Annotated in this window: 98 protein-coding genes, 5 pseudogenes and 1 riboswitch (1 of these 104 only partly in view); of the genes and pseudogenes, 46 read left to right on the top strand and 57 right to left on the bottom strand. The window is 73.3% G+C overall.

Annotated elements, in window-relative coordinates:
• The 3 genes and pseudogenes from ACQP0T_RS13725 to ACQP0T_RS13715 form a co-directional block, all read right to left on the bottom strand.
• Nucleotides 1–84, bottom strand: partial view of a nitrilase-related carbon-nitrogen hydrolase gene (locus ACQP0T_RS13725; protein WP_433873481.1) — the beginning only. 759 nt of this gene lie to the left of the window's left edge; the window shows 84 of its 843 coding nt (coding positions 1–84); the start codon lies at nt 82–84; its stop codon lies off the left edge, out of view.
• A gap of 154 nt (nt 85–238) precedes the next feature.
• Nucleotides 239–1,638, bottom strand: a pseudogene (locus ACQP0T_RS13720) (NAD(P)/FAD-dependent oxidoreductase).
• Nucleotides 1,635–2,018, bottom strand: coding sequence for a DUF5313 family protein (locus tag ACQP0T_RS13715; RefSeq protein ID WP_433873479.1), 384 nt, complete (start codon nt 2,016–2,018; stop codon nt 1,635–1,637). Before ACQP0T_RS13715 ends, ACQP0T_RS13720 begins: the two are co-directional and overlap by 4 nt.
• Nucleotides 2,019–2,169: 151 nt before the next feature.
• On the opposite strand from ACQP0T_RS13715, the gene ACQP0T_RS13710 reads away from it, so the two are divergent.
• Nucleotides 2,170–2,310 (top strand): hypothetical protein, encoded by a 141-nt coding sequence (locus ACQP0T_RS13710; RefSeq protein ID WP_433873478.1) that lies wholly within the window; start codon nt 2,170–2,172, stop codon nt 2,308–2,310.
• 101 nt (nt 2,311–2,411) lie between these two features.
• On the opposite strand, the gene ACQP0T_RS13705 is transcribed toward ACQP0T_RS13710, so the two are convergent.
• Nucleotides 2,412–3,584 (bottom strand): fumarylacetoacetate hydrolase family protein, encoded by a 1,173-nt coding sequence (locus tag ACQP0T_RS13705; protein ID WP_433873477.1) that lies wholly within the window; start codon nt 3,582–3,584, stop codon nt 2,412–2,414.
• Between the two features lie 109 nt (nt 3,585–3,693).
• Here ACQP0T_RS13705 and ACQP0T_RS13700 point away from each other — a divergent pair, with 109 nt between their 5' ends.
• Nucleotides 3,694–4,608 (top strand): formylglycine-generating enzyme family protein, encoded by a 915-nt coding sequence (locus ACQP0T_RS13700; protein ID WP_433873475.1) that lies wholly within the window; start codon nt 3,694–3,696, stop codon nt 4,606–4,608.
• Here the strand turns inward: ACQP0T_RS13700 and ACQP0T_RS13695 are convergent, their stop codons facing one another.
• On the bottom strand, nt 4,609–6,288 hold the full coding sequence (locus ACQP0T_RS13695) for a class I adenylate-forming enzyme family protein (protein WP_433873474.1): 1,680 nt from the start codon (nt 6,286–6,288) through the stop codon (nt 4,609–4,611).
• Between the two features lie 241 nt (nt 6,289–6,529).
• On the opposite strand from ACQP0T_RS13695, the gene ACQP0T_RS13690 reads away from it, so the two are divergent.
• From ACQP0T_RS13690 to ACQP0T_RS13680, 3 genes are all read left to right on the top strand, one after another.
• Nucleotides 6,530–7,060 carry a hypothetical protein gene (locus ACQP0T_RS13690; RefSeq protein WP_433873473.1) on the top strand — a complete coding sequence of 177 codons (531 nt, stop codon included), beginning with the start codon at nt 6,530–6,532 and terminating at the stop codon, nt 7,058–7,060.
• 67 nt (nt 7,061–7,127) lie between these two features.
• Nucleotides 7,128–7,922 (top strand): SDR family oxidoreductase, encoded by a 795-nt coding sequence (locus ACQP0T_RS13685; protein WP_433873472.1) that lies wholly within the window; start codon nt 7,128–7,130, stop codon nt 7,920–7,922.
• A gap of 70 nt (nt 7,923–7,992) precedes the next feature.
• Nucleotides 7,993–8,757 (top strand): TetR/AcrR family transcriptional regulator, encoded by a 765-nt coding sequence (locus ACQP0T_RS13680; RefSeq protein WP_433873708.1) that lies wholly within the window; start codon nt 7,993–7,995, stop codon nt 8,755–8,757.
• Here the strand turns inward: ACQP0T_RS13680 and ACQP0T_RS13675 are convergent.
• Nucleotides 8,735–9,745: an NADP-dependent oxidoreductase gene (locus tag ACQP0T_RS13675; RefSeq protein WP_433873471.1), complete on the bottom strand. Its 1,011-nt coding sequence runs from the start codon at nt 9,743–9,745 to the stop codon at nt 8,735–8,737. The two genes, ACQP0T_RS13680 and ACQP0T_RS13675, sit on opposite strands and share 23 nt — an antisense overlap.
• A gap of 119 nt (nt 9,746–9,864) precedes the next feature.
• On the opposite strand from ACQP0T_RS13675, the gene ACQP0T_RS13670 reads away from it, so the two are divergent.
• Both ACQP0T_RS13670 and ACQP0T_RS13665 read left to right on the top strand, forming a co-directional pair.
• Entirely contained in the window at nt 9,865–10,509 is a 645-nt protein-coding gene (locus ACQP0T_RS13670) for a TetR family transcriptional regulator (RefSeq protein ID WP_433873470.1), read from the top strand.
• Between the two features lie 74 nt (nt 10,510–10,583).
• On the top strand, nt 10,584–11,543 hold the full coding sequence (locus tag ACQP0T_RS13665; protein WP_433873469.1) for a threo-3-hydroxy-L-aspartate ammonia-lyase: 960 nt from the start codon (nt 10,584–10,586) through the stop codon (nt 11,541–11,543).
• Nucleotides 11,544–11,549: 6 nt separating this feature from the next.
• Here ACQP0T_RS13665 and ACQP0T_RS13660 read toward each other — a convergent pair whose 3' ends face one another.
• A complete protein-coding gene (locus ACQP0T_RS13660; RefSeq protein ID WP_433873467.1) occupies nt 11,550–12,938 on the bottom strand; it encodes an amidase in 1,389 nt (462 codons plus the stop codon).
• 172 nt (nt 12,939–13,110) lie between these two features.
• Here ACQP0T_RS13660 and ACQP0T_RS13655 point away from each other — a divergent pair, with 172 nt between their 5' ends.
• The 3 genes from ACQP0T_RS13655 (at nt 13,111) to ACQP0T_RS13645 (ending at nt 14,984) form a co-directional block, all read left to right on the top strand.
• Nucleotides 13,111–13,554, top strand: a complete 444-nt coding sequence (locus tag ACQP0T_RS13655; RefSeq protein ID WP_433873466.1) for a universal stress protein — start codon at nt 13,111–13,113, stop codon at nt 13,552–13,554.
• A 49-nt stretch (nt 13,555–13,603) separates the two neighbouring features.
• Nucleotides 13,604–13,915 carry a GNAT family N-acetyltransferase gene (locus ACQP0T_RS13650; RefSeq protein WP_433873465.1) on the top strand — a complete coding sequence of 104 codons (312 nt, stop codon included), beginning with the start codon at nt 13,604–13,606 and terminating at the stop codon, nt 13,913–13,915.
• An 88-nt stretch (nt 13,916–14,003) separates the two neighbouring features.
• Complete coding sequence (locus ACQP0T_RS13645) at nt 14,004–14,984, top strand: aldo/keto reductase (RefSeq protein ID WP_433873464.1); 981 nt, start codon at nt 14,004–14,006, stop codon at nt 14,982–14,984.
• A 5-nt stretch (nt 14,985–14,989) separates the two neighbouring features.
• On the opposite strand, the gene ACQP0T_RS13640 is transcribed toward ACQP0T_RS13645, so the two are convergent.
• Nucleotides 14,990–16,045: a VIT1/CCC1 transporter family protein gene (locus tag ACQP0T_RS13640; protein ID WP_433873462.1), complete on the bottom strand. Its 1,056-nt coding sequence runs from the start codon at nt 16,043–16,045 to the stop codon at nt 14,990–14,992.
• Between the two features lie 99 nt (nt 16,046–16,144).
• A complete protein-coding gene (locus ACQP0T_RS13635) occupies nt 16,145–16,717 on the bottom strand; it encodes a type 1 glutamine amidotransferase domain-containing protein (RefSeq protein WP_433873461.1) in 573 nt (190 codons plus the stop codon).
• A gap of 125 nt (nt 16,718–16,842) precedes the next feature.
• On the opposite strand from ACQP0T_RS13635, the gene ACQP0T_RS13630 reads away from it, so the two are divergent.
• Nucleotides 16,843–17,397: a YceI family protein gene (locus tag ACQP0T_RS13630; RefSeq protein WP_433873459.1), complete on the top strand. Its 555-nt coding sequence runs from the start codon at nt 16,843–16,845 to the stop codon at nt 17,395–17,397.
• On the opposite strand, the gene ACQP0T_RS13625 is transcribed toward ACQP0T_RS13630, so the two are convergent.
• The 3 genes from ACQP0T_RS13625 to ACQP0T_RS13615 form a co-directional block, all read right to left on the bottom strand.
• A complete protein-coding gene (locus ACQP0T_RS13625; protein WP_433873458.1) occupies nt 17,387–17,800 on the bottom strand; it encodes a YciI family protein in 414 nt (137 codons plus the stop codon). The genes ACQP0T_RS13630 and ACQP0T_RS13625 overlap by 11 nt on opposite strands.
• Nucleotides 17,801–17,911: 111 nt before the next feature.
• Nucleotides 17,912–18,289 carry a VOC family protein gene (locus ACQP0T_RS13620; RefSeq protein ID WP_433873456.1) on the bottom strand — a complete coding sequence of 126 codons (378 nt, stop codon included), beginning with the start codon at nt 18,287–18,289 and terminating at the stop codon, nt 17,912–17,914.
• A gap of 114 nt (nt 18,290–18,403) precedes the next feature.
• Nucleotides 18,404–19,654 carry an RNA polymerase sigma factor gene (locus ACQP0T_RS13615; RefSeq protein ID WP_433873454.1) on the bottom strand — a complete coding sequence of 417 codons (1,251 nt, stop codon included), beginning with the start codon at nt 19,652–19,654 and terminating at the stop codon, nt 18,404–18,406.
• 161 nt (nt 19,655–19,815) lie between these two features.
• Between ACQP0T_RS13615 and ACQP0T_RS13610 the strand changes: the two genes are divergently transcribed.
• Nucleotides 19,816–20,007 (top strand): hypothetical protein, encoded by a 192-nt coding sequence (locus ACQP0T_RS13610; protein ID WP_433873453.1) that lies wholly within the window; start codon nt 19,816–19,818, stop codon nt 20,005–20,007.
• A gap of 38 nt (nt 20,008–20,045) precedes the next feature.
• Here ACQP0T_RS13610 and ACQP0T_RS13605 read toward each other — a convergent pair whose 3' ends face one another.
• Nucleotides 20,046–21,374, bottom strand: coding sequence for a carboxypeptidase regulatory-like domain-containing protein (locus tag ACQP0T_RS13605; RefSeq protein WP_433873452.1), 1,329 nt, complete (start codon nt 21,372–21,374; stop codon nt 20,046–20,048).
• A 150-nt stretch (nt 21,375–21,524) separates the two neighbouring features.
• Between ACQP0T_RS13605 and ACQP0T_RS13600 the strand changes: the two genes are divergently transcribed.
• The 5 genes from ACQP0T_RS13600 (at nt 21,525) to ACQP0T_RS13580 (ending at nt 26,985) form a co-directional block, all read left to right on the top strand.
• A complete protein-coding gene (locus tag ACQP0T_RS13600; RefSeq protein WP_433873451.1) occupies nt 21,525–22,154 on the top strand; it encodes an NUDIX hydrolase in 630 nt (209 codons plus the stop codon).
• A 93-nt stretch (nt 22,155–22,247) separates the two neighbouring features.
• Nucleotides 22,248–22,721: a hypothetical protein gene (locus ACQP0T_RS13595; RefSeq protein WP_345366473.1), complete on the top strand. Its 474-nt coding sequence runs from the start codon at nt 22,248–22,250 to the stop codon at nt 22,719–22,721.
• A 27-nt stretch (nt 22,722–22,748) separates the two neighbouring features.
• Complete coding sequence (locus ACQP0T_RS13590) at nt 22,749–23,675, top strand: RluA family pseudouridine synthase (protein ID WP_433873449.1); 927 nt, start codon at nt 22,749–22,751, stop codon at nt 23,673–23,675.
• A gap of 44 nt (nt 23,676–23,719) precedes the next feature.
• Nucleotides 23,720–26,005: an ATP-binding cassette domain-containing protein gene (locus tag ACQP0T_RS13585; protein ID WP_433873448.1), complete on the top strand. Its 2,286-nt coding sequence runs from the start codon at nt 23,720–23,722 to the stop codon at nt 26,003–26,005.
• Between the two features lie 44 nt (nt 26,006–26,049).
• Nucleotides 26,050–26,985 carry a threonine/serine dehydratase gene (locus tag ACQP0T_RS13580; protein ID WP_433873447.1) on the top strand — a complete coding sequence of 312 codons (936 nt, stop codon included), beginning with the start codon at nt 26,050–26,052 and terminating at the stop codon, nt 26,983–26,985.
• A gap of 24 nt (nt 26,986–27,009) precedes the next feature.
• Here ACQP0T_RS13580 and ACQP0T_RS13575 read toward each other — a convergent pair whose 3' ends face one another.
• Entirely contained in the window at nt 27,010–28,257 is a 1,248-nt protein-coding gene (locus tag ACQP0T_RS13575) for an SLC13 family permease (RefSeq protein ID WP_433873445.1), read from the bottom strand.
• 41 nt (nt 28,258–28,298) lie between these two features.
• A complete protein-coding gene (locus ACQP0T_RS13570; protein WP_433873443.1) occupies nt 28,299–29,402 on the bottom strand; it encodes a PrpF domain-containing protein in 1,104 nt (367 codons plus the stop codon).
• Nucleotides 29,403–29,527: 125 nt separating this feature from the next.
• On the opposite strand from ACQP0T_RS13570, the gene ACQP0T_RS13565 reads away from it, so the two are divergent.
• On the top strand, nt 29,528–30,475 hold the full coding sequence (locus ACQP0T_RS13565) for a LysR family transcriptional regulator (RefSeq protein WP_433873441.1): 948 nt from the start codon (nt 29,528–29,530) through the stop codon (nt 30,473–30,475).
• A 20-nt stretch (nt 30,476–30,495) separates the two neighbouring features.
• Entirely contained in the window at nt 30,496–30,987 is a 492-nt protein-coding gene (locus ACQP0T_RS13560) for a metallophosphoesterase family protein (protein WP_433873706.1), read from the top strand.
• Between the two features lie 9 nt (nt 30,988–30,996).
• Here ACQP0T_RS13560 and ACQP0T_RS13555 read toward each other — a convergent pair whose 3' ends face one another.
• The 4 genes from ACQP0T_RS13555 to ACQP0T_RS13540 form a co-directional block, all read right to left on the bottom strand.
• Nucleotides 30,997–31,743 (bottom strand): GntR family transcriptional regulator, encoded by a 747-nt coding sequence (locus tag ACQP0T_RS13555; RefSeq protein ID WP_433873440.1) that lies wholly within the window; start codon nt 31,741–31,743, stop codon nt 30,997–30,999.
• Nucleotides 31,744–31,820: 77 nt separating this feature from the next.
• Complete coding sequence (locus ACQP0T_RS13550; RefSeq protein WP_433873438.1) at nt 31,821–32,987, bottom strand: acyl-CoA dehydrogenase family protein; 1,167 nt, start codon at nt 32,985–32,987, stop codon at nt 31,821–31,823.
• A gap of 16 nt (nt 32,988–33,003) precedes the next feature.
• Nucleotides 33,004–34,185: a CaiB/BaiF CoA transferase family protein gene (locus ACQP0T_RS13545; RefSeq protein WP_433873437.1), complete on the bottom strand. Its 1,182-nt coding sequence runs from the start codon at nt 34,183–34,185 to the stop codon at nt 33,004–33,006.
• Nucleotides 34,182–35,399: an MmgE/PrpD family protein gene (locus ACQP0T_RS13540; RefSeq protein WP_433873436.1), complete on the bottom strand. Its 1,218-nt coding sequence runs from the start codon at nt 35,397–35,399 to the stop codon at nt 34,182–34,184. The genes ACQP0T_RS13545 and ACQP0T_RS13540 overlap by 4 nt, the downstream gene beginning before the upstream one ends.
• Before the next feature lie 209 nt (nt 35,400–35,608).
• Here ACQP0T_RS13540 and ACQP0T_RS13535 point away from each other — a divergent pair, with 209 nt between their 5' ends.
• The 3 genes from ACQP0T_RS13535 (at nt 35,609) to ACQP0T_RS13525 (ending at nt 38,062) form a co-directional block, all read left to right on the top strand.
• Nucleotides 35,609–36,460: an FAS1-like dehydratase domain-containing protein gene (locus ACQP0T_RS13535; RefSeq protein ID WP_433873435.1), complete on the top strand. Its 852-nt coding sequence runs from the start codon at nt 35,609–35,611 to the stop codon at nt 36,458–36,460.
• Nucleotides 36,457–37,263: an HpcH/HpaI aldolase/citrate lyase family protein gene (locus ACQP0T_RS13530; protein ID WP_433873433.1), complete on the top strand. Its 807-nt coding sequence runs from the start codon at nt 36,457–36,459 to the stop codon at nt 37,261–37,263. The genes ACQP0T_RS13535 and ACQP0T_RS13530 overlap by 4 nt, the downstream gene beginning before the upstream one ends.
• 73 nt (nt 37,264–37,336) lie before the next feature.
• Nucleotides 37,337–38,062, top strand: a complete 726-nt coding sequence (locus ACQP0T_RS13525; protein WP_433873431.1) for a sulfite exporter TauE/SafE family protein — start codon at nt 37,337–37,339, stop codon at nt 38,060–38,062.
• A 1-nt stretch (nt 38,063) separates the two neighbouring features.
• Here ACQP0T_RS13525 and ACQP0T_RS13520 read toward each other — a convergent pair whose 3' ends face one another.
• The 5 genes and pseudogenes from ACQP0T_RS13520 to egtA all read right to left on the bottom strand — a co-directional run bounded on the left by ACQP0T_RS13520 (nt 38,064) and on the right by egtA (nt 42,839).
• On the bottom strand, nt 38,064–38,543 hold the full coding sequence (locus ACQP0T_RS13520) for a nitroreductase family deazaflavin-dependent oxidoreductase (RefSeq protein ID WP_433873704.1): 480 nt from the start codon (nt 38,541–38,543) through the stop codon (nt 38,064–38,066).
• Nucleotides 38,543–39,510, bottom strand: a pseudogene (egtD, locus tag ACQP0T_RS13515) (L-histidine N(alpha)-methyltransferase). Before egtD ends, ACQP0T_RS13520 begins: the two are co-directional and overlap by 1 nt.
• A gap of 73 nt (nt 39,511–39,583) precedes the next feature.
• Nucleotides 39,584–40,222, bottom strand: a pseudogene (gene egtC / locus ACQP0T_RS13510) (ergothioneine biosynthesis protein EgtC); the annotation flags it as partial.
• Between the two features lie 37 nt (nt 40,223–40,259).
• Nucleotides 40,260–41,588: an ergothioneine biosynthesis protein EgtB gene (gene egtB, locus ACQP0T_RS13505; protein WP_433873430.1), complete on the bottom strand. Its 1,329-nt coding sequence runs from the start codon at nt 41,586–41,588 to the stop codon at nt 40,260–40,262.
• Nucleotides 41,589–41,591: 3 nt separating this feature from the next.
• Entirely contained in the window at nt 41,592–42,839 is a 1,248-nt protein-coding gene (gene egtA / locus ACQP0T_RS13500; protein ID WP_433873428.1) for an ergothioneine biosynthesis glutamate--cysteine ligase EgtA, read from the bottom strand.
• A 225-nt stretch (nt 42,840–43,064) separates the two neighbouring features.
• Between egtA and ACQP0T_RS13495 the strand changes: the two genes are divergently transcribed.
• The 3 genes from ACQP0T_RS13495 to ACQP0T_RS13485 all read left to right on the top strand — a co-directional run bounded on the left by ACQP0T_RS13495 (nt 43,065) and on the right by ACQP0T_RS13485 (nt 47,396).
• Nucleotides 43,065–43,658 carry a TetR/AcrR family transcriptional regulator gene (locus ACQP0T_RS13495; RefSeq protein ID WP_433873426.1) on the top strand — a complete coding sequence of 198 codons (594 nt, stop codon included), beginning with the start codon at nt 43,065–43,067 and terminating at the stop codon, nt 43,656–43,658.
• A 66-nt stretch (nt 43,659–43,724) separates the two neighbouring features.
• Nucleotides 43,725–45,791: an FUSC family protein gene (locus ACQP0T_RS13490; RefSeq protein WP_433873424.1), complete on the top strand. Its 2,067-nt coding sequence runs from the start codon at nt 43,725–43,727 to the stop codon at nt 45,789–45,791.
• A 105-nt stretch (nt 45,792–45,896) separates the two neighbouring features.
• Entirely contained in the window at nt 45,897–47,396 is a 1,500-nt protein-coding gene (locus tag ACQP0T_RS13485) for an alpha/beta hydrolase (RefSeq protein WP_433873422.1), read from the top strand.
• A 48-nt stretch (nt 47,397–47,444) separates the two neighbouring features.
• On the opposite strand, the gene ACQP0T_RS13480 is transcribed toward ACQP0T_RS13485, so the two are convergent.
• Nucleotides 47,445–48,917, bottom strand: a complete 1,473-nt coding sequence (locus ACQP0T_RS13480; protein WP_433873420.1) for a peptide MFS transporter — start codon at nt 48,915–48,917, stop codon at nt 47,445–47,447.
• 372 nt (nt 48,918–49,289) lie between these two features.
• Between ACQP0T_RS13480 and ACQP0T_RS13475 the strand changes: the two genes are divergently transcribed.
• The 3 genes from ACQP0T_RS13475 (at nt 49,290) to ACQP0T_RS13465 (ending at nt 52,670) form a co-directional block, all read left to right on the top strand.
• Nucleotides 49,290–50,618, top strand: coding sequence for a hemolysin family protein (locus tag ACQP0T_RS13475; RefSeq protein ID WP_433873419.1), 1,329 nt, complete (start codon nt 49,290–49,292; stop codon nt 50,616–50,618).
• On the top strand, nt 50,615–51,655 hold the full coding sequence (locus ACQP0T_RS13470; RefSeq protein WP_345366518.1) for a hemolysin family protein: 1,041 nt from the start codon (nt 50,615–50,617) through the stop codon (nt 51,653–51,655). Before ACQP0T_RS13475 ends, ACQP0T_RS13470 begins: the two co-directional genes overlap by 4 nt.
• A gap of 100 nt (nt 51,656–51,755) precedes the next feature.
• On the top strand, nt 51,756–52,670 hold the full coding sequence (locus tag ACQP0T_RS13465; protein ID WP_433873417.1) for a 3-methyladenine DNA glycosylase: 915 nt from the start codon (nt 51,756–51,758) through the stop codon (nt 52,668–52,670).
• 84 nt (nt 52,671–52,754) lie between these two features.
• Here the strand turns inward: ACQP0T_RS13465 and ACQP0T_RS13460 are convergent, their stop codons facing one another.
• The 8 genes from ACQP0T_RS13460 to ACQP0T_RS13425 form a co-directional block, all read right to left on the bottom strand.
• Nucleotides 52,755–53,036, bottom strand: coding sequence for a HesB/YadR/YfhF-family protein (locus tag ACQP0T_RS13460; RefSeq protein WP_433873415.1), 282 nt, complete (start codon nt 53,034–53,036; stop codon nt 52,755–52,757).
• A 145-nt stretch (nt 53,037–53,181) separates the two neighbouring features.
• Nucleotides 53,182–56,085: an aminomethyl-transferring glycine dehydrogenase gene (gene gcvP / locus ACQP0T_RS13455; protein WP_433873414.1), complete on the bottom strand. Its 2,904-nt coding sequence runs from the start codon at nt 56,083–56,085 to the stop codon at nt 53,182–53,184.
• A 173-nt stretch (nt 56,086–56,258) separates the two neighbouring features.
• A riboswitch (glycine riboswitch) is annotated at nt 56,259–56,359 on the bottom strand.
• Between the two features lie 23 nt (nt 56,360–56,382).
• The gene (locus ACQP0T_RS13450; RefSeq protein ID WP_345366527.1) at nt 56,383–56,949 is read right to left on the bottom strand and encodes a MerR family transcriptional regulator; all 567 of its coding nucleotides are present in this window, start codon (nt 56,947–56,949) and stop codon (nt 56,383–56,385) included.
• 221 nt (nt 56,950–57,170) lie between these two features.
• The gene (locus tag ACQP0T_RS13445; RefSeq protein WP_345366529.1) at nt 57,171–57,647 is read right to left on the bottom strand and encodes a bifunctional nuclease family protein; all 477 of its coding nucleotides are present in this window, start codon (nt 57,645–57,647) and stop codon (nt 57,171–57,173) included.
• 381 nt (nt 57,648–58,028) lie between these two features.
• Nucleotides 58,029–58,496 (bottom strand): glycogen accumulation regulator GarA, encoded by a 468-nt coding sequence (gene garA, locus ACQP0T_RS13440; RefSeq protein WP_345366531.1) that lies wholly within the window; start codon nt 58,494–58,496, stop codon nt 58,029–58,031.
• A gap of 116 nt (nt 58,497–58,612) precedes the next feature.
• Nucleotides 58,613–58,999 (bottom strand): glycine cleavage system protein GcvH, encoded by a 387-nt coding sequence (gcvH, locus tag ACQP0T_RS13435; RefSeq protein ID WP_433873411.1) that lies wholly within the window; start codon nt 58,997–58,999, stop codon nt 58,613–58,615.
• Between the two features lie 124 nt (nt 59,000–59,123).
• Complete coding sequence (locus ACQP0T_RS13430; RefSeq protein ID WP_433873409.1) at nt 59,124–59,825, bottom strand: CDP-alcohol phosphatidyltransferase family protein; 702 nt, start codon at nt 59,823–59,825, stop codon at nt 59,124–59,126.
• Between the two features lie 182 nt (nt 59,826–60,007).
• Complete coding sequence (locus ACQP0T_RS13425; RefSeq protein WP_433873407.1) at nt 60,008–60,223, bottom strand: hypothetical protein; 216 nt, start codon at nt 60,221–60,223, stop codon at nt 60,008–60,010.
• A 280-nt stretch (nt 60,224–60,503) separates the two neighbouring features.
• Here ACQP0T_RS13425 and ACQP0T_RS13420 point away from each other — a divergent pair, with 280 nt between their 5' ends.
• A complete protein-coding gene (locus ACQP0T_RS13420) occupies nt 60,504–62,381 on the top strand; it encodes a propionyl-CoA synthetase (protein ID WP_433873406.1) in 1,878 nt (625 codons plus the stop codon).
• A 107-nt stretch (nt 62,382–62,488) separates the two neighbouring features.
• The gene (locus ACQP0T_RS13415; RefSeq protein WP_433873404.1) at nt 62,489–64,072 is read left to right on the top strand and encodes a beta-N-acetylhexosaminidase; all 1,584 of its coding nucleotides are present in this window, start codon (nt 62,489–62,491) and stop codon (nt 64,070–64,072) included.
• Between the two features lie 70 nt (nt 64,073–64,142).
• Here the strand turns inward: ACQP0T_RS13415 and ACQP0T_RS13410 are convergent, their stop codons facing one another.
• The 7 genes and pseudogenes from ACQP0T_RS13410 to ACQP0T_RS13380 all read right to left on the bottom strand — a co-directional run bounded on the left by ACQP0T_RS13410 (nt 64,143) and on the right by ACQP0T_RS13380 (nt 71,902).
• On the bottom strand, nt 64,143–64,388 hold the full coding sequence (locus ACQP0T_RS13410) for a phosphopantetheine-binding protein (protein WP_433873402.1): 246 nt from the start codon (nt 64,386–64,388) through the stop codon (nt 64,143–64,145).
• Between the two features lie 53 nt (nt 64,389–64,441).
• On the bottom strand, nt 64,442–65,095 hold the full coding sequence (locus tag ACQP0T_RS13405; protein WP_345366545.1) for an isochorismatase family protein: 654 nt from the start codon (nt 65,093–65,095) through the stop codon (nt 64,442–64,444).
• 37 nt (nt 65,096–65,132) lie between these two features.
• Nucleotides 65,133–66,779 carry a (2,3-dihydroxybenzoyl)adenylate synthase gene (locus ACQP0T_RS13400; protein ID WP_433873400.1) on the bottom strand — a complete coding sequence of 549 codons (1,647 nt, stop codon included), beginning with the start codon at nt 66,777–66,779 and terminating at the stop codon, nt 65,133–65,135.
• 15 nt (nt 66,780–66,794) lie between these two features.
• Entirely contained in the window at nt 66,795–68,039 is a 1,245-nt protein-coding gene (dhbC, locus tag ACQP0T_RS13395; protein ID WP_345366548.1) for an isochorismate synthase DhbC, read from the bottom strand.
• 33 nt (nt 68,040–68,072) lie between these two features.
• Nucleotides 68,073–68,851 (bottom strand): annotated as a pseudogene (locus ACQP0T_RS13390) (2,3-dihydro-2,3-dihydroxybenzoate dehydrogenase).
• 259 nt (nt 68,852–69,110) lie between these two features.
• Nucleotides 69,111–70,446 (bottom strand): annotated as a pseudogene (locus ACQP0T_RS13385) (carboxyl transferase domain-containing protein).
• The gene (locus ACQP0T_RS13380; RefSeq protein WP_433873399.1) at nt 70,439–71,902 is read right to left on the bottom strand and encodes an acyl-CoA synthetase; all 1,464 of its coding nucleotides are present in this window, start codon (nt 71,900–71,902) and stop codon (nt 70,439–70,441) included. The pseudogene ACQP0T_RS13385 and the gene ACQP0T_RS13380 overlap by 8 nt, the downstream one beginning before the upstream one ends.
• A 171-nt stretch (nt 71,903–72,073) precedes the next feature.
• Here ACQP0T_RS13380 and ACQP0T_RS13375 point away from each other — a divergent pair, with 171 nt between their 5' ends.
• The 4 genes from ACQP0T_RS13375 (at nt 72,074) to ACQP0T_RS13360 (ending at nt 77,113) form a co-directional block, all read left to right on the top strand.
• Nucleotides 72,074–72,784, top strand: coding sequence for a FadR/GntR family transcriptional regulator (locus tag ACQP0T_RS13375; RefSeq protein ID WP_345366556.1), 711 nt, complete (start codon nt 72,074–72,076; stop codon nt 72,782–72,784).
• Between the two features lie 90 nt (nt 72,785–72,874).
• The gene (locus ACQP0T_RS13370; RefSeq protein WP_345366558.1) at nt 72,875–73,363 is read left to right on the top strand and encodes a VTT domain-containing protein; all 489 of its coding nucleotides are present in this window, start codon (nt 72,875–72,877) and stop codon (nt 73,361–73,363) included.
• 131 nt (nt 73,364–73,494) lie between these two features.
• A complete protein-coding gene (locus tag ACQP0T_RS13365) occupies nt 73,495–75,594 on the top strand; it encodes a catalase (protein WP_433873397.1) in 2,100 nt (699 codons plus the stop codon).
• 73 nt (nt 75,595–75,667) lie between these two features.
• Nucleotides 75,668–77,113, top strand: a complete 1,446-nt coding sequence (locus ACQP0T_RS13360; protein ID WP_433873395.1) for an amino acid permease — start codon at nt 75,668–75,670, stop codon at nt 77,111–77,113.
• Nucleotide 77,114: 1 nt separating this feature from the next.
• On the opposite strand, the gene ACQP0T_RS13355 is transcribed toward ACQP0T_RS13360, so the two are convergent.
• Nucleotides 77,115–78,527, bottom strand: a complete 1,413-nt coding sequence (locus tag ACQP0T_RS13355) for an MFS transporter (RefSeq protein WP_345366564.1) — start codon at nt 78,525–78,527, stop codon at nt 77,115–77,117.
• Between the two features lie 287 nt (nt 78,528–78,814).
• On the opposite strand from ACQP0T_RS13355, the gene ACQP0T_RS13350 reads away from it, so the two are divergent.
• From ACQP0T_RS13350 to ACQP0T_RS13330, 5 genes are all read left to right on the top strand, one after another.
• Nucleotides 78,815–79,603, top strand: coding sequence for a TetR/AcrR family transcriptional regulator (locus ACQP0T_RS13350; RefSeq protein ID WP_369774621.1), 789 nt, complete (start codon nt 78,815–78,817; stop codon nt 79,601–79,603).
• Nucleotides 79,588–80,472 carry a 3-keto-5-aminohexanoate cleavage protein gene (locus ACQP0T_RS13345; protein ID WP_433873393.1) on the top strand — a complete coding sequence of 295 codons (885 nt, stop codon included), beginning with the start codon at nt 79,588–79,590 and terminating at the stop codon, nt 80,470–80,472. Before ACQP0T_RS13350 ends, ACQP0T_RS13345 begins: the two co-directional genes overlap by 16 nt.
• Before the next feature lie 14 nt (nt 80,473–80,486).
• Complete coding sequence (locus ACQP0T_RS13340) at nt 80,487–81,443, top strand: 3-hydroxyacyl-CoA dehydrogenase NAD-binding domain-containing protein (protein ID WP_433873391.1); 957 nt, start codon at nt 80,487–80,489, stop codon at nt 81,441–81,443.
• Entirely contained in the window at nt 81,440–81,880 is a 441-nt protein-coding gene (locus tag ACQP0T_RS13335) for a thioesterase family protein (protein WP_345366572.1), read from the top strand. Before ACQP0T_RS13340 ends, ACQP0T_RS13335 begins: the two co-directional genes overlap by 4 nt.
• A gap of 185 nt (nt 81,881–82,065) precedes the next feature.
• Nucleotides 82,066–82,233, top strand: coding sequence for a hypothetical protein (locus tag ACQP0T_RS13330; protein WP_433873389.1), 168 nt, complete (start codon nt 82,066–82,068; stop codon nt 82,231–82,233).
• Between the two features lie 50 nt (nt 82,234–82,283).
• Here the strand turns inward: ACQP0T_RS13330 and ACQP0T_RS13325 are convergent, their stop codons facing one another.
• From ACQP0T_RS13325 to ACQP0T_RS13315, 3 genes are all read right to left on the bottom strand, one after another.
• Complete coding sequence (locus ACQP0T_RS13325) at nt 82,284–83,666, bottom strand: FAD-binding oxidoreductase (protein WP_433873388.1); 1,383 nt, start codon at nt 83,664–83,666, stop codon at nt 82,284–82,286.
• Nucleotides 83,667–83,785: 119 nt separating this feature from the next.
• Nucleotides 83,786–85,048, bottom strand: a complete 1,263-nt coding sequence (locus ACQP0T_RS13320) for an SLC13 family permease (protein WP_433873386.1) — start codon at nt 85,046–85,048, stop codon at nt 83,786–83,788.
• Nucleotides 85,038–85,985 (bottom strand): pyridoxal-phosphate-dependent aminotransferase family protein, encoded by a 948-nt coding sequence (locus tag ACQP0T_RS13315; RefSeq protein WP_433873384.1) that lies wholly within the window; start codon nt 85,983–85,985, stop codon nt 85,038–85,040. The genes ACQP0T_RS13320 and ACQP0T_RS13315 overlap by 11 nt, the downstream gene beginning before the upstream one ends.
• 397 nt (nt 85,986–86,382) lie before the next feature.
• Here ACQP0T_RS13315 and ACQP0T_RS13310 point away from each other — a divergent pair, with 397 nt between their 5' ends.
• On the top strand, nt 86,383–89,295 hold the full coding sequence (locus ACQP0T_RS13310; protein ID WP_433873382.1) for an FAD-binding and (Fe-S)-binding domain-containing protein: 2,913 nt from the start codon (nt 86,383–86,385) through the stop codon (nt 89,293–89,295).
• 49 nt (nt 89,296–89,344) lie between these two features.
• Here the strand turns inward: ACQP0T_RS13310 and ACQP0T_RS13305 are convergent, their stop codons facing one another.
• The 3 genes from ACQP0T_RS13305 to ACQP0T_RS13295 form a co-directional block, all read right to left on the bottom strand.
• Nucleotides 89,345–90,292 carry an NAD-dependent epimerase/dehydratase family protein gene (locus ACQP0T_RS13305; RefSeq protein ID WP_433873381.1) on the bottom strand — a complete coding sequence of 316 codons (948 nt, stop codon included), beginning with the start codon at nt 90,290–90,292 and terminating at the stop codon, nt 89,345–89,347.
• 191 nt (nt 90,293–90,483) lie between these two features.
• The gene (locus ACQP0T_RS13300; protein WP_345366586.1) at nt 90,484–90,687 is read right to left on the bottom strand and encodes a cold-shock protein; all 204 of its coding nucleotides are present in this window, start codon (nt 90,685–90,687) and stop codon (nt 90,484–90,486) included.
• Nucleotides 90,688–90,932: 245 nt separating this feature from the next.
• Nucleotides 90,933–92,126, bottom strand: a complete 1,194-nt coding sequence (locus ACQP0T_RS13295; protein WP_433873379.1) for a Glu/Leu/Phe/Val dehydrogenase dimerization domain-containing protein — start codon at nt 92,124–92,126, stop codon at nt 90,933–90,935.
• Nucleotides 92,127–92,562: 436 nt separating this feature from the next.
• Between ACQP0T_RS13295 and ACQP0T_RS13290 the strand changes: the two genes are divergently transcribed.
• A complete protein-coding gene (locus ACQP0T_RS13290; protein WP_433873378.1) occupies nt 92,563–93,393 on the top strand; it encodes a hypothetical protein in 831 nt (276 codons plus the stop codon).
• Between the two features lie 7 nt (nt 93,394–93,400).
• Complete coding sequence (locus ACQP0T_RS13285; protein WP_433873376.1) at nt 93,401–95,014, top strand: amidohydrolase; 1,614 nt, start codon at nt 93,401–93,403, stop codon at nt 95,012–95,014.
• A gap of 41 nt (nt 95,015–95,055) precedes the next feature.
• On the opposite strand, the gene ACQP0T_RS13280 is transcribed toward ACQP0T_RS13285, so the two are convergent.
• Entirely contained in the window at nt 95,056–95,679 is a 624-nt protein-coding gene (locus ACQP0T_RS13280) for a hypothetical protein (RefSeq protein ID WP_433873374.1), read from the bottom strand.
• A 182-nt stretch (nt 95,680–95,861) separates the two neighbouring features.
• Nucleotides 95,862–96,668 (bottom strand): serine hydrolase, encoded by an 807-nt coding sequence (locus ACQP0T_RS13275; RefSeq protein ID WP_433873373.1) that lies wholly within the window; start codon nt 96,666–96,668, stop codon nt 95,862–95,864.
• Between the two features lie 271 nt (nt 96,669–96,939).
• Between ACQP0T_RS13275 and ACQP0T_RS13270 the strand changes: the two genes are divergently transcribed.
• From ACQP0T_RS13270 to ACQP0T_RS13255, 4 genes are all read left to right on the top strand, one after another.
• Nucleotides 96,940–98,526: an aldehyde dehydrogenase family protein gene (locus ACQP0T_RS13270; protein ID WP_433873371.1), complete on the top strand. Its 1,587-nt coding sequence runs from the start codon at nt 96,940–96,942 to the stop codon at nt 98,524–98,526.
• A 218-nt stretch (nt 98,527–98,744) separates the two neighbouring features.
• Entirely contained in the window at nt 98,745–99,893 is a 1,149-nt protein-coding gene (locus ACQP0T_RS13265; RefSeq protein ID WP_433873369.1) for a Glu/Leu/Phe/Val family dehydrogenase, read from the top strand.
• 71 nt (nt 99,894–99,964) lie between these two features.
• On the top strand, nt 99,965–100,882 hold the full coding sequence (locus tag ACQP0T_RS13260) for a LysR substrate-binding domain-containing protein (RefSeq protein WP_433873368.1): 918 nt from the start codon (nt 99,965–99,967) through the stop codon (nt 100,880–100,882).
• A 40-nt stretch (nt 100,883–100,922) separates the two neighbouring features.
• A complete protein-coding gene (locus ACQP0T_RS13255) occupies nt 100,923–103,082 on the top strand; it encodes a thiamine pyrophosphate-dependent enzyme (protein WP_433873366.1) in 2,160 nt (719 codons plus the stop codon).
• Between the two features lie 27 nt (nt 103,083–103,109).
• On the opposite strand, the gene ACQP0T_RS13250 is transcribed toward ACQP0T_RS13255, so the two are convergent.
• From ACQP0T_RS13250 to ACQP0T_RS13215, 8 genes are all read right to left on the bottom strand, one after another.
• Nucleotides 103,110–104,510: an FAD-binding oxidoreductase gene (locus tag ACQP0T_RS13250; protein ID WP_433873365.1), complete on the bottom strand. Its 1,401-nt coding sequence runs from the start codon at nt 104,508–104,510 to the stop codon at nt 103,110–103,112.
• 32 nt (nt 104,511–104,542) lie between these two features.
• Nucleotides 104,543–104,740 (bottom strand): carboxylesterase family protein, encoded by a 198-nt coding sequence (locus ACQP0T_RS13245; RefSeq protein ID WP_433873364.1) that lies wholly within the window; start codon nt 104,738–104,740, stop codon nt 104,543–104,545.
• Nucleotides 104,741–104,858: 118 nt separating this feature from the next.
• Entirely contained in the window at nt 104,859–105,740 is an 882-nt protein-coding gene (locus ACQP0T_RS13240) for a mycobacterial-type methylenetetrahydrofolate reductase (RefSeq protein ID WP_433873363.1), read from the bottom strand.
• A gap of 295 nt (nt 105,741–106,035) precedes the next feature.
• Nucleotides 106,036–107,493, bottom strand: coding sequence for an adenosylhomocysteinase (ahcY, locus tag ACQP0T_RS13235; protein WP_345366613.1), 1,458 nt, complete (start codon nt 107,491–107,493; stop codon nt 106,036–106,038).
• 85 nt (nt 107,494–107,578) lie between these two features.
• Nucleotides 107,579–111,145: a methionine synthase gene (gene metH, locus ACQP0T_RS13230; protein WP_433873361.1), complete on the bottom strand. Its 3,567-nt coding sequence runs from the start codon at nt 111,143–111,145 to the stop codon at nt 107,579–107,581.
• Between the two features lie 24 nt (nt 111,146–111,169).
• A complete protein-coding gene (locus tag ACQP0T_RS13225; RefSeq protein ID WP_345366617.1) occupies nt 111,170–112,144 on the bottom strand; it encodes a carbohydrate kinase family protein in 975 nt (324 codons plus the stop codon).
• Nucleotides 112,145–112,279: 135 nt separating this feature from the next.
• Nucleotides 112,280–113,482 (bottom strand): methionine adenosyltransferase, encoded by a 1,203-nt coding sequence (gene metK, locus ACQP0T_RS13220; RefSeq protein WP_433873359.1) that lies wholly within the window; start codon nt 113,480–113,482, stop codon nt 112,280–112,282.
• Between the two features lie 56 nt (nt 113,483–113,538).
• Complete coding sequence (locus ACQP0T_RS13215) at nt 113,539–115,242, bottom strand: methyltransferase domain-containing protein (protein WP_433873358.1); 1,704 nt, start codon at nt 115,240–115,242, stop codon at nt 113,539–113,541.
• Nucleotides 115,243–115,343: the final 101 nt, after the last annotated feature.

Raw genomic sequence — 115,343 nt, 5'->3', positions numbered from 1 at the left:
GTGCGCTTCGTGCTGGTCGACCATGGAACCGGGATCACCGGTCCACTTCGCCTGGACCAGCGCGGCTCGGACGAGGTCGGGCATGGATTCCACCTCCGGTCGGCGCCTGCCGCGACCGGGACGGCCGCGGGCGGTGGGGCCGGTGATCAGCTCCCGGCCAACCGAACATAGGACGCCGCCCGGACACGCGCAATGATCACCCGGTCACGGACCGTTTCGGAGCAGCCGAGCGGTCGGGCTAGGAACCGAGGGTGATCCCGTGCCGGTCGAGCAGCCGCAGCCACCGGCCGCGCCGCCCGCCCGACGCGTCGGCGGTGGCCAGCGCCCGCAGCGTGGCGCGGACCAGGGGCCAGCGCAGCGGCTCCGGCGGGAAGGGGCGGGGCCGGTCGGCGACCATGCGCAGCGCGGTCCGCTCGGTCGGCACGTCCCACAGCAGGTCGAGCGCGACGAGGGCGCCGAACCGGGACGCGGCCACCCCGAGCCCGGTGTAGCCCAGGGCGTAGGCGACCCGGCCGCCCAGCGCGGTGCCGAACACCGGGGTCATCCGGGAGGTCGAGTCGATCGCCCCGCCCCAGCGGTGGCTGAACCGCAGCCCTTCGAGCTGCGGGAAGGTGGTGAAGAAGTTGCGGGCCAGCGCGCGGTGCGGCTCGATCCGGGCGGACAGCGCGGGATCGGTGCGCCCGCCGAAGTAGTACGCGGCGTCGTAGCCGCCCCACAGGATCCGCCCGTCGTCGGTCGGCCGGTAGTAGTGGAAGCGGTGGGCGCTGTCGGTCACGCCCTGCCGCTCGCGCCAGCCCAGCGACTCCCACTGCCGCGCCGACAGCGGCTCGGTGACCAGCACGTAGTCCCACAGCGGCAGCACCCGCCGGCGCAGCGCCCGCAGCGGCGCGGGGAAGGCGTTGGTGCCCAGCACCGCGCTGCCCGCCCGGACCGGGCCCCGCGCGGTGCGCACCACGAGTCCCGCGCCTTCCGGCCGCAGCGACCGCACCGGGCTGCGCTCCCGCAGCCGCACGCCGAACCGGTCGGCCACCGCGGCCAAGCCCCGGCTCAGCCGGGCCGGGTCGACCAGACCACCGGAGTCGGGCAGCCGGACCCCGGCGCGGTAGGTCGGCGAATCGAGGTCGGCGCGCACCCCGCCCGCGCCGAGGAACCGCGCGGTCATCCCGTGCGCGGCGTGCAAGTCGGCCTCGTCGCGGACCCATCCGACCTGGTGCGGTTCCGTGGCCACGCTGGTCTTGCCGCACATCCGCAGGTCGGCGTCGATGCCGTGCTCGGCGGCGAACGCCTCGATGGCCACCAGGTTCTCCCGGCCGAGCCGGACCAGCCGCCGGTTCTGGTCCGGCCACAGCGCCGCGCCGTGCGCCAGCCCGTGCGTCAGCGACTCGGACAGGAAGCCGCCGCTGCGCCCGCTGCCGCCCCGGCGATGCGGGCGGCTTCCAGCAGCAGCACGTCGAGTTCGGGGCGCCGCTGCTTGGCCAGCACGGCGGTCCACAGGCCGGTGAGCCCGCCGCCGACGACCACCAGGTCGGCGGATTCCCCGGGGCGCACCGGTTCGCGCTCGGGCGCGGCCCCGGCGCGGTCGGTCCAGAACACCGCGGGCTCGGCCTCGCGCAACGCGCGCTCGGCGGCGGTGGTCATCGCCACCACGGGCGGTGGTCTACGCCGTACTTGCCCGCCAGGCGGACGTCGCGGGCGATCTCCCTGGTCTCGCGCGCGGTCCCGGGCGGGTGGCCGTGCTTGATGGCGCGGTGCTCAGCGGTCTCGCCGATGTAGCAGCCGGAGTAGAACAGGCCGACCAGCAGACCGAGCGCGATGGCGCTGATCCGGATGGACAGCGGGCCGGGCAGCAGGACGAGCAGGCAGAACGGCGCCAACTGCACCAGGGAGCGCGCGAAGTGGCGCAGCGCCCACGTCCGGCAGGTCACGTCGTGCAGCACCCAATCCGCGCAGCGGTCCGGCAGCTTGCCGCCGTAGGCGTACCAGATCCACTGCAGGGGCCCGGGTCGGTTGGTGGCCACGCCTCCAGGCTAGAGCGCCGGACCGCGGCGGATTCCGGCGGCGGCCCCTCGGGGTGACGCAGCGCTCAGCCCCTCGTCCGGGGGACATCGTCGCAGCTACGTAACGCTCTTGCGGGTTCGGACGATCTCTCCGGTAGAAGGGGTGAGAGACGTGTTCGTCATCGTTGTGGCGTTGCTGATGGTTCTGATCGTGGGTGCCGTGATGTTCACCGACGTGGTCGACGGCGGGGGCCGGAGCCTCAAGTCGGCCGTGGCCCAGTTGGTGATCGGCCTCCGGCCGAGCGGCCGGTAACGCCGCCGCGGTCCGCCGGCCCCCTCCGGCGGGGAGACCGGCGGACCGCCGGGCGGCGCCCGGATTCCCGCCACCCGCGCGCGAGTGCCGCGAGCAGGTCCTCAGCGCAGCAGGCCCCGGTTCAGCAGGTTGGTCATCAGGTCCCGGATGCCGAAGGTCCACTCAGGACAGCTCTCGGCGTGCGCGACCCGGTTGACCAGGGTGCCGAGCTGGGGCGTGGAGATCCGCACCACGTCGCCGAGGTGGTGGGTGAAACCCGCACCCGGGGCGTCGCGGTCCTCGGTCGGCGCGAACAGCGTCCCGGTGTAGAGGAACAGGCCGTCCGGGTACTGGTGGTGGCGCCCGATGGCGGCCCGGGCCAGGTCCACCGGGTCGCGGCTGATCTCGCGCATCGTGCTGTGCCCGTCGAGGACGAAGCCGTCGGTGCCCACGACGTGCAGCCGCACGTCCATCGCGCGCACGTCGTCGAGCCCGAAACCGCCGTCGAACAGCCGCAGGAACGGCCCCAGTGCGGCGGAGGCGTTGTTGTCCTTGGCCTTCGGCAGCAGCAGCGCGCTGCGGCCCTCGACGTCGCGGAGGTTGACGTCGTTGCCCAGGGTGGCTCCGACGATCCGGCCGTCACCGCGGATCGCCAGGACGACCTCGGGTTCCGGGTTGTTCCAGGTCGACATCTCGGCGACGCCCACCTCGGCGCCGGTACCGACCGCCGCGAGCACCGGCGCCTTGGTGAAGATCTCCGGGTCGGGCCCCAGCCCCACCTCCAGGTACTGCGACCACAGGCCGTCGCGCAGCAGCACCTGCTTGACCTTCTCCGCCTCGGCCGAGCCGGGCACCACGCTGGCCAGCGCACCGCCGATGGCCTGTTCCACCACCGCGCGGACGGTCTCCGCCCGCGCCGCGTCGCCACCGGCGCGCTCCTCGATGACCCGCTCCACCATGCTCGTCACGAAGGTGACGCCCGCCGCCTTGAGCACCTGCAGGTCGGCGGGTGCCAGCAGGTGCGGCCCCGGCCCGCTGCCCAGGCTCGCCGCGAGCACGTCGGCCAGCGGCCAGCGCGCCCGACCCGGTGCGCTGCGGGCCGCCTCGGCCGGGTCGTCGTGGGCCAGCAGGTCGGTCAGCGTCGGCGCGGAATCGGTGATGTCGACCACCTCGCCGTCGCGGACCACCACGGTGCTGGGCCCGCCCTCGTCGGGGCGGTGCACCCGGCCCACCAGCGTGGCGGCGGACCAGTCGGCGGGCAGGACGGCGGAAGGATCGTCGAGCAGCGTCGTCACCAGGCACCTCGCGAGTTCTCGGTCCGGGACAACGTACCCGCCACCGGGGACGCCGCGGTTCGGCCGAGCGGCCGAATCCGCGTTGCGCCGCGCGGTTTACCGTGGCGGGGTGAGCGAACAGCAGGAAACGGGGTGCTGCGGCGCGGCGCGGGACTCGCTGGGTCCGCAGGCTCCCCCGGCGGCACCCGCGTCGACCCCGGTCCGCGGCGGGCGGACCGGCACCGCACCGCGGCTGGTGGACCTGCCCGGCGGCACCTTCGAGATGGGGTCCGAGGACGCCGACGCGGTGCCCGAGGACGGGGAGGGACCGGTCCGACCGGTGGTGGTCGCGGCGCTGCGGATGGCGCCGCACGCGGTCACCAACGCGGAGTTCGCGGCCTTCGTCGCCGACACCGGCCACACCACCGAAGCCGAGCGGTTCGGCTGGTCCTACGTGTTCGCCGGTTTCCTGCCCGGCCGGTTGCGAGCGATCTCGCCCCGGCCCGAGCAGACGCCGTGGTGGTGCGGGGTGGAGGGCGCCAGCTGGCACGCCCCGGAAGGACCGGGCTCGGACCTCGCGCAGCGCGCCGACCACCCCGTCGTGCACGTGTCGTGGAACGACGCGGTCGCGTTCTGCCGGTGGTCGGGCACCCGGCTGCCCGCCGAGGCCGAGTGGGAGTACGCCGCGCGCGGCGGGCTCGCCCGGGCCCGCTTCCCGTGGGGGGACGAGCTCACCCCCGGCGGGGAGCACCGCTGCAACATCTGGCAGGGCCGGTTCCCGGTGAAGAACACCGCCGAGGACGGGTTCCGCGGCACCGCGCCGGTCGACGCCTTCCCGCCCAACGGATTCGGGCTGCACAACGTCGCGGGCAACGTGTGGGAGTGGTGCGCCGACGACCGGCAGGCCGGGGTCAAGGTGATGCGCGGCGGCTCCTACCTGTGCCACGACTCCTACTGCAACCGGTACCGGGTCAGCGCCCGCACCGGCAACACGCCGGACAGCTCCAGCGGCAACATCGGGTTCCGGGTCGCCGCCGACGGCTGATCAGGCGCCGGGGCGCTCCCGCAGCGCCCGGCGCAGCAGCTTGCCGGTCGTGGTCTTCGGCAGCTCGTCGAGCACCTCCACCTGGCGCGGGTACTTGTAGGCGGCCATCCGCGCGCGGCAGAACGCGATGAGCTCCTCGGGATCGGCGTGGTGGTCGGGGCGCAGGCTGACGAATGCCTTCACCGTCTCGCCCCGGTAGCCGTCGGCCACCCCGACGACCGCGGCTTCGCGCACCGCGTCGTGCTCGTAGAGCACGTCCTCGACCTCGCGCGGCCACACCTTGAACCCGCCCGCGTTGATCTGGTCCTTCTTGCGGTCGACCAGGTAGAACCAGCCGTCGGCATCCCGCCGCGCGACGTCGCCGGTGCGCAGCGCGCCACCGGGCAGCGCGTGCTCGGTCTCCGCCGGCTTGCCCCAGTAGCCGGGCACCACCTGCGGTCCCGAGACGACCAGCTCCCCGACCTCGCCGGGCGGTGCTTCGGCGCCGTCGTCGTCGACGATGCGGGCGAGCGTGCCGTGGACGGGCACGCCGACCGCCAGCGCCCCGGAACCGGGGTCGACCGGTGCCCGGGCGCGCAGCGGCACGCCGAGCGCGGGCGAGGTGGTCTCGGTGAGCCCGTAGACGTTGTGGACGTAGTGCCCGAACCGCTCCTCGAAGGCCCGCGTGGTGCTCGGCGGGATCGGCGCGCCGCCCGAGTAGACCTTGGTCAGCGTGGCCAGGTCCGCCGGGTCCACGCCCGGTGCGTTGAGCAGTGCGATGAACGCCGTGATGGCGCCGACGGTGAAGGTCGCGCCGGAATCCCGGACGGCGTCGGCGACGACCTCGGGGTGGAACCGGTGGACCAGCACCAGCGGCGCGGGCAGCAGCATCGCCAGCGCGACGTGCCCGATCAGGCCGGTGATGTGGAACAGCGGGGCCACGCCGAGGACCACGTCGTCGGGCCCGAGCTCGATCCAGTCCCGGTAGGTGCGGGCGTTGAACACGATGTTGCGGTGGGTGTTCATGGCGCCCTTGGGCGGACCGGTGGTGCCGGAGGTGTAGGTCAGCACGGCCACGTCGTCGGGCCCGAGCCGGGCGCGGGGCGGGGCGCTGCCCCGGTACCGGGCCACCAGCTCCGCCATGTCCGGCACCCCGCCCCCAGAGCCGCCGGGACCGCCGCGCCGGCGGCGGGGCTCGGGGAACGCCCGCGGATCGTCCCAGGTCTGGTGCTCCCGCTCGGAGGTCGTGATGGTCAGCACCACGTCGGTGTCCGGCACGACCTCGGCCGCCACCGACTCGTGCAGCCCCTCCAGGCACAGCAGCGCGCGTGCCCCGGAATCGCGCAGCACCAGGTCGAGTTCGCGCTGCCGGTTCATCGGGTTCACCGGGACCGCGATGCACCCGGCCTTCCAGGTGCCGACCAGCCCGATGACGAACTGCGGCACGTTCTGCAGGTACAGCGCGACGCGATCGCCCGCGATGAGCCCGCCGTCGAGCAGCGCGCAGGCGAAGGCGTCGGCCAGCTCGTCGACCGCGGCGTAGTCGAGCCTGCCGTCGAAGTAGTGCACGGCCGTCCGGTCGGGGGCGGCCGCGACCGCGGCCTCCCACATCTCCAGCGCGCTGCCGAACTCCGGGGTGATGTCGGCGGGCTGCCCGGAGTCGTGGCGGGCCGGCCGGGGCCGGTCGTCGTGGTGGCCCATCTTCTCCCGTCCCGGGTCGGTGGAAGCGGTGAACCGATGGCCGGCGGCAGCGCCGGAACGGCACCGGCGTGCGACAGCGCATCCCACGCTAATCCGGGAGGCGGTGAAGTCAACCACTGATCGTCCGGCGAGAAGTGCGGGCCCGTCCCGGGAACCGCCGTCGACGTGGAATCGCGGGGCCGAGGTGGCGTAAGGTCACGATGGGCTCGAACGAGTGATGTGCGTGGTGCGGGAGGCACAGGTGGGAGGACGGCACCGGCTGGTCCGGCCCGTGCGGCAGCGCCGCCCCTCGCCGCCCCGGGTGCTCGGCTACGCGGCGGCGGCCTTCATCACCGCGGTGGCGGTGACCAACTCCTACGACGGGGTACCGGCGGACTCCGCCGCCCCGCAGCGGTCCGCGCAGCCGCCCACCACCGCACCCGGCACCGGCGAGCCGCCCGCTCCCCCGGCCCCACCGCGCCTGATGGCCACCCGCACGGCCGCGCCCGAACCCACCCCGAGCACCACCCCGCCCCTGGGCACCACCTCGCGCCCGACGCCGACGACCCGGCCGGAGCCCGCGCGGACGACCCCGCCGACGACCTCCCGGTCCTCGGCGGCCACCGCACCGGAGCCGACCCGCCCGCCGACGTCCTCGTCCGCCGAGGAGGAACCGACGAGCCCGACCACCGAGCCGACCCGGCCGGAGGAGACGCCGCCGGTGCTGCCCGAGCTGCCGTCCCGGCTCGGCGAGCTGGTCGACCGGCTCACCGATCCGCTGCTGACCCGCTGACCGCTCGCGACCCCACCGCGGCGGTGGGACAGTGGTCGCCACCAGCGCGTGCGAGGGATGGGCCGTGATGGACACCGTGGCGATCACCGGAGGCACCGGGCACCTCGGGCGGGAGCTCGTCCGGTTGCTCAAGGGCACCCACCGGGTCCGGGTGCTGGCGCGCACGCCGGGCGCGGACCCGGAGGTCGAGTGGGTGCGCGGCGACCTGGTCACCGGCGACGGCATCGCCGAACTCATCAGCGGGGCGCACACCGTGGTGCACGCCGCGTCCTGCTCGCCGACCGCCCGGGGCGGGTGGCCGAACCCGTGGCGCCACGTGGCACCGGACGTCGACGTGGACGCCACTCGGTTGCTGCTGGACGCGGCGGCCGCCGCCGAGGTCCGCCACTTCCTCTACCCGTCGGTGGTCGGCGCCGACTCCCCGGCCACGCCCTACCTGCGGCTCAAGCACACCGCCGAGGAGCTGGTCGGGGTCGCCGAGATGCCGTGGACGGTGCTGCGCGCGACCCCGATGCACTGGCTGGTGGACCGGGTGCTCGCCGGCGCCGCGCGGCTCCCGGTGGCCCCGCTGCCCACCGCCCTGGAACTCCAGCCGTGCGCCGAGGCCGACTTCGCCGAGCACATCGCGGCCGCGGTCCGCGAAGGCGCCCTCGGGCAGGGCGAGGACTTCGCCGGTCCGGAGGTGCTGCCGCTGCGCGAGGTGGTCCGGCAGTGGCAGCAGGCCCGGCGGCGGCGCATCCGGGCGGTGGGCGTGCCGGCGTTCGGCCGGCTCGCCGACACCGCCGCCCACCTCACGGCCCCGCGCGGCCACCGGGGCGGCATCGGCTGGGCGGAGTGGCTGGCCCATCACGACGGGACCTGACCGGCAAGGCGGGGCCTGACCGGCCGCCGCGTACGATCTGCCGAGCGGACGGGCGAGGCCGGGAGTGCGATTGGCGACGGAGTTCAGCGGCGGCGGCGATGATCCGGCGCGCAGCCTGGCCCTGCTGTGGCGCACCGGCGACGGCGCGCGGGGCCGCTCCGACCTGAGCGTGGACCGGATCGTGGCGGTGGCCGTCGAGCTGGCCGACAGCGCGGGACTCGCGGCGCTGTCCATGCGCCGGGTCGCCGACCGCCTCGGCGTCGGCACGATGTCGCTCTACACCTACGTCCCGGGCAAGGCCGAGCTGATCGACGTCATGCTCGACACGGTCTACGGCGAAACGGCCCGCCCGGAGGATCCCGCCGAGCACTGGCGCGGCAGGCTGACCGGCATCGCGCGGGAGAACTTCGCGCTCTACCGCAGGCACCCGTGGATGCTGCAGGTCGCCACCGGGCGGGCGGTGCTGGGCCCGGGGGCGATCGCCAAGTACGACTTCGAGCTGCGCGCGTTCGACGGGCTGGGGCTGCCCGACGTCGAGACCGACGCGCTGCTGACGCTGGTGCTGGGCCACGCCGAGGCGGCGGCGCGCCGGTCGGTGGAGATGGCCGAGACCGAGCGCCGCTCCGGGATGTCCGACGAGCAGTGGTGGCAGGCCAACGCCGCCCTGCTCGGCCGCTTGCTGGACCCCGACCGCTACCCGGTCGCCGCCCGGGTGGGGTCGGCGGCCGGGCAGCGGCACGGCGCCGCCTACGGCCCGGAGCACCACTTCGAGTTCGGGCTCGCCCGCATCCTCGACGGCATCGAGGCGCTGATCAGCTCCGCTCGCCGATCGTGACCAGCATCTTGCCGGTATTCTCCCCGCGCAGCAGGCCCAGGAACGCCTCGGGCGCGTTGCGCAGGCCCTCCACCACGGTCTCCCGGTAGCTGATCCGGCCCTCCCGGATCCACTGCCCGACCTCGGCGACGAACCGGTCCCGGCGGTGCGCGTGGTCGATGACGATGAAGCCCTGGAGCTTGAGCCGCTTGGTGACCAGCATGAACATGTTGCGCGGCCCGGGGGTGGGCGCGGTGTTGTTGTACTGCGAGATCATCCCGCACTCGGCGACCCGGCCGAAGTCGTTCATCGCGCCGATGGCCGCTTCCAGGTGCTCGCCGCCGACGTTGTCGAAGTAGACGTCGATGCCCTCGGGCGCGGCGGCGGCGAGCTGCTCGCGGACCGGGCCGTCCTTGTAGTTGAAGGCGGCATCGAACCCGAGTTCCTCGGTGAGGTGGCGGACCTTCTCCGGGGAACCGGCGCTGCCGATCACCTTGGCCGCGCCGCGCAGCTTGGCGAGCTGGCCGACCAGCGAGCCGACCGCGCCCGCCGCGCCGGAGACGAACACGACGTCGCCTTCGCGCTGCTCGGCGATGTCGACCAGCCCGACGTAGGCGGTCATGCCCGGCATCCCGAGCACCGACAGGTAGGCGTTGATCGGCGCCACCTCCGGGTCCACCCGCAGCGCCTGCGCCGGGTCGACCACCGCGTACTCGCGCCAGCCCAGGTGGTGCACCACCAGGTCGCCGGGCTGGAAATCACCCGCTCCGGTGACGACCTCGCCGACCGCCCCGCCGCTGAGCGGCGCGCCCAGCTCGAACGGCGGCACGTAGGACTTCCCCTCGTTCATCCGCCCGCGCATCGCCGGGTCGACGCTCATCACCAGGTTGCGGACCAGCAGCCGTCCCTCCCCCGGGTCCGGGACCTCGACCTCGGCGATCTCGAAGTTCTCGTGCGTCGGCCAGCCCTCGGGGCGGGAGGCCAGGCGGATCTCCAGTGCGGTGCTCATCGTTGCTCCTCGAAGCCGGTGGTGGATGGCGCCGTCGACCCTACCGAATCGTGTCACCACCCGACAATTGTCACCCAATGACAGATGACACCCGCCCGCGGTGCGGCACAATGGCGGCCATGAGCGCCCCGACCGGCCATGATGGCTTGCGCGCCCGCAAGAAGCAGCGCACCCGATCCGCCCTGGTGGAGGCCGGGCTGGACCTGTTCCTGCGCCACGGCTACGACGCCACCACCGTGGACGAGATCGCCGCGGCCGTCGAGGTCTCCCCGCGCACCTTCTTCCGCTACTTCGCGGGCAAGGAGGACATCGCGCTGGCCAAGGGCGCCGAGCTCGACGAGCAGATCGTCACGGCGTTCCTGGACGCCCCCGCAGGCGAACCGCCGCTGCCCGCGCTGCGCCGGGCGGTGCTCAGCATGGTCCGCGATTCGGCGAGCACCGAAGGCGTGCCGAACTTCCTGCGCCTGCAGCACCTGATCAACCGGACCCCATCGCTGCTGGCCGGCAGCCTGCGCCGCTCCTCGGAGACGCAGCACCGCATCGCCGAGGAGATCGGCAGGCGCCACGGCGTCGACGCGGCCCGCGACCTGCGCCCGCACGTGCTGGTCGGCGTGGTGTTCACCGGCCTGCACCTCGGCCTGGAGGCGATGTGCGCCGACCCGCGCCGCGACCTCGACCGGCTGGTCGACCTGGTCGGCCGGGCCGTGGACCTGGCCAGCGCGGGCGTGCCGGACCGCTGGGGCGACCAGCCGGACTCCTGGTGATCCCGGGTCCTGGTGGTAGCCGGCCGCGGCGCACTACCCTGCCGCCGGGGGCCGACGAACGCGGGAGGACGACCGTGGCGGTACCGCTGACCTTCGACGACGTGCGGGCCGCGGCGGCCCGGCTGGACGGCGTCGCGCACCGCACCCCGGTGCTCACCTCCCGCAGCCTCGACGAGCGGGCCGGCGCCCGGGTCTTCCTCAAGTGCGAGAACCTCCAACGCGTCGGCGCGTTCAAGTTCCGGGGCGCCTACCACGCCCTGTCCCGGCTGGACCCGGACCAGCGGCGGCGCGGCGTGGTCGCCTACTCCTCCGGCAACCACGCCCAGGCCGTCGCGCTCGCCGCCCGCCTGCTGGGCACCGCGGCGGTGATCGTGATGCCCTCGGACGCACCCCCCGCCAAGCGCGCCGCGACCGAGGGCTACGGCGCCGAGGTGATCACCTACGACCGCTACACCGAGGACCGCACCGCGATCGGGCGGGCGCTGGCCGCCGAACGCGGCCTCGCGCTGATCCCGCCCTACGACCACTCGGACGTGATGGCCGGGCAGGGCACCACCGCGCTGGAACTGCTCGCCGACACCGGACCGCTGGACGCCCTGGTCGTCCCGGTCGGCGGCGGTGGGCTGATGGCCGGGTGCGCGACGGCGGCGCGCGGCCTGCACCCGACGACCCGGGTGATCGGCGCCGAGCCGACCACCGCGGACGACACCGCGCGCTCCCTGGCCGCTGGTCGCCGGATCAGCGGACCGGTCCCGCGGACCCTCGCCGACGGACTGGCCGCCGAAGCTCCCGGGGAGCTGACCTTCGCGGTGAACCGCGCGCTGGTCGACCGGGTCGTGCTGGTCGACGACGAGCGGATCACCGCGGCGATGCGGTTCGCCTTCGAACGGCTCAAGCTCGTCGTGGAACCCAGCGGGGCCATCGGGCTGGCGGCGGTGCTGGACGGCCAGGTGGGCGATGCCGGGCGGATCGGCGTGGTGCTCTCCGGCGGCAACGTCGACCCCGAGCGCTTCGCCGGTCTGCTGGCGGGCTGACCCCCGCTACCCGAACTCCGGCCACCGCGGTGGCTCCGGACCGATCCGCTCGAAGGCGGCCACCATCCGCAGCACACCGGTGTCGTCGAAGCGCCTCCCGGTGATCTGCAACCCCACCGGGCTGCCGTCGGCGGTCCAGCCGCAGTTCACCGACGCGGCGGGCTGGCCGGACATGTTGGCGCCGAGGGTGAAGGCGATGTGCTCCAGCGGGCGCAGCGGATCGCCGGTCGGGTAGGCGGCGTCTGCCGGGAACGCCGGGATCGGGGCCACCGGGGACAGCAGGAAGTCCAGCCCGCCCAGCGCCGCGTGCGCCGCCGACCCGATCGCGTCCATCCGGCTGAACCCGTGGAACACCTCGGCGGCCGTGGCGTCCCGGACGCTGCCCGCCCACCGCGCGATGTCGGGCAGCACCAGCTCCCGCCGCGCGGCCGGCAGCGCCAGCAGGTCCGACCACGCCCGGAAGCGCCAGAACCGGTCGAGCCCGTCGAGCATCTCCCGGGTCAGGAACGGCTCCACCGGCACCACCTCGGCGCCCGCCGCGGCGAACGCGGCGGCGGCCGACTCGACGGCCGCGGTCACCTCCGGGTCGACGTCGAGCCCCACCCGCTGATCCAGCAGCAGGCCGAGGCGCAGCCCGCGGAGCTCGACCTCCGGCGTCGACCAGTCCAGCGCGGCGGGCGGCAGCGCGGTGTGGTCGCGCTCGTCGGGCGCGGCGATCACCGACATCGCCAGCGCGGCATCGGCCGCCGAACGGGTCATCGGGCCCACCGCGCGGCCGTAGTAGGGCGGATCGACGGGCACCCGCCCGAAGCTGGGCTTGAGCCCGACGATGCCGCACCACCCGGCGGGCAGCCGGATCGACCCGCCGATGTCGGTGCCCAGGTGCAGCGGGCCGTACCCGGCGGCGGCCGCCGCCCCGGCCCCGGAACTGGATCCGCCCGGCGTGCGCAGCGGGTTCCACGGGTTGCGGGCGAGCTGGTGCGCGCTGGAGACCCCGGAGGAGAGCATCCCGTAATCGGGCATCGTGGTCTTGGCCACGAACACCGCCCCCGCCTCGCGCAGCCGGGCCGCGGCCGGGGCGTCCGCCGCCGCGGGCACCGGCTCGGTGGCGGCCGTGCCCAGCAGCACCGGCACCCCGCGGGTGGCGATGTTGTCCTTGATCGTGGCGGGCACGCCGTCGACGGGCCCGAGCGGCGCACCGCGCGCCCAGCGGCGCTCGGACTCCCGGGCGGCCGTCCGGGCACCGTCCGGGTCGTAGGCGTAGGTGGCGCCGAGCACCGGCTCCGCCGCCTCCACCCGGGCCAGCACCGCGGCCACGACGTCCACCGGGGAGAATTCCCCGGACCGGTAACCGGCCACCACGCGGGCGGCCGGGAGATCAGCGAGTCCGCTCATGCCGCGCCTCCTCGATCCGCCCAGTCTCGACCGCCCGCCGACCGGGGCGCAGTGGACATCGTGTCGGTGAACGGTCATCGGCCCGGGCAGGCCGCCTCTTGACGGCGCCGCCGTGCGGGGCGGCCCGGAACGCGGCACAGTCGCCTCGACGGCTCACCGGCGGGAGGTGGCGATGGCCGAGGTCCCGGACAAGATCGTCGTCGGGGTGGACGGCTCGGCGGAGTCCCGGGCCGCCCTGGCCTGGGCGCTGCGGCAGGCGCGGCTGACGGGCGGCCACCTGGTCGTGGTGCGGGCGTGGACCGGCCCGTCGACCGAGATCGGCGCGGTCACGCCGGACCGGCACGACCTCGACGCCGACGTGTCGCGCGACCTCGGCGAGATCGTCGCGGACGTCGCGGACGGCGAACCCGACGTCCACGTCACCCGGGAGGTCGCCCACGGGCACCCGGCCAAGGCGCTGCTCGACGTCGCCGCCGACGCCGACCTGCTGGTCCTGGGCAACCGGGGGCGCGGCGGGTTCACCGCGGCGCTGCTGGGCTCGGTCACCCAGTACTGCACGCACTACGCCGCCTGCCCGGTCGTCGTGGTCCGGCCGGACCAGCGCTCCACCGGGTGACCCGTACGTGGCGCACAATCGGGAGGACCGACGCGCGACGGAGGCGACGATGAGCGACGAGACCCGGATCTTCGACAACACCGAGGCCCAGCGGTTCGAGCTGCACGCCGGTGATCAGCGGGTGGGGCTGGCCGACTACCGCCCGCAGGACGGCGCGCTGGCCCTGGTGCACACCGAGGTCGACCCGCGGCACGGCGGGCACGGGTACGGCAGCGCCCTCGTGCGGGCCGCGCTGGACTCCGCCCGCGACCGGGGGCTGTCGGTGCTGCCGCACTGCTCCTTCGTCCGGGACTGGATCGGCGCGCACCCCGAGTACCTGGACCTGGTACCGGAGTCCCAGCGCCCGTCCTTCGGGCTCTGACACCGCGGGCGCTGCCGGTGACCCGCTCCCCCGGCAGCGCCTAGGCTGGTCGCGGCCCGGCACCCCCACCAGGAACGGAGCACCGATCGTGTCCGACATCCCCCGCCGCCGCCTCGGCAGCACCGGTCCGGAGGTCAGCGCCCTCGGCTACGGCGCGATGGGCCTGTCCGGCGTCTACGGCAGCGCCGACGACGCCGAGTCCGGCCGCCTGCTGCACCAGCTCCTCGACCTGGGCATCGACTTCCTGGACACCGCCGACGTCTACGGCAAGGGCCACAACGAGCGGTTGATCAGCGGCCTGCTGGCCCAGCGGCGCGACGAGGTCGTGCTGGCCACCAAGTTCGGCGCGGGCGCCGAGTCGGGGCTGGGCCGCCCGGACAACGTGCGCGCCAGCCTGGACGCGAGCCTGCGGCGCCTGGGCACCGACCACGTGGACCTGTACTACCTGCACCGCCTCGACCCGACCACGCCGATCGAGGACACGGTGGGCGCGATGGCCGAGCTGGTGCGCGCGGGCAAGGTCGGGCACCTCGGGCTCTCCGAGGTCAGCGCCGCCACCCTGCGCCGCGCCCAGCAGGTCCACCCGATCAGCGCCGTGCAGCAGGAGTACTCGCTGTTCACCCGCGATCTGGAGGCGGACCTGCTGCCCACCGCCCGCGAACTCGGCGTGGGCGTGGTCGCCTACTCCCCGCTCGGCCGCGGCGTGCTGACCGGCGCCATCCGCGACGTCGCCGACGTGGAGAACCTCGACGAACGGCGCACCCGGTACCCGCGCTTCGAGGAGGAGAGCCTGCGGCGCAACATCGAGCTGATCCGCCCGCTGCGGGAGCGGGCCGACGCCCTGGGGCTGACCCCGGCTCAGCTCGCCCTCGCCTGGCTGCTGGCCCAGGGCCGGGACGTGGTGCCCATCCCGGGCAGCCGCCGGATCGGCAACGTCGAGGCCAACGTGCGAGCGGCCACGGCGGAACTCGACCCGGCGGTGGTGGCCGAGCTCGCGGAGCTGTTCCCGGCCGGAGCGGCCTCCGGCGAGCGCTACACCCCGGCGGGCATGGCGCGGCTGGACCGCTGACCGCCTCAGCCGACGGTGGCGCCGAAGACCAGGCCCAGGACGTAGGTGGCGGCCGCCGCGCCGTACCCGATGGCGAGCTGGCGCAGCGCCCGGGTCAGCGGCGGCGCCCCCGACATGACGCCGACGGCGGCGCCGGTGAGCATCAGCGCCAGCCCCACCAGCACGGCCGCGGCGATCACCGGCGCGGGCCCGGTGGCGCCGCCGAGGAAGGGCAGCACGGGCACCGCGGCTCCCGCGGCGAAGAAGCAGAAGCTCGACATCGCCGCCTTGAGCCCGGTGCCCACCACCTCGTGGTCCTGCCCGGGCCGGTCGGCGACCGGGGCGAGCTGCGGGTTCCGCAGCACCTCGTCGGCGTGCTCCCGCGCTTCCCGCTCGGACATGCCCCGCGCCCGGTAGACCAGCGCGAGCTCGTTGGCGTTGACGTCGAGCTGGGGCACCACGGCGCTGGTGCCGGTACCGGGCGCGGCGGCGGCCAGCAGCTCGCGCTGGGAGCGCACCGAGATGTACTCCCCCGCACCCATCGATAGCGCCCCGGCCAGCAGGCCGGACAGCCCGGTGAGCAGGATGACCGAACTCGGCACCCCGCCGCCGATGACGCCCAGCACCAAGGCCAGGTTGCTCACCAGGCCGTCGTTGGCGCCGAAGACGGCGGCGCGGAAGGTGCCCGACAGCCGGGCCCTGCCCCGCGAGGCCAGCGCCCGGACCACCTCTTCGTGCACGAGCTCGTCGGCGGCCATCGCCTCCGTCGCGTCGGGCTCGGTCCGGTACGGCGTGCGGCTCTCGGCGCGCTGCGCCAAGGCGAGCACGAACACCGAACCGAACCGCTTGGCGAGCTGCACCAGCACCCGCATCCGCAACCGGCCGCGCGCCGGGCGGTCGGCCTCGGGTCCGAGCAACTCGACCCAGTGCGCGGCGTGGCGCTCCTCGGCGTCGGCCAGACCCAGCAGGATCTCCCGTTCCTCGCCGCGGCGCCGTTCGGCCAGCTCGCGGTAGACCGCCGCTTCCTCCCGCTCGTCGGCGAGCAGGCGCCGCCAGCGGCGGATGCGTCGGGCGTCGGGCACGCGTCCACCCTTCCAGCCCGCACCGGCGGCCACCACCGCAGCCACGAGCGCGGGGGCGCCCCCGGCTGGGGACGCCCCCGGCTCCGCCGTTCGGCAGGCTCAGGCGCTGCGGGCCTGGGCCCGGTGCTTGCCCTCGCCGATCTCCTCGACGGCCTTCGCGCAGAACGACGGCAGGTCGTCCGGCCCGCGGCTGGTGACCAGCCCCTTGTCCACGACGACCTCCTTGTCGACCCACTCGGCGCCCGCGTTGACCAGGTCGGTCTTCAGGCTCGGGAACGAGGTCAGCGTGCGGCCCCGCACCACGTCGGCCTCGGCGAGCAGCCACGCCGCGTGGCAGATCGCCGCGACGGGCTTCTCCTGCGCGAAGAACGCGTGCGCGAACTGCACCGCGGCCGGTTTGGTGCGCAGGAAGTCGGGATTCGCGACGCCGCCCGGCAGCACGAGGGCGTCGTAGTCGTCCGCGCTCACGTCGTCGACGACCTTGTCCACCGGGAAGGTGTCGGCCTTGTCCAAGTGGTTGAACCCCTGCACGGTCCCCGCGCCGGTCGAAACGAGCTCCGGCATGGCGCCGGCGTTCTCGATCGCCTTCCACGGCTCGGTCAGCTCGATCTGCTCGACGCCCTCGGGCGCGACCAGGAACGCGACCTTGCGACCAGTGATGTCCGCGGTCATGCCACCTCCTCGACTCGGACCGTACGCACCGGGAGTCCCCGCCGGTGGCGGCGCTGAAACCCGGCGGGCGGGAGCCGCCGGGCCGTGCGACCGTCGCGGACGAACCGTCCTACCCGGGAGCCGTGATGAGCCGATCCAGCCAGCCGGGCGAACTGACCGGCGACTACATCATCGATCCCGCGCACTCGCGGCTGGGCTTCGTGGCCCGGCACGCGATGGTGACCAAGGTGCGCGGTCAGTTCAGCGACGTCGAGGGCCACATCCACCTCGACGAGGCGTCGCCGCGGGACTCGACCGCGACGGTGCGGATCAAGACCGCCAGCATCGACACCGCCCAGCAGCAGCGCGACGACCACCTGCGCAGCGCGGACTTCTTCGACGTGGAGACCTACCCGGAGATCGTCTTCCGGATCACGGCCATCGAACCCAAGGGCGGCGACCTCTACGCGGTCAGCGGCGAGCTCACCATCCGCGACGTGGCCAAGCCGATCACCTTCGACCTGGAGTTCACCGGCCTGGCCCACGACCCGATGGGCAACACCCGGGCCGGGTTCGAGGGCAGCACCCAGATCAACCGCAAGGACTGGGCCCTGACCTGGAACGCGGCGATGGAGAGCGGCGGCTTCCTGGTCAGCGAGAAGGTCACCCTCGAACTCGACATCTCCGCCATCAAGCAGTAACCGCGCCGCACCCGTCCTGCCCGGAGGGCTCCGCCAGGGGCCGCACTTCGACGGCGGCGAAGCGGGCGTCGGGGATGCGCGCCGCGATCTCGGCCGCCCGTTCCGGGCTGTCGCAGTCGACGACGAGGTAGCCCGCCAACTGCTCCTTGGTCTCGATGAACGGTCCGTCCGTCGCGGCGAGCGTCCCGTCGCGGACCCGGACGGTCCTGGACAGCGACGGGTCGGCGAGCGCCTGCCCGCCGAGAAGCTCGCCGGATTCGGTGATCTCGGCGTGCCCGGCCTCGGCCTGCCGGGTGAGCTCCGCGCGCTCGTCCTCCGGCAGGGCGAGGAACTCCGGTGCGCGCAGGAACGTGGGGGGCTCCCAGTTCTCCGGGTTGCTGTAGATCAGCAGCAGGTACTTCACCCTCGGCTCCTCCACGCCTGCGAGCGATCGGATCCGCCAGCGTAGTGCGGCACCCGCCGGGTGCGGGTCGGTGGTGCCCGCGGCGGTCGCGGGCACCACCTCGGGCGCAGGTCAGGCGGTGCCCGCCAAGCCGACCAGGTTGCCCTCCGGGTCCGCGAAGTGCGCGACGACCAGGTCGCCGCCGGGGGCCTTCGCCGGTCCCATCAGGCGCGTCCCGCCGAGGCTCTCGGCCTGCGCGAGCGCTTCCGCGACGTCGGGGACGCCCACGTAGAAGAGGGTCCGGCGCGCGTAGCCCGCGCCGCCCCCGATCCCGCCGTTGATCCCGCCGGTCGTGCCGCCGTCGACGAAGCCGTAGTCGCCCGGTGCGGAGACCTCGTCGGTCGCGGCATCACCGGTGTGGAACTCCCACCCGAACAGCTGGCCGTAGTAGGCCCGCAACGCGGCCGGGTCCTGGCCGATGACCTCGAAGTGCACCACTGGGTGGCCCATGATCGCTCCTGTCCGCGCCGTGGCCCGGCGCTGCTCCGGCGGCGCCTGGTGACGCCGCTCGCACCCGGAGGTCGGAGCCGTCGACGTCCTTTCGACATCCCCTGCCGCGCGGGTTCAGCGACCGGGCATCCGGGCCAGCCCGAGCTCCTGCTCCCGCAGGTAGCGCTGCTCGGGCAGGCTGGTCGCCAGCCGCGCCGCGATCCGGTAGGAGGTGCGGGCGCCGTCGTGATCGCCCGCCCGCTGGAGCAGGTGCGCCCGCACCGCGTGCAGGCGGTGGTGCCCGGCCAGCTGCCGGTCCTCCTCCAGGGCCGCGATCAGGTCGAGGCCCGCGCGCGGCCCGTGCACCATCGCCGCGGCGACCGCGCGGTTGAGCGCGACCACCGGGCTCGGGGCGAGCTCCTGCAACAGCTCGTAGAGCGCGAGGACCTGCGGCCAGTCGGTTTCCTCGGCCGACGGCGACTCCGCGTGGACGGCGGCGATGGCCGCGTGGAGCTGGTAGGGCCCCAGCGGTGCGGTCGCGAGGGTCCGGGTGAGCAGCTCGACCCCTTCGGCGATGGCGTCCCGGTCCCACCGGCCGCGGTCCTGCTCGGCGAGCGGGACGAGTTCGCCGCCGGGACCGGTGCGGGCGGGCCGGCGCGCGTCGCACAGCAGCATGAGCGCGAGCAGACCCGCGACCTCGCCGTCCGCGGGCGACCGGCGGTGCAGGACGCGGGTGAGCCGGATGGCCTCGGCGGTCAGCTCCGCGCGGTGCAGCTCCGGCCCCGAGGTCGCGGTGTAGCCCTCGTTGAAGACCAGGTAGAGGACGTGCAGCACGGCGCGCAGCCGTTCGGCGCGGTCCTCGGGCGGATCGGCGAACCGGGCGCCGGTCGCCTTGATCCGCTGCTTGGCGCGGCTGATGCGCTGCGCCATCGTGCTCTCCGGGACCAGGAAGGCCCGCGCGATCTGCTCGGTGGTGAGCCCACCGACGGCGCGGAGGGTGAGCGCCACCTGCGAGGGCGGCGAGAGCGCCGGGTGGCAGCACAGGAACAGCAAGGTCACCGCGTCGTCGTCGGGCTCGCCGGCGACGTCGGCCGGCGGGGCGAGGTGCTCGTCCGGCGGTCGCAGGGCCGCGGCCGCCGTCTCCCGGCGCCGGCGCGAGCGCTCGCTGCGGACCAGGTCGATCAACCGCCGGGAGGCGACCGCGATCAGCCAGCTCAGCGGGTCGTCGGGGGTCCCGCCCTCGGGCCACCGGGTCGCCGCGGCGAGCAGCGCTTCCTGCACCGCCTCCTCCGCCAGGTCGACGTCGTCGTAGCGGCGCACCAGCGCGGCCAGGACCCGCGGCGCGAGCGGCCGCAGCAGCGCGTCGAGGTCGGTCGGCACGACCACGGTCCCGCACACCCCCGTTCCCGGCACCCGGTGGTGTCCTGCGAATGGTGCCCTGCGAGCGGACCGAAGCCTGCCACAGCCGAGGCGGTTGCGGCGCGGCGGCGTCGCGCGCGTCCGGGCACCGGGTAGGGTCTCGGCCGCATCCGGCGGGCGTGGGAGGGATGATGGTCGCCAATCGCAAGGCCGTGCTCGGGATCGTCGCCGTCGCTGTCGTGGTGGGCGGATTCCTGATGATCCGCGACCCGGTCGGCGCCGCGGCGGCGGTGCGCGGGGCCTGGGACATGCTGCTGACCGCGGTGTCGGCGGTCTTCCGCTCCCTGACGACGTTCTTCCAGCACCTGTTCGAGGGCTGAGCGCCCGGCCGACCGGCGGCAGTCGGCCGGGCGGCGGGTCAGCGGGCCGCAGGCACCGCCCGGGCGGCCGCCTCGGCCGCCAGGGCGAAGTCGTGGTCCTGGGTGCGCCCGGCGTGCAGGTGCACCCGGTCCACGGCGGGACGCATCCCCGACGCGGACACCACGACGGTGACGTGCTCGCCGGGCAGGTCCTGCACTTCGTAGCCGCCGTCGCGCGCGGCCACGATCCGGGCGAGCTGCATCCCCGAGGTGTCGGTGACGGTGACGATGGCACCGGGCACCGGCTCGCCGGAGGCGTCCCGCACCACCCCGGCCAGCGTCCGGTGGTGCACCGGCTTCGGCGCCGCCAGCAACGGGTCGACCACCGCGTCGCCCTCGTCCTCGTGCTCGTAGCCGCCGGCCTCGGCTTCCTCGGCCTCGCCGCCGCGGCGCACGCGGAACTCGTTGAAGGCGACCAGTCCGACGCCGACGACCAGCCAGACGCCCAACCCGAGGACACCGGGTGCGACGCCCGCGCCGTCGAAGTACATGATGCCGCGCATCGCGTCGACCGTCTGCCCCAGCGGCAGCAGCGGGTGCAGCGCCTGGAAGAACGGCGGGACCAGCTCCTTCGGGATCGCCCCGCCGCTGGAGGGCATGCTCAGCAGCACGAACAGGCCCATCGCCACGCCGGGGATGAACTGCTTGAAGATCGGCACCAGCCCGAAGGTCACCCAGGCGACGGCCTGGGTCAGCAGGAACCCGACCAGCATGAGCACCGGCTGGTTCGGGACCACCTCCAGCACCCGGGCGACGCTGTAGCAGACGACCGCCGCAAGCGCGCCGATGCCGACCAGGGAGGAGAGCTTCTGCCGCAGGTTCAGCGGCGCGCGCAGCAGCATCATCACCGCGATGTAGGGCGAGATGTTCATCGCCAGCAGGCAGTAGAGCAGCGCGGTGCCCATCGTGTCGCCGGGCGCGTTGGGCGCCAGGTCGATCATCTGGAGCTGGTTGCCGGAGGCCGAGGCGACGGGGGCGAAGGTCTGCTGGAGCACCTGCATCATGGCGGCGCCGTTGGCCTTGGCGTAGAAGAGGTCGCCGTCGGCGGGGTCGTAGGCGGCGATCGCCTCGCGGTCCAGGACGGACTCGCGCGCGGCCTGCTCATCGGGCACCGCGGAGACGTCGACGGCGCCCGGCATGGCCTGCTCGAAGCTGCCCGCGAGCTGCTGCGCCGCGCCCTGCCCCACGACCGCGACGGGCATGTCGTGCGGCGCCGGGGAGTGCATCGGGAGCAGGTAGAAGACCATGAACCCGACGATGAAGAAGACGGGGAACCACAGCGTCGACGCGAGCGTTCGGATCAGCGATTTCGGCTGGTCCTCGGACAACGGACCTCCTCAGGGATTCGGCGTGCTCGTGCTGCGGACGGGCATCGTCGCCCCGCATGACATTCAGTTGCATCGCACAACCATTTGCGAGGCTAACTTATTCCCGAGGTCCGTGCCACAATGCCCCCGTCGATCGATCAGGAGGTGCCGATGCCCGCCCCCTCGCGCGACGGCGCCGATCCGCGCACCGACCGCGCCGCGCTGACCGACCGGCTGCGGGCCTTCCCGGTGCGCCCGCTCGACCCCACGGGACACCGGGCCTCGGCGGTGGCCGTCGCCGTGGCCGACGACGGGACCGGGCGGGGTATCTGGCTGACCCGGCGCGCCGCCACCCTGCGCGCCCACTCCGGGCAGTTCGCGCTGCCGGGCGGGCGCCTCGATCCCGGTGAGACCGCCGAGGACGCGGCGCTGCGCGAGCTCGACGAGGAGCTGGGCGTGCGGGTCGATCCCGGGCAGGTGCTCGGGCGGCTCGACGACTTCGCCACCCGCTCCGGCTACGTGATCACCCCGGTGGTGGTGTGGATCGGCGGCGCTCCCCCGCTGCGCCCGAACCCGGCCGAGGTCGCCCACGTGCACTTCGTGCCCTTCGGGGAGCTCGACGTCGCACCCACCTACTCCCGGATCGCCGAATCCGACCGGCCGGTGATCGGCCTCCCGTTGGTGGGCACCCTGATCCACGCGCCGACGGCCGCGGTGCTGCACCAGTTCACCGAGGTCGCGCTGCACGGGCGGCCGACCAGGGTGGCCCACCTGGAGCAGCCGCTGTTCGCCTGGCGTTGACCCGGACGGGCCCGCGCGCACCCGCCGACCGGACCACCCCCGCGCCTGCTGTACGGTCGCCGAGATCACCCGGTGAAGGAGCCGTTGCCGCCGATGACCCCCAGCCGACTCGTCCGCCCGCGGCGCAAGCGCCCGGTCATCGCGCTGGACCCGGGCACCGCGCGCCGGCGGCCGTCCCCGCGGCGGGGCGGCACCGCGCGGCACTTCGAGATCGACGGTGTCGAAGGCGTGCTGATCACCAACTCCTACCCGGACGGCACGCTGGGCGAGCTCTGGGCGCGCATCGGCGCGGGCGCCGATCCGCTCGCCGGGCTGCTGGACGGCCTGCTGGCCGGGGTGTCGACCGGGTTGCAGCACGGCGTGCCCCTGGAGTCCTACGTGCGCCGCTACGTGGGGACCCGCTTCGACCCTGCGGGGCCCGTCTCGGACCCCGACCTCGACCGCTGCACCTCGGTGCTGGACTACGTCTTCCGGCGGGTGGCGCTGGACCACCTCGACCCGGCGGACCGCACCGCGCTGGGCGTGCTCACCACCGACGAGCTCCGGTACCGCGCGGAACGGGGCTGACGGACCCGCGGCTATCCTCGCGGGTCGATGCGACGCACACCGCGCTCCCCGCTGCCACCGCGCGACGGGGTCGACGCCACCCGGATCCGGCTGCCCGCCGAAGGCCCCTGGGCGACGGTGCTGGAGCACCTCGTCGAGCGGCTGCCGATGCTGCCCGCGGACCGGATCGAGGCGATGCTGCGCGCGGGGGAGGTCGTCGGCGAGGACGGTCCGGTGGGCCCCGCCGCGCCGTTCGTCCCCCACGCATCGGTGTGGTTCCACCGCGACCTGCCGACCGAGGTGCCGGTGCCCTTCGGCCTCGACGTGCTGCACCGCGACGAGGACCTGGTGGTGGTCGACAAGCCGCACTTCCTGGCCACCACCCCGCGCGGCGGGCACGTGGCGCAGACCGCCCTCGTCCGGCTGCGGCGCGAGCTCGGGCTGCCCGACCTGAGCCCGGCGCACCGGCTGGACCGGATGACCGCCGGGGTCGTGCTGTTCGTCGTGCGCCCGGAACTGCGCGGCGCCTACCAGGGGCTGTTCCAGGACCGCGCGGTGCGCAAGGTCTACGAGGCGATCGCCCCGCACGACCCGGCCGTGGCGCTGCCGCGCACGGTGCGCAGCCGGATCGTCAAGGAGCGCGGCGTGCACGCCGCCCGCGAGCTGCCCGGCGAACCGAACAGCGAGACCCGGGTCGAGCTGCTGGAGCGGCGCGGCGGTCTCGGCCGCTACCGGCTGCTCCCCCGCACCGGGCGCACCCACCAGTTGCGGGTGCACCTGAACTCGCTGGGCCTGCCGATCGTGGGCGACGAGCTGTACCCGGTCGTCGCCCACCGGGCGCCGGACGACTTCACCGACCCGCTGCGGCTGCTCGCCCGGTCGCTGGAGTTCACCGACCCGGTGTCGGGGCGACCGCGCCGCTTCGACAGCGCCCGTGCGCTGGAGTGGCCCTCCGGAACCCACCCGATCAGGTAGGCTGAAGCGTCTTCTTACGGCGTAAACCAATCAGGACGGGTGGCATGGGCACTCCGCGTTCAGCTCCGCCCGCCGCCGACGACCACGACATGATCGAGGTCCGAGGCGCGCGCGAGAACAACCTGGCCGACGTGTCGGTCGACATCCCCAAGCGACGGCTCACCGCGTTCACCGGGGTCTCCGGTTCCGGGAAGTCCTCGCTGGTCTTCGGCACCATCGCCGCCGAGTCGCAGCGCCTGATCAACGAGACCTACACCGCCTTCCTCCAGTCGTTCATGGGCAGCCCCGCGCGGCCCGACGTCGACGCCCTGCGCAACCTCAGCGCGGCGATCGTCGTCGACCAGGAGCGGATGGGCAGCAACTCGCGGTCCACCGTCGGCACCGCCACCGACGCGCTGACCATGCTGCGGATCGTCTACAGCAGGCTCGGCGAGCCGCACGTGGGCACCGCGTCGGCGTTCAGCTTCAACAGCCCCGAAGGCATGTGCCCGGAGTGCGAGGGGCTCGGCCGGGTGGCGACGATCGACCACGGCGAGCTCTACGACACCGGGCGCTCGCTGAACGAGGGCGCCATCACCGCGCCCGGCTTCCAGGTGGACTCCTGGTACTGGCAGACGATCGCGCACTCCGGCTTCGTCGACCCGGACGTCCGGCTGGCCGACTACACCGAGCAGCAGTGGGCGGACTTCCTGCACAAGCCGCTCACCAAGATCAAGGTGGGCACCTCGAACCTGAGCTACGAGGGCCTGCTGGTCAAGGTGCAGCGGCTGTACCTGGGCAAGGACCGGGAGTCCATGCAGCCGCACGTCCGGGCGTTCGTGGACCGCGCCGTGGTGTTCGCCGAGTGCCCGGAGTGCGGCGGTTCCCGGCTCAGCGCCGCCGCGCGATCGGCCAAGATCGCCGGACGCGGCATCGCCGACTGCGCCACCATGCAGATCGACGAGCTGGCCGCGTTCGTCGGCGGGATCGACGACCCCTCGGTGGCGCCGCTGCTGACGACGCTGCGCGCCACCCTGGACTCGCTGGTGGAGATCGGCCTCGGCTACCTCAGCCTGGACCGCGAGTCCGGCACGCTGTCCGGCGGCGAGGCCCAGCGGGTGAAGATGGTCCGCCACCTGGGGTCCAGCCTCACCGACGTCACCTACGTCTTCGACGAACCGACCGTCGGCCTGCACCCGCACGACATCGCGCGGATGAACGACCTGCTGCTGCGACTGCGGGACAAGGGCAACACAGTGCTCGTGGTGGAGCACAAGCCGGAGGTCATCGCGATCGCCGACCACGTCGTCGACCTCGGTCCCGGCGCTGGCTCGGCGGGCGGGCGCATCGGCTACACCGGCGACGTCGCCGGGCTGCGGGCCTCCGGCACCCCGACCGGCAGGCACCTCGACCACCGCGTCGCGCTGCGCGAGCCCGTCCGCAGGTCCACCGGGGCGCTGCGGATCGAACGCGCCCGCGAGCACAACCTCAAGGACGTCGACGTCGACATCCCGCTCGGCGTGCTCACGGCGGTGACCGGTGTCGCCGGCTCGGGTAAGAGTTCGCTCATCCACGGTTCGCTCGGCACCCGCGACGACGTGGTGGTGGTCGACCAGTCGCCGATCCGCGGTTCCCGGCGCAGCAACCCGGCCACCTACAGCGGCCTGCTCGACGCCGTCCGCACCGCCTTCGCCAAGGCCAACGGCGTCAAACCGGGGCTGTTCAGCGCCAATTCCGACGGCGCCTGCCCGAAGTGCAAGGGCATCGGCGTGGTCTACACCGACCTGGCGATGATGGCCGGGGTCGCGTCGGTCTGCGAGGAGTGCCGAGGCGCCCGCTTCAAGCCCGAGGTGCTCGCGCACACCTTGCACGGCAAGAACATCAGCGAGGTGCTGGCGATGTCGGTCGCCCAGGCCCGCGAGTTCTTCGCGGGCAGCCGGGCGGCGCGGGCCGTCCTGGAACGGCTCGACGACGTGGGATTGGGCTACCTGCGGCTCGGGCAGCCGCTGACCACGCTGTCCGGCGGCGAGCGGCAGCGGCTCAAGCTGGCCATCCACATGGCCGAGAAGACGCGGACCTACGTGCTCGACGAGCCGACCACCGGGCTGCACCTGGCCGACGTGGACCAGCTCCTCGGCCTGCTGGACCGGCTGGTCGATGACGGCGCCACGGTGGTGGTCATCGAGCACCACCAGGCGGTGATGGCGCACGCGGACTGGCTCATCGACCTCGGCCCGGGCGCGGGGCACGACGGCGGCCGGGTGGTGTTCACCGGGACACCCGCGGAGCTGGTCGCCTCGGGCACCACGCTGACCGCCCGCCACCTGCGCGAGTACGTGGGCCGCGGCTGAGGGACCCGCTCCCGGGGACGCGGCCGGTTTTCTACACTCGGCCGGTGATCGCTCTCACCGACGTCGAGTCCGCCGCCCGCCGCATCGCCGAGCACGTCCGCGACACCCCGCTGGTGGAGGTCACCGGCGAACTGCCCGGCGCCCGGGCCTGGCTGAAGCTGGAGTTCCTCCAGCACACCGGGTCGTTCAAGGCGCGCGGGGCGTTCAACCGGCTGCTCGGCGCGGCCGAGGACGGCGGTCTGCCGGAGGCGGGCGTGGTCGCCGCCTCCGGCGGCAACGCCGGGCTGGCCGTCGCGCACGCCGCCGCGCGGCTCGGGGCGCCCGCCGAGGTGTTCGTCCCGCTGACCGCGCCCCCCGTGAAGGTGGCCCGGCTGCGCGAGCTCGGCGCCCGGGTGATGCAGGTCGGCGAGCGCTACCTCGACGCCTACCGGGCCGCGACCGAGCGGGCCGAGCTCGGCGGTGCGCTGTTCTGCCACGCCTACGACCAGCCCGAGGTGGTGGCCGGGCAGGGCACCCTCGGGCTCGAACTGCTGCGGCAGAGCGCGGACGGGGTGGACACCGTGCTGGTCGCCGTCGGGGGCGGCGGGCTGATCGCGGGGATCGCCGCCGCCACCGAAGGGCGCGCGCGGGTGGTCGGGGTCGAACCGCGCACCAGCGCCGCGATGCACGCGGCGCTCGAGGCGGGCCGCCCGGTCGACGTGCCGGTGTCCGGGGTGGCCGCCGACTCGCTGGGTGCCACCAGCCTCGGCTGCATCGCCCACGCCGTGCTCGGGCGCACCGGGGCGGAGTCGGTGCTGGTCGACGACGAGGCGATCGTCGAGGCGCGCCGGGAGCTGTGGCGGCGGCACCGGATCGTCGTCGAGCACGGCACCGCCGCCGCGTTCGCCGCTCTCCGCACCGGCGCCTACCGCCCCGCCCCGGACGAGCGGGTCGCGGTCGTGCTCTGCGGCGCGAACACCGATCCCGCCGACCTCGGCTAACCGGGGGCCGTCCGGACCAGGCGTTCAGAGCGCCCCGGGGACCACGAAGACCCCCCACGCCAGCAGCGGCCCGGTGCCGACGATGCCCGCGGTGAAACCGATGATCTGCTTGTAGAAGCGGTCCCGGTCGACACCGCGGGCGTTGCTGAGCACCAGGGCGCCGTTGGTGGAGAACGGCGAGGTGTCCACGATGGTCGTCGAGATGGCCAGCGCGGCGATCAGCCCCACCGCGCTGAGCTGGCTGGCCAGCAGCAGCGGCACGGCGATCGGGATGATCGTGGTGAGGATCGCGGTGGAGGAGGCGAAGGCCGATACCACCGCGACCACGAAGCACAGCAGCAGCGCCACGAACAGCGGTGCCCCCATCCCGGCGGCCCCTTCGGACACGGCGTCGATGGTGCCCGCCTCCTCCAGCACGCCCACGTAGGTCACCATCCCGGCGACGAGCAGGATGGTCGACCAGCTGATGCCGTCGACCGCCTTGGCCTGGCCGCGCACGTCGACCAGGGTGAGCACCGCGCCCGCCGCCAGCGCCAGGAAGCCGATCTCCAGGTGGAACACCAGCGCGCCCACCACGAGCCCGGACAGCGCGACCAGGGTGAGGCCCTGCCGCCAGGTGATCCCCGCTCCGTCCACCCCGGACCGCTCCTCGGCGGTCGGTTCGACCGGCTCGGGCCGCTTGCGGCCCAGCAGCGCGAAGGTGAGCACCGACAGCAGCACGTTGAACCCGAAGCTGGCGAAGAACAGCGTCGCGGGCGCGATGCCGAGCGAGGTGTTCTCCACCATGCCGAGCACCAGGGCACCGGAGACCGCGATCGGCGAGAACGCCCCGGCGTGCGCCCCGCTGATCACCATCATCCCGATCATGAGCTGGCTGATGCCGTAGCGGTGCGCGAAGCTCATCCCGATCGGGACCAGCAGGGCGACGGCCGCCGGGGTGAAGGTGCCGAAGGCGGTGAGCACCGCGGCGATGCCGAACAGCACCCACGGGATCAGCGCCACCTTGCCGCGCACCAACCGGACTCCGCCGCGCACCAGCAGGTCGATGGTGCCGTTGCGCTGGGCGACGGAGAACAGGTACGTCACGCCGACGATCGTGACGAACAGCGATACCGGGAACCCGGCGAAGATCTCGTCCTCGGTCATCCCGAGCGACCAGGTGCCGACGAGGAAGGCACCGATGAACGCGAGGATTCCGATGTTGATGGGCAGCGCGGTGGCGATGACGAACATCGCCCCCAGCGCGCCGAGGGAAATCATTTCGGCAGACATCTTTGTCCTTGGGTCGGACCGTCCTGCGTGGACGGGGTGGATCAGCTGGCGGGGCAGGCGATTTCGGGGACGAGCAGATCGGCTTCGCACAGGATGCGCGCGGCGCGGCGCACGGTGACCCGGGTCGGCGCAGCTCCGGCACCACCGGAGCAGCGCACCGGGACCACGCCCGCCGGGGTGGCGATGCGCACCGCCGCGGCACCCGCCGCCGCCGAGGACTCGTGCACCACCGAGCCGGCGATCAGGTTCGCCGTCGCCACCGCCACGGCCGAGGTCAGTCCGATCGCCGGGTGCGGCGCGTTCATCGACAGCATCCGCACCGAGACGTCGTGGTCGGCGGGGGTCACGCGCTCCCCCAACGAGGTCCGCGCCGCGGCGGGCGGGCCGACGAGGCCGACCTTGGGCACGGCGTCGTCGTCGGCGGGCAGCCCCATCCGCACGGCCGCCGCGCGGCGCACGGCGCGCAGCAGCTCGACGTCCGCCCGCATCCGGGCGGTGTCCTCGGACCCGGTGCGGCCGAGGTCGGCGGCGGCGACGAGCACCGCGGGGGCGCCCGCGTCGAGGAGGGTGGCGCGGACCTCGGCACCGGCCACCGGGAGGCGCTCGACGACCTGCCCGCCGGGCAGCAGCGCACCGGTCCCACCGCCGGCCGGGTCCAGGAAGGTGAGCCCCACCGCCACTCCGCCCGCGCGGGTGCCCGGCACGGTCTGGGTGCCGAACTCGTGGACCCGGCCGCCGGTGGTGTCGACCTCGGCTTCGAGGACCGCGCCGGTGTTGGTGTTGCGCAGCACGACGGTGGTCAGGTCGCCGGTGACCGGGACGAGTCCGCGCGCCACCGACCACAGCGCGATGGCGGTGGCGCAGTTCCCGCAGTTGCTGCCCCACTCGACCCGCCCGGTGCCGATGCCGACCTGCCCGAACAGGTACTCGACGTCGGCTCCGGGCCCGGCGCATCGGCGGACCACGGCGGCCTTGGAGGTGGTCGGGGTCGCGCCGCCGACCCCGTCGAGCTGGACCGGATCGGCGGCGCCGTAGGCGTTGACGAGCAAGGCCTCCAGCGCGTCGGACGCGGTGGGCACCGCGGCGGCGTCGAAGAGCCAGCACTTGCTGGTACCCCCTCGGACCAGGGTTGCGGGTACGTGCACGGCAGTCGCTTCCTGTTCGGCGGGGCAACGGTCGACCTACCCTGACGCCGCCGCGACTTCAGTACAATGTCGGCGATCTAAAGCTGCGTTGAGCGCGGCTAACAGCTCGCCCCGGGGAGGTCGAAGTGCTGGACGTGCGCCGCGTGCTGCTGCTCGTCGAGGCGGCCGAGCGGGGATCGCTGACCGCGGCGGCGGAGGCGCTGGGGGTCACCCCGTCGGCGGCCTCGCAACAGGTCTCCCGACTGGAGTCCGAGGTCGGCCAGCCGCTGCTGCACCGGCTGCCGCGCGGCGTCCAGCTCACCGACGCGGGGCGGGCGCTGGCCGAGCGGGGGCGGGTGATCCGGCGCGAGCTGCGGGGCGCGGAAGCCGACGTCCGGGCGCTGGCCGAGCTGGACCGCGGCACGTTGCGGCTGGGTTCCTTCCCCACCGCCAGCGCGTCGCTGCTGCCGCTGGCGCTGACCCGGTTCGCCCGCAAGCACCCGGGAACGCGCACCAGCGTCCGCTCCGCGCTGCTGGCCGAGCTGCTGGAGGCGCTGCACACCGGCGACGTCGAGCTGGCCCTGCTGTGGGACTACGAGTGGAACCGGATCGACGATCCCGCGCTGGAGATGGTCCACCTGATCGACGACCCCACCGTGCTCGTCGTGCCCGCCAACTCCGAACTCCTCGACTCCCCGGTGGTGAGCCTGGCCGAGCTCGCCGGGCAGGAGTGGATCATCCGGGCCGACAACCACCCGGTCGCCGAGGTGCTGCGCCGGAGCTGCCGCCTGGCCGGGTTCGAACCCGCCATCTCCTACGAGTCGCACGACTACCAGGAAGCGCAGGCGATGGTGGCGGCCGGGCTCGGCATCGCGGTCGCCCCGCGGCTGGCGCTGACCAACCGCAGGCACGACGTGCGGCTGCTCGGGTTCGCCACCGACGTCCCGGCACCGACCCGGCGCATCCTGCTCGCCCGGACCGCCCAGCGCGCGCCGACGCCCGCGGTCACCGCCATGTCCGGCGAACTGCGCTCGGTGGCCCAGAAGTTCGCCGGCAGCGCCCTGCACCGCGCCCAGCTCGGCACCGTGCGCTGAACCGTGCTGGGATGGGCGACGTGCGATTGCTGCTGATCTCGGACACGCACGTGCCCGCGCGGGCCAGGACGCTGCCCGACCCGGTGTGGCGGGAGGTGGCGGCCGCCGACGTGGTGTTGCACGCCGGGGATTGGATGGACCCCGCGCTGCTGGACGAGCTCCAGGCGCGCAGCACGCGGCTGATCGGCGTCTTCGGCAACAACGACGGGCCCGAGCTGCGGGGGCGGCTGCCCGAGGTGGCCCGCGCGGAGCTCGGCGGGGTGCGGTTCGCCGTGGTGCACGAGACCGGCGCCGCGCGGGGCCGGGAACGGCGCTGCGACCAGCGGTACCCGGACACCGACGTGCTGGTGTTCGGGCACAGCCACATCCCGTGGGACAGCACGACGCCGCGCGGGATGCGGCTGCTCAACCCCGGTTCGCCCACCGACCGCAGGCGCCAGCCGCACCACACCTACCTCACGGCCGCGGTCCGCGGCGGCGCGCTGGAGCAGGTGGAGCTGCACCGGTTGTGACCCGGCGGCTCACCGCACGTTGCGCTTGAGCCGCACCCGGTAGGAGTAGTGCTCCGGCAGGAAGTGGCTGACCGCCAGCTCCACCGGGACACCGCGCGAGGAGTGGTACATCCGGTCGATGCGCAGCAGCGCCCGCCCGGCCTCGCAGTCCAGGTGCTCCGACAGCACCGCGGTCGCGCGGCCGACCGTGATGCTCTGCTCGGCCTCGGCGATGGGATCGTCCAGCCTGCCGTCCAGCAGGCCGATGATGGTGACCCGGCTGCGCGCGCCCACCTCGGTCAGCTCCGGCACCCGCTCGACCAGCTTGCCGACCACCGGCGGCAGGTACACGGTGGTCAGGCAGAACGGGACGTCCTCGTGCAGCCGCAGGAACGACAGGGTGTGCACGCTGTCGGAGCCCAAGCGCAGCCGTCCGGCGGCGTCGAGGTCGACCTGCCTGCGCAGCGGCGCGACGAGCTGCATGGTGGTGTCGATGGACAGTCCCATCAGGTCGTCCACCGAGCCGAACTGGCGCAGGTACTGCTCCTCGCGGGGCGCGGCGAAGGTGCCCCGGCCGGGCACCCGGTGGACCATCCCCTCGGCGACGAGGTCCTGGAAGGCCCGGCGCACGGTCTGCCTGCTCACCTGGTGGCGCTCGGCCAGCTCGGCCTCGGTGGGCAGCCGGGTGCCGTCCGGGTAGTCGTGGCGCAGGATGGCGGTGCGCAGCTCGCGGGCGAGCTTGAGGTAGGCGCTCTCCCGCCCGTCGGTCCTGTTCACCGCGTCACCTCCCTCGCCGTGCGCCCGACCGTACCGGAGCCGGGGCATCGTCCCGGGACGGACGCCGGTGCGCGCGCTCAGGCGTCCAGGCCACCGCGCCTGACCAGTTGTCCGGCGATGACGTTGCGCTGGATCTCGTTGGTGCCCTCGCCCACGATCATCAGCGGCGCGTCGCGGAAGTAGCGCTCCACGTCGAACTCGGTGGAGTAGCCGTAGCCGCCGTGCACCCGGACGGCGTCCAGGGCGATCTCCATCGCCGCCTCGGACGCGAACAGCTTGGCCATCCCGGCCTCCATGTCCACCCGGCGGTCGGCGTCGTACTCGCGCGCGGCGTGCAGCGTGAGCTGCCGCGCCGCGGTGAGCTTGGTGGCCATGTCCGCGAGGTGGTTGCCCACGGCCTGGTGCCGCCAGATCGGCTTGCCGAAGCTCTCCCGCTCCTGGGCGTAGCGCAGCGCGTCCTCCAGGGCGGCCCGGCCCACCCCGAGCGCTCGGGAGGCGACCTGGATGCGACCGGTCTCCAGGCCCTTCATCATCTGCCCGAAGCCCTCGCCCTCGACCCCGCCGAGGACCGCGTCGGCCGGGACGCGGTAGTCCTCGAAGGACAGTTCGCAGCTCTCCACGCCCTTGTAGCCGAGCTTGGGCAGGTCGCGGGAGACGGTGAGCCCCGGGCCGTGCTCGGCGAGCAGGATGGAGATGCCGCGGTGCGCCGGGTCCGCCGCCGGATCGGTCTTGCACAGCAGGGCGATCAACCCGGAGCGCCGCGAGTTGGTGATCCAGGTCTTCGCGCCGTTGACCACGTACTCGTCGCCGTCGCGGCGGGCGTGGGTGCTCATCGCCTGCAGGTCCGACCCGCCGCCGGGTTCGGTCAGCGCCATCGTGGCCCGGACCTCGCCGGTGGCCATCCGGGGCAGGTAGCGGCGCTGCTGCTCCTCGGTGCCGAACAGCAGCAGGAGCTTGGCCACCACGGTGTGCCCGCCCATCGCCCCGGCCAGGCTCATCCAGCCGCGGGCGAGCTCCTCGGTGACCAGCACGTAGCACGGTGTGGACACCGGGGTGCCGCCGTGCTCCTCCGGGATGGCCAGGCCGAAGATCCCCAGCTCCTTCATCTGCTCGATGAGCGCCTCGGGGTAGGCGTTGGCGTGCTCCAGCTCCTGCACGACGGGTTTGACGTCCTTGTCGACGAAGTCGCGCACCGTCCGCACGACGAGCTGCTCGTCCTCGCTCAGGATGTCCGCTGTGCTCACTGCCTGGTCCTCCTCGTCAGATCACGCCGTCGGCGCGCAGCCGGTCGATCTCCGCGGCGTCCCGGCCCAGTCCGGCCAGGATCGCGGCGCTGTGCTCGCCGACGTCGGGCACCGGGTCCATCCGGGGCGCGACACCGGCCAGGTTGGCCGGGGGCACCAACGCCTGCACGGTCGCGCCGGGAATCGCCACGTCGCGCCACCGGTCCCGCTCGACCAGCGCCGGGTGCTCCAGGAATTCGGCGACCGAGTTGAGCCCGGCGTTGGCGATGCCGCAGGCGTCGAGCAGCTCCCCGACGCGGTCGGCGTCGAGCTCGGCGAAGCGGGCCGCGATCACCTCGTCCAGTTCGGCGCGGTGCGCGACCCGGGCCGACCCGGTGCGGAACCGGGCGTCCTCGGCCAGCGCGGGGTCGCCGAGGAACTCCCCGCACAGGGCGACCCACTCCCGCTCGTTCTGCACCGCGAGGAGCACCGCCCGGCCGTCGGCGGCGGTGTAGGGCCCGTAGGGCGCGATGGTGGCGTGGCTGGCGCCGACCCGAGGAGGCTGGGTGCCGCCGTAGCGGGTGTAGTAGGCGGGCTGGCCCATCCACTCGGCCAGCGAGTCGAACAGCGACACCTCGACGGCGCGCGCCTGGCCGGTGGTGGCCCGCAGGTACAGCGCGCTGAGCACCCCGGAGTAGGCGTACATGCCCGCCGAGATGTCGGCGATGGAGATGCCCACCTTCGCCATCTCGGCGGCCGTGCCGGTCAGCGACACCAGCCCCGTCTGGCACTGCACCAGCAGGTCGTAGGCCTTGCGGGTCTCCCACGAACCTCCGGCGCCGAAGCCGGAGACGTCGCAGACGATCAGCGATCCGTTGCGCTCGGCAAGCGCCGCCGCGTCCAGGCCCATCCGGGCCGCCGCGCCCGGCGCCAGGTTCTGCACGAAGACGTCGGCGGTGGCCAGCAGCTCGTCGAGCACCCGCCGCCCGGCCTCGGCCTTGAGGTCCAGGGCCAGGGACTCCTTGGAGCGGTTGAGCCAGACGAAGTAGCTGGCCTGCCCGTGCACCGATTCGTCGTAGCGGCGGGCGAAGTCCCCGCCGCCGGGCCGCTCGACCTTGATCACCCGGGCGCCGAGGTCGGCGAGCTGGCGGGTGGCGAACGGCGCGGCCACCGCCTGCTCGATGCTGACGACCGTGATCCCCTCCAGCGGGCGCGTCACCGGATCGCCTCCCCGGTCCGGATCGTGTCGGTTCCGGGCAGCTCCGCGGACAGCAGCGCGCGCACCCCGGCCCAGTCCGCCCCGGCCAGCAGCCCCGGCACGTCGGCGCCGCAGGCGGCGAGCTTGCCCCCCAGCTCGTCCTCGGTCGGAGGCCGCGAGGGGGCGCCCGGCGGATCGCCCATGGCCACCCGCAGCACCGGCCCGGCGTGGTCCACCTCGATCTCGACCTGCCCGGCCAGCAACCCGTCCGCTCCTTCGGAGGTGGCCAGCTCGACCCGGCGCAGCAGCCGCTGCGCGTCGTCCCGGCGCACCGCCTCGTCGGTGAACGCCGCGAAGTCGGGGTAGTCGTCCAGCAGGGCGGTGGACACCGCGTAGGGCAGGCTGAACTTGCCCTCCAGGCCGGTGTCCGGGCGGTCGTGGAGCAGCGGCGTGACGGTGGCCCGCGGGGTGCGCACGCGCACCGCGGCGACCTCGCCGGTGATCTGGTCCTTGATCTCGCGCAGCGCGGCGATCGGGCGCTGCATCGCGTAGCAGCAGGGGAAGACCTTGATGGCCAGCCCGCCGGGCACCGCGGGACCGCCGAGATCGGGCGTCCCGGTGGCGCCGACCAGCTCCGCCCAGGCGTCCAGCGCTGCGGGGTCGGCGGTGGCACCGGCCCGGGCCAGCCGCGCGGCCCGGACCCCGGCCTGCGCGGCGAACCCGACCTGCAACGACTTGCCGTGCGTGCCGAAGGCCTGCTGCACACCGCCCGCGGCGGGCACCGCCAGCGCCATCGCGGTGGCGAGCTGCGGTGCGGTCAGCCCCATCGCCACGCCCGCCGCGACCGCCGCGGCGGGGGCGCCCGCGGTGCAGGTGGCGTGCCACCCGGCGGAGTAGTGCGACCAGCCCAGCGCGGCGCCCAACCGCGCCATCACCCCGGCTCCCGCCAGGTAGGCCCGGGTGTCCCCGCCGGTGGCCAGCACCGTCGGCACGATCACGACGCTGATGTGGGTGGTGGATTCGATGTGCAGGTCGTCGAAGTCCAGCACGTGCCCGACCGCCGCCCACCGCGCCGCGTCGGGCAGCTCGGCGGCGATGCGGGTCAGGGGGTGGTCGCGGGCGGCCAGGGCGACCGCCGCGGTGTCCAGCAGCGAGCGCCGCGCCAGGTCGAGGTCGGCCGGATCCGGTTCGTGCTCGACCGCCCACCGGGCGAGGGTTTCTGCGATGGTCGCCATGCCTGTTCCTTCCGGGCCGCAGGGTCGGCGTCGAGGAATCGCGCTATTTGTACGGCCAAATATGCGCGCCGGTCAACAGCCGACTCCCGGGATGCGGCCCCGGGTGAGTTGACACCGGAACGGGTCGCGCCGAGACTGTGCCGGGTTTTGTACGGCCCAATCGACCGAAGGCTCGAGCGCCCGAGGGCCCGAGCGACCGAGGAGGACCGGTGGCAGGTCTGGAGACCCACCTGCGGGACTGGCGGCCCGCCCCGCTGACCGAGACCGACGACCTCGCGCCGGCGACCTCCCGGGCGCTGGCCGCGGTCCTGGAGACCCCACCCGAGCACCTCGACCCCGACGCGCTGCCCCCGCTGTGGCACTGGGTCCACTTCCAGTCCTGGCCCGGGCACGCCGAACTCGGCGGGGACGGGCACCCGACGCGCGGGCACTTCCTGCCGCCGATCCCGGACCGGCGGCGGATGTTCGCGGGCGGCCGGGTGTCGATCACCGCGCCGCTGCGCCTGGGGCGGCCCGCCGAGCGCACCTCGGCGCTGGCCGACGTGGTGGTCAAGCAGGGCCGGTCCGGCGAGATGGCGTTCGTGACGGTGCGCAGCGAGTACCGGCAGGACGGCGAGCTGCGGCTGACCGAGGAGCAGGACTACGTCTACCGCAGCGGCGAGGGCGCGGCGAAGGACCCGCAGGCCGCGCGCCCGGGCACCGCCCCCACCTCCGACGCGCCGTGGCAGCAGCACTTCATCGGCGATCCGGTGCGGTTGTTCCGGTTCAGCGCGCTGACCGCCAACGCCCACCGCATCCACTACGACGAGCCCTACGCCCGCGACGTCGAGTCCTACCCGGGCCTGGTCGTGCACGGCCCCCTCCTGGTGCTGCTGATGACCGACCTCGCGCGGCGCAGCGCGGATCGCGGGATCGCGAGCGTGGACTACCGGCTCAGCAAGCCGGTGTTCGCCGGGGACCGGGTGCTGATCACCGGCACCCCGGACGGTGCCGGAGCGGCGATGTCGGTGCTGACCGATCCGGCCCAGGTGATGGCGCGGGCCGCGGTGGGGCTGCGGTGACGCCGCGGGAGGCGGCCGCCGACGCGCGGACCGCGCTGTTCGTCCCGGGAACCCGCCCGGACCGCTTCGGCACGGCCCTGGCCGCCGGCGCGGACCTGGTCATCGCCGACCTCGAGGACGCGGTCGCCGACGCCGACAAGGACACCGCGCGCGAGCACGTCCGGGACCTGCTCGGTGGCGGTGGCCCGGTGGCGGTGCGGATCAACGCCGCCGGCACCCCGTGGTACGACGCCGACGTCGCGATGCTGCGCGGGCACGAAGCCGTGGTGGTGCTGCCGAAGGCCGAGACCGCCGAGCAGGTCGGCGCCTTGGCCGCCGCCCTGCCGGGCGCACCGCTGATCCCGCTGGTCGAAACGGCGGCCGGGGTGTTCGGCGCCGCCGAGGTGTGCCGGGCCGAGTCCGTGGTGCGACCGGCGTTCGGCAGCGTCGACCTCGCCGCCCAGCTCGGCGTCGACCACACCGACCGCGAGGCCTTGCGGCACGCGCGCTGCGCACTGGTGCTGGCCGCCGCCGCGGCGGGCACCGCGGCCCCGCTCGACGGGGTCACCACGGCGGTCCGCGACGCCGCACTGCTCGACGCGGACCTGCGCCACGCCGCCCGGCTCGGCTTCACCGGGAAGCTGTGCCTGCACCCCGCCCAGCTCGAACCGGTGCGGCGGGGCCTCGCCCCGTCGGCGGAGGAGCTGGCCTGGGCGCGCGCGGTGGTCGCGGCGGCCGGGGACGGCGGGGTGGCCGTGCTGGACGGCCGGATGGTCGACAAACCGGTGGTCGAGCGCGCGCGCCGGCTGCTGCGCGCCGGATGACGGGCGCTGGCGAGGTGGTCCCGCGGTGTAGTCTCGATCGGGTGCGAGGACGCCCACCCGGCGCGGCGGAGGGATGCGCGTGACCCCGGTCGTCGTGTTCGGCCTCGCCGGGCTGATCGTGCTGCTGGGCGCCTTGGTGCAGGGCTGCGCCGGGCTGGGCATGAACCTGATCGCCGCCCCGCTGCTCGCGACGCTGGACCCGGCGCTGGTCCCGGTCCCGCTGATCGTCTCGTCGCTGCTGCTGTCCGGGCTGGCGATGCGGCGCGAGTGGAGCGAGGTCGACTGGCGCGGCGCCGGACTGGCGGTGCTCGGCCGCGCGCCGGGGACGGCGCTGGGCGCGCTGGCGGTCGCGCTGCTGCCGGGACCCGCGTTCTCCGTGGCCGTCGGCAAATTCGTGCTGCTGTGCCTGGCCGCCTCGCTGATCACCTGGCGCCCCCGGCCGACGCCGGTCGCGCTGCTGGCGGCGGGCTTCACCGGTGGTGTCACGGGCACCGCCTCCTCCATCGGCGGACCGCCGATGGCCTTGCTGTACCAGCACGAGACCGGACCGCGGATCCGCGCGACGCTCGCCGCCTACATGCTCTTCGGCGGGGCGCTGTCGCTGCTCTCGCTGGGGATCGGCGGCCAGATCGGGGTCGAGCAGCTCCTGGCCAGCGCGGTGCTGCTGCCCTTCCTCGCGGCGGGCTTCGCGCTGTCCGGTCCGCTGCGGCGGGTGCTGGACGCGGGGTGGACCCGGCTGGCCGTGCTCGGGCTCTCCGGCGGCAGCGCGGTGCTGCTCATCGTCCGCGGCCTGATGTGAGTCAGCGCACCGGCTCCAGCGAGAACACCCGCAGTTCCCGGCCCCCGGCCCGCTCGTCGTAGGTGGCGTAGGCGGGCCAGGCGGGCACGATGACGTCGTGCCACAGCCGCTCGCGTTCGGCGCCGGTCACCAGCCGGGCGCGCACCGGGACCTCCCGACCGGCCGAGGTCACCACCGCGTCCGGGTGCGCCAGCAGGTTCGCCGACCACGCCGGGTGCCCGGCGCGGCCCCAGTTCGAGCCGATCACCACGAACCGCCCCGCATCGGGCACGTGCAGCAGCGGCACCGAACGGGGCCGTCCGGTGCGAGCCCCGCGCGCGGTGAGCAGCAGGGAGGGCATCCCGAGCAGCCGCAGCACCCCGAGGCGCCCGGCGGTGCGCCGCTGGACCGCGAGGTCCAGCGGCACGATCCGCCTGCCCAGCGCGGAGAACCACGGCCGGTTGCCCAGCCGCCGGACCGCCGCGCGCACCGGGCCGCGCATCACCGGGCGCGGGCCAGCGACAGCGCGAAGTCCCCGCCGTCGTCGACCCACCACCGGTGCAGGTCGAACCCCGCCGCGTCGAGCTCGTCGCGCACCCGCTCCCGGCGGAACTTCGCCGACACCTCGGTGCGCAGCTCCTCGCCCGCCTCGAACTCCACCCGCAGCGGCGGTTCGGCCAGCCGCACCTCCATCGCGCGCCGGGCCCGCAGCCGCATCTCGATCCACTCCTGCTCGGCGTTCCACCGCGCCACGTGGTCGAACGCCGCGGGATCGAAGTCGGCACCGGTCTCGCGGTTGAGCACCCGCAGCACGTTGCGGTTGAACTCGCCGGTCACGCCCTGCGCGTCGTCGTAGGCCCGCACCAGCCGCTCCGGGTCCTTGACCAGATCGGTGCCCAGCAGCAACCACTCCCCGGCTCCAGCGCGGCACGCACCGAGGCGTGGAAGCGGGCGCGCTCGGACGGCAGCAGGTTGCCGATGGTGCCGCCGAGGAACGCCACCAGCCGCTCCGGCCCGGCCGGCACGGACGTGCCCGCGGTGAAGTCGTCGACGACCCCGCGCACCTCCAGCTCCGGGTAGTCCAGCGCGATGGACTCGATCGCCGCGCGCAAGGCCGAGACCGACACGTCGAGCGGCACGAACCGCTGCAACGTCTCGTTCTTGCGCAGCGCGTCGAGCAGCAGGCGGGTCTTCTCCGAGGACCCGGACCCGAGCTCGACCAGCGTCCGCGCCCCGGTGAGCTCGGCGATCTCCACCGCGCGCCGGTGCAGGATCCCGGACTCGGCCCGGGTCTGGTAGTACTCCGGCAGCTCGGTGATCCGCTCGAACAGCTCGCTGCCCTCGGCGTCGTAGAACCACTTGGGCGAGGCCCACTTCGGGGTGTCGGTGAGCCCGGCCCGCGCGTCGGCCAGCAGCGCCCGCCGCGCGTCCGCCTCGGTGAAGCGCACCACCAGTTCGGGATCGGTCATCAGCTCTCCTGCAAGGGGTCAGGTCCAGTCGGGCGGGGTCGGCGACGAGCAGGTGCCGGTCCGCGACCGGCTGCCAGTCCCGCTCGGGGCCGAAGGGTTCGGAGGCGACCGCCACGGCGTCGTCGGCGTGGCGGACCCACAGCGAGTGGGTGCAGGTCGTGGCGATGATGCGGTGGCCATCGGTCAGCAGCAGGTTCAGCCGGGACTCCGGCGACGCCCGCAGCACGTCGCCGACCAGCCCGGTGACCGCCTCCACGGGTTCCTGGCCCTTGCCGATCCGGTGGCGCAGCAGCGCCCACAGCACGGCCGAATCCGTCGGCGCGGCCAGCGTCATCAGGTCCACCACGTCGAGCTCGGCGGCGGTGCCCGCCAGCGAATCCGGCCAGCCGGGCACTTTGCCGTTGTGGCTGAACAACCACCGCTCGTCGGCGAACGGCGCGCAGGCCCCGGTGCTGACCGGCATCCCGACGGTGGCCGAGCGCACCGCGGCCAGCACCGCACCGCCGGATGTCCCGGCCGCGAGCTGGCGGAACGCCTCGTCGGTCCACATCGGAACGGCGGCGCGGTAGCACCGGGGCGCGCCGTCCCCGGCGTACCAACCGGCGCCGAACCCGTCCACGTTGACCGTGCCGCCCCCGCGCATGTCGGTGGGGGCCCAGGTCTGCTCCAGCAGCGAATGCACGGGATCCAGCAGCAATTCCGACAACGGCACGTCCGGGCCGACGTAGGCCAGGTGGCGGCACACGGCGTCAGCCGATCTCGTCGGCGCCCGGGGTTCGGGCGCAGCGGAACCCGGCGAAGATCTGCCTGCGGATCGGGTAGTCCCAGTTTCGGAAGGTCCCCCGGCAGGCGGCCGCGTCGGTGCCGAACGAGCCGCCGCGCAGCACCTTGTGGTCGGAGCCGAAGAACACCTCGGAGTACTCCCGGTACGGGAAGGCCGCGAAACCCGGGTACGGCAGGAAATCGCTGGCCGTCCACTCCCAGACGTCACCGATGAGCTGGTGCGCACCGCAGGGCGCGGCCCCGGCCGGGTAGGCGCCCACCTCGGCGGGCCGCAGGTGGCGCTGGCCCAGGTTGGCGTGCTCCGGACCGGGATCGGCGTCGCCCCAGGGGTAGCGCAGGCTCCGCCCGGAACGGGGGTCGAAGCGCGCCGCCTTCTCCCACTCCTGCTCGGTCGGCAGCCGCTTGCCCGCCCACGCCGCGTAGGCCTCGGCCTCGTGGAAGCTGACGTGCACCACGGGCTCCCCCGGCGGCACCGGCTCCCAGCGGCCGAACCGCCGGCGCATCCAGCGCCCGTCCACGTGCTCCCAGAACCGGGGACCCACCAGCCCGGCGCGCTGCCGGTACTCCCACCCGGCCGCGCTCCACCAGCGCGGGTCGTCGTAGCCGCCCGCGTCGAGGAACGCGAGGTACCGGCCGTTGGTGACCGGCGCGGTGTCGAGGAAGAACTCCGGCACGTGCACCTCGTGCGCCGGCCGCTCGTTGTCCAGCGCCCACGGCTCGGTCGAGGTGCCCATCGTGAACGGCCCGGCGGGCACCCGGACCTCGTCGGGCAGGGCGCGGACCGCGGGGGCCGGGGGCGCCTCGTCGTGCAGCACCGGCGGTCCGTCGCGGAGCTGGTGGGTGGCCAGCATGGTCTCGTCGTGCTGCTGCTCGTGCTGCACGATCATCCCGAACGCGAAGGCGTCCGAAACCAGCCTGCGGCCTTCCAGCGGGGTGCTGTCGAGCAGGTCGAGGACCTTGGTCCGGACCTCCCGCACGTAGCCGCGCGCCTCGGCAGGCCCCAGCAGCGGCAGGCTCGGCCGGTCGGACCTGGGGTGCTGGAAGGCGTCGTAGAGGTCGTCGATGTCCGGCCGGAGCGCCTCGGCGCCCCCGACGTCGCGCACCAGCCAGATCTCCTCCTGGCTGCCGACGTGGGCGAGGTCCCAGACCAGCGGGGACATCAGCCGGGAGTGCTGGCGCACCAGGTCCTCGTCGTCGACGGCATCGGTCAGCGCGGTGCTGCGCGCCCGGGTCCGTTCCAGTTCTGCGGCGACGCGAGCGCGCAGCCCGGTCGTTGCCTGCTCCTGCGAATGCACCGGTCACCTCCGGATATCGGTGGTCCGCCGTTCGGCGTCCTCGAGCCTGTCGGTCACGAAGTCGGTGAGCCGGGCGGGCAGCCCGGCGGGCACGTCCGGGCTCCGCAAGCATCGGCGCACCAGTTCCAGGACGTCGCGCGCGCAGCGGGCCAGCGCCGGATCCCGCAGTCCGACCCGGGCCGCGGGGTACCAGCGGCCGACGGCGGGCGCGGTGAGCTCCAGCAGCCGGTCCACCGCGGCCTCATCCCGGAACAGCGCGATGAGCGCGGCCGCCGGCAGCATCCAGTCGTCGCCGGGCAGCGCGTCGAGGTACCGGATCTCCAGGTAGCCGCGCGGCCGCACCGGCGTGAACGCGGTGCTCAAGTGGTAGTCCAGGTCCTCGCGGGTCGGCCGGGTCGGCAGCGAACCGCCGATCCACTCCGCGAAGCTGACGCCCCGGGGCGCCGTCCAGTCGTCGCCCTCGCGGCGCAGGCACACCAGCGGGACGTCCAGCATCCGCTTGGCCCACCCGATCGCCGGGTCGCCGCCGACCGGGCCCGGCCGGGTGCGCGGCGGATCGGTGCGCAGCACCGAGCGGGTCCGCGCCGAGACCCAGCCGGTCTCCGCGCCGAGCAGCCGCGGGGAGTTGGCGAACATCGCCACCATCACCGGCCCGACGGCGTGCAGCGCGGCCCAGCGGGTCGCGATCCGGTCCGGTTCCCCGGCGTCGATGCAGACCTGGATCCCCGCGGTGCTGCACATCATCAGCCGACCGTGGACGCCGATCCGGTCGAAAGCGGCCTCCATCGCGGCGTAGCGCGGCACCCGCAGCAGGCGGTGCGGTGTTCGCCAGGGATCGGTGCCGTGCTCGCCGAGGACCAGCCCGGCCGGGCGCAGCCGCCGCCGGATGTGCTCGGCGTCGGCGGTGACCACGCCGAACAGCGCGTCCATCGACGTCGTGGGAGTGCTGGAGAGCTCGACCTGGCCACCTGGTTCGACGGTGAGAGCGGAACCGTTCGGCAGCGGCTGCTCCGGGCTGCCGGGGGCGAGGGAGCGGGGTGCGTGCGGGCCGAGGGCGTGCGCCAGAACCTCGGCGTCGAGCGGCCTGCGGGGATCGTCGGCGTGGTGGACGGTCCATTCGAGCTCGACACCGAGCAAGCGGGGAGGGCCGTGCTTGAAGCAGACCGAGGCCACGTAGGCTTCGGCCTCCGCGCGGGTGCGGATGAGCGAAGTCGGGTAGTCGGCCGCGGCCGGGTCGATCGACACGGACATCCTCACCCCCAGGTTCGGGCCGGGAGTCCGACGCTACCGCCACCGGACCGACTTCCGCATCCCTTGTTCTGGTGATCGGACGTCGCCACACGCCCGCCCCGGAGCCGGTTTCGCCGGATTTCGCGGGGTTTTTCGCCGCGGGTCGGCACCGGCGCCACCGCCGCCGCGCCAGCAAACCGTACGTACGGATTGCACGTGCCGCGGCGGACCTGCAACGATCACCGCATGCCCCGGGTCAGCCAGGACCACCTCGCCGCCCGGCGCCGTCAGATCGTCGACGGCGCCCGGACCTGCTTCGCGCGCTTCGGCTACGAAGGTGCCACCGTCCGCAGGCTGGAGGAAGCCACCGGGCTGTCCCGCGGAGCCATCTTCCACCACTTCAAGGACAAGGAGTCGCTGTTCCTCGCCCTGGCGGAGGACGACGCCACCCGGATGGCCGACGTCGTCGCCGAACAGGGGCTCGTGCAGGTGATGCGCGACCTGCTCGCCGACCCGGACCGCAGCCGGGGCCACGCCCCCGGCGTCGACTGGCTGGGCACCCGGTTGGAGGTGTCCCGGCGGCTGCGCACCGACGCCGAGTTCCGCGAGCGCTGGGCGCAGCGCTCGCAGCAGCTCACCACGGCCACCCGGGCCCGCTTGCAGTGGCAGCGCGATTCGGGGAACCTGCGCGACGACGTCTCCGTCGACGTGCTCACCTCCTACCTGGAACTGGTGCTCGAAGGCCTGGTCTCGCACCTGGCGATGGGCCTGCCCTCCGAGCACCTCGAAGCGGTGCTCGACGTCGTCGAGGAGAGCGTGCGCCGGTACCGGGCGCGCTGACCCGCTCGGCGGTGAGCCGCACCCGGGCGTACCCTCCTGGCGCGAGCGGCGCGACGGAGGGGCACTGTGGTCTGGCGCGAGTGGTGGAACCGCTTCCTCGCCTCTGATCCGGCGTTGCGCCGACTGCGCACCGCGATCAGGGTGACGCTGAGCGTCGCCCTGACCCTGGCGATCATGCTCCCGCTGCTGGCGCGGTGGGGACTGCCGCTGCCGCAGGCGCTGCTCGGCGCCGTGGTGGCGATCAACTGCTCGCTGGGCATCAACGAGCCCGACCGGCGCCAGCAGCAGCTCACCCACCTGCTGATGCCGCTGCCCACCACGCTGTCGGTGCTGCTGTCCACCGCGACCGCCCCGATCCCGGTGCTGCAGAGCGCGCTGTTCCTGGTGGTGATCTTCGCCGCCACCTACGTCCGGCGCTTCGGCAGCCGCTGGTTCCCGCTGGGCATGGTCGCGTTCATGGGCTACTTCTTCACGATGTTCCTGCGCCCGCAGCTCGCGCACGTGCCCGCGCTGCTGGCGGCGGCGGTCTGCGGCGCGCTCGCGGCGCTGGTGCTGCGCTTCGCGGTGCTGCGGGACGATCCCGCCGGGGTGCTGGCCCGGGGCAGGCGGACGCTGCGCGCGCAGGTGCACGGGCTGCTGCACGCGGTGCGCGACGTGGCCGAACGGCCGGAGAGCGGCCGGGAGCGCCGCGCCCTGCACGACCGGACGGTCCGGCTGAACGAGACCGCCCTGATGCTGCGCAACACCGTCGACCGGCTGGAGACCCTCGACGAGTCCGGCCGCGACGTGCTGGCCCAGCGGATCCTCGACGTGGAGCTGGCCGCCGAGAACCTGCTGCCCCCGGCGATGCGCCTGATCGACGACACCCCCGGCGGCGGTGCGGTGGCGGCCGCGATCGGCGAACTGCTCGCGGTGCTCGACACCGACCCCAGCCGCCTGCCGGAGGCCACCCGGGACGTCGCCGCGCGCGCCGAGCAGCACGGACCGCCGGAGATCGCACCGCGGATCCGGCGGCTCGGCTCGGGGCTGGCCGAGCTGGCCCACGCCACCGCCGCGGTGGGCACCGACCGGGGCGGCGCACCGGTCCAGCGCGACGACGACGAGCAGGCGGCGGAGCAGACCGGCCTCGACCGCCCGGAGGTGCGCACCGCGGTCCAGGTGACCTGCGCGGCGGCGGTGGCCATCGTGGTCGGCCAGCTGGTCGCGCCCGGCCGCTGGTACTGGGCCGTGATCACGGCGTTCGTGGTGTTCATCAGCGCTCACAGCCGGGGCGAACTGCTGGTGCGCGCCTGGCAGCGCACGGCGGGCACGGTGCTCGGGGTGCTGGCCGGGATCCTGGTCGCCTCGCGGATCACCGGCGACCTGGTGGCCGAGTTCGGCGTGATCCTGCTTTGCGTGTTCCTCGGCTTCTACTTCGCGGGCTACTCCTACGCCCTGCTGACCTTCTTCATCACCACCATGCTCGGCGCGCTCTACGGGATGCTGGGCAACTTCAGCCCCGCCGTGCTGGAGGTCCGGCTGCTGGAGACCGCCGTGGGCGCGCTGGCCGGCGTGCTGGCGGCGGTCTTCGTGCTGCCCACCCGGACCCGCTCCCTGGTCCGCAGCAACATCGAGGAGTTCCTGCTGGAGCTGCGCTCCATGCTGCGCGCGGCGGGCACCGAGATCGACGAGTCGGGCACCGCCACCGGCGCCACGGCCACGATCCGCGATCTCGACGACCGGCTGCACCAGGTGGTCGGCAGCGCCCGCCCGCTGACCGCCTACCGGTGGCGGTCCCGGCGGTCCCAGGTGGAGCGCTCGGTGACCGCGCTCAGCGGCTGCGCCTACTACGCGCGCAACCTCGCGGTGCAGCTCCCCGGTGCGGTGGGCCGGACCGACGCGGTGACCCGCGAGGCGCTCTGCGAGGCGCTGTGGGCGCTGGCCGACGCGGTGGAGGCGATGACCGACGACGCCCAGACCGGCTTCGACGAGGCGATGTCGGCGGCGCAGCACTACGCCGAACGGCTGCACGACGCCGCGGACGGCACCGGCTCCGGACCGCTGGACCGGACCCTCGGCTGGCTGGACCGGCTCACCCGGGTCGTGGCCGACCTGGCCCGGGAGCTGGAGGTGCCCGGCGCCGGCGTGCGCTGACCGCCACCCCATCGGGGGAAACGCGCGACACGGGCGCCGAGCGCCCGGGGCCGGCCCGCTCGGCGCCCTAGCCTGCCCTGGTCCGCGGCCCGAGAGGAGAGGTGCGTGCAGCGTTCGACCGCGCTGGGCCTGATCGCGGCCACCGTGCTCGCGACGTGCCCCGCCGCCCAGGCCGCTCCGGCCCTGCACTTCGGCCCCTGCCCCGAGGACGTCAGCACCCCGTACCCGGAGCTGCGCTGCGCGGGGCTCGACGTGCCGCTGGACCACGCGGACCCGGCGGCGGGCACGGTGCGGCTGCTGATCTCCCGACTGCCCGCGCGCGATCCGGCGGCCCGGCGCGGCGCGCTGCTGACCAATCCCGGCGGCCCCGGCGGCCCCGGGATCGCCTTCGCCGGATCGCTGAGCCGCCGGCTCCCCGACGTCGTGCTGAACAGCTACGACCTCATCGGCGTGGACATCCGGCACACCGCGCACAGCACTCCGATCCACTGCGTCGACGCGGCGACCTACTGGCGCGCGCCGCTGCCCGACCCGGACGCCGAGGCGGCGCGCGAGCGGAACTGGCGGCGCGCGGCCGAGTACGCGGCGGGCTGCGCGCAGCGCGCGGGCCGGTACCTGCCGCACCTGACCACGCCGACCATCGCCCGCGACCTCGACCTGGTGCGGGAGGCGCTGGGCGAGCAGCGGATCAGCTTCCTCGGCTACTCCTGGGGGACCTACCTGGGCGCGGTCTACGGCCGGCTCTTCCCGCACCGGGTGGACCGGATGGTCCTGGACAGCGTCGTCGACCCGAGCCGGGTCTGGTACGCCAACAACCTCACCCAGGACGTCGCGGTGCAGCGCCGGCTGGGCCGCTACTTCGACTGGGTCGCCCGGCACCACGGGACCTTCGGGCTCGGTGCCGACCGGGAGCGGGTGGGCACGGCGTGGCGCGCGGTGCGAGCCGAGCTGCGGCACGCCCCGCGCGGGCCGCTGGGTCCCTCGGAGCTCATCGGCATCACCTTCACCGCGCTCTACGGCGAGGACGACTGGATCCGGCTGGCGGAGGCGCTGGCCGCCTTCCACCTGCGCGGCGACGACCGGCCGCTGGTCGGCATGGTGGTGCCCAAGGACGCCGCCACCGAGAACGCCAACGCGATCTACAACGCCGTCGAGTGCGCCGACGCCCCGTGGCCCGCCGACCGGGCGACGTGGGAGCGCGACGCCGCCGCGCTGGCCCGGCACAGCCCGCTGGCCGCCTGGTACAACCTCTGGTCGGTGGCCCCGTGCCGCACCTGGCCCGCGCCGAGCGGGCAGCCGGTGCGGATCACCGGGGCGGGGCTGCCCCCGGTGCTGCTGCTGAACTCGGTGCACGACGTGGCCACGCCCTACGCCGGGGCGCTCCGGATGCACCGGGCGCTGCCGTCCTCGGTGCTGGTCACCGAACGCGACTCCGGGACGCACGGCCTCTACGCGATGGCGGGCAGCGCCGAGATCGACCGCATCGGCACCGACTACCTGGTGCGGGGCTCCCTGCCCGCGGGCGACGTCGCGGTGCCCGGGCACCCGAAGCCGGATCCGGCCGCCCCCGGGCCGCCACGGGGCAGGCAGCTCGTCCTGCGCTGAACCCGCCGGGGCCCGCCGAACTCGGACGCGGGCCCCGGCGGTGCGGGCTCAGAGCACGCCGTGCATGTACTTCTTGATGCTGCGCGAGGCGACGAACAGCAGCACCCCGCAGGCGATGGTGGCCAGACCGATCAGCCCGAAGTAGAGCTGCTGGTTCTCCACCGAGTAGAGCTTGACGAGCTGGGCGCCGAGGCCCTGGCCCATCGCCGGGGCCAGGAAGTACAGGCCCATCGTCTGCGAGGCGAAGATCTTCGGGGCCAGCTTGGTGCTCACCGACAGGCCGACCGGCGAGAGCATCAGCTCACCCACGGTCATCAGCACGAACACCAGCGCCAGCATGATCGGCAGGTGCTGCTCGCCGCCGACGGTCTTGGACAGCACGACCCACAGGAAGGAGATGCCGACGAAGACCAGGCCGCCGACGAACTTCCTCGGCGTGGAGGGCTGCCGGTCGCCGAGCTTGATCCACAGCGTGGCCATCACCGGGGCGAGCACGATGATCGTCAGCGGGTTGAGCGACTGGAACCACGACGCCGGGATCACGAACCCGAAGATCTGCAGGTCCGTGTCGGTGTCGGCGAGGTTGGCCAGGGTGTTCGGCTGCTGTTCGAACAGCAGGAAGAACAGCGCGGTGGCCAGGAACAGCGGGATGTAGGCCACCAGCCGGTCCCGCTCCACCTTGGTGATCTGCTTGCTGCTCAGCATCACCGCGAAGTAACCGATCGGCAGCACCGCGGAGATGAAGCTGATGGTGTTGACCAGGCCGCCGAGGCCGAGGATCCCGGTCACCGACAGGGCCACCAGGACGCCGACGAAGACCACCGCGATGACCACCGCGCGGCCCAGCACCCGGACCTTGTGCTCGGCGGGCAGCGGGTTGACCGGCTTGAGGCCGGCGCTGCCCAGGTTCTTGCGACCGATCAGGTACTGGACCAGGCCGAGGGCCATGCCGACGGCGGCGGCGCCGAAGCCGACGTGCCAGTTGATCTTCTCCCCGAGCGTGCCGCAGATCAGCGGGGCGGCGAACCCGCCGATGTTGATCCCCATGTAGAAGATCGAGAAGCCCGCGTCGCGGCGGGTGTCGTCCGCGGCGTAGAGCCCGCCGAGGATGCCGGAGATGTTCGGCTTGAGCAGACCGGTGCCGATCACCAGCAGGAACAGGCCGCCGACCACGACCGGGATGCCACCCGGCAGCGCCAGGCAGATGTGCCCCAGCATGATGATGAAGCCGCCGTAGAAGACCGCCCACTGGGCGCCGATCACCCGGTCGGCCAGCCAGCCGCCGAGGACACCGGTCATGTAGACCGACGCTCCGTAGACGCCGACGACCGACAGCGCGGTCGATTCGGGGATGCCGAGGCCGCCCTCGGCCACCGAGTAGTAGAGGTAGAACCCCAGGATCGCGCGCATCCCGTAGTAGGAGAAGCGCTCCCACATCTCGGTGAAGAAGAGCGTCATCAGGCCCCGGGGATGGCCGAGGAACCCTGTCTTCGGCGCGTCCGCAACCGTGTTCGTGGTCACGATCACGTCCTCTCGTGCGTGTGGCTACGCGGCGGTAACCGCTGGACAAACTCGCGGCAGGCTACGCCTCCGAACGGGTGAGATCACCCACGGGGTCACTTCTCGCCACCGCGGGGGCTCCGGCTCCCCGGGTTGGGAGGCATCATCACGCCGCGTCCCGGCGCCCGCAGCACGGCCGTCCCGGCGACCGTGACGGCGTCGTCATCCCCGCACTGCTCCGTTCGGGATATACTCGCGCCGTATTTCTCCCATTTCCCGCAGAGGAGTGACGACTTCAGTGCCAGCGGCACAATCTCCCGAGGGCAGTACCGAGCCGGGACATAGTCCCGGCTTTTTGCAACGCGGCACCTCCCCCCGGCGAGGTGAGCGGTGATGGAAGTACTGCTCACCGTGCTCGGACTGCTGTTCGTGGTCGTGCTGACCACCGGAACCGCGATGGCGGTGGCCGCCGAGTTCTCCCTCACCTCGCTGGAGCGCAGCACGGTCGACGCCCACGTCAACGAGGTCGGCGACCGGCGGTCCACATCGGTGCAGCGCGCCCACCGAACCCTGTCCTTCCAGCTCTCCGGCGCGCAGGTCGCGATCACGCTGACGACGCTGATCACCGGTTACATCGCCGAACCCGTCATCGGCGAGCTGATCCGCCCGCTGCTGACCGGGGCGGGCCTTCCCGACGGCGCGGCCGGGGCGGTCTCGCTGACCGTCGCGATCCTGCTGGCCACCACGCTGTCGATGGTCTTCGGCGAGATGGTGCCGAAGAACCTGGCCATCGCCCGGCCGCTGGCCACCGCGCGCGCGGTCGCCGGCTACCACGGCCGGTTCTCGACGATCTTCCGCTGGTTGATCGACTCGATGAACAACAGCGCGAACTGGGTGGTCCGGCGGTTCGGCATCGAGCCGCAGGAGGAGCTGCGCTCGGCCCGCTCGCCCGACGAGCTGGGCTCGATCGTGCGGTCCAGCGCCGAGCACGGCACGCTGGACCGCGCCACGGCGCAGCTCATGGACCGCTCGCTGCGCTTCGGCGACCGCTCCGCGGAGGAGCTGATGACGCCCCGCGTGAAGGTCGAATCCCTGTCCACCGAGGACAGCGTGGTCGACCTGCTGGCCATCGCCCGGCGGACCGGGTTCTCCCGGTTCCCGGTCACCGGCGACGACCTCGACGACGTCCACGGGGTCGTGCACGTCAAGCAGGCGTTCGGCATCCCGACCGAGCAGCGCGCCACCACCCGGGTCGGTTCGCTGGCCCGACCGGTGCCCACGGTGCCCGACACCCTGGACGGCGACTCGCTGCTGGAACGGCTGCGCGGCTCGGGGCTCCAGCTCGCGCTGGTGGTCGACGAGTACGGCGGGACGGCGGGCATCGTCTCGCTGGAGGACGTGGTCGAGGAGATCATCGGCGACGTCCGCGACGAGCACGACCGCCGCGAGGTCCCCTCGGTCCGCAAGGTCGGCGAGCTCACCTGGATCATCTCCGGGCTGCTCCGCCCCGACGAGCTGGCCGAGGCCACCGGCTTCGCGGTGCCCGACGGCGACTACGAGACCATCGCCGGTCTCGTGCTGGGCGAGCTCGGCCGCATCCCGGAGGTCGGTGACCAGGTCTCGGTCGGCGATTCCCGGCTCACCGTGGTCCGGATGGACAAGCACCGGATCGCCGAGCTGCGGCTGGTGCGCACCACCGAGGACGAGGGGGGCGCCCGATGAGCGACGGACTCGCAATCGGCCTCGCGGTACTCCTGCTACTGCTCAACGCCTTCTTCGTCGGCGCCGAGTTCTCCCTGCTGTCCTCCCGCCGCGACCGGCTGGAGGCGCTGCTCGACCAGGGCGTCGGCCGCGCCCGGATCGTGATCGCCGCGAGCAAGCAGGGCTCGCTGATGCTCGCCAGCGCCCAGCTCGGCATCACGTTGTGCTCGCTGGGGCTCGGCCGGGTCGGTGAACCGGCGGTGGCGCACTCGCTGGAGAAGCTCGTGGCACCGCTGGGCATCCCGGACGCGGTGCTGCACGCGGTGTCCTTCGCGATCGCGATGGCCCTCGTGGTCGTGCTGCACGTGCTGGTCGGCGAGATGGTGCCGAAGAACCTGGCCATCGCCGAGCCGGAGCGGCTGGCGCTGTGGCTGGTGCCGCCACTGGTCGGCTTCGTGAAGCTGGCCCGCCCGCTGATCGCGTTGTTCAACATGATGGCCAACGCGGTGCTCCGGCTGCTGCGGGTGGAGCCGAAGGACGAACTGGAGACCGCCTACACCTCCTCGGAGCTGGCGGAGCTGCTGGTGGAGTCGCGGCGCGAGGGGCTGCTGGAGCAGTCCGAGCACCGCAGGCTCGCGCAGACGCTGTCCTCGGTGGAGCACACCGTGGGCGACGTGCTGGTGCGGCTGGACGACCTGACCACGCTGCCCGAGCGCCCCACGCTCGGCGACGTGGAGGGAGCCGTCGCCGACACCGGCTTCTCCCGGTTCCCGGTCCGCGCGGACGGCGGTGCGCTGCTGGGCTACCTGCACATCAAGGACGTGCTGGACCAGGCCAGCAACGACCCGTCGACGCCGGTCTCCCCCGCACGGGTGCGCCGACTGCCGACGGTGCAGGTGCACGCGCGGCTGGACGAGGCGATGACCTCGCTGCGGCGCGAGGGCAGCCACCTGGCGACCGCGGTGGACGACGCGGGCTCCCCGATCGGCGTGGTCGCGCTGGAGGACCTCGTCGAGGAGTACGTCGGCACGGTGCGCGACAGCACCCACGTGGGCTGATCGCGGCGCTGCGGCAGGGGCGGGTCCGGTGCGCCGGGCCCGCCCCTTTCTCGCGAGCCCGTGCTGTCGACGCGATCCCCGGTCCGTACGGTGGCCCGCGATGGACGTTCTCTCCGAAGCCGAGTGGCGTGCGCGCCGCGACGCGCACCTCGACCGGGTGCGCGAGTGGACCGTGCCGTACCGGGCGAGGCGGCAGCGCGACGAGCCGCACCCGGTGCTCGACTTCATGTGGAACTACTACTCGGTCCGCCCGTCGGTGCTGGAGCGGTGGCAGCCGCCCGTCGGGATCGCGCTGGCCGGCGGGGACGAGTTCCTCGCCCGCCGGGAGTTCACCACGACCCCGCGCGGTGTCGCGCTGGCCCCGGAAGCGCTCACCGCCAAGCGCCGCACCGTGGTGCGGTCCGTCCTGCGGCTGCTCGCGGCCACCGCCTCCCGGGCGCCCCGGCTGCACTGCTTCGGGCTGCACGAGTGGGCGATGGTCTACCGCAGCACGCCCCTCGACGTCCGGCATTCGGCGGTGCCGCTGCGGCTCGGGCACGCGGGAACCGACGCGGTGGTCGAATCGATGCCGATCCGGTGCACCCACCACGACGCCTTCCGCTTCTTCACCGAGGAGGCGCGACCGCTCAACGCCCACCAGCCCCGGCGCAGCGACCAGGTGGAACTGGAGCAGCCCGGCTGCCTGCACGCGAACATGGACCTGTTCAAGTGGAGCTTCAAGCTGGCGCCGTTCGTCCCGGCCGAGCTCGTCGCGGACTGCTTCGCGTTCGCGCTGCGGATCCGGGAGGTCGACATGCGCGCCAGCCCGTACGACCTGCGGGCGTACGGCTACGAGCCGATCCCGGTCGAGGAGTCCGCAGGCCGGACCGACTACGCGCGCAGGCAGCGCGCCTTCGCCGAGGAGGGAGCGGAGTTGCGCGGCCGCCTGCTCGACACCGGGCGGTCGGTGCTGCGCTGGGCCGGGGAGCCGCTCGACGCGGACCCCACCGCTGCGGGGTCCGCGCACCGGGGCTGACCTGACGGGGCTGACCCGGCGGGGGCTGACCCGGCGCCACCGAACAGCCGCCGGACCGGACGGTTCCGGCCCGGCGGCCCGGCCTCAATCGCGGATCGCCAACGCCAGTTCGCCGTTGTCGTCCCGCTCGGCGTCGAGGGTCTTGTCCCCCAACACCTCGGCGACCTGCGCCTCGAGGAAGACCCGAACGCCGGATTCCTCGATCACCTGGTCGTCGGCCTGCGGCTCGGTGGCGACGGACGCCTGGAGACCGTCCCCGGCGGGGGCGATCCGGAGGCCGGAAGCCTCGGAGGTCTCCGTGGTGTCGTCGCCGCCGATGAGGACGAGCTTGATGACCTCGGCGGCGTTCTCGCTGATGGTGAGCATGATGCTCCACTCCTCTCGGAGCCGGTCACGTGAAGTGGCCACCGTGTCATCCGGGCCGACCCGACGCAAACCGGGGTCCGCCCGGCGTGTCGAACGGACCCCGGTGGTCGTCCCGCAACCGGGCTGGGACGACCACCGGAACAGCTCAGCTCTCGTAGGCCGACAGCGGCGGGCAGGAGCACACCAGGTTGCGGTCGCCGCGCGCCTGGTCGACCCGCCGCACCGGCGGCCACACCTTCGGCGCGGAGGTGCCCATCGGGTAGGCGGCCTCGTCGCGACCGTAGGCGTGGTTCCACTCCCCCGCCAGCGAAGCCGCGGTGTGCGGCGCGTTCACCAGCGGGTTGTCGTCGGCGGGCCACTGCCCGGCCACGACCTTGTCGATCTCGGCCCGGATGGCGATCATGGCCTCGCAGAACCGGTCGAGCTCGGCCAGGTCCTCGCTCTCGGTCGGCTCCACCATGAGGGTGCCGGCCACGGGGAAGGACATGGTCGGCGCGTGGATGCCGTAGTCGGTCAGCCGCTTGGCCACGTCGTCCACCGAGATCCCGCTGGTCTTGCTGATCTGGCGCAGGTCGAGGATGCACTCGTGGGCGACGTAGCCGCCCTGGCCGGTGTAGAGCACCGGGAAGTAGCCGTCGATGCGGCGGGCGACGTAGTTGGCCGCGGCGACCGCCGTGAGGGTGGCCCGGCGCAAGCCGTCACCGCCCATCATGCGGATGTAGGCCCACGAAATGGGCAGGATGGAAGCGCTGCCCCAGGGCGCGGCGCTGATCGGCCCCACCCCCGTCTCGGGACCCGCCGCGGGCTGCAACGGGTGGTTGGGCAGGAACGGCGCGAGGTGCTCCCGGACGCCGATCGGCCCCACGCCCGGCCCGCCGCCGCCGTGCGGGATGCAGAACGTCTTGTGCAGGTTCAGGTGCGAGACGTCCGCCCCGAACTCGCCCATCCGCGCCAGGCCGATCAGCGCGTTGAGGTTCGCGCCGTCGACGTAGACCTGGCCGCCGCCGCGGTGCACGAGTCCGCACACCTCGCGCACGGTGTCCTCGTAGACGCCGTGCGTGGACGGGTAGGTGATCATGATCGCGGCCAGGTCGGCGGCGTGCTCCGCGACGAGTTCGCGCAGGTGGTCCAGCTCGATGTTGCCCGCGTCGTCGCAGCGCACCACGACCACGCGCAACCCCGCCATCACCGCGCTGGCGGCGTTGGTGCCGTGCGCGCTGGCCGGGATCAGGCACACGTCGCGCTGCGCTTCACCACGGGCGTGGTGGTAGGCGCGGATGGCCAGCAGCCCGGCGAACTCGCCCTGGCTGCCCGCGTTCGGCTGAAGGCTCACCGCGTCGTAGCCGGTGACCTCGGCCAGCCACCGCTCCAGGTCGGCGACCACCTCGAGCAGCCCGGCCGCGTCCTCGGCCGGGGCGAACGGGTGCAGCGCGGAGAACTGCGGCCAGGTGATCGGCTCCATCTCCGCGGTCGCGTTGAGCTTCATGGTGCACGAGCCCAGCGGGATCATGCTGCGGTCCAGCGCGATGTCCTTGTCCGAGAGTCGCCGCAGGTAGCGCAGCAGCGCGGTCTCCGACCGGTGGGTGTGGAACACCGGGTGGGTCAGGTACTCGGAGGTGCGCCGCAGCGCGGTGGGCAGCGCGTCGGGCGTGGCGGCGTCGAGCTCGTCCAGGCCGACCAGCGCCCCGGAGTTCAGGCCGAACGCCTCGAACACCACCGCGAGGTGCTCCCGGGTCGTGGTCTCGTCGCAGCTCACGCCGACGTGGTCGGCGTCCACCCGGCGCAGGTTGATCCCGCCGCGCCGGGCGCGGGCCACCACCTCGTCGGCGGCCCCCGGCACCGCGGCCACCACGGTGTCGAAGAACCCGCCGTGCACCACCTCGACCCCGCCGCGGCGGAGCTGCTCGGCCAGGAGCGCGGCGAACCGGTGCGCGCGGGTGGCGATCGCCCGCAGCCCCTCGGGTCCGTGGTAGACGGCGTACATCGAGGCCACCACGGCGAGCAGCACCTGCGCGGTGCAGATGTTGCTGGTCGCCTTCTCCCGCCGGATGTGCTGCTCGCGGGTCTGCAGGGCCAGCCGGTAGGCCAGGTCACCGCCCGCGTCCACGCTGACCCCGACCAGCCTGCCCGGGAGCTGGCGCTCCAGGCCCTTGCGGACCGCCATGTATCCGGCGTGCGGGCCGCCGAAGCCCATCGGCACGCCGAAGCGCTGGGTGGTGCCCACCACCACGTCGGCGCCGACCTCGCCCGGCGGGCGCAGCAGGGTCAGGGCGAGCAGGTCCGCCGAGACCACGGCCATCGCGCCGCGCCGGTGGACCTCGGCGATGAGCTCCTCCTGGTCCCGCACCGCCCCGGAGGCGCCCGGGTAGGCCAGCAGGGCACCGAAGAACTCGCCGTCCGGCAGCCCGGCGGCCCCGGCGGAGAGGTCGGCGACGACCACCTCGATGCCCAGCGGCTCGGCGCGGGTCCGCACCACCTCGATGGTCTGCGGCAGGGCATCGGCGTCGACGACGAACACGGCGGACTTCGCCTTGCCCGCGCGGCGGACCAGGGTCATGCCCTCGGCGGCGGCGGTGGACTCGTCCAGCATCGAGGCGTTGGCCAGCGGGACCCCGGTGAGGTCGGCGACCACCGTCTGGAAGTTCAGCAGCGCTTCCAGCCTGCCCTGCGAGATCTCCGGCTGGTACGGCGTGTAGGCGGTGTACCAGGCCGGGTTCTCCAGCACGTTGCGCAGGATCACCGGCGGCGTCGTGGTGCCGTGGTAGCCGAGGCCGATCATCTCGGTGTGCGGCGCGCAGCGGTCGGCCAGCGCGCGCAGCTCGGCCAGCGCGTCCGCCTCGTTGGCCGGGTCGGGCAGCGCCAGCGCCAGGTCGCGCTCGCGGACGCCGTCGGGTACCGCGCGCTGGCCCAGCTCCTCCAGCGAGCCCACGCCGATCACGTCGAGCATCCGGGCCAGCTCGGCGGGCCGCGGGCCGACGTGCCGGTCGGCGAACGGCGTGCCGTGCTCCAGCGCGGCGATCGGAATGCGGTCGTGGTTCACTTCGGTCATCGCCAACACCTCACTCATCGCGGCGAACACAGGGGGCGGGCAGCGGACTGCTCCGCTCTCCCCCTCTGTCACTGTTCGCAGCGCGAACGCCTGAGAGCTTCACCCGGCGGACCGGGCTTGCACCGTCGGCGGGACGGCACCACGGCTGTGGTGCGCCCTCTTTCCAGAGGTATCTCGCCCGTGCGGTCCGGTGGGCCTGAGAGGTTGTCGGGGAGGGTTGCTCCTTCGGCGCCGACTCGGCCGTAGCCTTGCCGGACTCTCCCGCACGGGGTCGACGATGCCGCGAAGCCTACCCGATCAGCCGGTCTGCCGGTCCCTCCGGCGACGGGCCAGTTCGTCACCCACGGCGGGTTCGGACACCAGACCGTCCGCCCGCTCGGCCGGGAACTCGTGGATGGTGCCGCTGATCTCCCGGACGGCACCGCTGACCGCGATGCCGAACACGCCCTGACCACCCTGGAGCAGGTCGACGACCTCCTCCGGGGAGGTGCACTCGTAGACCGTGGTGCCATCGCTGAACAGGGTCAGGCGGGCGAGGTCCTCGACCCCGCGGTGGCGCAGGTGGTCCACCGCGACCCGGATGTTGTGCAGCGAGACGCCGGTGTCCAGCAGGCGCTTGACGACCTTGAGGACCAGGATGTCCTTGAACGAGTAGAGGCGCTGCGAGCCCGACCCGGCGGCGCTCCTTATCGAGGGGCGGACCAGCTTGGTGCGGGCCCAGTAGTCGAGCTGGCGGTAGGTGATGCCGGCGATCTGGCAGGCAGCGGGGCCCCGGTAGCCGACGAGCTCGTCGGGCAGCGCGGCGTCAGGCGCCGGCTCGTCCCGACCTCGGGCAGCATCCTCGCCGGGTGCTTCCTCGACCACGCCTGCCTCCCCTCGTCCGGCACGGAGCCGACCACCGGTTCCCGGGTCGACGATCCGGGACCGCGAACCCCTGCTCACCGGCGGAATCACACCGGAGCAATTCGCATCATCCGACGGTAGGCCGGTCCGGTGGGCAGGTCAACGCGACGCGCGGGTGACCCGACGAGCCGACCCCCGCGAAGGCGTTCGCGGGGGTCGGGAAGCCGCTCTCCGGGCGAACGTCAGGTGTCGGCGCCGCGGAAGTCCTCCGGCGACACCGAGTCGAGGAACTCGCGGAACTTCTCCACTTCGTCCTCCTGCTCGTCCGGGATGATCAAGCCCGCCTCGTCGAGCACGGATTCGTCGGCATGGATCGGGACGCCGATGCGCAGCGCCAGCGCCACCGAGTCGCTCGGCCGCGCCGAGACCCGCACATCGCCGTCGAACACCAGCTCGGCGAAGAAGGTGCCCTCCTGCAGGTCGGTGATCCGCACCTGCTCCAAGTCCCGCCCCAGCGCGCCGATGACGTCCTTGAGCAGGTCGTGGGTCAACGGCCTCGCCGGTCGCACCCCCTGCTGCTCCAGCGCGATCGCCGTCGCCTCGACCGATCCGATCCAGATCGGCAAGTAGCGGTCACCGCTGGTCTCGCGCAGCAACAGGATCGGCTGGTTGGCTGGTAGTTCCACTCGCACGCCGACGACGCGCATCTCACTGCTCATCGTCACATCGCCTCCTCCAGCGCGCCGAAGCGTGGCATCCCCCTCCTCGAGGGTCGCGCACCGACGCTCCCGACGCTACCCGCGATACGGCGGACCCGCCCATTCCTGCGCGGTCCCGTCAGCCACCGTTCTCCCGGCCGTCCGGCGGCATCGATCGACAGCTCCCGGACCGCACCGCCACCGAGCGCGCTCGTCGTCGAGCACCTCTGCGCACGATACACCCCGGGGCCCGCCGCCGAGCCCGCCGAAAGGGCCGCTGAACGGGAGAACCGCTTGCCGCGCCGAAAGATTCCGGTCGCCGACCGCACTTCGCCTCGACGTGGTTCGGGGCGGCACCACTCGGCGCCGCCCCGCCACGATGACCCGGTCTCCGGCCTCCTGTCAGCGGCCCGCCGGGCCGCCCTCGACCGGCCCGGTCAGGTACACCAACCGGAACTTGCCGATCTGCACCTCGTCACCGTTGGCCAGCACCGAGGTGTCCACCGGTTCCCGGTTGACGTAGGTGCCGTTGAGGCTCCCCACGTCGACGACGACGAAGTTGCTGCCCTCGAAGCGGAACTCCGCATGGCGGCGGGACACCGTGACGTCGTCGAGGAAGATGTCGCTGTCCGGGTGGCGGCCGGCGCTGGTGATCTCCCGGTCCAGCAGGAATCGCGAACCCGCGTTGGGGCCGCGCTTGACCACCAGCAGGGCGGACCCCGCGGGCAGCGCATCGACCCCGGAGGCGGCCGGCTCCGCGGCGGGCGCGCTCTCGGTGCTTTCGGGCTCCGAGAGGAAGGGCCTGAAGACCGAGGTGGTCTCCGGTGACTGCTCCGGTGGAACGTCGCCGGAGCCGCTGTTCTGGCTCACCTGAGCTCTCCTCTACGCGGATCGATCGTGCCAAGTGTGTTCCAACGTACCGTGCCCTGCCAGGCACGGGACGCGCGACTCCCGAGATCGCCCCGTCGGCCGCGCGCGACCGACGATCATGCCTGGTCGATCAGGTCCTGGTAGGCCTCCGGGGTGAGCAGCCCCGCCACCGCCGCCGGGTCGTCGACGGCCAGCTCGATCATCCAGCCCTCACCGAGCGGGTCGGTGTTGACCAGGTCGGGCTGCTCGTCCAACCGCTCGTTGCGGGCCACCACCCGGCCACCGACCGGCGCGTAGAGGTCGGAGACGCTCTTGGTCGACTCCACCTCGCCCATCGCGGACCCGGCCTCGACCTGCTGGTCGAGGTCCGGCAACTGCACGAACACCACGTCGCCGAGCTGCTGCTGGGCGTAGTCGGTGATGCCGATGCGCACCGTGGTGCCATCGGTACCGAGCACCCACTCGTGCTCGGGGGTGTACTTGATCCCGTCCGGGGTCGCCACCTGGGTCCTGCCTTTCCTGACTCGAGCTGCGGATCCGGCCGCGACCGTGTCGCGTGATCGCGGCGGGAGCGTATGGGGGCCGGCCGGGCGGTCGCAAGGCGGGTCCGCCGGGGGCCGGGGCGGGTCAGCGGGGCGCCGACCGGGCCGACCGGACGGCCGCGACCACCTGCCCCAGGTACAGCACGCCCGCCCACAGGTAGAGCGCGCCGCCCCAGCAGGTGAAGGCGTAGGCGAACGGCCGCACCACCGAGGAGAACGCGAACTCGTTCTGCACCAGCAGCAGCAGCGGGAAGGCGTACATCAGGCAGAACGTGGCCGCCTTGCCCAGGTAGTGCACGTCGGGCGGTTCGAAGCCGTGCCAGCGCAGCACCGGCAGGCAGAGGGTGAGCACCACGTCGCGGCCGACCAGGGCGACGGCGACCCACCAGGGGACCACGTCGCGGAGGACGAAGGCGATCAGCGTCGCCACGATGTAGAGGCGGTCGGCGGCCGGGTCGAGCAGCTCGCCGATCCGGCTGTACTGGTTGAGCCAGCGCGCGAGCTTGCCGTCCAGCCAGTCGGTCGCGCCGCTGATGACGAGCACGAGCAGGGCGAGCAGATCGGCCTGCGGTCCGAGCAGCAGCCAGAGGAAGAACGGGACCCCGGCGAGCCGGACCACGCTGAGCAGGTTCGGCAGCGTCAGCACCGGATCGGACCAGACGCCGGCGGCGGCTTCCTTGATCCGGGCGATGCCCGGGTCGCCGGGCGAACGGTCCCCGGTGGGCTCCGGGTCCACGTCGCGATCCCCCGTCGTGTCGTTCGTGGTGCTGTCGGCTTCCTGCACCACGAGTCCTCCCCTGAACGGTTGTGCCCGGAACAGCCGCGCCCCGGCCGGTCCTGCGCCGGGCGACCGGACGCGCCGCGTCCGCTGGCCTGATCAGGGTCTCACATGCGTCGGACCGGAGCCGTGGCGGCCGTGCCGGGAGGAGGTCGCGGCACCTCGGGGTCCGGGCGCGGAAGGTGCGCCGATCAGCTCCTGCGGTGGCTCCAGCCCTGGCGGTGGAGGTCGGCGTCGGTCAGGAACCGGGCCCGGCCGCGGTCGTCGACGCCCGCCCAGCGGGCGCCGCTGACCCCTTCGCGGACGTAGGAATGACCACCGCTCCACACCACGCTGCACGGCGCGGTGGGCAGCTCCGCCGCCTTCGCCGCGGACTCGGTCGACCCCGTGCTGATGTCCGTGCTCATGGACGCACCTCCATACCCCTAGTCGGTCCGATCGCCGACTCTGTTAGCGCGGTCCCCGCCCCCGGTCGCAAATTGTGGGCGCCGGGGCGGCCGATGTCGCGCTGGCGCGCGGGCGCGGCGCCCAGCGGTCGTGGTCCGTCGACGAACCGCATCCGGCGGGCAGCGCGGCGGACAGCGCGGCCGAAGCGGTTCCGGCCGCTCGTCCGCGCGGTCCCTGGTCTCCCGGACGGCGGTGCGGTAGGACTCAGGCGTTGCCGGTCCACCGCAGGAGGTCGTGCTCATGGGTGCCTACGCCGATGCCTACCAGCGCAGCTCGTCCGACCCGGAGGGCTTCTGGCTCGACGCGGCCGGGGCGATCGAGTGGGAGCGGGCACCGTCGCGGGCGCTGGACGACGAGCGCCCGCCGTTCTACCGCTGGTTCCCGGACGGCACGCTCAACACCTGCTTCAACGCCCTGGACCGCCACGTGCGCGACGGCCGCGCCGACAGCACGGCGCTGATCTGGGACTCCGCGATGACCGGCACCGTGCGGCGCTGGACCTACCGCGAACTGCTCGACGAGGTCGCGCGCTGCGCCGGTGCGCTGGCGGGGTTGGGCGTGGGCGCGGGCGACCGGGTGGTGCTGTACCTGCCGATGATCCCCGAGGCCGTGGTGGCGATGCTGGCCTGCGCCCGGATCGGGGCGGTGCACTCGGTGGTCTTCGGCGGGTTCGCGCCCAAGGAGCTGGCGGCCCGCATCGATGACGCGCGGCCTGCGGTGGTGATCGCCGCCTCCTGCGGGCTGGAGCCGAGCCGGGTGGTGGAGTACAAGCCGATCGTCGACGAGGCGCTGCGGCGCACCGAGCACCAGCCGGACCGGGTCGTCGTGGTCCAGCGCGACCAGGTGCGCGCCGCGCTCGGGCCGCGCGACCTCGACTGGCACGAGCTGGTGACCGGCGCCGAACCCGCGGACTGCGTCGCGGTGCGGGCCACCGACCCGCTGTACGTGCTGCACACCTCGGGCACCACCGGGCGGCCCAAGGGCGTCGTGCGGGACAACGGCGGGCACGCCGTGGCGCTGCGCTGGTCGATGGCGGCGGTCTACGACATCGGGCCCGGCGAGGTGTTCTGGACGGCCTCCGACGTGGGCTGGGTCGTCGGGCACTCCTACATCGTCTACGGGCCGCTGCTGGCCGGGGCGACCACGGTGGTCTACGAGGGCAAACCGGTGGGCACGCCGGACGCGGGCGCGTTCTGGCGGGTGATCGCCGAGCACCGGGTGAAGGCGCTGTTCACCGCGCCGACCGCGCTGCGGGCGATCAAGCGGGTCGATCCGGACGCCCGGCTGCTCGCCGAGCACGACACCGGTTCGTTGCGGACGTTGTTCCTGGCCGGTGAGCGGCTCGATCCCGAGACCTTCAGCTGGGCGTCGGGGACGCTGGACGTGCCGGTGGTCGACCACTGGTGGCAGACCGAGACCGGCTGGCCGATCTGCGCCAACCCGCGCGGGCTGGAGCCGCTGCCGATCAAGCCGGGATCGCCGACGGTGCCGCTGCCCGGCTACCGGATCGCGGTGCTCGACCAGGGCGGACGCCCGGTGCCGCCGGGCACCGACGGGGCCCTCTGCCTGGAACTCCCGCTGCCACCGGGCACGCTGCCGACGCTGTGGGGCGACGACGAGCGGTTCGTCGAGTCGTACCTGTCGCGCTACCCCGGCCACTACCTCACCGGCGACAACGGGCACCTGGACGCCGACGGCTACGCGTTCGTGATGGGCCGCACCGATGACGTGATCAACGTCGCCGGGCACCGGTTGTCGACGGGTTCGATCGAGGCGGTGCTGGCCGGGCACCCGGCGGTGGCCGAGTGCGCGGTGATCGGGGTGCACGATGCCCTCAAGGGGCAGGTGCCGCGCGGATTCGTGGTGCTCAAGGCCGGGGTGGAGGTCGACGCCGCGGAGCTGCGCGCCGAGCTGGTGGCCGCGGTGCGCGCGCAGATCGGCCCGGTGGCGGCGTTCCGCGACGTGGCGGTCGTCGAGGGGCTGCCCAAGACCCGCTCCGGCAAGATCCTGCGCAAGTCGATGCGCGAGATCGCCGACACCGGGCGGACCTCGGCGCCCTCGACGATCGAGGACCCCGCGGTGCTGGAGGCGTTGACCGAGGCGCTGCGCGGGCGCTGAGCGGGCGTTGACCCCGGGGCGTGCCCGATGCATCCGTTCGGAGGCTCCCCGCGCCGGATGTGGTCTATACCTTTGAGGGCTACCGACATCCGACCCCGGAGTGGCACATGACCCGAACACCGCCCCGCACCGCCGTGCGCCGCGTCTCGCTGCTGGCGACCGCGCTCACCGGCGCGCTGCTCCTCGGCGGGACCGCGGCCCCCGCCCTCGGCACGCCCCAGGAGCAGGACTTGCAGGACGTCGTCCCAGCACCCGAGTCGGTCCGACCGGACCCCGGCAGCACCTTCGAACTCACCCGGCACACCAAGATCCGGGCGGCGGGCGAAGCCGCGCCGGTCGGCGAGCACCTCGCCGGCCTGCTGCGCCCGTCGACCGGCTTCCCGATCCCGGTCAGCCGCGGCCAAGTCAAGGACGGCGCGATCGCGCTGAGCCTGGACGGCCGCGAGCTCGGACCGGAGGGCTACCGGCTGGACGTCGACGACGACGTCGTGCGGCTGTCCGCGCAGACGCCCACCGGGCTGTTCCGCGGCGTGCAGACGCTGCGCCAGCTCCTGCCCCCCGCGATCGAGAGCCGCACCGAGCAGCCGGGCCCGTGGACGGTGCCGGGCGGCGAGATCGTGGACCGGCCGCGCTTCGGCCACCGCTCCGCGATGCTCGACGTGGCCCGGCACTTCTTCGACGTGGAGCAGGTCAAGCGCTACATCGACCAGCTCGCCCAGTACAAGATCAACCGGCTGCACCTGCACCTCACCGACGACCAGGGCTGGCGGCTGGAGATCGAGTCGTGGCCGCGGCTGACCGAGCACGGCGGCAGCACCGAGGTCGGCGGCGGCCCCGGCGGCTTCTACACCCAGGCCGAGTACACCGAGATCGTCGAGTACGCCGCGTCGCGGCACATGGTGGTGATCCCGGAGATCGACCTGCCCGGGCACACCAACGCGGCGCTGTCGTCCTACGCCGAGCTCAACTGCGACGGGGTGGCGCCGCCGCTCTACACCGGCATCGAGGTCGGGTTCAGCTCGCTGTGCGTGGACAAGGAGATCACCTACCGGTTCGTCGAGGACGTCATCCGCGAGGTAGCGGCGCTGACGCCGGGCGAGTACCTGCACATCGGGGGCGACGAGGCGCACTCCACCACCGATGAGGACTACCGGAAGTTCATGCAGCGGGTGGTGCCGATGGTGGCGAAGTACGGCAAGACCGCCGTCGGCTGGCACGAGTACGCCAAGGCTGCACCGCCCGCGGGCGCGGTGGTGCAGTACTGGGGCACCGAGAACTCCGACCCGCTGCTGCCCGAGGCCGTGGCGCGCGGCAACCGCATCCTGGTCTCCCCCGCGAACAAGTCCTACCTGGACCAGAAGTACCACGAGGGCACCGAACTGGGCCTGCAGTGGGCGGGGCTGACCGAGGTCGCCGACGCCTACGGCTGGGATCCCGGCAGCTACCTGCGGGGCGTCCCGGAGGAGGCGGTGCTCGGCGTCGAGGCGCCGCTGTGGTCGGAGACGCTGGAGACCTCCGACCACATCGAGTTCATGGCCTTCCCCCGGCTGCCCGCGATCGCCGAGCTCGGCTGGTCGCAGGCCGAGCACCACGACTGGGAGTCGTTCTCCCGGCGGCTGGCCGCGCAGGGCCCGCGGTGGGAGCACCAGGGCATCGACTTCTACCGCTCGGAGCAGGTCCCCTGGCCGTGATCCCCGACGAGAGCGGGCCGTCTCCCCACCGCGCGGTGGGGAGACGGCCCGCTCGACGACGCGCGGGTACTCAGGCCGCGGTCTTCGGCCCCAGCACCGCCCACCAGTCGGCGAGCGTGGCGCGCTCGGCGAGGTCGGCGAAGGTGACCTGGACGCCGCGCTTGCGCCACTTCTCGACCAGGCTCATGATCCGCACCGAGTCCAGCCCCCAGTCGATGAGGTCCTCGTCGTCGGTCAGCTCGGCCGGGTCCTCGTAGAGCACCTCCGCCACGTCGCGGCGGACGTCCTCCAGGGTCAGGGCCGGTGCGTCGGACATGGATTCCTCCCCTCCGCGCGGCGGGGCGCCGCGCTCGCTCGTGCCGGGCGCGCTCACGCCGGCACCGGTCGGTCGGCGGCCAGCGCCGTGACGAGGCTGCTGGTGGACTCCACCACCGCGCAGCGCTTGGCCGCGTAGGACAGCGCCATCCGGTGCTCCTCCAAGGAGAAGTCGGCGACCGCGTCGGCCGCCAGGAACGCGCGGACCTCCTGCTGGAACGCCTCGGCGGCGGTCATCAGGCAGCCGATGTGGGCGTAGATGCCGGTGATGATGAGCTGATCGCGCCCCCACTCCCGCAGCATCTCGCGCAGCTCGGTGCGCTGGAAGGCGCTGTAGCGCCACTTGGTCAGCAGCACGTCGCGCGACCGGGGCGCCAGCTCGTCGATGATCGCCTCCTGCGCCGGGTCGGACACCCCCGGCCCCCACCACTCGAGCTGGAGGCCCCGCTGCTCGGGGGTCTGACCGCCCGGCTGGGCGCAGTAGACCACCGGCACCCCGCTGGCGTCGGCCTGCGCGCGCAGCATCTGGATGTTCGGGACGACCTCGTTCAGCGGTTCCCGATCCGGGGTGAAGGCGTTGACGAAGTGCCGTTCCATGTCGTGGATCAGCAGGACGGACCGCTGCGGATCGGGGCGCCAGCGCACCCGGTTCTCCGGCAGTTCCTCGTGCTGCGGGACGCGGTACGGTGCGATGCCCGGAAGCGCCACCTTGCTCCTCTCCTCGTGCGGTTGCACCGGATCCGCCTCAGCGGCCCCGGTGCAGTTCGGGGACCAGTTCGCGCACGATCGCCTCGCGCAGCTCGCGCTTGCTGATCTTGCCGACCCCGGTCTGCGGGAACTGCTCGACGAACTCGACCCGGTCCGGCACCTTGTAGCCGGCCAGCCCGCGTTCGCGGACGAACTTGATGAGCTCGCGGGGCTTGGGCGGCGTCCCGCGCGGGACCACGAAGGCGCAGCTGCGCTCCCCCAGGTAGTCGTCCGGCATGGCGACCACCGCGGCGTCGTGCACGTCGGGGTGCGCGAGCAGGTGGTTCTCGACCTCCTCGGCGGCGACCTTCTCACCGCCCCGGTTGATCTGGTCCTTCGCCCGCCCCTCGACCACGACGTTGCCCTCGGGCGTCAGGCGGACCACGTCACCGGTGCGGTAGAAGCCGTCCGGGGTGAACGCCCGCGCGTTGTGCTCCTCGGCCCGGTAGTAGCCGCGGATGGTGTAGGGCCCCCGGGTGAGCAGGTGGCCGGTCTCCCCCGCGGGCACCGGGTTGTCCTCGTCGTCGACGACGAGCACCTCGTCGTCCGGCGAGATCGGCCGCCCCTGGGTGGTGAGGATGACCTCCTCCGGGTCGTCCAGGCGGGTGTAGTTCACCAGGCCCTCGGCCATCCCGAACACCTGCTGCAAGGTCGCGCCGAGCACCGGGCGGACCCGCTTGGCGACCTCCTCGCTGCACTTGGCGCCGCCGATCTGGAGCACCTCCAGGCTGGACAGGTCGTGCTCGGTGTCCGGTGCGGCGTCGAGCCAGACCAGCGCCAGCGGCGGCACCGCGGCGGCCAGCGTGACCCGTTCCCGCTCGATCAGCGGGAACACCTCGTCGGGGCTGGGCCTGCGGGCCAGCACCACGCGACCGCCCGCGTGCAGCACCCCGAAGGTGCCCGGCGAGCTCATCGGGAAGTTGTGCGCGATGGGCAGCGCGCCGAGGAACACCGTGTCCTCGGTGACGCCGCAGATCTCGTCGCTGGCGCGGAACGAGTACAGGTAGTCGTCGTGGGTGCGCGGGATCAGCTTGGGCACGCCGGTGCTGCCGCCGGAGAGCTGGAGGAACGCGATGTCCCCCGGGTGCGGACCGGCCAGGTCCGCCGGCTCGGCGTCCACATCGGACAGCGCGGTGAAGCCGGAGTCGCCCGGGTCGCCCGCGATGAGCACGTGGCGCAGCCCCGGCACCTCGCGCCGCACCTCGGCGGCCAGCACCCGGTGGTCGAACCCGGCTTCGACGTCGGCGGTGATGTAGGCGACCGCCTCGCTGAACTCGCAGAAGTACCCGACCTCGGTCAGCCGGTGGGTCGGCAGCGCGAACACCGGCACGGCGCCGAGCCGGTACAGCGCGAAGCAGACGTCGAAGAACTCCGGGATGTTGGGGAGCTGCACGACGACGCGGTCCCGCGGGGCGATGCCGAGCCGGTGCAGCCCGGCCGCCAGCCGGTCGGCGCGGGCGTCCAGCTCGCCGTAGGACACCCGCCGGTCACCGCCGACGACGGCGATCCGGTCGGGGTGCTCGGCGGCGCGCTCGCGCAGCATCGAGCCGAAGGTGTCGCCCCGCCAGTAGCCGGCCGCCCGGTAGCGGGCGGCGAACTCCTCGGGCCAGGTGGGGCAGCCGGGCAGCGGTGCCGGTCCGGTCATTCTGGTGGTTCCTCCTCAGCGTGAGACGGCTTGGTCCAGGCCCATCGCGGACAGCGCGGTGCGGAACTTCGCGGAGGTCTCGGCCAGTTCGTCGGCCGGGTCGGAGCCGGCGACGATGCCCGCGCCGGCGAACAGCCGCAGGCCCTCCTCCTCGATCTCCGCGCAGCGGATGGCCACCACCCACTCGCCGTCGCCCGCCGCGTCGCACCAGCCGACCATCCCCGCGTAGTACCCGCGGTCGAACGGTTCGGTCTCGCCGATCACCGAGCGGGCCGCGGCCACCGGGGTGCCGCACACCGCCGGGGTCGGGTGCAGGGCGTCGGCGAGTTCGAGGGAGGAGGTCCGCGGGTCGCGCAGCTCGCCGGTGATCTCGGTGGCCAGGTGCCACATCGCGGCGGTGCTGATCACCGAGGGCCGGCTGGGCACCCGCAGGTCGGTGCACAGCGGTTCCAGCGCCCGCACGACCGCCTCGACCACCGCGGCGTGCTCCCGGAGGTCCTTGTCGGAGTCGGCGAGCTCCTCGGCGCGGCGCCGGTCCTCGGCCGGATCGCTGCTGCGCGGCCGGGACCCGGCCATCGGGTTGGAGCGCACCGCGGTGCCGCGCCGGGACACCAGCAGCTCGGGGCTGGCCCCGAGGAAGGTGCGGCCCAGCGGGGGCTGCGGACCGGCGGTGTCCCGGGTGCCGTCCTCCCCGCGCCGGGGCAGGTCCACCGCGAAGGTGAAGCCGCTCGGGTCGGCCAGCGCCAGGTTGCCCAGCACGTCGCGGACGTCGACCGGGGACTCCGGGGTGAGCTCCAGGGTCCGGGCGAGCACGACCTTGCTCAGGTCGCCGTCGTCGAACCGGCGCAGCACCCGCTCGACGCCGCGCTCGTACTCCGCGGCGCTGGGGACCTGCCGCACCGAGCACCGCGGGGCCTCGCCGCGCGCCGACCGCGGCACCGCCACCGCGGGCGGGTCGGCGCGGACCACCTCGGAGGGCAGCACCAGGTGCGCGGGCAGGTTCGGGCCGAACGGCACCGCGCCCACCACCACCGGGTTGTGCCGCCCGAACTCGGCGGCCCCGGCCAGGAACTCGCGGACCCGACCGGGCAGGTCGGCGCGCGCGCACGACGTCTTGGGCACCGTGGCGTCGACGCCCCGGGCCAGCATCATGCCGCGCGAGGAGGAGAAGAAGAACGACGAACCCGCCTCGTAGGCCGCCAGCAGGCGCGTCGCCTCCTCGGCGACGAGGCCGTCGATATCGCTGTCGATCGTGGTCATGGGAACCTTCCTGCCGCCGGTTTCGCGGCGCTGTCAGGCGCGCAGGGTCGCGCCACCGTCGACGTACAGGTCGTGCATGGTGATGTGGCCGGCCTGGTCGGAGAGCAGGAACACCACGGACTCGGCGATGTCGGCCGGCGTCGCGAGCTTGCGCAGCGGGATGCCCGCCTTGTACTCCGCCGCCGAACCGGCGATGACGCTGGCGGGGTCGCCACCGGTCATGCCCCGCAGCATCCCGGTGTCGGTCGAGCCGGGGGCCACGACGTTGCACCGGATGCCGTGCTCGGCCAGCTCCAGCCCCAGGGACTTGGTGAACAGGCTCGCCGCCACCTTGGAGGCACCGTAGGCGGACATGCCGTGCCGGGGCACGCCGGCGGAGTTCGAGCCCACCGTGACGATGGCGCCCCGCCCGCGCTCGACCATGTACCGGGACACCGCCCGGCACAGGTGGAAGACCCCGGTGGTGTTGACCGCGAAGGTCCGCGCCCAGTCCTCGTCGGTGAGGTCGCGCACCGTGCCGAACTGCAGCACCCCGGCGACGTTGGCGAGGAGGTCGATCGGCCCGAGCTCGGCTTCGACGCGCGCCGTGGCGTCGGCGACCTCGGCCGCGTCGGTGACGTCGACCCGGTGGGCGTGCACCGCGTGCCCCTGCTGCCGCAGCCCGTCGGCGACGGCCTCCACCGCGGCGGCATCGCGATCCAGCGCCGCGACCAGGGCGCCCCGTTCGGCCAGGGCGCCGACCACCGCGGCGCCGATGCCCCGGCCGCGCCCGTCACCACCGCGACCTTGCCGCCGATCCCCGTCCGGTCCATCTCGTCCCTTCTAAAGTCAGGCTAGCCTAACCTTTGTCAGGCGAGCCTGAGTTTAGAACACGGAACGGGGACGATCTCCCGCCCAACGGGTGGCATTGATCACCGAGGGCGACCAGCGCAGGTGAGATGATCCACTCATCCGGGGCTCGACGCCGCCCGGCGGACGTCTGCTCATCCGGTCACGGGAACGGTCCCACGCCGCACCGGCGGCGCGCACCGACCGCCGCCGGTGCGATGCCCCACAGCCACGACGGGCGGATCAGCGCGCCGCGACACCCGCCGCGAAACCGAGTTCCAGCAGGTCCTGGGGGCGCAGCCGCATCCATCCCGCGAGTTCGGCGGCGTCCTCGGTGCCGCGCTTGAGGATCGCCGCGCTCAGCTCCGGGGCGATCACGGCGAAGTAGGCGTCCGGGGTGATCCAGGTCCGCTCCGGCGCGGCCAGCGCGAGCGCACCCCCGGAACCGCCCTCGCCGACGACCAGCGTGGTGATCGGCACCCGCGCCTCGGCGACGGCGGTGAACACCTCCGCGATCGCCGGGCCCACCCCCGCCCGCTCGGCCGCGCCGTCGTTGGCCGCCCCGGGGTGTCCACCAGGGTCAGCACCGGGATGCCGAGCTGGTCGGCCAGCCGGATCAGCCGGGCCGCGGTGCGGAACCCGGCGGCGGTGTTGGCGGTGCCCGTCTGCGCCGCGAAGGCCACCGGTCGGCCTTCCCGCAGGCCGAGTCCGCAGAGCATCCCCGGGTCCACCCCGCCGCAGCGGTCGCCGCTGAGCGCGAAGCGGGTCTCGAAGTAGCGGTCCAGGTACTCCGGCGCCCGCGGCCGGTCCGCGGCGCGGGCCCGCCGCACCGCTTCCCACCCGGTGCCGGGCTCGGGGTGGTCGGTCAGCGCGCGCGGCACCTCCGCCGGGCGCGGCGGCCGGACCAGCCGTTCCGGGTGCAGCAGGTCGACGGCGCGGGCCAGCGCGGCGGGCAGCTCGTCGGGTCCGACGACCTGGTCGATCTGCCCGGTGGCCAGCTTCCCCTCGGCGGTGAACGGTTCCTCGTCGTCGCCGGGAGCGCGGACCCGGCTGCCACCGAAGGCGACGGCCGCCCCCGGCAGCGCCAGCACCACGTCCGCCGAGGCGCCCAACGTCGCCCACATGCCCCGGTGGTGGGGTGGCGCAGCACCGCGATGTGCGGGAGGCGGGCCTGCCGGAGCAGCAGGCAGGCCCGGGCGATGGTCTGCAGCTGCCCCAGCGCGCGGATGCCCTCCTGCATCCGGCTGCCGCCGGAGGCGATCAGCGACACCACGGGCAGCCGCAGGTCCCCGGCCCGCTCGAAGGCCGCCGCGATCCGCGCCCCGGCCGCTTCGCCGACCGACCCGCCGAGGAAGCCGAAGTCGAACGCGATCAGCACCGCCTCGCGCCCGCCGACGGTCCCGCGCCCGCACAGCACCGCCTCGTCGGCCCCGGCCGCGGCGGCGCGGGCGCGCTGCTCGTCGTAGCCGGGCCAGCCCAGCGGGCCGTCCGGGGCGGTGGCCGGCTCCGGCGCCGCGAACTCCTCGAAGCCGCTGCTCAGCGACTCGACGAGGGTGCGGGCCGGGACGCGGTCAGCCATCCCGCCGCGCTCCCCCGGCGGGCAGCAACGCCTTCTTCTGGACCTTGCCCATCTCGTTGCGGGGCAGCGCCTCGACCAGCCGCACCTCCCGGGGGCGCTTGTGCGGGGTGAGCAGGCCCGCGACGTGGTCGGCCGCCTCCGCCCCGCTGATCGAGGTGCCCTCGGCGGGCACGATCCAGGCCACGATCCGCTCGCCGAGGTCGTCGTCGGGCTCGCCGGTGACCGCGACCTCGGCCACCGCCGGATGCTCCAGCAGCGCGTTCTCGATCTCACCGGCGCCGATCTTGTAGCCGCCGCTCTTGATGATGTCGGTCGCCTTGCGCCCCACGATGCGGACGTAGCCGTCGGGCGCGCGGGTGGCCATGTCCCCGGTGCGGAACCAGCCGTCGGTGAACGCGGCCTCGGTGGCGTCCGGGCGGTTGAGGTACCCGCTGAACAGGTTGGACCCGCGCACCAGGATCTCGCCGACGGTGGCGTCGTCGCTGGCCTCGATCTCGGCGTCCCGCTCGTCGACCAGCTTCAGCTCCACCCCGGCGAAGGGCCGACCGACGTAGCCGGGCCTGCGGTCGCCGTCGGCGCGGACCCCGCAGTTCATGATCGTCTCGCTCATCCCGTAGCGCTCCACGACCCGCTGGCCGGTGAGCCGCTCGATGCGGGCGTGTTCCACGGCGGGCAGCGCGGCCGAGCCGGAGACCAGCAACCGGGCGCCCCCGACGGCGGCGGCGATCGAGGGGTCGCCCTCGGCGTCGTCGGCGAGCCGGTGGTACATGGTCGGGACGCCGAACAGCATGGTCGCCGGTCCGGCGAGCGCGTCGGCGGCGGCCCGCGAGGAGAAGCGCCCGAGGTGGTGCACCGAGCCGCCGAGGCGCACCGGCCCCAGCGTGCCCAGGATCAGACCGTGCACGTGGAACAGCGGCAGCCCGTGCACCAGCACGTCCTCGGCGGTCCAGGCCCACGCCTCGGCGAGGGCGTCGAGGTTGGCGCTGAGGGCGCGCCGGGGCAGCACCACGCCCTTGGGCGGCCCGGTGGTCCCGGAGGTGTAGACGATGAGCGCCGGCGCCTCCGGAGCGGCTTCGGCGGGCAGCGCTCCGCCCCGGGCGGTGACGTCCACCTCGTGCACCGCCAGCCCGGCCAGTCCCGGCGGCGGCTGGAACCCCGGTTCGGCGAGCAGCACCTCGGGTTCGCTGTCGGCCACGATGTGCGCGAGCTCCCGCTCCCCCACCTTGGGGTTGATCGGCACCACCGCGACCCCCGCGGCCAGCCCGCCGAGCACCGCCGCGCAGGTCTCCAGGGTGTTGGTGGCCCACACCGCCGCGCGGCTGGTGCCGGCGAGGCGTTCGGCCAGCGCACCGGCCACCCCGGCCAGCTCCCGGTAGGTCAGCGCGCGGTCGCCGAAGCGCAGCGCCTCCGTCTCGTCGGGCTCCCGCAACTTGGGGAACAGCACCTGCGCGGCCATGACCACCTCCGGCGTGGGGACGACGATCCGGGCCGGGCCGCTGGTGCGGTCGGCGACCGGTGGGATCCACCTTTGCCGGGGTCGGCGCACCTCGTCAAGGCCGAATTGGCTCAGCCACTCGTCCTCATCTCCGGTGCTAGCCTGGTCTCCGCCGTCCGTCCGGAGGTCCCCGTGCCCGAAGCGCTGCGCCCGCTGTCCCGATCGCGCCTGTACGAGCAGGTCGTGGCCCGGCTGCGCGAGCACGTGCGGGAACGCGGGCTCGACGTCGGGGACCGGTTGCCGCCGGAGCGCGAGCTCGCCGAACGGCTCGGGGTCAGCCGGGCGTCGGTGAAGCAGGCGCTGGTGGTGCTGGAGGTCCAAGGTCTCGTCGAGGTCCGCCACGGCGGCGGCAGCTACCTGCGCCGCGCCTCGCTGGACACCGAACCGGTCGAGGAGCTGGTCGCCCGCCAGCGGCGCCTCCCCGAGGTGCTCGAGGCCCGCGAGGCGCTGGAGACCAAACTGGCCGACCTCGCGGCGCGGCGCCGCACCGACGAGGACCTCGCCGAGATCGACGCGGCGCTGGCGGACATGCGCCGGGAGATCGCCGACGGCGGGCTGGGCGTGGACGGCGACCGCCGGTTCCACGCCGCGATCACCGCCGCGGGCCGCAGCGGGCTGCTCGCCGAGTTCATGCGCACCATCGCCGCCGAGATCGCCGAGAGCCGCCAGGAGTCGTTGCGCCAACCGCGCCGCCCCGCCCGGTCGCTGGCCCAGCACGAGCGGATCGCCGAGGCGATCCGGGCGGGCGATCCGAAGGCGGCGGTCAGCGCGATGCGCAGGCACCTGCGCACGGTCAGCCGGGTCCGGCTGCTGAGCTGGGACGCCGACGCCGACCAGCGATGAGCTACCCTCGGTCGGCCCCGTCCCCCGCCGACCTCCGGAGTTGCCCGCCGTGACCGCCCGACGCCGCCCGCAGCACCCGGAGGCGGCCCGGTGATCGAGTGGCTGCTGACCACCGCGGGCACCGCCGCGCTCGGCGCCGTGTTCCCGGTGGTCAACATCGAGTTGTACCTGCTCGGCGTGCTCTCCACCGTCGACGGGCTGAACTGGTGGGCGATGGGCCTGGCCGCGGCGGTCGGCCAGCTCGCGGGCAAGTCGGTGTTCTACCTCGCCGGGCGCGGCGGCCTCAGCCTCGGCAACCGGCTCTCCCGGATGGCCGAGAAGGAGCGGACCGGCCGCTGGGCGCGCTGGTTCGACACCTTCCAGCGGCGCACCCGGCAGCAGCCGTGGTGGGGCCTGGGCGTGCTGTTCCTCAGCGCGATCCCGGGGATCCCCCCGTTCACCCTGATGTGCCTGCTCTCCGGGGCCGCGGGCCTGCCGGTGCTCGGCTTCCTCGGTGCCGCCCTGGCCGGGCGCGCGCTGCACTTCCTGCTGGTCGCGGGCGCCCCGGGCCTGGTCGGCCAGCTCCCCTGGTTCGGCTGAGGGCGCCAGCCGCCGCGGTGCCGGGGCGGCCGGCGCGACCATCGGGCGGAAACGTCACCACGTCGGCATAGTCATCGACCACGGCGGGAACACCTGAGCTGACCCGCAGCCGATTCGAGGGGACAGCGGAGATGGCAGCCGACCGCAAGCAGGAACAGCTCGACGGCGTCCGCAAGGACTTGGACGAGAACTACCTCACCACCCAGCAGGGCGTCCGGGTGGACAGCACCGACGACTCGTTGTCGGTCGGCGAGCGGGGCCCCACGCTGCTGGAGGACTTCCACGCGCGGGAGAAGATCACCCACTTCGACCACGAGCGGATCCCGGAGCGGGTAGTGCACGCGCGGGGCGCCGGGGCCTACGGGCACTTCCAGCCCTACGACGGCTGGCTCGCCGAGCACACCGCCGCCCGCTTCCTGTCCGACCCGAACGTGCGGACCGAGGTCTTCGTGCGGTTCTCCACGGTGGCCGGTTCGCGGGGCTCGGCCGACACGGTGCGCGACGTCCGCGGCTTCGCCACCAAGTTTTACACCGAGCAGGGCAACTACGACCTGGTCGCCAACAACATGCCGGTGTTCTTCATCCACGACGGCATCAAGTTCCCCGACTTCGTGCACGCGGTCAAACCCGAGCCGCACAACGAGATCCCGCAGGCCCAGTCGGCGCACGACACGCTGTGGGACTTCGTCCAGCTCCAGCCCGAGACGATGCACATGATGATGTGGCTGATGTCGGACCGGGCGATCCCGCGCAGCTACCGCATGATGCAGGGCTTCGGGGTGCACACCTTCCGGCTGGTCAACCGCGAGGGCAAGGGCATCTTCGTGAAGTTCCACTGGAAGCCGATGCTGGGCACGCACTCGCTGGTCTGGGACGAGTGCCAGAAGATCGCGGGCAAGGACCCCGACTACAACCGGCGCGACCTGTGGGACGCGATCGAGGCCGGGCAGTACCCGGAGTGGGAGCTGGGCGTGCAGCTCGTCGAGGAGTCCCGCGAGCACGACTTCGACTTCGACCTGCTGGACGCGACGAAGATCATCCCGGAGGAAGAAGTGCCGGTGCGGCCGGTGGGCCGGATGGTGCTCGACCGCAACCCGGAGAACTTCTTCGCCGAAACCGAGCAGATCGCCTTCCACACCGCCAACGTGGTGCCGGGCATCGACTTCACCAACGACCCGCTGCTGCAGGCGCGCAACTTCTCCTACCTGGACACCCAGCTCATCCGGCTGGGCGGGCCGAACTTCGCGCAGCTGCCGATCAACCGGCCGATCGCGGCGGTGGCCAACAACCAGCGCGACGGCTTCGGCCAGCAGCAGATCCACCGGGGACGCACCAGCTACTACAAGAACAGCATCTCCGGCGGGTGCCCGATGGTGGCCGGGGCCGATCAGGACGTCTTCCAGCACTACCAGGAGAAGGTCGCGGGCCACAAGATCCGCGAGCGCAGCGAGAGCTTCAAGGACTACTACAGCCAGGCGACCCTGTTCTGGAACAGCATGTCGTCCTGGGAGAAGGAGCACATCGTCGGCGCGTTCCGCTTCGAGCTCGGCAAGGTCGACCACACCCACGTCCGGGAAGGCGTGGTGCAGCAGCTCAACCGCGTCGACCACGAGCTCGCGGTGCGGGTGGCCGAGGGCCTGGGCCTGTCCGCCCCGCCGGAGGAGACGGCCAACCACGGGAAGAGCTCGCCGGCGTTGAGCCAGGCGAACTCGGTCACCGGCACCGCCGCCACTCGCAAGGTCGCCGTGCTCGTCGCCGACGGGGTCAACGGCGGCGAGGTCGAGCAGATCCGGCGCGGCCTGGCCGAGCGGGGCGCGACCGCCGAGGTGCTGGCGCCCACCGAAGGCGTGGTCCGCACCGGCAACGACGAGGTGTCCGTGGACGCCGCCATCAACACGATGGCCTCGGTGGTCTACGACGCGGTGATCGTGCCGGGCGGCACGGACAGCGCCGCGACGCTGCTCGCCGACGGTTACGCGGTGCACTTCGTCGCCGAGGCCTACAAGCACGCCAAGCCGGTGGCGGTGAGCAGCGCGGGCACCGAGCTGCTGCGCCGCTCCGGGGCCACGGAGCTGCCGCCCGCGGGGGACGCGCGCGGGGTGAACTCCCACCTCGGGGTCTTCGTCACCGCCGACAGCGGGGAGCTGCCGCAGAGCTTCCTCGACGAGTTCTGCGCGGCGGTCGGCGAGCACCGCATCTTCGACCGCCAGACCGATTCGGTCCCGGCGTGAGCGGCGCAGCGCCGCGCGGCCATCCCCCGCCCGAGTCGCCGGGGCGGGGCGTCGTCCCCTGCGGCGCGGCACCATGAGCGTGCTGCGGAAGCTGCCCGTCGACGAGGTGCTGGACCGGGGCCGGCGCGGGAACCTGGTGCGCCGGCTCACCGGGAAGGACCTCGTCGGCTTCGGCATCGGCATCATCATCGGGTCGGGCATCTTCACGCTGACCGGGATCGAGGCCAAGCAGCACGCCGGCCCGGCCGTGGTGCTGTCCTTCGTGATCGGCGGCGTGGTGGCCGCGCTCGCCGCGCTGTGCTACGCGGAACTGGCCTCGGCGGTGCCCACCGCGGGCAGCGCCTACACCTACGCCTACACCTCGCTCGGCGAGATCTTCGCCTGGATCATCGGCTGGGACCTGCTGCTGGAGTTCGCGCTCGGCGCCGCGGTGGTCTCGCGGAGCTGGTCCGGTTACGTCGCGAACCTGCTGGACCTGCCGCCGGAGTGGTTCGGCGAGGACGCCGCGGTCAACGTCGGCGCCATGGTCATCATCGCGCTGCTCACCGCGGTCGCGGTGGCGGGCATCCGGGAGTCCGCGTGGGTGACCAACGCGCTGGTGGTGGTCAAGGTCGCGGTGTCGGTGCTCGTCGTGGTCGCCGGGCTGTTCTTCGTCCGGGCCGCCAACCTGGACCCGTTCGTCCCGCCCGCCCAACCCGCCGCGCCCAGCGCCACCGCGCTCGAACAACCGCTGGTGCAGGCGCTGCTGGGCATGGAGCAGTCGGTCTACGGCTTCGGCGGCATCCTGACCGCCGCCGCCATCGTGTTCTTCGCCTACACCGGGTTCGAGGCGCTGGCCAACCTCGGGGAGGAGACCCGCGATCCCCGCCGCGACCTGCCCGTCGGGCTGCTGGGCAGCCTGGTGGTGTGCACGCTGCTGTACGTGGGCGTGTCCTTCGTGCTCACCGCGATGGTCGATTACCGGCAGATCGACGAGGGCGCCCCGCTGGCCGCGGCCTTCCAGTCGGTCGGCCAGCCGTGGGTGGCGGTGCTGGTGTCGCTGGGGGCGATCACCGGCCTGACCTCGGTGATGATGGTCGAGCTGGTGACCATCGGCCGGATCGGGTTCGCGATGAGCCGCGACGGACTGCTGCCGCCCCGGCTCTCCCAGGTGCACCCGAAATGGGGGACGCCGCACCGGATGACCATCGCCGGCGCGGTGCTGATCATGCTGCTCGCCGGTTTCGTCCCGATCTCCGAGCTGGCCGACATGGTCAGCATCGGCGCGCTGTCCGGGTTCTTCATCGTCGCGCTGGCGGTGCCGGTGCTGCGCCGCACCCAGCCCCAGGTGGAGCGCCCGTTCCGGATGCCGCTGTCCCCGGTGCTGCCGGTCCTCACGGCGGCGGCCTGCCTGTACCTGATGTCCAACCTGGACGTGATCACCTGGCTGCGGTTCGCCGCGTGGCTGCTGATCGGCTTCGCGCTGTACTTCGGCTACGGCCGCAGGCGCGCCCTGCTCGCCCGGCGCGGCGGATCCTGACTCACTCCTGGCGGCCCGGCACCGGGCCGGGCAGCAGCAGTTCGACGATCCCGATCACCAGCGCGATGGCGACGAAGCCGACCGAGACCACCAGGCCGAGCGTGATGGCGGCGTCGTAACCGCCCTCGGGCAGGGTGCCGAAGAACAGGCCGGAGGCCGCCGCGGTGCCGAGGGCCGTGCCGATCCGCTGCCCGGTCTGCTGCACCCCGGCCGCGGTGCTGCCGCCCGCCACGTCGACCTCGCTGAGGGTGACCGTCTGGTTCGGCGAGATGACCAGCCCGCTGCCCAGCCCCGCCACGAGCATCGCCGGGGCGATGACCAGGCCGGTCAGCGGCCCGGTGTGCACCACGAGCAGCAGGTCGGTGGCCACCAGCCCCAGCAGCGCGGTGACCAGCCCGCCGACCACCAGCTTCCGGCCGAACCGGTTGACCCACCGGCCGCTGAGCGCGGCGGAGACCGCCGAGCCGACGGCGAACGGGGTCAGCGCCAGGCCCGCTTGCAGGGCCGAGTAGTCCAGCCCGCGCTGGAAGTACACCGCCAGCACGAAGAAGATGCTGGTGAACCCGGCGAAGTAGAACAGCGCCAGCGAGGCGCCGAACGAGTAGCTGCGGATCCGCAGCAGGCGCAGGTCCACCAGCGGCGCGTGGCCGCGCCGGGCGTACCAGCGCTCCCAGCCGGCGAAGGCGGCCAGCAGCAGCGGCGAGAAGGGCAGCAGGTACCACTGGGCGTCCCCGCTCTCCTGCTGCACCAGCGGGAGGAGGAGGCACAGCAGTCCGGCGGCCAGCAGCGCGACGCCGGGCAGGTCCAGGCTGCGGGCGCGCCCGCTCGGCACGTCGGCGGGCAGCACCTTGATCCCGAACCCGAGCGCCAGCAGGCCGATGGGCACGTTGACGAAGAACACCCACCGCCACCCGTGCACGTCGCCGGCCAGCTCGATGATCGCCCCGCCGAGCAGCGGCCCGATCGCGGTGGAGACGCCGACCACGGTGCCGAACAGCCCGAACGCCCGGCCGCGTTCCCGGCCCCGGAACAGCTGCTGGATCAGACCGAGCACCTGCGGGTTGAGCAGGCCCGCCGCCATCCCCTGCACCAGGCGGGCCACCACCAGCCACACCGGGCCCTGGGCGAATCCGGCCAGCGCGCTGGCCGCGGTGAAGGCGACCAGTGCGAACAGGAACATCCGGGCCCGGCCGCGGTCGTCCCCGAGGCGCCCGGCGGGCACCAGGACCAGGCCGAACGCCAGGGCGTACCCGGACACCACCCAGGCCAGCGCGGCGCTGGGGGCCTCGAGTCCGTGCTGGATCGACGGCAGCGCCACGTTGACGATGCTCACGTCGAGCAGCGTCATGAACCCGGCGGCCAGGCAGAGCGCCAGCACCCGCCACCGGTGCGGTGCCTCGGTAGCCTCCGCCACGCCGCCACCTCCGTTCCGGTCCTGCGATCAGCTCAGCACGACGCCGGGCCGAATGCATCCCCCACCCCTTGCGATTGACCGATGCGACGGTCAGCAGTGCAGCGCACAAAACCGACTGCACCTGCGAGTACGGACACCCGTCGCCGCATCGATCCGGGCGATCATTGCGATTATCGCAACGTCCTGTTAGGGTTCCGACCGTGCACGACACCGACCTGTCCGGCCGCGTCCGCGCCCTGCTGCGCGAGCACCCGGGGAGCCAGCGCGAGTTCGCCGAGCTGATCGGGATGGAACAGACCAAGCTGTCCAAATCGCTGAGCGGCACCCGCCGCTTCACCGCTGCGGAGCTGACCCGGATCGCCGGGGCCACCGGCGTGACGGTGCAGTGGCTGCTCAGCGGGACCGAGGACGACCCCGGGACGGCGGTCGCGGTGCCGCAGCGCACCGCCCGCTCCGGCGATCGCGACAGCACCGGCCGCTACCAGCAGATCCTGGACGCGACCTGGCGGCTGGTCGCCGAGCGCGGGTACCACGCCGTCCGGGTGGCGGACGTGGCCCGCGCCTGCGGCACCAGCGCGGCCACCATCCACTACCACTTCCCCGCCCGCGGCGACCTGCTGACCGAGACCCTGCGGTACTCGGTCCGGTTGGCCTTCGACCGCCAGGTCGCCGAGCTGCACAGCATCGACGACGCGCACGAGCGGCTGCTGCGGTTGGTCGAGCTCCAGCTCCCCGCCCAGGGGCGGCTGCGCCAGGAGTGGTCGATCTGGTTGCAGGTCTGGAACGAGAGCGCTCTCGACCCGGACCTGCGGGTGCTGCACAGCGACTCCTACGCGCGCTGGCACGACACCATCGCCCGGACCCTCCGGGAAGGCCAGCGGCAGGGCGTGTTCACCGACCGCGACGCCGAGGAGCTCGCGGTGACGCTGACCGCGCTCATCGACGGGCTGGGCATCCAGGTGCTCGCCGGGCGACCCGGTCGCTCGGTGGAGCGGATGCGGCGGGTGCTGCACGAATTCATCCAGCGCGAAGTCCTGCGCACGACCGAAGGGAATACCACGTGGCCAACGACGTGATCATCACCGCGGCGCTGACCGGCGCCGCGGACACCACCGGCAAGAGCGAGTTCGTCCCGGTCAGCCCCGAGCAGATCGCCCGGGACGCCGTCGCGGCGCACGAGGCCGGCGCGGCCGTGGTGCACATCCACGTCCGCAACGTGGAGACCGGGCAGGGTTCGCGCGCGGTCGCGCTGTACCGGGAGGTCGTCGAGCGGATCAAGGAAACCGGCATCGACGTGGTCATCAACCTCACCGCCGGGATGGGCGGTGACCTGGTGATCGACCAGGAGGACCCGCTCAAGCCGGTGGACGGCACCGACCTGGTCGGCGGGCTGGAGCGGCTGCCGCACGTGGAGGAGCTGCTGCCGGACATCTGCACGATCGACTGCGGCTCGCTGAACTTCGGCGACGGCAGCCAGCTCTACATCTCCACCCCGGACATGCTGCGCGCCGGGGCCAAGCGGATCCAGGAGCTCGGGGTGCGCCCGGAGCTGGAGATCTTCGACACCGGCAACCTGTGGTTCGCCAACAAGATGATCGACGAGGGGCTGATCGACGCGCCGCCGCTGTTCCAACTCTGCTCGGGCATCCCGTGGGGCGCGCCGCCGAATCCGGCGCTGCTGCAGGCGATGGTCGGGATGCTGCCCGCGGGGGCGAACTGGGCCAGCTTCGCGCTCGGCCGCGACCAGCTCCGCTGGGTCGGGCTGACCGCCGCGCTCGGCGGCAACGTCCGGGTCGGCCTGGAGGACAACCTCTACCTGCGCAAGGGCGTCAAGGCCAGCAACGCGCAGCTCGTCGAGCGCGCGGTGACCATCGTCGAAGGCATGGGCATGTCGGTGGCGTCCCCGGCGCAGGCCCGCGAGCAGCTCGGCCTGGCCGCGCGGTGAACGGAGTGGACACGATGCACGCAACCCCCGAACCCACCGCGGTCCGCCGCGTCACCTGCATCGGCGCGGGCGTCATCGGCGGCGGCTGGGTCGCGCACTTCCTGGCGCGCGGCTACCAGGTCACGGCCTGGGACCCGGCGCCGGACTTCGAACCCAAGCTGCGCCGGCTGGTCGACGCGGCGTGGCCCGCGCTGGTCGAGCTCGGCCTGGCCGACGGTGCCGACCGGGCGAACCTGACGATCGCCGCGACGCTGCCGGAGGCGGTCGCCGACGCCGAGTTCGTGCAGGAGAGCGCGCCGGAGGACCTGGGCCTCAAGCAGGACCTGCTGGCCCGCCTCGACGCGGCCACCCCACCCGGGGTGGTGATCTCCTCGTCGACCTCGGGCTACGGCATGACCGAGATGCAGTCCGGCTGCGCCCGGCCGGAGCGGCTCGTGGTCGGGCACCCGTTCAACCCGCCGTACCTCATCCCGCTGGTGGAGGTCGTCGGCGGCGAGCGCACGGAGCGCTGGGCGGTGGACTGGGCCTCGGCGTTCTTCGAGGTGGCGGGCAAGTCGGTGATCACGATGGACCGCGAGGTGCCCGGTTTCATCGCCAACCGGCTGCAGGAGGCGATCTGGCGCGAGGCCCTGCACATGGTGGCCAACGGCGAGGCGACGGTGGAGCAGATCGACTCCTCCATCACCGAGGGGCCCGGACTGCGCTGGCCGCTGTTCGGCCCCTGCCTGACCTTCCACCTCGCCGGCGGCGAAGGCGGCATGGCCCACATGCTCGACCACTTCGGGCCGTCGCTGAAGTCCCCGTGGACCCGGCTGGAGGCCCCGGAGCTCACCGACGAGCTGCGCGACCGGATGGTCGAGGGCTGCGAGACGGCCTCCGGCGGGCGGGACATCGCCGAGCTGGTGGCCGACCGGGACCGGGCGGTGATCGCGGTGCTGCGCGCGGTCGAGGCCGTTCGGGGCGCGCGGTGACCGGGTTCGAGCCGCTGCGGCGCCGGGTGCGGCCGGAGTGGATCGACTACAACGGGCACCTCAGCGAGGCCTACTACGTGCTCGTCTTCGGTTTCGCCACCGACGCGGTGATGGACCGGATCGGCCTGGACCACGAGTACCGGTCCCGCACCGGCTGCTCGCTCTACACCGTCGAGGCCCACGTGCGGTACCTGCACGAGGTCGGCCCGGACGCCGAGCTGGTGGTCACCAGCGCGGTGATCGGCAGCGGGCCGAAGAAGCTGCGGCTGTGCCACGAGATGAGCGTGGACGGGACCCCGGTGGCCACCGAGGAGCTGATGGCCCTGCACGTCGACGGCGAGCGCGGCGGCACCACCCCGCTGCCCGCGGCGATCGCCGAGCGGGTCGCCGGGCTGGTCACCACCCCGCCGGACTACGCGGGCCGGTCCATCGGGTGAGTCGGGTGCGCCCCGGAGCGGACCTCCGGGGCGCACCGGCGCTCGTCACCCCGGGTGAGTTCCAGGGCGGGTGCTGAGAACGGCCGCGAGTGGGTACCCCGCGAAGGCGGTGGCGTCGGGATCCCGCCCGGCCCCCGCCCGCACCGCCGGGGTGCGGGTCCGCTCACGAGGACACGGGAGGACGCATGAACCCCGAAGCCGCCGAAGGCGACGCCGTCGAGCAGGCCCAGGACGAAGGCCCGGTCGAGGAGGAGCAGGGCCCGGCGCCGGAGGCGCCGCTGGACGTCGACCCGGCCGACCTCGCCGAGCAGCAGCGGATCGTGCCGGACGACGAGGAGTACGAGCACGACTGAGCCGCCGGGCGGGGGCGGCCACCCGCGCGGGTGGCCGCCCCCGCCCGCGTTCACCCCTCGGGCAGCACCCGTTCCGGGTTGAGGATGCCGCGCGGGTCCAGCGCCCGCTTGATCTCGCGCTGCGCCCACAGCGCCGCGGGGTCCAGCTCGCGCCCCAGCCAGTGCTTCTTCAGGTGGCCGACGCCGTGCTCACCGGTGATCGTGCCGCCCAGTTCCAGGCCCAGCGCCATGATCGCGTCGAAGGCCCGCTGCGCCCGCACGGCCTCCTCGGCGTCGGATTCGTCGAAGGCGACCACCGGGTGCATGTTGCCGTCGCCCGCGTGCCCGGCGCAGAGCACCTCGACGCCGTGCTCCCCCGCGATCCGGTGCAGTCCGTCGACGAGGTCCACCAGGTGCTTGCGCGGCACGCACACGTCGTCGATCAGCAGCGCCCGCCCCAGCTTCTCGTGGGCGTCCCCGACCAGCCGCCGCGCCCGCATCAGCAGCTCACCTTCAGCGGGGTCGTCGGCGACCACGACGTCGGACGCGGCGAATCCGCGCGCCACCCGCTCGAACGCGGCCAGGTCCGCCGGTGCGGCCTCGCCCCGGTCGGACTGCACGATGAGCATCGCCGCCATCCCCTCGGGGAAGCCGAGGTCGGCGATCCGCTGCACGGCGGCGACGGTCGGGCTGTCCATGAACTCCAGCACCGAGGGGCGGTAGCCCTCCCCGAGGTAGCCGGCCACGGTGCGGCAGGCGTCGCCGACGGTCGGGAAGAACGCGACGGCCGTCAACGGTTGCGCGGCGACGGGCCGCAGCGCCACGGTCACCTCGGTCACCACCCCGAGGGTGCCCTCCGAACCGACGACCAAGTGGGTGAGGTCGTAGCCGGCCACGCCCTTGGCGGTCCGGCGCCCGGTGCGCAGGATCCGGCCGTCGGCCAGCACGACCTCCAGCCCCCGCACGAAATCGCCGGTGACGCCGTACTTCACGCAGCACATGCCGCCCGCGTTGGTCGCGACGTTGCCGCCGATGGTGGAGATCGAGCGCGACCCCGGGTCGGGCGGGTAGAACAGCCCGTGCTCGGCCACCGCGGTGGCCAGCACGCCGTTGACCACCCCCGGCTGCACGACCGCGAGCTGCTCCTCGGCGTCGATCTCCAGAACGCGGTCCATCTTCTCCAGCGACAGCAGCACGCAGCCGTCGGTGGCGTTGGCCGCGCCGGACAGCCCGGAGCGGGCGCCCTGCGGGACCACCGGCACGCGGTTCTCGTGCGCCCACGCCAGCGCGGTGGCGACCTCCTCGGTGCTCCGCGGCCGGACCAGCACCGCCGGGGCACCCGCCGGGCAGAACGTGGCGCGATCGCGGCGGTGCGCCTCCAGCACGTCGGCGTCGTCGATCACGCGCCCGTCCGGCAGCAGCGCCCGCAGCGGGTGCACATCCGTCGTGGTCATCGCAGCACTTCCTACGGGAATCGAGCAAGCCGCCTCCGGCGGCACGGTCCGCCGCTGAACCTATCCGCCGGACGGCGCGTTGCCCACCGGCTCGTCCTGTGGTCCCCGTCGCCCGGCGCTCAGCCGAGCCCGGGCACGATCATCGCGCCCCACACCACCAGCGGCGTCACCACCACCATCGTCGCGCCGTAGACGAGCAACCGGCGGAAGACGTGGTCGCGGTCGTCCTCCTGGGAGTTGGCCAGCATGATCGCACCGCTGGTGGAGAACGGGCTGATGTCGACCACCGTCGAGGCGATGGCCAGCGCCGCCACCATGCTCGCCACCTCGACCTGCCCGGCGGCCATCAGCGGGACGGCCAGCGGGATCAGCGCCCCGAGCAGACCGGTCGAGGAGGCGAAGGCCGACACCACCGCGCCGATGTAGCACAGCAGCAGCGCCGAGAGCAGCGGCACGCCCAGGCTGCTGACCGCCTGGCTGACGTAGTCGATGGTGCCGATCTCCTGGAGCACGCTGACGTAGGTGAGCACACCGCAGATCAGCAGCACCGTCGGCCAGGTCACGTGCGCCACCGCGTCCTTGTGCGCGCGCGGGGAGATCAGGCCCAGCAGCACCGCCACGGTGATCGCGACCAGCCCGATGTCCAGCTCCAGGAACAAGGTGAGCACCACCATCGTGCCGATGCCCACCAGGGTCAGGATCCGGTCGCGGTCCAGTGCGACCGGGGCGACCGCGGCGCCCAGCGCGCGCTCCTGCTCGGCCACCCCGTCGGCCGCCGGGGACAACCGGAGACCGCCGAGGACCACGAAGGCGACGAAGGCGAACACCAGGTTCACCACCATGCTGCCGAAGAACAGGAACAGCGGTGAGCCGTCGAGATCGCTGCCGCGCACCACCCCGTTGACGATGACGCCGAACACCGAGATCGGCGAGAACCCGCCGACCATCGTGCCGTGCACGACCATCAACGACATCAGCAGCGGCGAGATGCCGTGCTTGACCGCCAGGCCCATCGCCACCGGGGCGATGATCGCCACCGCCGCCGGGGGCACCGCGCCGATCGCCGTGAGCAGCCCCGAGACCGCCAGCATCACCCACGGGATCAGCGGGAGCCTGCCGCTGACCATCCGGACGGACTGGTAGACCAGCCAGTCGATGGTGCCGTTGGCGCGGGCGATGGCGAACAGGTACGTGACACCGACCAGCACCATGAAGATGTCGCCCGGGAACCCGGCGAGGATGTCGTCCGAGCTCATCCCGCCGGCCAGGGTGCCGACCAGGAACGCCGCGGCGAACGCCAACGCACCCATGTTCACCGAGAACACCCCGGTGACGATGAAGATCGCGACCAGCGCGACGATCGAGACCAGCTCAGGCGACATGGGCGGTCCCCGCACCGTCCACATCGGCCAGCGCCGCGATCGCCGCCGTCGCACCGCCGGAGCGGTGCGGCACCCCGGCCGAGCGGAGCCCGGCTTCGACGCCGCCGAGCGCGCCGAGCAGCGAGAGGTCGTTGAAGGCGCCGAGGTGCCCGATCCGGAACACCCGGCCCGCCAACCGGGACAGGCCCGCGCCCAACGACATGTCGAAGCGCGCCAGCACGACCTCGCGGAACCGGTCCGCGTCGTGCCCGTCGGGCATCAGCACCGCGGTGAGCGCGCTGCTGAAGCGGGTCGCCGGAGCCCCCTCGCGGCACAGCAGCTCCAGGCCCCACGCGCGGACGGCGGCGCGGGTGGCCTCGGCGTGCCGGTCGTGCCGGGCGACCACCGCTTCGAGCCCTTCCTCGCGCAGCATGGCCAGCGCCTCGCGCAGCCCGAACAGCAGGTTCGTCGGCGGGGTGTACGGGGAGAAGCCCTTCCGCCCGGCTTCGAGCAGCGGTTCCCAGTCCCAGTAGCCGCGCGGTGCCCGGGCCCGCTCGGCGGCCCGGCGCGCCCGGGGGCCGACCGCGTTGAGCCCGATCCCGGGCGGCAGCATCAGCCCCTTCTGGGAGCAGCCGACGGTGACGTCGACGCCCCACTCGTCGTGCCGGTAGTCCAGCGAGCCGAGCGAGGAGATGGTGTCGACCAGCAGCAGCGCCGGATGCCCGGCGCGGTCGAGGGCGGCCCGGATCTCGGGCACCGCGGTGGTCACGCCGGTCGACGTTTCGTTGTGCACCACCGCGACGGCCTTGATCTCGTGCTCCCGGTCGGCGAGGAGCCTGCGTTCGATCGCGTCCGGGTCGGCGCCGCTGCGCCAGTCCCCGGGCAGCACCTCGGGGACGAACCCGAGCCGTCCGGCCAGTTCGCTCCACAGCGCGGCGAAGTGCCCGGTCTCGTACATGAGCACGCGGTCACCGGGGACAGGGTGTTGACCAGGACGGCTTCCCAGGCACCGGTGCCCGACGACGGGTAGACCACCACGTCGCCCTCGGTGCGCAGCACGTCCCGCAGGCCTTCCTGGACGTCCAGGAAGAGCCGCGCGAATTCGGGGCCGCGGTGGTCGATCGTCGGGCGCGCGATGGCGTGCAGCACGCGGTCGGGCACGTTCGTGGGTCCGGGGATCTGGAGGAAATGACGACTGCTGACAACGGACATCCGGCCCTCCAGCGGGTGTTCCGGGATGCGAGAACCTGAGCGTCGGCTGTTGAATTCTGTAGACCGTCACACGATCATGTCAAGTAGCTCACTCCAGCCTTGACACATCACCGCGTCGGTTCAAGCCCCGCAGAGGAGCAACCGTGGTCCACGTCGCCCCCGCTCGCACCGATCACCTCGCCGACGTCCTGCGCCGCCGCCTCGACGGCAACGTCCGCTTCGACGACTACACCCGGCACCTGTACTCGACCGACGCGAGCATGTACCAGGTCCGGCCGCTCGGCGTCGTTTTCCCCCGGCACGCCGGGGACGTCGCGACCGCGGTGGAGCTGTGCCGGGACGCCGGGGTGGCGGTGCTGCCGCGCGGTGCCGGGACCAGCCACTGCGGACAGACGGTCGGCGAGGCGGTCGTGCTGGACACCAGCAAGCACCTCAACGAGCTCGTCGAGCTCGACGCCGACGCGCTGCGGGCGCGGGTGCGGCCGGGGCTCGTGCAGGACGAGCTGAACCGCGCCGCCGCACCGCACGGGCTGTTCTTCGCCCCGGACACCTCCACCAGCAACCGCGCCACGCTCGGCGGCATGATCGGCAACAACTCCTGCGGCTCGCGCTCCGCCCGCTACGGCATGACCATCGACCACGTCGAGCAGCTCGACGTGGTGCTCGCCGACGGCAGCACCGCGACGCTGCGCGAACTCGGTCCGGACGAACGCGCCGCGCGGTCCGCTGTGGACGGTCTGGAGGGGCGGATCGTCCGCGAGCTGCCCGGGATCGTCGACTCGGTGCGCGGCCCGCTCGCCGTCCAGCAGGACACCTTCTGGCGCCGGGCGGGCGGGTACCGGCTGGACCGGCTGGCCGACGGGCCGCTCGACCTGGCCAAGTTCGCGGTCGGCTCCGAAGGCACCCTGGTGACCGTCACCGAAGCCGTGGTCCGGCTGACCCCGAAACCGGCGTCGGTGGTGATGGTCGTCGGGCACTTCGACTCCACCACCGCCGCCATCGCCGCCACCGACACCGCGATGCACCGCGGGGCGGCGGCGATCGAGATGGTGGACGCGTTCATCCTCGACCTGGCGCGCCGCTCCCCGCAGCACCGGCACCTGTTCGGCGCGCTGGAGGGCGAGCCGAAGGCGCTGCTGTTCGCCGAGTTCTACGGCGACACCCCGGAGCAGGCCCGCCACGACGCCGAGGAGCTGGTGTCGGCGTGGCGGGCCGAGCGGCACGGCTACGCGACCAAGCTGGCCACCGAGGAAGCCGAACTGGCCCCGCTGCGCGCGCTGCGCAAGGCCGGGCTCGGGCTGCTGATGGCCGCGGGCAAACCCGGGGAGCGCTCCATCGCCTTCGTCGAGGACACCGCCGTCCCGCCCGAGCACCTCGCGGAGTACACCTCGCGGTTCGCCGGGATCCTGGACCGGCACGGGTTGCGCGCGGGCTTCTACGGGCACGCCTCGGCGGGCTGCCTGCACGTGCGGCCGTTCATGGACCTGAGCCGCCCGGACCAGGTGCGCACCATGCGCCAGGTCGCCGAGGAGGTCTGCGCGCTCGCGCTGGAGTACGGCGGGGTGAACTCCAGCGAGCACGGCGACGGCTACGCCCGCAGCGAGTTCAACCGCACCATCTTCGGCGAGGAGGTCTACGAGGCGATGCGCCGGGTCAAGCGGCTGTTCGACCCGGACGGCATCATGAACCCGGGCAAGATCGTCGACGCCCCGCCGATGACGGACAACCTGCGCGAGCCGACGCTGCCGGTGGCCCCGGCGCTGCGCACCCACTTCGACTTCGGACACCGCGGCGGGATGCGCGGTGAGGCCGACCGTTGCATGCGCATCGGTGCCTGCCGCAAGCCCGAGACCTCCGGCGGCGTGATGTGCCCGTCGTTCATGGCCACCCGCGCCGAGGAGCACTCCACCCGGGGTCGGGCCAACGCCCTGGTCAAGGCGCTGTCGGCACCGGATCCGCAGCACGAGCTCGGCGACGAGCGGCTCACCGAGGTGCTGGACCTGTGCCTGGAGTGCAAGGCGTGCAAGCACGAGTGCCCGATGTCGGTGGACATGGCCACCCTCAAGAGCGAGGCGCTCGCCCACCGCCACGAGCGGCACGGCGTGGACCTGCGGTCGCGGCTGTTCGGCGCCACCCGGCTGCTGTACCGGCTCGGCGCGCTGACCGCGCCGCTGTCCACCGCGCTGACCCGGCCCGCCCCGGTGCGCCGGGCCGCGCACCGCCTCCTGGGCATCCACCGGCGCCGGCCGCTGCCGGAATTCCGCCGCGACCACCTGCTGCGCTGGTGGCGGCGCCGCCCCGCGGTGCCCGTCGCCGACGGCATCGCGCCCGGCTCGCGCGGCGAGGTGGTGTTCCTCGCCGACTCCTTCACCAGCCACACCGAACCGGAGATCGCCCGGGCCGCGATCCGGTTGCTCGAACACGCGGGGTGGCGGGTCCGCCTGGAATCGTCGGTCTGCTGCGCCCGCCCGCAGATCTCCAAGGGGCTGCTGCCCGCGGCGAAGAAGCAGGCCGCCCGGCTGGTGCGCGCGCTGGCCCCCGAGGCCGAGCGCGGCGTGCCGATCGTGGGCTGCGAGCCCTCCTGCATCAGCACGCTGCGCGACGAGCACCAGCAGCTCCTGCCGGACTCGCGCGCCGCCCTCGTCGGCGGGCAGGCCCGGCTGGTGGAGGGACTGCTGGTCGAGGCACTCGAGGACGGCACCCTGCGGCCCACCGGGGACCCCGGCGCGGAGGTGCTGCTGCACCCCCACTGCCACCAGAAGGCGGTGCTGGGCACCTCGGCGACCGCGCGGCTGCTGCGCCACCTGCCGGGTGCCCGCGTCACCGAGCTCGACGCCGGGTGCTGCGGGATGGCGGGCTCCTTCGGCTTCGAGGCCGAGCACTACGAGCTGTCGATGCGCATCGGCGGGCAACGCCTGTTCCCCGCGGTGCAGGGCGCGGCGCCGGGCACCCGCGTCGCCGCCACCGGCGTCTCCTGCCGCCAGCAGATCGGGCACGGCACCGGCACCGAGGCCGTGCACCCGGTCCTGCTGCTCCACGACGCCGTCTTCGGCTGAGCGCGCATCCCGGCCGGTGCCTCAGGAACGGGACGGGGCACGAAGGACCTCAGCCCGGCCAGTGGCCCAGCAGCTCGGCGAAACCCTCCCGCCAGCTGGGCCAGGCCGGGCGCCAGCCGACGGTCTCGCGGAGCCGGAAGTTCGTCGCGCCGCGCTGCTCGGTGAGGCGGTGCACGGTGAGCCAGTCCAACTGGGCCTCGGCCTGCTCCACGGTCAGCGACACCGGTGCCGGGCAGCCGATCATCCGCGCGTAGGTGGGCAGCCATTCCGCGCACTCGGCGGGCTCGTTGTCGACCACGTTGTAGGCGCCGGGATCGATGTCGTCGAGGACTTCCAGCACGGCGCCCGCCGCGTCATCGAGGTGGGTGAACGAGGTGAGGCCGAACCCGTCGCCGACGACCGGGAGCGCGCTGCCGCGCACCTGCTCGTGCACCGTGCCGCCCGGGGCGAACTCGGTACCCGGACCGTACAGCGCGCCGTAGCGCAGCGCGACGCCCTCGATGCCGGGGCAGGTCAGCACCGCCTCCTCGACCGAAGCGATGGAGCGCACCAGGTCGCCCCAGCAGCCCGGGGCGTCGGTCCACAGCGGCGCCTCCTCGTCGAGCACCTCGTGCCCGTGCGGCCGGTAGGCCGCGGCGGTGCTCTGCGCGACGACCCTGCGGGCACCGGCCGCGACGGCGGCCACCACGAGGTTCCCGGCGGTGGCCGCGCGCCGGTCGGCGGCCCGCCGCGCGGCCTCGGCGTCGTGCGGACCGGCCGGGCCGAACCCCGCGATCTGGTCGACCACGACGTCCGGGGCGGCGGCGGTCAGCGCCTCGCGCAGGGCCGCCAGGTCCAGCACGTCGGCGGTGACGACCTCGTCGGCCTGCTCGGCGCAGGACCGGTCGGGACATCGGCGGACCAGCGCCGTCACATGATGACCGCGGGCGCGCAGCAGCGGGAGCAGCGTCCGACCGACCACACCGGACGCACCGGCGACAACGACACGCAAGGGCACTTCCCACCTCGCACGGTGCTCGATGTGCAGCGGGCTGAAATCCTACCGGTGCAACGCACGCCCCGAAGAGTGAAAATCACCGTGACGTTCTGTTGAACGCAGAAGCGGACAAGTGCCGTGAATGCGAAAGTTCGGCGGTGGAACGCGCCGAGCCGAGCGCGTTCCACCGCCGAACGGGAAGTGCGGGGGTTTCAGAGGGCGCGGATCTGCGAAGCCTGCGGCCCCTTCTGCCCCTGGGTGATCTCGAACTCCACCCGCTGGTCCTCATCCAGCGTGCGGAAACCGGTGGCGTCGATCGCCGAGTAGTGGGCGAAAACGTCGGAGCCGCCGTCGTCCGGCTTGATGAAGCCGTAGCCCTTCTCCGCGTTGAACCACTTGACGGTACCGGTAGTCATGCTCTGTAGCTCCTGTGTGTCGTGGCCAGGGGTCAACACTGCGCAGACCCCGAGTCGCGGTACTGATCACCCGGCCCGAGGAGGCCCCCGGCACGGAAAAAGCGCCTGCGGTTCGCCGCAGGCGCTTTCCATACTGCTGGCAACCAAAACTGCAACCAAGCGCCACGCTAGCACTGCGGTTGCGGGTTGTCACACCTCGATCGCCGCCGGTCACGTCCCTGCCGGGAACGCCTCGCGGGCCCCGTTCAAGGAATGCTGAGCAGGACCCGGCCCTCCTGCTCGGCCACCCGGTTCTGCTCGGCCTGCCGGTCGGCCAGGCCCAGCGCCGCCCGTCGCGGCGTGGTGCGCTCGGCGTCCCAGGCCGCCAGCAGCGGCGGGATCTTGGCCAGCATCTCCTCGCGCAGCACCTGGAAGGACAGCACCGGGTCGGCGTCGACGCGGCCCAGCAGCAGCCACCACGCCCAGGCCGCCGCCCCGGCGTTGGCCACGAAGTCCGGGATCACCGGGATGCCGCGCACCGCGAGCAGTTCCTCGGCCTCCTCGGTCACCGGGGTGTTGGCGGCCTCCACGACGACCCGGGCGGCCACCGCGGGCACCCGGTCCGGGGTGATGGCGTAGGAGATCGCCGCCGGGATGAGCACGTCCACCTCGATCTCCAGCACCGCCTCGCGCGGCAGCCGGAGCACGTCGGCGGGGACCTGCGAGCGGTCGATCTCGCCGTACCGGTCACGGGCGTCGAGCAGCGCGGGCACGTCCAGGCCGTCCGGGTGGTACAGGGTGCCCGCCGCGTCGGCCACCGCCACCACGTCCAGCCCCGCCTCGTGCAGGTAGTAGGCCGCGCCGCCGCCCATCGTGCCCACGCCCTGCACCGCGACGGCGGTCCGGGCGTGGTTCCAGCCGCGGGCGTGCACGACGCCGAGGCAGCTCTGCGCCACGCCGTAGCCGCCGACGACGTCACCGAGCAGCAGGCCGCCGGGCACCGGGGCGTTCAACCCGGCCCGCACCCGGCGGAGGGTGCGTTCCACGTCGGGCGAGCGCCGGATCGCCGCGTGGTACGACTGGTGCAGGCCGAGGTCGGCGAAGATGTCGTCGATCAGGTGCTGCGGCACCCCGAGGTCCTCGGCGGTCACCCAGTGGGTGTCGACCCACGGGCGCATCGCCGTGATGAAGCGGCGCAGCACGCCGGTGGCATCCGGGTCCTTGGGATCGCAGTCGATCCCGCCCTTGGCGCCGCCCACCGGGAGTCCGAAGACCGCGGTCTTGCGCGCCATGCCGCGCGCCAGGTCCGCCACTTCCGACAGCGTGCAGCCGGCCCGCATCCGGGTTCCGCCCGTGGCGAGACCGGAAACCAGGCTGTGCACCACCAGATAGCCGTTCTTGCCCGTGACCGGGTCGGTCCAGGTCACCTTCAGCAACGGGTCGTGGTCGACGAGTGCCACCGGCCCAACCTCCTTTCCGTGCGCGTAACAAGCCGACTCGGGCGAGTGCCCGCCGGCTCTGGGTTCGAGAGGGTCCGACCGCGACGCGCGGATTCGGTTCAGCGATGCCACCGGCTGGAATGCCGGCGGTGCGAGGGCGTACTGGCGAAGAGGATGCGCAGCATGGTCACCTCCGCGGTCCGTCGTGGGATGGCTCGAAGCTAAGGCCCGGCTCCGAGGATTGTCAACAATCATCGGCTCGGACATTTCACCGTCATCTCAACGAGTGGCCACCGCCGCGAAATGGAGTTGAGGAATGCCCGCGCTCACACTTCTGGACGACATTCAAACTGCGGAGGGTAACCGCAGGCCGAAGCCACCGTGACGAGGATTCGGCGGGCACGTCGTTCTCGGGGAACCGTTCACCCGCCCGGCGCGCGGCTGGGAGGATGAGGGCATGAGCCAACCCCACGATTCGGGATCGCTGGACCAGGAAGCACAACAGCAGCTGATCCAGGAGATCGGCCGCACGATCGCGCTCGCGCTCCCCCCGGGATGGCAGGCGGCGAACGTGGAGTACCGCCAAGTGGGGTCGCACCGCGAGCTCGTCGCGTCGCTGCTGGCCCCCAACGGCACCGAGATCCCCATCGCCCCGCCCGGCGACGTCATGGCGCTGTTCACCCGATTGCGCGCCGGCATGTACGAACCGGAGCGGGGCACCTGGGTCAGCGCGCTCTACCGGTTGCAGCGCCCGGGCAGCTACACCGTCGACTTCAACGGGGACCACGAACCGGCGTGGCGCACCGCACCGCCCGCCGAGGCCTACGCCCAGGAGCTGCACCGCTTCCCGCGCACCGGTTCGGTGGTCCCGGAATGGCTGGCCCAGCGGGCGGGCACCCCGCAGCCCGGCGACCAGCGGCCGTCGCTGCGCACGGCGGCGGTCTTCGACCGCGACGGCCGCCCCATCACGCAGCGCCCCGCGGTGGAACCCGGGCTGCACGAGCAGCTCCTGGCCTACCTGGAGAGCGCCCCGATCGTGCTGGCCGCGCGCAGCTTCGACGCCGACCGGCTGGACCCGGCCGGGGAGGCCGCGGTGCCGCTGACCTTCCACACCGACGGGAGCTGGATCTGGCCGGGCGCGGTCGGCTACTACCTGCGCAGGCACGGGGTCGCACCGGAGGACGAGCTGGTCGAGCACATCCGGCGCAGCGGCTTCCGGCTGCCGGAGGTCGACGAACCGACCCGCGAGCGGGTCGTCGCCGAGATCACCGGGGAACAGCGCTCGTGACCGGCCGATGACGCGTGCGGCGGAGCTGGTGCTCACCGGCGGCAGGGTGGCCACGATGGACCCCGCGCACCCGGTCACCGACGCGGTGGCCGTGCGCGGCGGGCGGATCGCCGCGCTGGGCTCCGCCGCCGCGGAGCTGCGCGGGCCGGCCACCGAGGTGGTCGACCTGCGCGGCAGGCTGCTGCTGCCGGGATTCCACGACGCGCACGCCCACCCCGTCTACGGCGGGCTGGAACGGCTGCGCTGCGACCTCACCGCGAGCACCAGCGCCGCCGACTGCCTGCGCCGGATCGGTGCGCACCGGGCCGCCCACCCGTCCGGCTGGCTGCTCGGCGGCGGCTGGGACATGGGCCTGTTCCCCGGCGGCACCCCGTCGCGGGAGGCGTTGGACGCGGTCACCGGAACGCAGCCCGCCTACCTCGTCAACCGCGACCACCACGGGGCGTGGGTGAACAGCGCCGCGCTGCGCGCCGCCGGGATCGACGCGGACACCCCCGACCCGCCCGACGGCCGGGTCGAGCGCGCCGCCGACGGGTCGCCGGCCGGGATGCTGCACGAGGGCGCCACCGGCCTGGTGGCCCGGGTGCTGCCATCAGCGGGACGCGAGGAGTACCTGGCGGGACTGCTCGAAGGCCAGCGGCACCTGCTGGAGCGCGGGGTGACGATGTGGCACGACGCGATCGTCGGCCCCTACCTCGGGTACGCGGACACGCTCGAGGTCTACCGCGACGCCGACCGGCGCGGCCTGCTGACGGCCCGGGTGCGCGGCGCCCTGTGGTGGGACCGGGAGCGCGGCGTCGAGCAGCTCCCCGAGCTGCGCGAGCGCCGGGACCGGAGCCGGGGCGAGAAGTTCACCGCCGAGGCGGTCAAGATCATGCAGGACGGGGTCTGCGAGAGCCTCACCGCCGCGCTGCTGCAGCCCTACCTGGACACCGCCCCGGCGGGGCGGCACCGCGGCCTGTCCTTCCTGACCGCACCGGAGCTGCGGGAGGCGGTGGTCGCCCTGGACGCCGCCGGGTTCGACGTGCACTTCCACGCGGTCGGCGACCGGGCGGTGCGCGACGCCCTGGACGCGGTGGCGGCCTCGGGCCGCCGGGGGCGGCACCAGATCGCGCACGTGCAGGTGGTGCACCCCGACGACGTCCCCCGGTTCGGCGCGCTCGGCGTCACCGCGACCATCCAGCCGCTGTGGGCGATCAACGACGCGGCGATGACCGAGCTGACCGTGCCCCGGCTCGGCCGTCCCCGCGCCGACGGCCAGTACCCGTTCCGCGCCCTGCGGGACGCGGGCGCGGACCTCGCGGTGGGCAGCGACTGGCCGGTGTCGGAGGCCGACCCGGTCCGGGCCGCGCACGTCGCGGTGCACCGCCGCGAACCCGGGTCCGAGGTCCCGGCGTTCCTGCCCGAGCAACGGCTGGACCTGCTCGCCGCGCTCACCGCGAGCACGGCGGGCAGCGCCCGGGTCAACCGGCTGGAGCACGAGAGCGGCACCCTCGCGGTGGGCATGGCCGCCGACCTGGTGGTGCTGGACCGCGACCCGTTCGCGCTGGCCGCCGACGAGATCGGCGACTGCGCGGTGGACCTGACCGTGGTCGGCGGCCGGATCGCCCACCAGCGCTGAGCGCTCCCGGTCCCGCCGGGGACCGGGAGCGGGGCGCCGCGTCAGGCCACCGCGTCCCAGTGCACCAGGTACTTGGCCGACTCCGCCGCGATCAGCGCGTCGAGCTCGGCGCGGTTGGCGTTGCGGCGCAACCGCAGCGGGCGACCGCGCCGCACGTCGAGCACCATCGGGCGGGCGCCGGGCAGCAGGTCCGGCATCGCCCTCTCCAGCACGCGCAGCGCCAGGTTCGCGGTGCCACCGTCGAGCTCCGGTTCCTTGAGGTAGGGCAGCACCACCTCGGTCCCGCCGTCGGCGTACCGCAACGCCACCGCGCTGCGCCCGGAGACGGTGATCGCCAGCTCGCCGCACGGCCACACCGCCGAGCCCAGCGGCACGCCGACCGCCTTGGTGCGCGCCCACCACCGCTCGAAGCCCGCGTGGAGCCGCCGGTAGTGGTCCTGCTGCACCGGCCGGGCGGCGTGCACGGCCGCCGCCACGACCGCCACCGGGTCGGTGGCGTGCACCGCCCGCCGCAACGCCGCCCGGAACGGTCCGTAGAACGCCCACGCCATGCTGTGCGGATCGAGGTAGATGCCGCGCTGGTCGCGCACGATGGCGGCGCAGCCGCGCGGTGTGCTGCGCGCGTAGTCGAGGAACGAACCGAGGCTGATCTGAACGCCGTCCACGAGTACCCCTCCGCGGTCGCGGGGGCACGGCCGCCACCGCGCCGGTCGGCAGCGGCCACCCCTGCCGCCCCGCGACCGTCCACAATGGCGCGAACACCCCCGAAATCCCTGCCCGACAACACATTTTAGCACTTCAGAGGGTGTTTTGAACAGACATTCGAGTGACCGGAACGGGCCGCGGATCACCCGTTCGCGGGCTCCAGGGCGCGGTGCGCGGCGGCCCCGATGCGGGCGATGGCGGCGGTCGCGGGACCGCCGGAGGTGGTGGTCGCGGAGCGCTCGTCGGTGAGCTCGTCGACGAGGACCGCCACGACCGCGCGCGGCCGGTCGGCGGTGCCGATCAGGCCGACGTCGTGCCGCACCCCCAGCAACTCCCCCGGCTTGTTCCAGCACCCGGCACCGGCGGGCAGCAGCGCGGGCAACCGGTCCCGGACCTGCTGGCGGGACAACACGGCCAAGGCGTGCCGGGTCAGCTCCGGCGGCAGCGCCGCACCGGTGACCAGCGCGTCGAGCACCCGGGCCAGGTCCAGCGCGCAGCTCTGCACCCGGCCGGGCGCCCGCTCGTCCATCAGCCGGCGCTCCAGCCGGGTCGCCCGGCAGCCCAGCCGGTGCGCGCAGTCGGCCACGGCGGCGAACCCGACGGCGTCGAGCACCGCGTTGGTCGCGGTGTTGTCGCTGACCACGACCATCAGGGCGAGCAGCTCCGCCAGCGGCAGCTCCCCGACGCTGGGCAGTTCGGGCAGCACGCCGGAACCGCCCGCCCGGCGCTCGGGCAGCGGCACCCGGGTGTCCAGGTCCAGGGCGCCGTCGCGGACCGCGCGCAGCGCGGCGACCAGCACCAGCACCTTGATCGTGCTGGCCGGGTGCACCGCCCGCTCGGCGCCGAGCAGCACCGGCTCCCGCTCGTCGAGGTCCCAGGCCGCGACCCCGACCCGCCCCGGGAGGTCCTCCCAGCACCCGCTCGCGCGCAGCCGTTCGGCGAACCCCACCCCGCACCTCCTCGTGACCGACCGTCCGGCAGGCCATCGTGGCCCAGCGCCCGGCGCGCGAACACCCCCGATCACGCGGCGGCGCGACGAGAGCGCAGGAGATCCACCGCTCCCCGCGCCGAGCACCAGCGGAGCTGTCGCTCAGTTCGAGCAGAAATCACTCTTCTGATCCTCCGTCCGGCCCGCCCGGACGCTCTACGGTGATCAGGAGCCCGGCGTGACCTCCGGCGCACCGGGTCCGCGGCCAGTCCGAACCAGCAGGAAGAGGTGCATGTCGGTGCAGTCGACGTTGAGCTCGGTGATCGGTCCGGCGCCAGCCGGGAGCGCGGTCGACGGCGGTGCCGAATACCTGTCGCGCAACCCGGCCGACCTCGACGACGTGGTCGCCCGGGTGCGGCTCGGCGGCGCCGAGGCGCTGCCCGAGGCCGCCGCGCAGGCCCAGCGGGCGCAGCGGGAGTGGGCGCAGGTGCCCGCCCCGGTGCGCGGTCGCGTGGTCGCCGGGCTCGGCCGCCTGGTCGAGGCGAACAAGGAGTCGCTGGCCCGCCTGGTGACCCGGGAGATCGGCAAGCCCTACGGCGAGGCGCTCGGCGAGGTCCAGGAGATCATCGACACCTGCGACTTCTTCCTCGGCGAGGGACGCAGGCTCTACGGGCAGACGGTGCCCTCCGAGATGCCCGACAAGCAGTTGTTCACCTTCCGGGTCCCGGTCGGGGTGGCGGTGGTGATCACCGCGGGCAACTTCCCGGTCGCCGTGCCGTCCTGGTACCTGGTGCCCGCGCTGCTGTGCGGCAACGCCGTGGTGTGGAAGCCCGCGGAGTACGCCGCGGGGGCCGCCCGGGCGCTGGCCGAGCTGGCCTGGCGGGCCGGGGTGCCGCGCGGGGTGCTCAACCTGGTCTACGCCGACGGGGAGGCGACCTCCGCGGGGCTGGAAACCGCGCTGGCGGCGGGCACCGTGCAGAAGGTCGGCTTCACCGGCTCCAGCGCCGTCGGGGCGCGGGTCGGCGAGCTGTGCGGCAGGCACCTGCAGAGCCCGTGCCTCGAGCTCGGCGGCAAGAACCCGATGGTGGTCGCCCCGGACGCCGACCTGGACCTGGCGGTGCAGGGCGCGCTGTTCTCCGGCTGGGGGACCGCCGGGCAGCGCTGCACCTCCCTGGGCAACCTGATCGTGCACCGCGACGTGCACGCCGAGTTCGTCGGCAGGCTGGACGCGGCGCTGCGGGCGGCGACGCTCGGCGACCCGACCGGCGACGTGCTCTACGGCCCGCTCCTGGACCGCAAGTTCGCCGACGGGTTCGAGGCGGTGCTGGACACCATCGCCGAGCACCACACCCCGCTCGGCTCCGACCACGTCGGCCGGATCACCGAGGCCGCGCCGCGCGCCGGGTTCGCCGGTGACCCGGCCACCGGCCTGTACTACCACCCGGTGCTGCTGGACGGGATGCGACCCGACGACCACGTCTTCCGGGAGGAGACCTTCGGTCCCGTCGTCGGCGTGACCACCTACGGGACGCTCGACGAGGCCATCGAGCTCGGCAACGCCCCCGGGTACGGGCTGTCGGCCGCCGTCTACACCACCGATCCCGCCACCGCGTTCCGGTTCCGGCAGGGCACCAGCGCGGGGATGGTCAGCGTGAACAACTCGACCTCCGGCGCCGAGGCGCACCTGCCCTTCGGCGGCAACGGCAGGTCCGGCAACGGCAGCCGCCAGTCCGGCATCTGGGTGCTCGACCAGTTCACCCGCTGGCAGTCGCTGAACTGGGACTTCTCCGGCGCGCTGCAGAAGGCCCAGATGGACGTCGGCACCGTGGAACCCGAGCTCGACTACCGGTTGCCGCCCGAACTCGGCGGCCCGGCGTGAACCCGCTGCCGCAACGCGCCGAGGTGGTGATCGGCACCAGCGCCGCCCGCCACCTCGCCGAAGCCGGGGTCGAGGTGCGGTCGGGCGCGCCTGGTGCCGGGCCGCGTCCCCGCGGTCGACGCCAGCGGCTTCGATGCCCGGCGCTTCGCCGGGAGCACCGCGCGGGAGCCCGCCGAGCACGACCTCGTCCGACCCCCTAGCGAACGGAGCGACCGAGCGTGCGTGATCTGCTGCAGGACATCGACGAGTGGGGCCCGGAGAAGGTCGTCTGCGTCTCCGACGCCCGGACCGGGATGCGCGGTGTGCTGGTCATCGACAACACCGCCCGCGGCACCGGCAAGGGCGGCACCCGGATGGGCCCGGACGTGTCGGTGGGCGAGATCGCCCGGCTGGCCCGGGTGATGACGTGGAAGTGGGCGGCGGTCGACCTGTTCCACGGCGGCGCCAAGGCCGGCATCAACGCCGATCCGTCCGCACCGGACAAGGAGCGGATCGTGCGCGCCTTCGCCCGGCGGCTGGCCGACCAGATCCCCGCGTCCTACGTCGCCGGGCTGGACATGGGCATGACCGAGCAGGACGCGGCGATCATCCAGGACGAGCTCGGGGACCGAGGCGCGGCGGTCGGCGTCCCCGAGGCGCTGGGCGGGGTGCCCTACGACGAGCTCGGCGTCACCGGGCACGGCGTGGCCGAGGCGGTCGAGGCGGCGCTGGCGCACCGGGGGCGTTCGGTCGCCGGGGCGCGGGTCGCGGTGCAGGGCTTCGGCGCGGTCGGTGCGGCGGCCGTCCGGCGGCTGCACGCGCTGGGAGCGGTGCTCGTCGCGCTGTCCACGGTGGAGGGCGCAGTGCACGCCGCCGACGGGCTGGACGTCCCGGCGTGGCTGGCCGCCCGCGAGGAGTTCGGGGACGCCTGCGTGGCCAAGGCGCCGGCGCACCAGCGGATCCGGCGCGGCGAGGAACTGCTCGTCGACTGCGACGTGCTGGTGCCCGCCGCCGGGCAGGACGTGCTCGACGCCGAGCGGGCCGCGCGGGTCCGCGCCGGGCTGGTGGTGGAGGGGGCGAACCTGCCGACCACCCCTCCCGGGCGGGCGGTGCTCGCCGAGCGCGGGGTCACCGTGGTGCCGGACTTCATCGCCAACGCCGGGGGCGCCATCGCCGCCGGTTTCGCGATGGACGCGCGGCGGTCGGCGTTCCGCCCGGAACCGGCGGCGATCCTGCGCGCGGTCGCCGAGCGCACCCGCGCCAACACGGTGCGGGTGCTCGACGCGGTGCTCCAGCGCGGCGTACCGCCGCACGACGCCGCGCTGGAGCTGGCCCAGGAGCGGGTGCGCACCGCGATGCGGCTGCGCGGACGGCTCCCCGCGGCGTAGCGGACCCCCGCGGCGGTGCGCCGCCGCGGCACCCCGAGCGGTCGGCGCCGCTCGTCGAACCGGAGGACCCCGTGCTCAACCCGATCCACCTCAGGACCTTGCAGGAATGCGTGCGCACCGGCTCGTTCGCCGAAGCGGGCCGGGTCCTGGGCTACACGTCCTCGGCGGTGTCGCAGCAGATGGTGCTGCTCGAACGGGCGGTGGGAGCGCCGCTGTTCGAGCGCTCCGCGCGCAGCGCCCGCAGCACCGCGCTGGCCTCCCGGCTCGCCCTCCGCAGCCGGGACGCCCTGGGCGCCCTCGACGCGCTGGAACGCGAGATCCGGGCGATGGTCGCCGGTGACGAGGGCAGCCTGCGGCTGGCCAGCTTCGCCACCGCCAACGCCCGGCTGCTGCCGGAGGTGCTGGCCACCGTGGTGGCCCAGCGGCCGAAGGCGGAGGTGCAGCTCGACGAGGCGGAGCCGGACGAGGTGCTCGACCCGGTCCTCGACGGCGTGGTGGACGCCGCGGTGGTCTTCGAGTACGACCTCGACCCGCGGCAGTGGCCGCTGGAGCTGTGCGCGGAGGAGCTGCTGGCCGAGCCGCTGCGGATCGCGCTGCCCCGGCAGCACCGGCTGGCCGGGGCGAGCGAGGTCGATCTGCGCGACCTCACCGGCGACCCGTGGATCTGCACCCGCGCCGACACCGCGGGCGCCCGGTCGCTGGTGCGGCTGGCGGCCGAGGCCGGGTTCGTGCCGCGGATCATCTTCCGCAGCAACGACTACTCGGTCATCCGCACCCTGGTCGCCCGCGGCCTGGGCGTCGCCGTGCTGCCCGGGCTCGCGCTGCCCGACGAGCGGGTGCGGATCGCGCGCATCGCGGGACGGCGACCGCACCGGCGGGTCAAGACGCTCCACCGCAAGCAGAACACCAATCCGCTGCTGCCGATCGCGCTGGAATGCCTGGCCGAATCCTGCGCCTCGGTGGCCGACGACTGGGACGACCCGCGCTGAGGCCCGGCGCGGTGGCTCCGCGCCTCCCGAAAGGAGCCCGATGACCGACAACCCGGTGGACGAGCACTTCCTGACCGCGGCCGCCGCGCTGGAGCCCGGCCGAGCGGACCCGGACGACGGCGAGCTGACCGCGCTGTTCGACGCGCAGGCCGGCAGCAGGCACCTCGACCTCGCGGCCCGCCAGCTCGGCGCCCGCGGCGAGGGCTACTACAGCATCGGTTCCTCCGGCCACGAGTCCAACGCGGCGGTGGCCGCCGCGCTGCGCCCCACCGACCCGGCGCTGCTGCACTACCGCTCCGGCGGGTTCTACTTGCGCCGCGCCCAGCAGGTGCCCGGTCAGGACCCGCTGCGCGACGTGCTGCTGGGCGTCGTCGCCTCGGCCGAGGACCCCATCTCGGCGGGCCGGCACAAGGTGTTCGGCAACGCCGGGCTGCACGTCATCCCGCAGACCTCCACCATCGCCTCCCACCTGCCCCGCGCGGTCGGCCTGGCGTTCGCCCTGGGGCGCGCCGCCAAGCTCGGCCGCACCACGCCGTGGCCGCAGGACGCGGTCGTGGTGTGCGGGTTCGGCGACGCCTCGGCGAACCACTCGACGGCCACCGGCGCGATCAACTCGGCGCTGCACTGCGCCTACCAGGGGTTGCCGATGCCGCTGCTGCTGGTCTGCGAGGACAACGGGATCGGGATCAGCGTGCGCACCCCGAAGGGCTGGATCGAGACCGCCTTCGGGGACCGGGCCGGGCTGGCGCACCACACCGCCGACGGCGCGGACCCGGAGGAGTGCCTGGCGGTCGCCCGGCGCGCGGTGCGGGAGGTGCGCCGCACCCGGCGACCGGCGCTGCTGCACCTGCGCACCGTCCGGCTGATGGGGCACGCCGGCTCCGACGTCGAATCCGGGTACCGCTCGCGCACCGAGATCACCGCCGACTACGCCCGCGACCCGCTGCTGGGCACCGCGCGGGCGCTGGTGGCGCGCCGCGCGATGACCCCGGCGGCGGTGGTCGAGCGCTACGAGCGGATCCGCGCCGAGGTCGCCCGGACCACCGCCGAGGTTCTGACCCGCCCCAAGCTGACCGGCCCGGAGCAGGTGATGGCCGCGATCCACCAGGACCGCCCGGAGTCGGTCCGGGTCCGCGCCGGAGCACCGCGCGGCGACCTCGGCGACCGGCTGCCGGAGGACGAGGGGCCGCTGACGCTGGCGCAGGCGCTCAACCGGTCGCTGGCCGAGGAACTCGCCCGCGACCCCCGGGTGCTGGTGTTCGGCGAGGACGTCGCGCGCAAGGGCGGGGTCTACGGGGTCACCCGCGGGCTGCGCGCCCGCTTCGGCGGCACCCGCGTGTTCGACACCCTGCTGGACGAGCAGAGCGTCCTCGGCACCGCGCTGGGCACCGGGCTCGCCGGGTTCGTCCCGGTCCCGGAGATCCAGTACCTCGCCTACCTGCACAACGCCGCCGACCAGCTGCGCGGCGAGGCCAGCACGCTGGGCTTCTTCTCCGACGGCCGGTACCGCAACCCGATGGTGGTGCGGATCGCCGGGTACGGCTACCAGAAGGGCTTCGGCGGGCACTTCCACAACGACAACAGCGTGGCCGCGCTGCGCGACCTGCCCGGCGTGGTCGTCGCCTCGCCGTCGCGGCCGGACGACGCCGCCGCGATGCTGCGCACCTGCGTCTCGTCCGCCGCCGAGGACGGCCGGGTCTGCGCGTTCCTGGAACCCATCGCGCTCTACCACACCCGGGACCTGCACGAGCCCGGCGACGGCGGCTGGCTGGCGGCCTACCCGGCGCCGGGCACCGGCCACGTGCCGATCGGCCGGGCCCGGGAGCACGGGACCGGCACCGACCTGACGCTGGTCAGCTTCGGCAACGGCGTGCCGATGAGCCTGCGGGTGGCGCGGCGGCTGCGGGACCGCGGCATCGGTGCCCGGGTGCTGGACCTGCGCTGGCTGGCGCCGCTGCCGGTGGCCGACCTGCTGGCCGCGGCGGAGGCGACCGGCGCGGTGCTGGTGGTGGACGAGACGCGGCGCAGCGGCGGCGTGTCCGAACCCGTGGTCACCGCACTGGTCGACGGGGGCTTCCGCGGCCAGATCGCCCGGGTCACCAGCGCGGACAGCTTCATCCCGCTGGGCGGCGCCGCCCAGCACGTGCTGCTGTCCGAGGAGGCGGTGGAGAAGGCGGCGCTGGAGCTGACCGGCGGCTGAGCGCGGCGTGCCCCAGCCGACCGGCCGTCAGCTCGCCGGGTCGCCGAAGACCTTGCCCGGGTTGAAGATCCCGCGCGGGTCCAGCGCGTCCTTCACCGCGTGGTGCATCCCGACCACAGCCGGCCCCAGCTCGGCGTGCAGCCCCGCGCGCTTGAGCAGGCCGACGCCGTGCTCGCCGGTGACGGTGCCGCCGAGGGCGAGGGCGTCGGCGACGATGTCGTCGAACGCGCGCTGGGCCCGCTCCCGGGCCGCGTCGTCACCGGGCTCGGTGATGATCAGCGGGTGCAGGTTGCCGTCCCCGGCGTGCGCGATGTTGGCGATCAGGGTGTCGTGGCGCCGTGCCGCCGCCTCGATCCGGGCGAGCATCCCGGGGACCGCGGCCCGGGGCACGCAGACGTCCTCGGTGAGCACCGGGCCGAGCCGCTCCAGCGCCGGGTAGGCCAGCCGCCGCGCGGCGAACAGCGCGTCGGCCTCGTGCTCGTCGGTGGAGCGGGCGCTCCAGGTGGCCCCGGCCTGGTCGAAGCACCGCAGCAGCGCGTCGACCTCCTGCTCCCCGGCCGCTCCCGGGGTGTCGCACCGGCCGAGCAGCAGCACGTTCGCCTCCGCGCTCAGGCCCATGTTCTTCCAGGCGTCCACCGCCTCGAGGCAGTGCCGGTCGAGCAGTTCCAGGGCGGAGGGCACGATGCCCGCGGCGGCGACGGCGGCGACCGCTTCCCCGGCCTCGACCAGCGAGTCGAAGTAGCCGACCACCGTGCGCTCCGGGGCGCGCTGGCCGGGCAGCAGCTTGACGGTGATCTCGGTGATCACCCCGAGGGTGCCCTCGGAGCCCACGAACAGCCCGCACAGGTCGTAGCCCGCGACGCCCTTGGCGGTGCGCCTGCCCAGCCGCACCACCTCGCCGTCGCCGACCACCGCCTCCAGGCCCAGCACGTAGTCGCGGGTGACGCCGTACTTCACGCAGCACACCCCGCCCGCGTTGGTGCCGACGTTGCCGCCGATCGTCGACCACGGGGAGCTCGCCGGGTCGGGCGGGTACCAGGCGCCGTGCTCGCGGCAGGCGGCGCGCAGGTCGTCGTTGACCACGCCGGGCTGCACCACCGCCAACTGCTCCCTGGGGTTGATCTCCAGCACGGAGTTCATCGCCTCGAAGGACAGCACGACGCAGCCGTCCACGGCGTTGGCCCCGCCGGACAGCCCGGTGCCCGCCCCGCGGGGCACCACCGGCACGCCGTGCTCGGCGCAGACCCGCACCACGGCGGCGACCTGCTCGGTGCCGTCCGGGCGCACCACGGCCAGCGGTTTGCCGAACGGCGCCCACTCCGCCTCGTCGTGGGCGTAGCGGCCGGTGGAATCCGGGTCGGTGAGCAGCGCCCCGGCCGGAACCCGCTCGCGCAGCGCCGCCAGTACCTCGTCCGTGCCACCCGCCATGTCGTCCTCCTCGACCGATCGTCACCCCCACGTTAACCACGCGAACGGAGCCGCGGACGCGCGGACCCGGTGCCGATCAGCCTCGGCCGCGCCAGATCCGCCGGGAGGCCGGCGAGCGCGCCCGCGGACTCGCCCATGATGGGCACGGAGCCCGGGTCGCCGCCGAAGCCCGCGATCTCCTCCTGGACCCAGCGCAGCGCGCCGGAGCGGGTGCGCACGATCGGTTCCACCCCCCGAGCACAGCACCCCGGGCGGCCCGGGCGCACCGGATCGGCGGAATCGCCGGAGCCCCGGGCGGGTGGGCGTCGCGGAGCAGCGCTGCTCCGCGACGCCCACCCGCCCGGTGGATCAGTTCGGCGACCAGTGCTCGAGCATCGCGGCGAAGGTCTCGAACGCCGGCTCGTTGTAGCCGTACGGCGCCTCCAGGTGGACCCCGATCGGGAAGCCCAGGTCGAGGACGCCGTCAACGACCCGCTTGTAGAGATCGACGACGTGGCGCTTGCGCTTCTCGAAGTCCAGCTCGGCGACCTCGGCCACGAACTGCTGCTCGGCGGCGACCGCCGCGTTGCCCGGGTCCTGGATCAGCCACTGGATGAGCTTCTTCTTGCTCTCCACGCCCGGGATGAACCCGAAGGACAGCAGGATCTCCGGGCGGTGCGGCGTGGTGCGGGCGAACTCCTCCAGGAAGCCCACGATCGCGTCGGAGTGCAGGAGCTGGGTCATGCCGTAGGTGGCGCCGCGCTCGCACTTGAACCCGAACCGGCCCTGCTCGCCCTCCCGGGTGGGGATCAGGATCGAGCCCCGGTGCGGGATCAGGTCCTGGAACTTCGTCAGCGCGTCGGTGGGCGCGACCCCGGGACCGTCCCCGTCGCTCATCGTGCGCGGGACCCCGACGAACGCGATGCCGTCCATGCCCTCGTCGCGCAGGTTCCGCAGCCGCTCGGCCAACCGCTGCTCGTCGTGGAAGGCGGTGACCTGCGTGCACAGGCCGCGCATCCCGCCCAGCTCCGGTCGGATCGCCCGCCAGTAGTCGATGGTGTCCAGCTTCTCGCGGTAATCGACCGGCCGGTCGCCGTCCTCCTGGATGATGCCGGGGATCATGGCGTGCGTGATGCGGCCGGTCAGCCCGGTCGCCCGGCTGAGTTCGACGATCTTGCGACCTTCCGCCATTGCGCTCTGCACGCCACCGTCGACGTCGGGCGGTACCAGTTCGAGTGCGATGGTGTTCATGTCGGCCTCAGGTCTTCCTTCTGTCGACTTCGGTCACCGCAGAGCTCGACCAGGCGTGCCTGCGAACCCGTTCCGGGGAACGGGGACCATACGGATGAGGAATCTACTCGCCGCGAGGTGCGAGGTGAGGAACGCGGGCGCGAGGGCGCGCGGGGCGGTTCGACGTCGCGCCGCGGTGCGGCGGGCGGGCGGTGGCGGGGCGTCCGCGCCACCGCCCGGTCCCTTCCGGGGGTGTCCTGCGGGCGGGTTCCCCGCCCGCAGGACACCTCGGCCGGTCCGGCCGGAGCCGGTCCGATCAGTAGCGGTAGTGCTCGGGCTTGTACGGGCCGTTGACGTCGACGCCGATGTACTCGGCCTGCTCCTTGGTCAGCTTGGTGAGCTTGACGCCCAGGGCGTCCAGGTGCAGCCGGGCGACCTTCTCGTCGAGGTGCTTGGGCAGCACGTAGACCTGCTTGTCGTACTCACCGGGCTTGGTGAACAGCTCGATCTGGGCGATCGTCTGGTTGGTGAAGGAGTTCGACATCACGAAGCTCGGGTGCCCGGTGGCGTTGCCCAGGTTGAGCAGCCGGCCCTCGGACAGCACGATGATCGAGTGCCCGTCCGCGAAGGTGAACTCGTGGACCTGCGGCTTGATCTCCTGCTTCTTGATGCCGGGGGTCTTCTCCAGGCCGGCCATGTCGATCTCGTTGTCGAAGTGGCCGATGTTGCCCACGATGGCCTGGTGCTTCATCCGCGCCATGTGGTCGGCGGTGATGATGTTGAAGTTGCCGGTCGTGGTGATGAAGATGTCGGCCTGGTCGATGACGTCCTCGATGGTGGCCACCTGGTAGCCGTCCATCGCCGCCTGCAGCGCGCAGATCGGGTCGACCTCGGTGACGATGACCCGGGCGCCCTGGCCGCGCAGCGACTCCGCCGAGCCCTTGCCGACGTCGCCGTAGCCGGCGATCACGGCGACCTTGCCGCCGATGAGCACGTCGGTGGCCCGGTTGATGCCGTCCACCAGCGAGTGCCGGCAGCCGTACTTGTTGTCGAACTTCGACTTGGTCACCGAGTCGTTGACGTTGATCGCCGGGAACAGCAGGTCACCGGTCTTGGCCAGCTCGTAGAGCCGGTGCACGCCGGTGGTGGTCTCCTCGGTGACGCCCTTGATCTCCCCGGCGATCCGGGTGAACCGCTGCCCGTCGACCGACAGGCTCTTGCGCAGGGTCTCCAGGATGACCTTGTACTCGTCGGGGTCCTCGTCGGTGGGCTGCGGCACCGCACCGGCGGCCTCGAACTCCACGCCCTTGTGCACCAGCAGCGTGGCGTCGCCACCGTCGTCGAGGATCATGTTCGGGGCCTGGTCGCCGAACTGGAAGAGCTGCTCGGTGCACCACCAGTAGTCCTCCAGGGTCTCGCCCTTCCAGGCGAACACCGAAACGCCCGCGGGCTTGTCCGGGGTGCCCTTCGGGCCGACCACGACGGCGGCCGCGGCCTCGTCCTGGGTGGAGAAGATGTTGCAGGAGACCCAGCGCACCTCGGCGCCGAGGTCGACCAGCGTCTCGATCAGCACGGCGGTCTGCACCGTCATGTGCAGCGAGCCCGCGATCCGCGCGCCCTTCAACGGCTTGGCGGCCGCGTACTCCTCGCGGGTCGCCATCAACCCCGGCATCTCGTGCTCGGCGAGCCGGATCTGGTGCCGCCCGGCCTCGGCCAGCGCCAAGTCCTTGACGGCGAACTCCAGGCCGTTGACCTTCTGCAGCTTCGCGCTCATGATTTCCTTTCTCGTTCCCGGTCTCGTTTCCGGACTTCGCCCGCTCGCGTCGGTGCGTCGCGGGGGGTGGGCACCGCCCACCGCCTCACGTGTTGAAGTACTTGGCCTCGGGGTGGTGGGCCACGAGGGCGTCGGTGGACTGCTCCGGGTGGAGCTGGAACTCCTCGGAGAGCTCCACCCCGATCCGCTCGGACTCCAGCAGCTCCACGATCTTGGCGCGGTCCTCGATCTCCGGGCAGGCCCCGTACCCGAACGAGTACCGGGCGCCCCGGTAACCGAGCTTGAAGAACTCCCGGACGTCGGCGGGGTCCTCCTCGGCGACCGAGCCACCGCTGGACCAGGCCAGCTCGCGCCGCACCCTGCGGTGCCAGTACTCGGCCAGCGCCTCGGTGAGCTGCACGCCCATGCCGTGCACCTCCAGGTAGTCCCGGTAGGCGTTCTTGGCGAACAGCTCGTTGGCGTAGTCGGCGATCGGCTGGCCCATCGTGACCAGCTGCATCGGCAGCACGTCGACCTGGCCGGTCTGCTCGGCCTTCTCCCGGGTGCGGAAGAAGTCCGCCAGGCACAGCCTGCGGTCGCGCTTCTGCCTGGGGAAGAAGAAGCGGCAGCGCTCCTGCGCGTCCGGTTCCTCCTTGTCCAGCACGATCAGGTGGTTTCCCTCGGTGACGCACGGGAAGTAGCCGTAGACCACCGCCGCGTGCTGCAGGATGCCCGCGGTGGACAGCTCGTCGATCCAGTGCCGCAGCCGCGGGCGGCCCTCGCTCTCGACCAGATCCTCGTAGGACGGCCCCTCGCCCTTCTTCGCCCCGCGCAGGCCCCACTGGCCGAAGAACGTGGCGCGCTCGTCGAGCAGGGCCAGGTAGTCGGCGACCGCGACGCCCTTGACCACCTTGGAGCCCCAGAACGGCGGCGTCGGCACCGGGGCGTCGGCGTCGACGTCGGAGCGGGTGGTGTCGTCGTAGCCCGGCTCCGGGCCCTGCTCGGCCTTGCGCTTCTCGGCGATGCGCATCGAGCGCTCCCGCCGGGCCTTGCGCTCGGCCTTCTTGGCCTCGTCCGCGGCGTCGGCCTCGGGGGCCTCACCGCGCTTGACCGCCATCACCTTGTCCATCAGGGTCAGGCCCTCGAACGCGTCCTTCGCGTAGCGGACGTCGCCCTGGTAGACCTCGTCGAGGTCGTTCTCCACGAACGAGCGGGTCAGCGCCGCGCCGCCCAGCAGCACCGGGTAGCGGTCGGCCAGCCCCCTGGAGTTCATCTCCTCCAGGTTCTCCTTCATGATGACCGTCGACTTCACCAGCAGGCCCGACATCCCGATCGCGTCGACCCGGTGCTCCTGCGCAGCGTCCAGGATCGCGCCGATCGGCTGCTTGATGCCGATGTTGACCACGTCGTAGCCGTTGTTCGACACGATGATGTCGACCAGGTTCTTGCCGATGTCGTGGACGTCGCCCTTGACCGTGGCCAGCAGCAGCTTGCCCTTGCCGCCGGAGTCGTCGGCCTCCATGTGCGGTTCCAGGTGGGCCACCGCGGCCTTCATCACCTCGGCGGACTGCAGCACGAACGGCAGCTGCATCTGCCCGGAGCCGAACAGGTCGCCGACGACCTTCATCCCGGCGAGCAGGTTCTCGTTGACGATGGCCAGCGGTTCCTTCTCGCCCATCGCCGCGTCGAGGTCGGCCTCCAAGCCGTTGCGCTCACCGTCGACGATCCGCCGCTCCAGCCGCTCGAACAGCGGCAGCTGGGCCAGCTCCTCGGCCCGCGAGGCGCTCGACGACTTCGCCGTCTGCCCCTCGAAGAGCTCCATCAGCTTCTGCAGCGGGTCGTAGCCCTCGGAGCGCCGGTCGTAGACCAGGTCCAGAGCCACCTGGCGGTGCTCTTCCGGGATCTTGCTCATCGGCAGGATCTTCGACGCGTTCAGGATCGCCGTGTCCAGCCCGGCCTCGCGGCACTCGTTGAGGAACACCGAGTTGAGCACCTGCCGCGCCGCGGGGTTCAACCCGAACGACACGTTGGAAAGGCCGAGGGTGGTCTGCACCTCCGGGTGAAGCCGCTTGAGCTCCCGGATCGCCTCGATCGTCTCGATGGCGTCCTTGCGGACCTCCTCCTGACCGGTGGAGATCGGGAACACCAGGCAGTCGATGATGATGTCGGACTCGGCGAGGCCCCAGTTGCCGGTGATGTCGGCGATCAGCCGCTCGGCGACCCGGACCTTCCAGTCCTTGGTCCGGGCCTGGCCCTCCTCGTCGATGCACAGGCCGACCACGGAGGCGCCGTGCTCGGAGACCAGCCGCATCACCTTCTGGAACCGCGAGTCCGGCCCGGCGCCGTCCTCGTAGTTCACCGAGTTCACCGCGCACCGGCCACCCAGGTGCTCCAGCCCGGCTTGGATCACGTCGGCCTCGGTGGAGTCCACCATCACCGGCAGCGTGGAGGCGGTGGCGAGCCGGCCCGCCAGCTCCCGCATGTCCTGCACGCCGTCGCGGCCCACGTAGTCCACGCACAGGTCGAGCATGTGCGCGCCCTCGCGGGTCTGGCCCTTGGCGATCTCGATGCAGTCCTCGTAGCGGCCGTCGAGCATCGCCTCGCGGAACGCCTTCGAACCGTTGGTGTTGGTCCGCTCCCCGACGTTGAGGATCGAGGCGTCCTGCTCGAAGGGCACCGACTGGTACATCGACGAGACCGCCGGGATGACCTCCGGGGTGCGCGCCGCCGGGGTCAGCCCGGAGACCGCCTCGGCCACCGCGCGCACGTGGTCGTTGGTGGTCCCGCAGCAGCCGCCGACCAGCCGGGCGCCGAAGTCGTGGACGAACCCGACCAGCGCCTCGGCCAGCTCGGCGGGCTGCAACGGGTACACCGCGCCGTTCGGGCCGAGCTCGGGGAGCCCGGCGTTGGGCATCACCGAGATCGGGATCGTGGAGTGCTGGGCCAGCACCCGGAGGTGCTCGCTCATCTCCGCGGGCCCGGTCGCGCAGTTCATCCCGATCAGGTCGATGCCCAGGGGCTCCAGGGCGGTCAGCGCGGCACCGATCTCCGAGCCGACCAGCATCGTGCCGGTGGTCTCAACGGTGACCTGGGCGATGATCGGGAGCCGCCGGCCCGCCTGCTCCATCGCCCGCTTGGCCGCCACGATCGCGGCCTTGGTCTGGAGCAGGTCCTGCGAGGTCTCCACCAGGACCACGTCGATGCCGCCGTCGAGCATCCCCAGGACCTGGTCGACGTAGGCGTCGCGCAGGTCGGTGTAGGGGGCGTGGCCGAGCGTCGGCAGCTTGGTGCCCGGCCCCATCGATCCCAGCACGAAGCGCGGCTTGTCCGGCGTGGAGAACTCGTCGGCCGCCTGCCGCGCCAGCACCGTCCCCTTCTCGGCCAGGTCCCGGATCCGGTCGACGATGTCGTACTCGGCGAGGTTGGCCAGGTTGGTCCCGAAGGTGTTGGTCTCGATGGCGTCCGAGCCGGCCTCCAGGTAGCCCCGGTACACGCCGGAGACCACGTCGGGCCGGGTCTCGTTGAGGATCTCGTTGCAGCCCTCCAGGTTGGCGAAGTCGTCCAACGTGAGGTCGTAGGCCTGCAACGCGGTCCCCATCCCGCCGTCCGCGACGAGCACCCGCTCGTCGATCGCGGCGAGGAAACCGCTGGGGTCGTTCTGCCGATCTGCCATGACGCTGTCTGCCTCTCCCCCGTCTCAGCGAAGCTTCGGGCCGACCTCAGCCACCGCGGCATCGCCGTAGGCCTCGGCGAAGCGGGCGAGGAACGGTTCCCGGTCCACCTCGTACTCCTGCGGACCGTCGGTCTCCAGGGATACCGTCGCGAGCGTGCAGCCGAGCTGCAGCGACCGCTCGATTCCCAGATCGTGGGAGAGCCCGGCCAGGAAGCCGGCGCGCAGCGCGTCACCGACACCCGTCGGGTCGCCTTTCTGCTTCTCCTTCGGCGGCTCCACGACCAGTGTGGGCTCTCCGGCCGCCTCGACCCGCACGCCCTTCGGGCCGAGTGAGGTGAACCACTTCCCGACGCGCTGGAGGACCTCCTCGTGGGTCCACCCGGTGCTCTTGAGCAGCAGGCCGTGCTCGTACTCGTTGGTGAACAGGAACTCGGCGCCGCCGACGAGGGACTTGATCGACTCGCCGTCCATCCGGGCGAGCTGCTGGCCCGGGTCGGCGAGGAAGCGGTAGCCGCGGTCCCGGCACTCCTGGGTGTGGCGAACCATCGCCTCGGGGTCGTTGGCCGAGATGACCACCACGTCCAGCCCGCCGAGGCGCTCGGCGATCGGCTGCAGCTCGATCTCCCGGGACTCCGACATCGCCCCGGCGTAGAACGAGGCGATCTGGTTCTGGTCGGCGTCGGTGGTGCACACGAACCGCGAGGTCTGCTTGGTGCCGGAGACGTGCACCGACCCGGTGTCGACTCCGTGGCGGTCCAGCCACGCCCGGTACTCGTCGAAGTCGCTACCGACCGAACCGACCAGCGTCGAGGTCACCCCGAGCTGGCCGAGGCCGAAGGTGATGTTGGCCGCGATCCCGCCCCGGCGCACCTCCAGCTCGTCGACCAGGAACGACAGCGAGACCTGGTCGAGGCGGTCGGCGACGAACTGCTCCGCGAACCTGCCGGGGTAGGACATCAGATGGTCGGTGGCGATCGAGCCGGTCACCGCAATCCGCACTGCTCACTCCTTCACACGGGGCGCTCCGCACCGGAGCCGCCCTCGGGGCTTCATCTTGGCGTCGGGATCTCCGACATCGGACCGCGGGGCGCGGCGCGCCACGCCCCGCGGTCCGGTGGATGGCCGTGCGGACCGTCAGATGCCCGCCGCGCTCTTGAGCGCGTCGGCGCGGTCGGTGCGCTCCCACGGCAGGTCCACGTCGGCGCGGCCGAAGTGGCCGTAGGCCGCCGTCTGCGCGTAGATCGGCCGCAGCAGGTCCAGGTCCCGCACGATCGCGGCCGGGCGCAGGTCGAAGACCTCGTTGATCGCCGCCTGGATCTTGACCGGGTCCACGTTCTCGGTCCCGAAGGTCTCCACGAACAGGCCCACCGGAGCCGCCTTGCCGATCGCGTACGCGACCTGCACCTCGATCCGGCCCGCCAGCCCCGCGGCCACCGCGTTCTTGGCCACCCAGCGCATCGCGTACGCCGCCGACCGGTCCACCTTCGACGGGTCCTTGCCGGAGAACGCGCCACCACCGTGCCGCGCCATCCCGCCGTAGGTGTCCACGATGATCTTCCGCCCCGTCAGACCCGCATCACCCATCGGGCCCCCGACCACGAACCGGCCCGTCGGGTTCACCAGGATGCGGGTGTCGGAGGTCTCCAGGCCGACCCGCTGGATCTCCGGGTCGATGACCTTCTCCCGGATGTCCTTGGTCAGCGTCGCGTCGAGGTCGATCTCCTCGGCGTGCTGGGTGGACAGCACGGCGGTGTCCAGCCGCACCGGCTGGTCCCCGGCGTACTCGATGGTCACCTGGGTCTTGCCGTCGGCGCGCAGGTACGGCAGCGTGCCGTCCTTGCGGACCCGGGTCAGCCGCCGCGACAGGCGGTGCGCCAGCGCGATCGGCAGCGGCATCAGCTCGTCGGTGTCGGTGCAGGCGTAGCCGAACATGAGGCCCTGGTCACCGGCGCCCTGCTTGGCGATCTCGTCGATCACGCCCTCGACCCGCGACTCGTGCGCGGTGTCCACGCCCTGCGCGATGTCCGGGGACTGCGACCCGATCGCGATGTTGACGCCGCAGGACGCCCCGTCGAAGCCCTTCGCCGAGGAGTCGTAGCCGATCTCCAGGATCTTCTCCCGGACGATCGTCGGGATGTCGGCGTAGGCGTCGGTGGTCACCTCACCGGCCACGTGCACCTGACCGGTGGTCACCATGGTCTCCACCGCCACGCGGGACCGCGGGTCCTGGGCCAACAGCGCGTCCAGCACCGCGTCGCTGATCGCGTCGCAGATCTTGTCCGGGTGGCCTTCGGTCACCGATTCACTGGTGAACAACCTGCGGTTGATCTCACTCACGACTGCTCCTCACTCACCTGCTGCAGGTTCGATCCTTGCTCATCACGCCGACGGCTTCACGCACGGGCGTGGATGATGCCCCACGCCAGGCTCCCGGCCTGCCCGGCCTCGACCCAGTTGCGCAGCCCGACCTTCATCCTGGCCCGGTAGTCCTCGCTGATCTTGCTCGCCAGTTCGCCCTCCTTGGCCTCCAGGACCTCCAGAACCCGCCCGTAGTGCACGGGCAGGTACTCGCTGAGGTCGTCGAAGTCCACCGACTGGAGGCCCAACCGGGCCAGCTCGCGCCGGTAGAAGCCGGGCGACCCCATGCTGTCGAGGTGCAACCGGTCCAGGATCGGCCCCAGGTCCTTCTTCCGCGCGTGGTCGGCGGCCATCGGGTCGGTGAACAGGAACGACCCGCCCGGCCTGAGCACCCGGGTGACCTCCTCCAGGACGCGCTCCCGGTCACCGCTGTGCAGGATCGCGTCCTGCGACCAGACGATGTCGAAGGCGTTGTCCTGGAATGGGATGTCCTCGAAGGAACCGTCCTTGACCTCGATCAGTTCGTCGAGCCCGGCTTCGCGGTTGAACTCGACGTTGCGGGCGTTCTCCACCTCGCTGAGGTTCAGGCAGGAAACCTTGCAGCCGTAGGTGGCCGCCAGGTAGCGGGCGGCGCCGCCGTATCCGGCACCGATGTCCAGAATTCGGGTTTCCGGCGTGATCTCCACCTTGCCCGCCATCCGCTCCACGGTGCGGCGGGAGGCGGCGTCGATCTCCTCGCCCTCGCCCCGGTAGAGGCCGACGTGGATGTCGTTGCCGCCCCAGACGTGGTAGTAAAAGTTGTCCGCGTCCTCGGAATTGTAGTAATCCCGCGCGGTGTGCACGGCGTTCGAGTAGACGTCCGCCAATTCTTCGTCCGGCCGGTACCGCTTCTCGGCGACGTGGATGAAGAAGTCCGGTTCGGCGTCGTGGTAGGTCTCCTGGAAATCACCGTAGGTGTCGATCCGCTGGAAACCGACCTCGCGCATCAGCCGCCGCACGTAATTCTTCCGCAGCGGATACATGTTGAGGTAGAACTCGGACTTGTCCGGGAAGGTGTACTTGAACCGGGCCAGACCTTCGTCGACGTAATCCGGCTCGGCGGAAACGTCCTCACCCGCGTAGTAGTAGGTGTGCTTGGAGCTGAATCCGCTGTCCAGGATCGAGTCGTAGTTGCGCTGGTCGACGATCAGGACGCCGTCGTGCTTGAGCATCGCGTAGAACTCGGCCAGGGCCTTGCGCCGGTCGCGCTCGGAGAACAGATGGGTGAAGGAGTTCCCGAGGCAGACGATCGCGTCGTACTCGCCGTGCACGTCGCGGTTGAGCCAGCGCCAGTCGGCGTTGACGACCCGGAGGATGTGCCCGCCGTAGGTCAGCCCGTTGCTGAACGCCTTGGCCAGCATCTGCGGGCTGCCGTCCGCGCTGACCGTCTCGAAGCCCTCCTCCAGCAGCCGGACCGAGTGGAACCCGGTGCCGGTGGCCGCGTCGAGCACGGAGCGCACCCCGCGGGCCTTGAGCTGATCGATGAAGAAGGTGCCCTCGCTCTCGTAGCGCTTCTTCCAGTCGATCAGGTCATCCCATTTTTCCACGAATCCGCCGACGTACTCGTGCGTGTAGTGATCAGATTCGCGCACTTCCAACGGATTGTCGCCGAACACCTGCTCTTCGCGACGCACCAGATCGGCGGTATCCGGAGATCCAGGGCTGTCGCTCGAGGCTAGGTCGTCCACGCTCTTGGCCATACTTCACTCCCACCACTCACGTTGGTCATGCGCCACCGCCGGCCCGGGGTCGCGCTAATCCGTGCCCCGAGTTGGTCCCGTGGCCGTGCCGGGTCGCCATG

This window comes from Saccharopolyspora sp. CA-218241 (genome assembly GCF_050954615.1).
Classification (GTDB): domain Bacteria; phylum Actinomycetota; class Actinomycetes; order Mycobacteriales; family Pseudonocardiaceae; genus Saccharopolyspora; species Saccharopolyspora cebuensis.
This window is presented reverse-complemented; position numbering and strand designations above follow the sequence as displayed.

Coding starts and splice junctions, on each gene's coding strand:
- ACQP0T_RS13695 (WP_433873474.1), bottom strand. CDS start 6,288: ATGGGCCACCACGACGACCGGCCCCGGCCGGCCCGCCACGACTCCGGG.
- ACQP0T_RS13685 (WP_433873472.1), top strand. CDS start 7,128: ATGGACACCGTGGCGATCACCGGAGGCACCGGGCACCTCGGGCGGGAG.
- ACQP0T_RS13675 (WP_433873471.1), bottom strand. CDS start 9,745: ATGAGCACCGCACTGGAGATCCGCCTGGCCTCCCGCCCCGAGGGCTGG.
- ACQP0T_RS13670 (WP_433873470.1), top strand. CDS start 9,865: ATGAGCGCCCCGACCGGCCATGATGGCTTGCGCGCCCGCAAGAAGCAG.
- ACQP0T_RS13660 (WP_433873467.1), bottom strand. CDS start 12,938: ATGAGCGGACTCGCTGATCTCCCGGCCGCCCGCGTGGTGGCCGGTTAC.
- ACQP0T_RS13655 (WP_433873466.1), top strand. CDS start 13,111: ATGGCCGAGGTCCCGGACAAGATCGTCGTCGGGGTGGACGGCTCGGCG.
- ACQP0T_RS13650 (WP_433873465.1), top strand. CDS start 13,604: ATGAGCGACGAGACCCGGATCTTCGACAACACCGAGGCCCAGCGGTTC.
- ACQP0T_RS13635 (WP_433873461.1), bottom strand. CDS start 16,717: ATGACCGCGGACATCACTGGTCGCAAGGTCGCGTTCCTGGTCGCGCCC.
- ACQP0T_RS13630 (WP_433873459.1), top strand. CDS start 16,843: ATGAGCCGATCCAGCCAGCCGGGCGAACTGACCGGCGACTACATCATC.
- ACQP0T_RS13620 (WP_433873456.1), bottom strand. CDS start 18,289: ATGGGCCACCCAGTGGTGCACTTCGAGGTCATCGGCCAGGACCCGGCC.
- ACQP0T_RS13610 (WP_433873453.1), top strand. CDS start 19,816: ATGATGGTCGCCAATCGCAAGGCCGTGCTCGGGATCGTCGCCGTCGCT.
- ACQP0T_RS13600 (WP_433873451.1), top strand. CDS start 21,525: ATGCCCGCCCCCTCGCGCGACGGCGCCGATCCGCGCACCGACCGCGCC.
- ACQP0T_RS13595 (WP_345366473.1), top strand. CDS start 22,248: ATGACCCCCAGCCGACTCGTCCGCCCGCGGCGCAAGCGCCCGGTCATC.
- ACQP0T_RS13590 (WP_433873449.1), top strand. CDS start 22,749: ATGCGACGCACACCGCGCTCCCCGCTGCCACCGCGCGACGGGGTCGAC.
- ACQP0T_RS13585 (WP_433873448.1), top strand. CDS start 23,720: ATGGGCACTCCGCGTTCAGCTCCGCCCGCCGCCGACGACCACGACATG.
- ACQP0T_RS13575 (WP_433873445.1), bottom strand. CDS start 28,257: ATGTCTGCCGAAATGATTTCCCTCGGCGCGCTGGGGGCGATGTTCGTC.
- ACQP0T_RS13540 (WP_433873436.1), bottom strand. CDS start 35,399: ATGGCGACCATCGCAGAAACCCTCGCCCGGTGGGCGGTCGAGCACGAA.
- ACQP0T_RS13525 (WP_433873431.1), top strand. CDS start 37,337: ATGCGCGTGACCCCGGTCGTCGTGTTCGGCCTCGCCGGGCTGATCGTG.
- ACQP0T_RS13520 (WP_433873704.1), bottom strand. CDS start 38,543: ATGCGCGGCCCGGTGCGCGCGGCGGTCCGGCGGCTGGGCAACCGGCCG.
- egtA (WP_433873428.1), bottom strand. CDS start 42,839: ATGTCCGTGTCGATCGACCCGGCCGCGGCCGACTACCCGACTTCGCTC.
- ACQP0T_RS13495 (WP_433873426.1), top strand. CDS start 43,065: ATGCCCCGGGTCAGCCAGGACCACCTCGCCGCCCGGCGCCGTCAGATC.
- ACQP0T_RS13475 (WP_433873419.1), top strand. CDS start 49,290: ATGGAAGTACTGCTCACCGTGCTCGGACTGCTGTTCGTGGTCGTGCTG.
- ACQP0T_RS13470 (WP_345366518.1), top strand. CDS start 50,615: ATGAGCGACGGACTCGCAATCGGCCTCGCGGTACTCCTGCTACTGCTC.
- ACQP0T_RS13465 (WP_433873417.1), top strand. CDS start 51,756: ATGGACGTTCTCTCCGAAGCCGAGTGGCGTGCGCGCCGCGACGCGCAC.
- ACQP0T_RS13460 (WP_433873415.1), bottom strand. CDS start 53,036: ATGCTCACCATCAGCGAGAACGCCGCCGAGGTCATCAAGCTCGTCCTC.
- gcvP (WP_433873414.1), bottom strand. CDS start 56,085: ATGACCGAAGTGAACCACGACCGCATTCCGATCGCCGCGCTGGAGCAC.
- ACQP0T_RS13445 (WP_345366529.1), bottom strand. CDS start 57,647: ATGAGCAGTGAGATGCGCGTCGTCGGCGTGCGAGTGGAACTACCAGCC.
- ACQP0T_RS13425 (WP_433873407.1), bottom strand. CDS start 60,223: ATGAGCACGGACATCAGCACGGGGTCGACCGAGTCCGCGGCGAAGGCG.
- ACQP0T_RS13420 (WP_433873406.1), top strand. CDS start 60,504: ATGGGTGCCTACGCCGATGCCTACCAGCGCAGCTCGTCCGACCCGGAG.
- ACQP0T_RS13415 (WP_433873404.1), top strand. CDS start 62,489: ATGACCCGAACACCGCCCCGCACCGCCGTGCGCCGCGTCTCGCTGCTG.
- ACQP0T_RS13410 (WP_433873402.1), bottom strand. CDS start 64,388: ATGTCCGACGCACCGGCCCTGACCCTGGAGGACGTCCGCCGCGACGTG.
- ACQP0T_RS13400 (WP_433873400.1), bottom strand. CDS start 66,779: ATGACCGGACCGGCACCGCTGCCCGGCTGCCCCACCTGGCCCGAGGAG.
- dhbC (WP_345366548.1), bottom strand. CDS start 68,039: ATGACCACGATCGACAGCGATATCGACGGCCTCGTCGCCGAGGAGGCG.
- ACQP0T_RS13380 (WP_433873399.1), bottom strand. CDS start 71,902: ATGGCCGCGCAGGTGCTGTTCCCCAAGTTGCGGGAGCCCGACGAGACG.
- ACQP0T_RS13365 (WP_433873397.1), top strand. CDS start 73,495: ATGGCAGCCGACCGCAAGCAGGAACAGCTCGACGGCGTCCGCAAGGAC.
- ACQP0T_RS13360 (WP_433873395.1), top strand. CDS start 75,668: ATGAGCGTGCTGCGGAAGCTGCCCGTCGACGAGGTGCTGGACCGGGGC.
- ACQP0T_RS13350 (WP_369774621.1), top strand. CDS start 78,815: ATGGAACAGACCAAGCTGTCCAAATCGCTGAGCGGCACCCGCCGCTTC.
- ACQP0T_RS13340 (WP_433873391.1), top strand. CDS start 80,487: ATGCACGCAACCCCCGAACCCACCGCGGTCCGCCGCGTCACCTGCATC.
- ACQP0T_RS13330 (WP_433873389.1), top strand. CDS start 82,066: ATGAACCCCGAAGCCGCCGAAGGCGACGCCGTCGAGCAGGCCCAGGAC.
- ACQP0T_RS13325 (WP_433873388.1), bottom strand. CDS start 83,666: ATGACCACGACGGATGTGCACCCGCTGCGGGCGCTGCTGCCGGACGGG.
- ACQP0T_RS13320 (WP_433873386.1), bottom strand. CDS start 85,048: ATGTCGCCTGAGCTGGTCTCGATCGTCGCGCTGGTCGCGATCTTCATC.
- ACQP0T_RS13315 (WP_433873384.1), bottom strand. CDS start 85,985: ATGTACGAGACCGGGCACTTCGCCGCGCTGTGGAGCGAACTGGCCGGA.
- ACQP0T_RS13300 (WP_345366586.1), bottom strand. CDS start 90,687: ATGACTACCGGTACCGTCAAGTGGTTCAACGCGGAGAAGGGCTACGGC.
- ACQP0T_RS13290 (WP_433873378.1), top strand. CDS start 92,563: ATGAGCCAACCCCACGATTCGGGATCGCTGGACCAGGAAGCACAACAG.
- ACQP0T_RS13285 (WP_433873376.1), top strand. CDS start 93,401: ATGACGCGTGCGGCGGAGCTGGTGCTCACCGGCGGCAGGGTGGCCACG.
- ACQP0T_RS13270 (WP_433873371.1), top strand. CDS start 96,940: ATGTCGGTGCAGTCGACGTTGAGCTCGGTGATCGGTCCGGCGCCAGCC.
- ACQP0T_RS13255 (WP_433873366.1), top strand. CDS start 100,923: ATGACCGACAACCCGGTGGACGAGCACTTCCTGACCGCGGCCGCCGCG.
- ACQP0T_RS13250 (WP_433873365.1), bottom strand. CDS start 104,510: ATGGCGGGTGGCACGGACGAGGTACTGGCGGCGCTGCGCGAGCGGGTT.
- ACQP0T_RS13240 (WP_433873363.1), bottom strand. CDS start 105,740: ATGAACACCATCGCACTCGAACTGGTACCGCCCGACGTCGACGGTGGC.
- ahcY (WP_345366613.1), bottom strand. CDS start 107,493: ATGAGCGCGAAGCTGCAGAAGGTCAACGGCCTGGAGTTCGCCGTCAAG.
- metH (WP_433873361.1), bottom strand. CDS start 111,145: ATGGCAGATCGGCAGAACGACCCCAGCGGTTTCCTCGCCGCGATCGAC.
- ACQP0T_RS13215 (WP_433873358.1), bottom strand. CDS start 115,242: ATGGCCAAGAGCGTGGACGACCTAGCCTCGAGCGACAGCCCTGGATCT.